86 protein-coding genes (2 of these 86 only partly in view) are annotated in these 115,343 nt (G+C 47.7%); 36 read left to right on the top strand and 50 right to left on the bottom strand.

What is annotated here, in order from left to right:
• Nucleotides 1-4,661: the 5' portion of a DUF748 domain-containing protein gene (locus tag BTJ40_RS19520; RefSeq protein WP_108734648.1), read on the bottom strand. The gene continues 595 nt to the left of window position 1, outside the view; only the first 4,661 of its 5,256 coding nucleotides appear in the window; the start codon lies at nucleotides 4,659-4,661; its stop codon lies off the left edge, out of view.
• A gap of 203 nt (nucleotides 4,662-4,864) precedes the next feature.
• Between BTJ40_RS19520 and selD the strand changes: the two genes are divergently transcribed.
• The 3 genes from selD to cobB all read left to right on the top strand — a co-directional run bounded on the left by selD (nucleotide 4,865) and on the right by cobB (nucleotide 9,548).
• Complete coding sequence (gene selD / locus BTJ40_RS19525; protein ID WP_108734649.1) at nucleotides 4,865-7,150, top strand: selenide, water dikinase SelD; 2,286 nt, start codon at nucleotides 4,865-4,867, stop codon at nucleotides 7,148-7,150.
• 185 nt (nucleotides 7,151-7,335) lie between these two features.
• Complete coding sequence (locus BTJ40_RS19530; protein ID WP_108734650.1) at nucleotides 7,336-8,643, top strand: NAD(P)/FAD-dependent oxidoreductase; 1,308 nt, start codon at nucleotides 7,336-7,338, stop codon at nucleotides 8,641-8,643.
• 194 nt (nucleotides 8,644-8,837) lie between these two features.
• On the top strand, nucleotides 8,838-9,548 hold the full coding sequence (gene cobB / locus BTJ40_RS19535) for a Sir2 family NAD+-dependent deacetylase (RefSeq protein WP_108734651.1): 711 nt from the start codon (nucleotides 8,838-8,840) through the stop codon (nucleotides 9,546-9,548).
• Here the strand turns inward: cobB and BTJ40_RS19540 are convergent.
• Together BTJ40_RS19540 and BTJ40_RS19545 are read right to left on the bottom strand one after the other, a co-directional pair.
• On the bottom strand, nucleotides 9,545-10,114 hold the full coding sequence (locus BTJ40_RS19540) for a histidine phosphatase family protein (protein WP_157954172.1): 570 nt from the start codon (nucleotides 10,112-10,114) through the stop codon (nucleotides 9,545-9,547). The genes cobB and BTJ40_RS19540 overlap by 4 nt on opposite strands.
• Nucleotides 10,115-10,282: 168 nt before the next feature.
• A complete protein-coding gene (locus BTJ40_RS19545) occupies nucleotides 10,283-10,759 on the bottom strand; it encodes a DNA binding protein (RefSeq protein WP_108734653.1) in 477 nt (158 codons plus the stop codon).
• 546 nt (nucleotides 10,760-11,305) lie between these two features.
• Here BTJ40_RS19545 and BTJ40_RS19550 point away from each other — a divergent pair.
• Nucleotides 11,306-11,752 carry a CBS domain-containing protein gene (locus BTJ40_RS19550; protein WP_238152068.1) on the top strand — a complete coding sequence of 149 codons (447 nt, stop codon included), beginning with the start codon at nucleotides 11,306-11,308 and terminating at the stop codon, nucleotides 11,750-11,752.
• Nucleotides 11,753-11,763: 11 nt separating this feature from the next.
• On the opposite strand, the gene BTJ40_RS19555 is transcribed toward BTJ40_RS19550, so the two are convergent.
• Both BTJ40_RS19555 and BTJ40_RS19560 read right to left on the bottom strand, forming a co-directional pair.
• Nucleotides 11,764-13,605, bottom strand: coding sequence for an SLC13 family permease (locus tag BTJ40_RS19555; protein WP_108734654.1), 1,842 nt, complete (start codon nucleotides 13,603-13,605; stop codon nucleotides 11,764-11,766).
• Nucleotides 13,606-13,834: 229 nt separating this feature from the next.
• A complete protein-coding gene (locus BTJ40_RS19560; RefSeq protein ID WP_108734655.1) occupies nucleotides 13,835-14,425 on the bottom strand; it encodes a hypothetical protein in 591 nt (196 codons plus the stop codon).
• Nucleotides 14,426-15,110: 685 nt separating this feature from the next.
• On the opposite strand from BTJ40_RS19560, the gene mnmH reads away from it, so the two are divergent.
• The gene (gene mnmH / locus BTJ40_RS19565) at nucleotides 15,111-16,208 is read left to right on the top strand and encodes a tRNA 2-selenouridine(34) synthase MnmH (RefSeq protein WP_157954173.1); all 1,098 of its coding nucleotides are present in this window, start codon (nucleotides 15,111-15,113) and stop codon (nucleotides 16,206-16,208) included.
• A gap of 11 nt (nucleotides 16,209-16,219) precedes the next feature.
• Here mnmH and BTJ40_RS19570 read toward each other — a convergent pair whose 3' ends face one another.
• The 9 genes from BTJ40_RS19570 to BTJ40_RS19610 all read right to left on the bottom strand — a co-directional run bounded on the left by BTJ40_RS19570 (nucleotide 16,220) and on the right by BTJ40_RS19610 (nucleotide 22,952).
• Complete coding sequence (locus tag BTJ40_RS19570; RefSeq protein ID WP_108734657.1) at nucleotides 16,220-17,149, bottom strand: SDR family oxidoreductase; 930 nt, start codon at nucleotides 17,147-17,149, stop codon at nucleotides 16,220-16,222.
• A 23-nt stretch (nucleotides 17,150-17,172) separates the two neighbouring features.
• Nucleotides 17,173-17,547, bottom strand: a complete 375-nt coding sequence (locus BTJ40_RS19575) for a VOC family protein (RefSeq protein ID WP_108734658.1) — start codon at nucleotides 17,545-17,547, stop codon at nucleotides 17,173-17,175.
• 55 nt (nucleotides 17,548-17,602) lie between these two features.
• Complete coding sequence (locus BTJ40_RS19580; RefSeq protein ID WP_108734659.1) at nucleotides 17,603-17,971, bottom strand: DUF2750 domain-containing protein; 369 nt, start codon at nucleotides 17,969-17,971, stop codon at nucleotides 17,603-17,605.
• 61 nt (nucleotides 17,972-18,032) lie between these two features.
• Entirely contained in the window at nucleotides 18,033-19,394 is a 1,362-nt protein-coding gene (gene rlmD, locus BTJ40_RS19585; protein WP_108734660.1) for a 23S rRNA (uracil(1939)-C(5))-methyltransferase RlmD, read from the bottom strand.
• Between the two features lie 41 nt (nucleotides 19,395-19,435).
• Nucleotides 19,436-20,143 carry a M48 family metallopeptidase gene (locus tag BTJ40_RS19590; protein ID WP_108734661.1) on the bottom strand — a complete coding sequence of 236 codons (708 nt, stop codon included), beginning with the start codon at nucleotides 20,141-20,143 and terminating at the stop codon, nucleotides 19,436-19,438.
• A gap of 33 nt (nucleotides 20,144-20,176) precedes the next feature.
• Nucleotides 20,177-20,605, bottom strand: coding sequence for a hotdog fold thioesterase (locus tag BTJ40_RS19595; RefSeq protein ID WP_108734662.1), 429 nt, complete (start codon nucleotides 20,603-20,605; stop codon nucleotides 20,177-20,179).
• Nucleotides 20,606-20,687: 82 nt separating this feature from the next.
• Nucleotides 20,688-21,302 (bottom strand): DUF2799 domain-containing protein, encoded by a 615-nt coding sequence (locus BTJ40_RS19600; RefSeq protein ID WP_108734663.1) that lies wholly within the window; start codon nucleotides 21,300-21,302, stop codon nucleotides 20,688-20,690.
• 55 nt (nucleotides 21,303-21,357) lie between these two features.
• Nucleotides 21,358-22,008, bottom strand: a complete 651-nt coding sequence (locus BTJ40_RS19605; RefSeq protein WP_108734664.1) for an MBL fold metallo-hydrolase — start codon at nucleotides 22,006-22,008, stop codon at nucleotides 21,358-21,360.
• A gap of 50 nt (nucleotides 22,009-22,058) precedes the next feature.
• The gene (locus BTJ40_RS19610) at nucleotides 22,059-22,952 is read right to left on the bottom strand and encodes a hypothetical protein (protein WP_108734665.1); all 894 of its coding nucleotides are present in this window, start codon (nucleotides 22,950-22,952) and stop codon (nucleotides 22,059-22,061) included.
• A 434-nt stretch (nucleotides 22,953-23,386) separates the two neighbouring features.
• Between BTJ40_RS19610 and malT the strand changes: the two genes are divergently transcribed.
• The 9 genes from malT to BTJ40_RS19655 all read left to right on the top strand — a co-directional run bounded on the left by malT (nucleotide 23,387) and on the right by BTJ40_RS19655 (nucleotide 36,519).
• Nucleotides 23,387-26,101, top strand: a complete 2,715-nt coding sequence (gene malT, locus BTJ40_RS19615; RefSeq protein ID WP_108734666.1) for an HTH-type transcriptional regulator MalT — start codon at nucleotides 23,387-23,389, stop codon at nucleotides 26,099-26,101.
• 210 nt (nucleotides 26,102-26,311) lie between these two features.
• Nucleotides 26,312-27,955, top strand: a complete 1,644-nt coding sequence (locus BTJ40_RS19620; protein ID WP_108734667.1) for an alpha-amylase family glycosyl hydrolase — start codon at nucleotides 26,312-26,314, stop codon at nucleotides 27,953-27,955.
• 1,045 nt (nucleotides 27,956-29,000) lie between these two features.
• Nucleotides 29,001-29,249 carry a hypothetical protein gene (locus BTJ40_RS19625; protein WP_108734668.1) on the top strand — a complete coding sequence of 83 codons (249 nt, stop codon included), beginning with the start codon at nucleotides 29,001-29,003 and terminating at the stop codon, nucleotides 29,247-29,249.
• A gap of 110 nt (nucleotides 29,250-29,359) precedes the next feature.
• On the top strand, nucleotides 29,360-29,797 hold the full coding sequence (locus BTJ40_RS19630) for a hypothetical protein (RefSeq protein ID WP_108734669.1): 438 nt from the start codon (nucleotides 29,360-29,362) through the stop codon (nucleotides 29,795-29,797).
• Nucleotides 29,798-29,864: 67 nt separating this feature from the next.
• The gene (locus tag BTJ40_RS19635) at nucleotides 29,865-30,251 is read left to right on the top strand and encodes a hypothetical protein (RefSeq protein ID WP_108734670.1); all 387 of its coding nucleotides are present in this window, start codon (nucleotides 29,865-29,867) and stop codon (nucleotides 30,249-30,251) included.
• Between the two features lie 163 nt (nucleotides 30,252-30,414).
• Nucleotides 30,415-31,995, top strand: coding sequence for a hypothetical protein (locus BTJ40_RS19640; RefSeq protein ID WP_108734671.1), 1,581 nt, complete (start codon nucleotides 30,415-30,417; stop codon nucleotides 31,993-31,995).
• 42 nt (nucleotides 31,996-32,037) lie between these two features.
• Nucleotides 32,038-32,559: a hypothetical protein gene (locus tag BTJ40_RS19645; protein ID WP_157954174.1), complete on the top strand. Its 522-nt coding sequence runs from the start codon at nucleotides 32,038-32,040 to the stop codon at nucleotides 32,557-32,559.
• Nucleotides 32,560-33,120: 561 nt separating this feature from the next.
• The gene (locus BTJ40_RS19650; RefSeq protein ID WP_108734673.1) at nucleotides 33,121-35,646 is read left to right on the top strand and encodes a plasma-membrane proton-efflux P-type ATPase; all 2,526 of its coding nucleotides are present in this window, start codon (nucleotides 33,121-33,123) and stop codon (nucleotides 35,644-35,646) included.
• 39 nt (nucleotides 35,647-35,685) lie between these two features.
• Entirely contained in the window at nucleotides 35,686-36,519 is an 834-nt protein-coding gene (locus BTJ40_RS19655) for a polyphosphate kinase 2 family protein (RefSeq protein ID WP_108734674.1), read from the top strand.
• Between the two features lie 91 nt (nucleotides 36,520-36,610).
• Here the strand turns inward: BTJ40_RS19655 and BTJ40_RS19660 are convergent, their stop codons facing one another.
• Both BTJ40_RS19660 and BTJ40_RS19665 read right to left on the bottom strand, forming a co-directional pair.
• Nucleotides 36,611-38,422, bottom strand: a complete 1,812-nt coding sequence (locus tag BTJ40_RS19660; protein WP_108734675.1) for an Ig-like domain-containing protein — start codon at nucleotides 38,420-38,422, stop codon at nucleotides 36,611-36,613.
• A gap of 339 nt (nucleotides 38,423-38,761) precedes the next feature.
• The gene (locus BTJ40_RS19665) at nucleotides 38,762-39,079 is read right to left on the bottom strand and encodes a cupin domain-containing protein (protein WP_108734676.1); all 318 of its coding nucleotides are present in this window, start codon (nucleotides 39,077-39,079) and stop codon (nucleotides 38,762-38,764) included.
• Between the two features lie 379 nt (nucleotides 39,080-39,458).
• Here BTJ40_RS19665 and BTJ40_RS19670 point away from each other — a divergent pair, with 379 nt between their 5' ends.
• Nucleotides 39,459-40,460 carry a hypothetical protein gene (locus BTJ40_RS19670; RefSeq protein ID WP_157954175.1) on the top strand — a complete coding sequence of 334 codons (1,002 nt, stop codon included), beginning with the start codon at nucleotides 39,459-39,461 and terminating at the stop codon, nucleotides 40,458-40,460.
• A gap of 82 nt (nucleotides 40,461-40,542) precedes the next feature.
• Here the strand turns inward: BTJ40_RS19670 and BTJ40_RS19675 are convergent, their stop codons facing one another.
• Entirely contained in the window at nucleotides 40,543-42,102 is a 1,560-nt protein-coding gene (locus BTJ40_RS19675) for an aryl-sulfate sulfotransferase (protein ID WP_108734678.1), read from the bottom strand.
• Between the two features lie 1,044 nt (nucleotides 42,103-43,146).
• On the opposite strand from BTJ40_RS19675, the gene BTJ40_RS19680 reads away from it, so the two are divergent.
• Nucleotides 43,147-43,593 carry a L,D-transpeptidase family protein gene (locus tag BTJ40_RS19680; RefSeq protein ID WP_238152069.1) on the top strand — a complete coding sequence of 149 codons (447 nt, stop codon included), beginning with the start codon at nucleotides 43,147-43,149 and terminating at the stop codon, nucleotides 43,591-43,593.
• Between the two features lie 67 nt (nucleotides 43,594-43,660).
• On the opposite strand, the gene BTJ40_RS19685 is transcribed toward BTJ40_RS19680, so the two are convergent.
• Together BTJ40_RS19685 and BTJ40_RS19690 are read right to left on the bottom strand one after the other, a co-directional pair.
• Nucleotides 43,661-45,064 carry a sodium:alanine symporter family protein gene (locus tag BTJ40_RS19685; RefSeq protein WP_108734679.1) on the bottom strand — a complete coding sequence of 468 codons (1,404 nt, stop codon included), beginning with the start codon at nucleotides 45,062-45,064 and terminating at the stop codon, nucleotides 43,661-43,663.
• Between the two features lie 177 nt (nucleotides 45,065-45,241).
• A complete protein-coding gene (locus tag BTJ40_RS19690) occupies nucleotides 45,242-46,759 on the bottom strand; it encodes an MFS transporter (protein WP_108734680.1) in 1,518 nt (505 codons plus the stop codon).
• 186 nt (nucleotides 46,760-46,945) lie between these two features.
• On the opposite strand from BTJ40_RS19690, the gene BTJ40_RS19695 reads away from it, so the two are divergent.
• The 3 genes from BTJ40_RS19695 (at nucleotide 46,946) to BTJ40_RS19705 (ending at nucleotide 52,212) form a co-directional block, all read left to right on the top strand.
• Entirely contained in the window at nucleotides 46,946-49,387 is a 2,442-nt protein-coding gene (locus tag BTJ40_RS19695; protein ID WP_108734681.1) for a TIM-barrel domain-containing protein, read from the top strand.
• A 51-nt stretch (nucleotides 49,388-49,438) separates the two neighbouring features.
• The gene (locus tag BTJ40_RS19700) at nucleotides 49,439-51,352 is read left to right on the top strand and encodes an alpha-amylase family glycosyl hydrolase (protein WP_108734682.1); all 1,914 of its coding nucleotides are present in this window, start codon (nucleotides 49,439-49,441) and stop codon (nucleotides 51,350-51,352) included.
• A 215-nt stretch (nucleotides 51,353-51,567) separates the two neighbouring features.
• Nucleotides 51,568-52,212 (top strand): hypothetical protein, encoded by a 645-nt coding sequence (locus tag BTJ40_RS19705; protein WP_202862831.1) that lies wholly within the window; start codon nucleotides 51,568-51,570, stop codon nucleotides 52,210-52,212.
• 51 nt (nucleotides 52,213-52,263) lie between these two features.
• On the opposite strand, the gene BTJ40_RS19710 is transcribed toward BTJ40_RS19705, so the two are convergent.
• The gene (locus BTJ40_RS19710; protein WP_108734683.1) at nucleotides 52,264-54,816 is read right to left on the bottom strand and encodes an alpha amylase C-terminal domain-containing protein; all 2,553 of its coding nucleotides are present in this window, start codon (nucleotides 54,814-54,816) and stop codon (nucleotides 52,264-52,266) included.
• 1,036 nt (nucleotides 54,817-55,852) lie between these two features.
• A complete protein-coding gene (locus tag BTJ40_RS19715) occupies nucleotides 55,853-56,755 on the bottom strand; it encodes an oxaloacetate decarboxylase (RefSeq protein WP_108734684.1) in 903 nt (300 codons plus the stop codon).
• 806 nt (nucleotides 56,756-57,561) lie between these two features.
• Between BTJ40_RS19715 and BTJ40_RS19720 the strand changes: the two genes are divergently transcribed.
• The gene (locus BTJ40_RS19720) at nucleotides 57,562-58,413 is read left to right on the top strand and encodes a universal stress protein (RefSeq protein ID WP_108734685.1); all 852 of its coding nucleotides are present in this window, start codon (nucleotides 57,562-57,564) and stop codon (nucleotides 58,411-58,413) included.
• 67 nt (nucleotides 58,414-58,480) lie between these two features.
• Here BTJ40_RS19720 and BTJ40_RS19725 read toward each other — a convergent pair whose 3' ends face one another.
• Nucleotides 58,481-60,127, bottom strand: a complete 1,647-nt coding sequence (locus tag BTJ40_RS19725) for an alpha-amylase family glycosyl hydrolase (protein ID WP_108734686.1) — start codon at nucleotides 60,125-60,127, stop codon at nucleotides 58,481-58,483.
• Between the two features lie 270 nt (nucleotides 60,128-60,397).
• Between BTJ40_RS19725 and BTJ40_RS19730 the strand changes: the two genes are divergently transcribed.
• The 5 genes from BTJ40_RS19730 to BTJ40_RS19750 all read left to right on the top strand — a co-directional run bounded on the left by BTJ40_RS19730 (nucleotide 60,398) and on the right by BTJ40_RS19750 (nucleotide 68,337).
• A complete protein-coding gene (locus BTJ40_RS19730) occupies nucleotides 60,398-61,246 on the top strand; it encodes a DUF3014 domain-containing protein (RefSeq protein ID WP_108734687.1) in 849 nt (282 codons plus the stop codon).
• A 397-nt stretch (nucleotides 61,247-61,643) separates the two neighbouring features.
• Nucleotides 61,644-63,641 (top strand): DUF3857 domain-containing transglutaminase family protein, encoded by a 1,998-nt coding sequence (locus BTJ40_RS19735; RefSeq protein ID WP_108734688.1) that lies wholly within the window; start codon nucleotides 61,644-61,646, stop codon nucleotides 63,639-63,641.
• 3 nt (nucleotides 63,642-63,644) lie between these two features.
• Nucleotides 63,645-65,813: an SEL1-like repeat protein gene (locus tag BTJ40_RS19740; RefSeq protein WP_108734689.1), complete on the top strand. Its 2,169-nt coding sequence runs from the start codon at nucleotides 63,645-63,647 to the stop codon at nucleotides 65,811-65,813.
• Nucleotides 65,814-66,101: 288 nt separating this feature from the next.
• Nucleotides 66,102-68,006, top strand: a complete 1,905-nt coding sequence (locus BTJ40_RS19745) for a VCBS domain-containing protein (protein ID WP_108734690.1) — start codon at nucleotides 66,102-66,104, stop codon at nucleotides 68,004-68,006.
• A gap of 31 nt (nucleotides 68,007-68,037) precedes the next feature.
• Complete coding sequence (locus tag BTJ40_RS19750) at nucleotides 68,038-68,337, top strand: hypothetical protein (protein ID WP_108734691.1); 300 nt, start codon at nucleotides 68,038-68,040, stop codon at nucleotides 68,335-68,337.
• A gap of 90 nt (nucleotides 68,338-68,427) precedes the next feature.
• On the opposite strand, the gene BTJ40_RS19755 is transcribed toward BTJ40_RS19750, so the two are convergent.
• From BTJ40_RS19755 to BTJ40_RS19780, 6 genes are all read right to left on the bottom strand, one after another.
• Complete coding sequence (locus tag BTJ40_RS19755) at nucleotides 68,428-69,939, bottom strand: tryptophan halogenase family protein (protein ID WP_108734692.1); 1,512 nt, start codon at nucleotides 69,937-69,939, stop codon at nucleotides 68,428-68,430.
• A 137-nt stretch (nucleotides 69,940-70,076) separates the two neighbouring features.
• On the bottom strand, nucleotides 70,077-72,938 hold the full coding sequence (locus tag BTJ40_RS19760; RefSeq protein ID WP_108734693.1) for a TonB-dependent receptor: 2,862 nt from the start codon (nucleotides 72,936-72,938) through the stop codon (nucleotides 70,077-70,079).
• 170 nt (nucleotides 72,939-73,108) lie between these two features.
• Entirely contained in the window at nucleotides 73,109-74,071 is a 963-nt protein-coding gene (gene glk, locus BTJ40_RS19765; RefSeq protein ID WP_108734694.1) for a glucokinase, read from the bottom strand.
• 190 nt (nucleotides 74,072-74,261) lie between these two features.
• Entirely contained in the window at nucleotides 74,262-74,570 is a 309-nt protein-coding gene (locus tag BTJ40_RS19770; RefSeq protein WP_108734695.1) for a DUF1272 domain-containing protein, read from the bottom strand.
• Between the two features lie 448 nt (nucleotides 74,571-75,018).
• Nucleotides 75,019-75,330, bottom strand: coding sequence for a cupin (locus tag BTJ40_RS19775; protein WP_108734696.1), 312 nt, complete (start codon nucleotides 75,328-75,330; stop codon nucleotides 75,019-75,021).
• A gap of 72 nt (nucleotides 75,331-75,402) precedes the next feature.
• Nucleotides 75,403-75,687 (bottom strand): hypothetical protein, encoded by a 285-nt coding sequence (locus BTJ40_RS19780; protein WP_157954176.1) that lies wholly within the window; start codon nucleotides 75,685-75,687, stop codon nucleotides 75,403-75,405.
• Between the two features lie 289 nt (nucleotides 75,688-75,976).
• Here BTJ40_RS19780 and BTJ40_RS19785 point away from each other — a divergent pair, with 289 nt between their 5' ends.
• A complete protein-coding gene (locus BTJ40_RS19785) occupies nucleotides 75,977-76,570 on the top strand; it encodes a TetR/AcrR family transcriptional regulator (RefSeq protein WP_108734698.1) in 594 nt (197 codons plus the stop codon).
• Nucleotides 76,571-76,639: 69 nt separating this feature from the next.
• On the opposite strand, the gene BTJ40_RS19790 is transcribed toward BTJ40_RS19785, so the two are convergent.
• Genes BTJ40_RS19790 through BTJ40_RS19800 form a run of 3 tightly spaced genes read right to left on the bottom strand, consistent with a single transcriptional unit; the run spans nucleotide 76,640 to nucleotide 80,989 of the window.
• A complete protein-coding gene (locus BTJ40_RS19790) occupies nucleotides 76,640-77,824 on the bottom strand; it encodes a hypothetical protein (protein ID WP_108734699.1) in 1,185 nt (394 codons plus the stop codon).
• Nucleotides 77,825-77,835: 11 nt separating this feature from the next.
• On the bottom strand, nucleotides 77,836-78,651 hold the full coding sequence (locus BTJ40_RS19795; RefSeq protein WP_108734700.1) for an outer membrane lipoprotein-sorting protein: 816 nt from the start codon (nucleotides 78,649-78,651) through the stop codon (nucleotides 77,836-77,838).
• A complete protein-coding gene (locus BTJ40_RS19800) occupies nucleotides 78,632-80,989 on the bottom strand; it encodes an RND family transporter (protein ID WP_108734701.1) in 2,358 nt (785 codons plus the stop codon). Before BTJ40_RS19800 ends, BTJ40_RS19795 begins: the two co-directional genes overlap by 20 nt.
• A gap of 854 nt (nucleotides 80,990-81,843) precedes the next feature.
• On the opposite strand from BTJ40_RS19800, the gene BTJ40_RS19805 reads away from it, so the two are divergent.
• Nucleotides 81,844-83,145, top strand: coding sequence for a M20 family metallopeptidase (locus tag BTJ40_RS19805; RefSeq protein ID WP_108734702.1), 1,302 nt, complete (start codon nucleotides 81,844-81,846; stop codon nucleotides 83,143-83,145).
• Between the two features lie 40 nt (nucleotides 83,146-83,185).
• On the opposite strand, the gene BTJ40_RS19810 is transcribed toward BTJ40_RS19805, so the two are convergent.
• The 3 genes from BTJ40_RS19810 to BTJ40_RS19820 form a co-directional block, all read right to left on the bottom strand.
• The gene (locus tag BTJ40_RS19810; protein WP_157954177.1) at nucleotides 83,186-86,092 is read right to left on the bottom strand and encodes a VCBS repeat-containing protein; all 2,907 of its coding nucleotides are present in this window, start codon (nucleotides 86,090-86,092) and stop codon (nucleotides 83,186-83,188) included.
• A 304-nt stretch (nucleotides 86,093-86,396) separates the two neighbouring features.
• On the bottom strand, nucleotides 86,397-88,742 hold the full coding sequence (locus BTJ40_RS19815) for a VCBS repeat-containing protein (protein WP_157954178.1): 2,346 nt from the start codon (nucleotides 88,740-88,742) through the stop codon (nucleotides 86,397-86,399).
• A 282-nt stretch (nucleotides 88,743-89,024) separates the two neighbouring features.
• Nucleotides 89,025-90,497, bottom strand: a complete 1,473-nt coding sequence (locus BTJ40_RS19820) for a DEAD/DEAH box helicase (RefSeq protein WP_108735361.1) — start codon at nucleotides 90,495-90,497, stop codon at nucleotides 89,025-89,027.
• A 460-nt stretch (nucleotides 90,498-90,957) separates the two neighbouring features.
• On the opposite strand from BTJ40_RS19820, the gene BTJ40_RS19825 reads away from it, so the two are divergent.
• Complete coding sequence (locus BTJ40_RS19825) at nucleotides 90,958-91,560, top strand: GNAT family N-acetyltransferase (protein WP_108734705.1); 603 nt, start codon at nucleotides 90,958-90,960, stop codon at nucleotides 91,558-91,560.
• A 1,648-nt stretch (nucleotides 91,561-93,208) separates the two neighbouring features.
• Here BTJ40_RS19825 and BTJ40_RS19835 read toward each other — a convergent pair.
• The 3 genes from BTJ40_RS19835 to BTJ40_RS19850 form a co-directional block, all read right to left on the bottom strand.
• Nucleotides 93,209-93,655, bottom strand: coding sequence for a hypothetical protein (locus BTJ40_RS19835; RefSeq protein WP_108734707.1), 447 nt, complete (start codon nucleotides 93,653-93,655; stop codon nucleotides 93,209-93,211).
• Nucleotides 93,656-93,663: 8 nt separating this feature from the next.
• Nucleotides 93,664-93,960 (bottom strand): hypothetical protein, encoded by a 297-nt coding sequence (locus BTJ40_RS19840; protein ID WP_108734708.1) that lies wholly within the window; start codon nucleotides 93,958-93,960, stop codon nucleotides 93,664-93,666.
• Between the two features lie 830 nt (nucleotides 93,961-94,790).
• Nucleotides 94,791-95,834, bottom strand: coding sequence for a hypothetical protein (locus BTJ40_RS19850; protein ID WP_108735362.1), 1,044 nt, complete (start codon nucleotides 95,832-95,834; stop codon nucleotides 94,791-94,793).
• 327 nt (nucleotides 95,835-96,161) lie between these two features.
• On the opposite strand from BTJ40_RS19850, the gene BTJ40_RS19855 reads away from it, so the two are divergent.
• Nucleotides 96,162-97,673: a CoA-acylating methylmalonate-semialdehyde dehydrogenase gene (locus BTJ40_RS19855; RefSeq protein ID WP_202862832.1), complete on the top strand. Its 1,512-nt coding sequence runs from the start codon at nucleotides 96,162-96,164 to the stop codon at nucleotides 97,671-97,673.
• An 18-nt stretch (nucleotides 97,674-97,691) separates the two neighbouring features.
• Complete coding sequence (gene mmsB, locus BTJ40_RS19860; protein WP_108734710.1) at nucleotides 97,692-98,585, top strand: 3-hydroxyisobutyrate dehydrogenase; 894 nt, start codon at nucleotides 97,692-97,694, stop codon at nucleotides 98,583-98,585.
• 67 nt (nucleotides 98,586-98,652) lie between these two features.
• Here the strand turns inward: mmsB and BTJ40_RS19865 are convergent, their stop codons facing one another.
• Complete coding sequence (locus BTJ40_RS19865) at nucleotides 98,653-99,183, bottom strand: hypothetical protein (protein ID WP_108734711.1); 531 nt, start codon at nucleotides 99,181-99,183, stop codon at nucleotides 98,653-98,655.
• 131 nt (nucleotides 99,184-99,314) lie between these two features.
• The gene (locus BTJ40_RS19870) at nucleotides 99,315-100,037 is read right to left on the bottom strand and encodes an SDR family oxidoreductase (RefSeq protein WP_108734712.1); all 723 of its coding nucleotides are present in this window, start codon (nucleotides 100,035-100,037) and stop codon (nucleotides 99,315-99,317) included.
• A 115-nt stretch (nucleotides 100,038-100,152) separates the two neighbouring features.
• On the opposite strand from BTJ40_RS19870, the gene BTJ40_RS19875 reads away from it, so the two are divergent.
• Nucleotides 100,153-101,067 (top strand): LysR family transcriptional regulator, encoded by a 915-nt coding sequence (locus BTJ40_RS19875; protein ID WP_108734713.1) that lies wholly within the window; start codon nucleotides 100,153-100,155, stop codon nucleotides 101,065-101,067.
• 58 nt (nucleotides 101,068-101,125) lie between these two features.
• Here BTJ40_RS19875 and BTJ40_RS19880 read toward each other — a convergent pair whose 3' ends face one another.
• On the bottom strand, nucleotides 101,126-101,521 hold the full coding sequence (locus BTJ40_RS19880) for a hypothetical protein (RefSeq protein ID WP_108734714.1): 396 nt from the start codon (nucleotides 101,519-101,521) through the stop codon (nucleotides 101,126-101,128).
• Nucleotides 101,522-101,690: 169 nt separating this feature from the next.
• Here BTJ40_RS19880 and BTJ40_RS19885 point away from each other — a divergent pair, with 169 nt between their 5' ends.
• From BTJ40_RS19885 to BTJ40_RS19895, 3 genes are all read left to right on the top strand, one after another.
• Nucleotides 101,691-102,773 (top strand): bifunctional nicotinamide-nucleotide adenylyltransferase/Nudix hydroxylase, encoded by a 1,083-nt coding sequence (locus BTJ40_RS19885; RefSeq protein WP_255422917.1) that lies wholly within the window; start codon nucleotides 101,691-101,693, stop codon nucleotides 102,771-102,773.
• Nucleotides 102,774-102,978: 205 nt separating this feature from the next.
• A complete protein-coding gene (locus tag BTJ40_RS19890; RefSeq protein WP_108734716.1) occupies nucleotides 102,979-104,394 on the top strand; it encodes a nicotinate phosphoribosyltransferase in 1,416 nt (471 codons plus the stop codon).
• A gap of 34 nt (nucleotides 104,395-104,428) precedes the next feature.
• Nucleotides 104,429-105,268: an ADP-ribosylglycohydrolase family protein gene (locus BTJ40_RS19895; protein WP_108734717.1), complete on the top strand. Its 840-nt coding sequence runs from the start codon at nucleotides 104,429-104,431 to the stop codon at nucleotides 105,266-105,268.
• Nucleotides 105,269-105,288: 20 nt separating this feature from the next.
• Here BTJ40_RS19895 and BTJ40_RS19900 read toward each other — a convergent pair whose 3' ends face one another.
• Nucleotides 105,289-106,002 (bottom strand): NUDIX domain-containing protein, encoded by a 714-nt coding sequence (locus BTJ40_RS19900; protein WP_108734718.1) that lies wholly within the window; start codon nucleotides 106,000-106,002, stop codon nucleotides 105,289-105,291.
• Between the two features lie 60 nt (nucleotides 106,003-106,062).
• The gene (locus tag BTJ40_RS19905; protein ID WP_108734719.1) at nucleotides 106,063-106,419 is read right to left on the bottom strand and encodes a helix-turn-helix domain-containing protein; all 357 of its coding nucleotides are present in this window, start codon (nucleotides 106,417-106,419) and stop codon (nucleotides 106,063-106,065) included.
• A gap of 111 nt (nucleotides 106,420-106,530) precedes the next feature.
• Between BTJ40_RS19905 and BTJ40_RS19910 the strand changes: the two genes are divergently transcribed.
• Nucleotides 106,531-107,322: an SDR family NAD(P)-dependent oxidoreductase gene (locus BTJ40_RS19910; protein WP_108734720.1), complete on the top strand. Its 792-nt coding sequence runs from the start codon at nucleotides 106,531-106,533 to the stop codon at nucleotides 107,320-107,322.
• 128 nt (nucleotides 107,323-107,450) lie between these two features.
• Here BTJ40_RS19910 and BTJ40_RS19915 read toward each other — a convergent pair whose 3' ends face one another.
• From BTJ40_RS19915 to BTJ40_RS19950, 8 genes are all read right to left on the bottom strand, one after another.
• Nucleotides 107,451-107,936 carry a hypothetical protein gene (locus BTJ40_RS19915; RefSeq protein ID WP_108734721.1) on the bottom strand — a complete coding sequence of 162 codons (486 nt, stop codon included), beginning with the start codon at nucleotides 107,934-107,936 and terminating at the stop codon, nucleotides 107,451-107,453.
• 508 nt (nucleotides 107,937-108,444) lie between these two features.
• Entirely contained in the window at nucleotides 108,445-109,215 is a 771-nt protein-coding gene (locus BTJ40_RS19920; protein ID WP_108734722.1) for a hypothetical protein, read from the bottom strand.
• An 84-nt stretch (nucleotides 109,216-109,299) separates the two neighbouring features.
• On the bottom strand, nucleotides 109,300-111,186 hold the full coding sequence (gene parE / locus BTJ40_RS19925; RefSeq protein WP_108734723.1) for a DNA topoisomerase IV subunit B: 1,887 nt from the start codon (nucleotides 111,184-111,186) through the stop codon (nucleotides 109,300-109,302).
• A 12-nt stretch (nucleotides 111,187-111,198) separates the two neighbouring features.
• Complete coding sequence (locus BTJ40_RS19930) at nucleotides 111,199-111,792, bottom strand: YqiA/YcfP family alpha/beta fold hydrolase (RefSeq protein WP_238152070.1); 594 nt, start codon at nucleotides 111,790-111,792, stop codon at nucleotides 111,199-111,201.
• A gap of 102 nt (nucleotides 111,793-111,894) precedes the next feature.
• Nucleotides 111,895-112,569, bottom strand: a complete 675-nt coding sequence (locus BTJ40_RS19935; protein ID WP_108734725.1) for a hypothetical protein — start codon at nucleotides 112,567-112,569, stop codon at nucleotides 111,895-111,897.
• 345 nt (nucleotides 112,570-112,914) lie between these two features.
• Nucleotides 112,915-113,739, bottom strand: a complete 825-nt coding sequence (gene cpdA, locus BTJ40_RS19940) for a 3',5'-cyclic-AMP phosphodiesterase (RefSeq protein WP_238152071.1) — start codon at nucleotides 113,737-113,739, stop codon at nucleotides 112,915-112,917.
• A 41-nt stretch (nucleotides 113,740-113,780) separates the two neighbouring features.
• Nucleotides 113,781-114,302, bottom strand: a complete 522-nt coding sequence (locus BTJ40_RS19945; RefSeq protein ID WP_108734726.1) for a DUF1249 domain-containing protein — start codon at nucleotides 114,300-114,302, stop codon at nucleotides 113,781-113,783.
• Between the two features lie 87 nt (nucleotides 114,303-114,389).
• Nucleotides 114,390-115,067 (bottom strand): NUDIX domain-containing protein, encoded by a 678-nt coding sequence (locus BTJ40_RS19950; protein ID WP_238152072.1) that lies wholly within the window; start codon nucleotides 115,065-115,067, stop codon nucleotides 114,390-114,392.
• Between the two features lie 130 nt (nucleotides 115,068-115,197).
• Between BTJ40_RS19950 and BTJ40_RS19955 the strand changes: the two genes are divergently transcribed.
• Nucleotides 115,198-115,343, top strand: partial view of a glycosyltransferase gene (locus BTJ40_RS19955; RefSeq protein ID WP_108734728.1) — the 5' end (the start) only. The gene runs 895 nt beyond the window's last position; only the first 146 of its 1,041 coding nucleotides appear in the window; it begins with the start codon at nucleotides 115,198-115,200; its stop codon lies beyond the right edge, outside the window.

The raw sequence follows: 115,343 nt of genomic DNA on the forward strand, positions 1-115,343 counted from the left end.
AGGGGTATCAGCGTTGACTTTACTGGAAGCTGATCATCTTTCCGAACTCGGCGAACTTTTAGTTTCTCTAGTCGAATATCGGCAAAACCATTCAGCTGGTTCTCGAATACCTGGATATTAACTACAGCATCTCCTTGTCCTTGAAGAATTTTATAACCCAATAACTTCGCCATATAGGGCGTAGCAGGAATCAGGTTTACGCTGGTAAGGTATCCGGTGAGATCCGCATTCCACTTTTTGTCGCCCAGGTAATCTACCGTACCCCCTATCTGAACTTCACCAAATCCACCAGGCCTCCCATTGACGACAATTACCGCCGGGGGATGTTCAGCCAGATTGCTTAAATCGCTGAGATTAAAATTGATATCCCTGACTGGCAGGCGAGCTCGGAATTCATCCTGGTGATCGACCCAACTGAAAGTACCATGTTTTAGATAGAGATCACCGAGATGGTACAGCAAAGGGGAAACACCCTTCTCTCTGAACGTAAATGTATCAATACCACCAAACCCTCTCAGCTCATTTATCTTCCTGGCTACAGGGAACTTTCCAGACAAGTCCCTCAAAAGAATGAATCGGGGGCGCAGGAAATCGATAAACCCAATATTGAGAAGCTTCTTTGGACGGTAGTAGCTTAAGCCTTCAACCCAAAGGGACTTGAAATCAGCCATCCATCTATGACGATCAAACTCCAGGCTTCCTGGATTTCGTTCAAAAAAGTGAAAATGAAGGGCCTCAGCAGTGGCAAAGCGCCACTCAGTATCCGTAAAGAGTAAATTCGAAAAGGTAATACTCTCACCGTGTACTAACTCTTCCCCTGTCGGTGAAAACAAGGTTATACCATTGACCCGTACAACCGAGAGATCAGCCCCTTGGCCGCGATGGTAGTTTCCCTCCAACATTAAACTTGAAAAACTAAAGCAGTGATCGCCCTGATCCAGGTAGCCACTGGGAAAACAACCAGCAATCTCCTCGAACTGTAATTCTCTAAAATCAATTCCCTGCCGACCAATACTTAAGTGCCCGGCCCCCATACCGGATACAGATAAAAGCTTAAGAGGCAAGTCCTGCGGAAAATTCTGTTCATGCAGCTTTACATTACTAATTTTGATCCCCGAAAGTATAAGCTGCCGCCCGCCAGCACCATTAGTGCCCTCTGCCTTGCCAATACTAAATGCCCCAAATTCATAGCAGGGAGCAATTTTGTCATCTTTTAGCATACCTGCGGGCATACACCCCCTGGCACCAGTTGCTTGAGCGAGAGATTCACCTTGCAGAGAGATATTATCGATTTCAAATTTTGGGATTTTTAGTGGTCCCAGCTTTTTTCTGGGTATGGATAATCCCACCAGTTCCACGGAGCCTTGCACTGACCAAGGAGTAGATAGCTTTATTTTCTGCAATCCAGGCATGGATAACCTATCCACACCAAAGCAGTGATGGGAATCGCCTACCTTAGCCCGGTTCAACTTGGCCACCGTTACTGCCAGTCCTGTATCCTTGGTGCACACCCGGATATTTAGTAAATTTAAATCTGATACTGAAAATACTGCGCCACTGTCCCAGACAAAATGGCCCCAACTCAGACTCTGTACCCCTGCCTGCAAGTAATCACTACCCTTTTGCCAAAAGGCGATAGGCTCGCTCTTTAGTGGTCCCAATTCCAACCGGGTAGCACCGGGTCCTATTCCCACCTTTACCCATGAGCCACTAAAGCTGACTTGTGGCGTCTCAATACAATCGGCAAGCCTCATCTCGCTATTATTTTCTGAGAAAAAGGCCTGTAAACCACAAAACAGGACATTGTTTATATTCAGCCCATATAGATCGAGAGTACTGGCAGAGAAAGACATTCTTTCAGTGACAACTTGCCCCAGTTGTAATAAAGGTTCAGCTCCAATATTATTTTTAAACTCTATCTCGTCAATAGACCAACCACTCTGCCCTACGGAGTGAAGGTCTCGTCCATAGACACAGGTTGGTATCGACTTGTTTTTTTCCGCCAGCTTGGGAAGGCACAGCGTCAAGGTATCTGCAGTAACATCCTGAAATTCAATTTTTGACTGCTCAGGTTTTTCTCGGGACCATAACAATTCCAGCTTCGGTATAAGTACACCCCCAATATCAAATGTTTTCACCTCCGACAGATTCCGCAATTGCACTGATTTAATCGCCGAATTATCCATATTGGTGGATAAGTAATGTGGACTGGTATAAAGATAGAAATAATCTCCTAATGAAAGGCGCTCTACTTCCACACAGTGAATGTCCAGTGAACTCACCATCCGCCCACTGGGAAAACAGCTTTTAACCTGTTCCGCAACTGCATCCGGCAAAGCAATGTAAGTTTGGGAGTCCGGTCTGCTTCTATGTCTTATCCTGGCGAGTGGCAATTCTATTCCAGCAAACTCAAATAGCTTTCTGTTCTCCTTTGTTTTAGCCTCTGCACTGTCGACAGAAACTTCTCCTATGGAAACATCTATCCCCTCTTGCCATGCTATCAATAAAGGTTCGCCCTGGCGTAAAGTTCGAATGTCAAAGCAAACAGGTAGCTCGTCGTGATTTTTATTGGCACGATAGAATAATCTGATCCAGCTTTGGGTAAGGCACCCACCAAGCTGCTTTAAAGAGAGGCTCTTTATTTCCAGATTGGGGTTCTCTACGGTTGCCAGCGCTAAATCATCGGGACTTTTCTCCGCATCAATATCCTGTTGATCCAATCTTCCTTTTTCGCTACCGTAGTTATCATCTTCGGCCCCCGCAGGAATTCCTGGCAACTGGGTGTTTGCCAACCAAGGATTATTTGCAACCTTTCTTTTATAGAAACTGTCTCCACTTTCAAACTGCTGAACCAGTAAACCTCCACCCACGCCACCGGAATCATTTAACCGTAATCGGTGCAACCTCATTTTTCCCAATATGGCATATCCATCTTTCCCCCCCTGCCAGGCAAAGTGCCCCCGCCCAGAAAGACTGTTTAATCGTGCACATAAGGGTTGCCAATCCGGAGGTAGGAAGTCCTGGGGCACACAGCCCGAAAGAGATTGTAAGAAAAAGTCCTGCGCTGATAGGGGGCCATCATTACCAATGGTATCAATGGATTGCCAGCGCAATTCATGCAGCTCAGCCCTCGGCCTCCCCCTGGCGCCTATGGAGAATTGTGCCAATTGCAGTGGACCACTGGAGAGCCCCCAGCCTATATCTTGCTTGGCAGAGCCAAAACGAAAAGCAAACTCCTCTGTGCTTTTGAGTCCAACCATGGACATACAATGGTCAGGTTTCTGCCAAAGCCCCCCCGGTACACATCCATTAGCGGTTTCAATCGCAAGATGGGCAAAAGACAGTATTCGAGTTTTTGCATAAAACTGAAGGGGGCCAAATACACCATTATTTGCCCTGATAGGATGGCTTGTAGATTGCGCCATATCCAAGAGGTAGCCCCGGTTTATCGAACTGGACCCCGTAGTTATTTTTAAACGATGATTCCAATCGAAAACGGTCTCTTCGGGGAGATCCAGGTTGGCGGCCCGCAGGCAGAGATGGGAGTTGGCATTGCGCAGATCCAAGGGGCACCAGTCAAATGCCTGGGCAAAACCCCGCTCCCATTGAATGCGCTTTTTCTGTCGGACAAAATCGAAGTCACTGATACTGATGACGCCCGCTCGCCAATCCTGCCAGCGTTGATCACTGCGCCGCAGCACAACATCGTCACCATTTAACATGTGCCATCGGGCAATCGCTTTGCGACCAAAGCCAAATCGCACATCGCCTTTCGCTTTGAGCCGCCGCGCTGAAGCGCAGTGACCAATCAGCTGCTGTAACCCCTGTATAGCGTCAGCCCAAGGCTGTGGGGGACACCCAGAAAAGTACTCCGCACTAAATTCACTTACGCCCGTATCAAGGCTCGGCCAAAGGAAGCTGACCCTATCCCCGTGCAGCTGTCCAATCACCGTATTGTAGTGGGATTGACCTCTCTCCCAGGCCAACAAATCACTGACCAGTAAATCAGCTGCCTCGATGTCTACCTTAAGGGGCACATCACCTTTGCGCCACAAACTCAAAAAGAAGTCACTTGCGCGAACATCATCGAAGGAGGCACAGGTGGCTTCCATCCAGATCGGCTTGTGTAAATAGCAGAGTTCACTGTCGCGCACTTGCGCCCAACCAATCGTCAGGCGGAAGTCCCGGTCCTGTCTTTTCCCCCCTCCCAGGCTCCACCCTCCCACTTCCCATACTCGATAGAGTTCACCGGGGGTGGATTGGAGGTCCATATATGCACCACTCACCGAGGCTCTGGGTAAATGGACCCTGCCACGCAGTAATTGCCACCAGCTGTAGTCGAGCATCACTTCACGGGCAGAGAATCCCCGCCCCTCTTGATTTTTAGCTTTTACACCGAGAGCATTAACACTCAAGTCCAGGAGTGACACCTGCAGATGCTTAACATGAAACTCAAGCCCCCGCTCCTCCATCCATTGGTCGGTTTTTTCACGCACCCAATGTGCCGCCCACCAATGCACCACTTCCACCAGCAATAGTGCGGAGAACAACCACCACAATAAGCGGCGGCAAAAGGCACTTTGAGTAGTAGGCTCTGAGGGCATTAGAATTAAGCGCCGGGCAATAGGTTTTACGCAGACTGCAATTGCAATTAGGCCCATACAGTAAAGACCAGCACTTGGGGATTTTTTTACCCTGACGCCCCTATCCGCGATAATAGGCAGTCACGTCGCTCATTCGCTCGCAGCTAAATGCGAACTGTCTACTATTTATCCAGGAGTGTATTTGCGCGGCGCGGGAATTTGGGAAGCCTGTATCGTTTACCGCCTCTCATTTTTTTCTTTTACCCAGCCAGTGAGCAGACATGCAGGAGCACCCAAACTATCAGGACATCCTTCTGGTCGGCGGCGGCCACAGCCACGCTATTGTGCTGCAAATGTGGGCCATGAACCCACTGCCCGGCGCGCGCCTGACCCTGGTCTCTCCACAAGTGCAAACTGCCTATTCCGGCATGCTGCCCGGTATGGTCGCTGGCCACTACTCCCTGGATGACACCCACATTGATCTCGCCCGGCTGTGCCGAGCTGCAGGAGCCCGTTTTGTTCAGGCCTGTGCCCACGAGATTGATATTGAAGCCCGCAGCGTATCCCTACTGGGCAGGCCCCCGATGGAATACGATCTGCTCTCTCTGGATGTAGGCGCCACTCCCGCCCGCGAGTTACCAGGTTCCGAACTGGCAATCCCAGTAAAACCCATAGGCCACTTCTACCGTTTTTGGCAAAAAGTCCAGAAGCAGGCAGGTGAAGGCGACTCCACAATGCGTCTGGGGGTTGTCGGCGGCGGTGCCGGGGGCTGTGAACTGACCATGGCAATGGCCCGCGCCCTGCAGGGGGCAGTTAAGGAAAAGCGCGCTGAAATTCACCTGGTTCACGGTGCAAGTGCTATACCCCAGGGCTACCCAAACCGAGCGCGAAAATTAGTCGTCAGGGAAATGGAAAAGCTGGGTGTCCAACTACACCATAACTGGGCGGTAAATGAAATTACCGAACAGGGTGTCGTCAATGCCAGAGGCGAGTGCCTCTCCCTGGACCAGGTCATCCTTACAACCAATGCCTGCGCCCCACCCTGGTTAGCTAATTCCGGCCTTTCGCTGGATGAAAAGGGGTTTGTCCTGGTGGATCAATCACTTCGCGCTGAGGGAAGAGCAGATATCTTTGCTGCCGGTGATGTTGCAAGCTTTGCGCCGGAACCCCTGCCAAAGGCTGGGGTTTACGCCGTTCGCCAAGGACCGATCTTATTTCACAACCTGCGCGCCTCCCTGATCGGACAGCGTTTAAAACAATATCGGCCGCAGCGGGATTTTCTCAGCCTGCTCTCCTGTGGCGGCAAACGGGCTGTCGCTGTTCGCAACGGTCTCGCTGCTGCTGGCCATCTGATGTGGCGGTGGAAGGATTATATCGACCGCGCATTTATGCGGCGCTTCAGCGAACTCCCAATGGATATGGCTGGCCACTCCAAAACCAAAACAGGTGAAGTCGTAGATCAGCGTGCGGGCACTTCTCTTTCACCCATGCGCTGCAATGGCTGTGGTGCAAAAGTCGGAGCTGATATACTGCGGCGCACTCTGGCCACCCTACCGACACAGAATTCTGATTATCTTCTGCGAGGTGTTGGCGATGATGCTGCCGTCATGGACCTGCCCCCTAACCACTTATTAGTTCAGAGTTCCGATCAACTGCGGGCCCCTGTGGATGATCCCTGGATTTTTGGCCGGTTGGCAGCCCTTCACGCCCTGTCCGACCTGTTCGCCATGAATGCCCGCCCTGCCAGCGCACAAATTCTCGCTACCCTGCCGACAGCTGCTGAAGAAATTACCCGGCGAGACCTGCAGCAATTGCTCGCAGGTGCCATCCACGAACTTAACCGCCACCATTGTGTTCTGTCTGGCGGACACACTGCTGAAGGCTCAGAAATGCTGATGGGGCTCACCGTCAACGGACTGGCAGAGCGGGAACACCTACTGGAAAAAACCGGTGCCCGCAGAGGGGATTGCCTAATCCTCAGCAAACCCCTGGGTGTGGGTACCATCCTGGCCGCAGAGGGGGCGGGAGAAGCCAAAGGCCTGTGGCTGCAGCAGGCACTGGAAACCATGCTGCACAGTAATGGGGAAGCCGCAGAAATATTTGCTAGACATGGCGCCCACGCACTGACCGATGTCACCGGCTTTGGCTTACTGGGCCACCTGCTGGAAATGCTCGGGCCCGATGGACTCTGTGCGATGCTAATCGCCGAGAACCTGCCTTTAATTTCCGGCGCCGCCACCTGTGTAGAACGTGGGTGGCTATCCAGCCTCCAACCACAGAATGCCAGTGCTTACGCCTTTATTGAGAACCCCCAGGAATGGCAGCCATTACCACAATGGTCACTCATTACCGACCCACAAACCTGTGGAGGGCTGCTGGCTGCGGTACCCGTCGATCAGGCCGAAGCCTGTATCGGAGCACTGCTGCAACGAGGATACACCCAGGCCTCCGTTATCGGTGTGGTTACAGGTTCAGAAACCTCAGAAGTAAGCGTTCAGTTGCGTAAATCAGAGGATTGGCGCACGCTGATCACACAGGACAGCGAAACCGTGCAGAGCCAGGCCTGAGGATTTTTTCAAACCCATGCAGCGGTCGGTTATGGATTTTGTATATTTTCACTTAAAAAAAGGTTCTACACCGGCTCCTATTAACTTGTCAGCTATCTCCCGTCGCGACATACTAGCGCTACAAAAAACAAAAAGGTCTTCACAGATTGGGGAGTCGGCTTTTAGTAATCGACAGGAAGACCCACATGAAAAAGATTGTTATTGTTGGCGGCGGCGCCAGTGGCCTGCACTTGGCAACACGGCTCGGTCAACATTTTTCTTTCACACCTTTTTTTAAACGTCGCCGCAAATCCCCCGCCGCAAAAGTCACTCTGGTTGATAAAAGTCGAACCCACCTATGGAAACCCCTTTTGCATCAAGTTGCCTCTGGCGCACTGGATGCCAATATGGATGCGCTGAACTATCAGGTGCACGCCCGTATCCACGGTTATGAATTCCAGCTGGGAAGCCTGAAGTCTCTCGACCGCGAGCGCCAGGTTATAGAGCTGGACCAGGTCAATGATGATGATGGCAATGAATTAGTGCCCGCAAGGGAGTTAGAATACGATTATTTAATGCTGTGCATCGGCGGGCACAGTAATGACTTTCATATTCCCGGTGTCAGGGAGAATTGTTTTTTTCTGGACAGCAGCAGTGAAGCTCAAAGGTTTCACCGAAATCTTCTCAATCATTTCCTGCGCTTGGAAACCTGTGTCGACGATAAACTACAAGTGGCAATTGTTGGCGGGGGGGCAACGGGCGTAGAACTCTCAGCTGAATTAGTAGATGCAGTAAAGCTGGTTGGCAACTATGGGCGCATTCGTCCCAATGCCATGGAGATCACCCTGATAGAGGGAGGCGAGCACCTACTTCCTGCACTTCCTAAACGAATTGGTAATAATGCTGAACACGAACTGGCCAAGATGGGAGTCAATATTCTCACAGGGCACCATATCGCAGCCGCAACGAGAAATGGGCTTGTGACCGCCTGTGGAAACGAGTTACCTGCAGCCATCCGGGTGTGGGCCGCCGGTGTCAAGGCACCGAAGTTCCTAACCCAACTGGATGGTCTCAGCACTAATCGACTCAATCAAATCGAAGTGGAAACCACGCTTCAAACCCAAACTGACCCTAAGATTTTTGCCATGGGAGATTGCGCCAGTTGTATCGATGGCAATCACCAACGAGTACCGCCACGCGCCCAGGCTGCACAGCAAATGGCGACCCTGGCTGGCGATAATATTATCGCCCTTGTAGAAGATAAACCTTTGCACCATTTTTATTATCGAGACCGAGGCTCTCTGGTATCCCTCAGTCAGTACACTGCCATTGGCAACCTGATGGGGGCACTGGTTAAAGGCAGCCTTACAATAGAGGGGCGCCTCGCCGGCCTTGCCTACCGCTCACTCTATCGCATGCACCTGGCTGCAATTCACGGATGGCCTCGCGCTATGTTGCTCTACCTGATTGGGCAGGCAAACCGCTTTGTAAAACCAAAACTGAAAATGCACTAAACCCACAGCCATAAATAACCAAATGGTAGATAAAAGCCATTGCATTTTAGTTATCAGTCAGCGGCAATATCTTCATCGATAAAAATCTGCACATGGAAGCGCCGAGACGATAATATCAATGGCTACACAAGCCCATCACCTAAAGTCATCAGGCTTCTACTAAGCATCTCAATAGTTCCTACTTAAGGCCGAAAATGAAAAACCAGTATCAAAAAATTGTAGTGCTTACCGGTGCCGGTATTTCAGCCGAATCCGGCATAGGTACTTTTCGCGGAGCCAATGGCCTTTGGGAAAATTATCGTCTGGAAGATGTCGCCACTCCGGAAGCATTTGATCGCGATCCCGCATTGGTACACAGATTTTACAATGAACGCCGCCAGCAACTGCTATCTGCGGATATCAAACCCAATCCCGCCCACCTGGCCCTGGCTGAACTGGAGCAGAAATTTCAGGGGGAATACTTACTGGTTACCCAAAATATAGATAACTTGCATGAGAGGGCAGGAAGCGAGCAACTCATTCATATGCATGGCGAGTTGCTAAAAGCACGCTGCAGTCTGAGTAACGAACTATTTTCGCTTAACTCAGACCTCTCTATGGCAGATATTTGTGACTGCTGCCAGCAAGCGGGAACCCTTCGTCCACATGTAGTCTGGTTCGGCGAAATGCCGCTCGAAATGGATACTATCTATGAAGCACTATCGGAATGCGATCTATTTATTAGCATCGGCACTTCGGGGAATGTCTATCCAGCAGCGGGGTTTGTCGAATGTGCCAACCAAGCCGGAGCCCAGACCATAGAGCTTAACCTGGAGCGCAGTAGTATCGGTGATGCCTTCAAGGAGCACCGACACGGACCGGCTTCACAGGTAGTCGATAGGTTTGTAAAAGAAATTATTAATTAAAGAGTTTCTGTGCTGATATTATCATCTTGCAGCGGCTTCATCGGACCATAGCGTTGAATCAGAGTGGTTACTCCCTCATCATCACGCACAAGAATATACAGGCGGTCAAATTCACTGGCCTCTCTAATAGGCCGCCCTTTTTTACCGCCGAGTAACTCTGCAAGTTTTGGGGTGGTATTGCTGTGCCCAACGACTAAAATTCGCTTTCCTGCCTGACTCAAAGAATTAGCAAACGCTTTTAAATCTCTTGGGTCATAAATTTTGACTTCAAGCCCCAATTCTTTTGACAGAGGCTCAGCCGTTTCCCGGGTTCGATTGTAGTCAGTGCTATAGATAGTATCGATTCCTACACCACCAAGAATATAGGCAAGTTGTCGCGCACGTTGCCGACCCACCTCAGTCAGGTTAGGATCTCGACCAACTCCAGGCCCCCTCTCTTTTTCTGCGTGGCGTACCAGGTAAATAACCTGTGCCTGAGACTCAGAAGAGTCCGCAAAAGCCGAGTTCGGAACTCCAACCAGAACAAAAAGTATACAGAAAATATACCGTTTAAATCTTGAAACCACAGCATAAACTCCCTGAAAATAATGGGGCAGACTTATGCAAAGTATAATAAGGCAAGTAAAGGGAAGATGCGGCGAAAATGCCAAATAATGCGATAAAATAAACTCGAAAGGTTTTTAAAAAAATATTTGATGCCGGATATCCGGCATCAAATTAGTGGTCACCCAGAGTTAGATTTTCCACTCTTTTACAGTATCCAGACCGTACTCATCAATCCACTGGCTGAGAGCCTTAGGGTTGCGTTTTTTCTTCTCAACAGTAGCGCCAGTATATGGATTGCGATAGTGACCCGTTTCCAGCTTAGGCTCTGCTGTCTTTGCAGCAGGCGCTGCACGGCGGCCGCGACGCGGGCTGTCACCTTCTTTCTTCAAGTGGCGGGCAACACGGGCTTTAAGGGTTTGCACGTAATCTGCGGGGTCTTCATCACCCAATTGCGCAACCAGCCACTCAACGATTTGCTGACCACGTGCAACGAAGAACTCCTCTTCTTCCATGTGGTATTCAGCGGCAAGGTTTACCAGTGCCTTATCGTAGGCGATTACACCATCCTTTTTGCGTTCAGCTTGAGCCATTTGCTCTTGTAGCTCTTCGATTCTTGCCTGATGTTCGGCGATTTGTTGTTCAATTTGTTCGTATTCCTGAAACATTCAATAAACCTCAACGACGGTTATTAAAAAACACAGAGATATACCTGTGTCGCTGGGCGACACAGACTGCTATTTCGGATATACCGTATAAAAAATCAACAAACACTATTGCTAGCCTGTGGCAAACAGCTTAGTGATGTTTATTCCGGCATATTATGAATTGCCCGATAACCATGAGTAGTTACCACTACACCTGTGAGTTCTGGTGTTAGGTATATTCGGCAAATACATTATTAAAAACTAGCCGATTTCAGCTCGCTTCGGCAAACACTCCGAATCACTGATTTTATTTCGACTGAGGTCGCGAATAATAATCTTTCACCGGCAAATATCAACCATTTGTGTCCCTACCTTTGAATATAATAGGAATTATTCAAAATAAGGGCTAAGAATTGTAACAAAGGCGGCCATATCTGCAATCTTAAAAGGATATTCACGGGGAGCGCAATTAGCTATATTGTAGCTATAGTCGTCAATTGCAAATTAGACACTGTTTAGCGGTCATCAGGCATATTGCCAAATACAATTGGATACCCAGATCAAACTATGTCCACCTCCAATAATATCCACCATATACCGACCTTGGCTGCCCTAATGACGCCATTTCCCTACCATATCGATATCAATGCCACGGTAGAGGATGCACTGGCAATGATGGAAGAGCATAAGGTGCGCCACCTGCCAGTCACACGGGCTGGCGATTTAGAGACGGTGATTTCACGCGGGGATATCGAAAGAGCCAATGCCCCTGGACATAGGTTAGAAGAGCAGCAACTTTATGTGCATGACCTATGTGCCAGACGTCCCTTTATTGCAGATATCCACGATCCACTGGATAAAATCCTCCTGGCAATGGCAGATACCAGTATTGGCTCCGTACTGGTTATGCGGGAAGGCGAGCTGGTTGGTATTGTGACAGTCACTGATATTCTGCGCTTTTGTAGTAAATTTATGGCAGAACTGGCCCAGCCAGTAGACGACTCTATCGCCTGAACTCATCGCGATTACAGGGGCCAGACCCAGAGTAACATGGGGATACTCACTACCAATACCAACAACTCGAGAGGTAGCCCCATTCTCCAGTAATCCCCAAATTCAAATCCTCCGGGTCCAAGGATCAGAGTGTTATTTTGGTGCCCAACTGGTGTCAGGAATGCACAAGAGGCACCAATTGCGACAGCCATCAGGAAACTGTCTGGATTCACTGCCAGCTGCTCTGCAGTGCTCATCGCAATCGAGCACATCACAGCTGCAGTGGCGACATTATTCATAAAGTCCGACAACGTCATGGTAACCACCAGAATCAGCCCCAGGGCAAAAACAGCACTCCCCTGCGCCAAAACATCCAGTAAAAACTGCGCCACCAGGTCAGCTGCGCCGGTTGACTCCATCGCATCGGCAACCGTGATCAGCGTTCCCAATAGAACCACAACGGACCCATCTACTGAGTCATAGACATTTCGCAACGGCACAACCTTCAATGCCATAAAAGCCAGCACACAAGTGGCAAAGGAGATCGCTGCAGGCAACAAACCAAATGCCGCACCTGCAACAGCAACCATCATAGCCAGTAATGCAATAGCTGCCTTTTCTTTGTTCGGGATGCTGATATCCCTTGATGCCAGAGGCACACAACCTTTATTCCGGGAAAAACTGTTCAGGTTTTCATCAGTTCCCATCATTAACAGGGCATCACCGGCGAGTAGTGGCGTTGAGCGCAAGCGGCGCACCGAACGACGCCCTTGGCGGGAAAGTGCCAGCAAGTGGATCTGATATCTGGCTGCCAGGCGCGAAAACCTTACGGGCCGTCCAATTAGAGGGGAATCTGGCATAACCACCAACTCCCTCAACTGCATATCCGTGCGGTCTGTCAGTTTTTTAACTTGGCTTCCCCCTAGGGAATTACTCTCTGCATCGCCGCCGTCAGTCTGTGTTACCTCGGAAGTTGGATCTGATCCAAGAGCTCCCACCGTTTTCAGGCTGAGATTGGATAAGCAGGTGGCAAGACTCTCTGGCTCGGCCTCAATTACCAATATGTCGCCACTATTAACTTTGTGCCAGGGCGTCGCAGGAGAAACCCTGGCATCATTGTGTACAACACCCACTATCTGGGCATCCTCAGTTCCCAGCATCTTGGAGATTTCTCGTAGATTCTTGCCGGCAGCCGCACTTTTTTCCTCGACCAGAGCCTCTGTCAGGTAGGTGCCAGTTTCAAAAGAAGAAGCTCCCGCCCGGTTACGAACAGGCACCAAACGCCAACCGACAAATGTAATAAATAGAATCCCAGCTATCGCAACCACCAGGCCGACAGGGGTGAAATCAAACATGCCATAACTACCCGCACCAGAATCGGCACGGAAACCGGATACCACCAAGTTTGGCGGCGTCCCTATCAGGGTCGTCATGCCTCCCAAAATAGTGCTAAAAGAGAGCGGCATTAGGATTTTTCCCAGTGCCATCTTTTGTTTTTCTGCCATATCAGCAGCTACGGGCATCAATAAAGCCAGAGCACCCACATTGTTCATAAAACTGGATAAAAAGGCAGCCAACCCCGTCAATAACAATATGGATATTGAGATATTGCCACTTTTTCTTACCACACGCTGCGCCAGGGCATCCATTGCCCCCGTATCCTGTAATCCTCTACTCAGAATTAATACACAAGCCACCGTAACCACTGCCGGATGACCGAAACCAATAAAAGCATTTTCAGGGGGGATCAGCCCAACAAATACACAAACTAATAAGGCTGCCAAAGCAACCATATCATGCCGCCAGCGCCCCCAAATAAAAAGAACGATAGTCACGCTTAAAATAAGCAGAATAAGGATTTGATCCAATGTCATGAAGGATAATATCCCCGAGAATATGATCTGCGTATATATTCATACGCCTGTCCATTCAGGGTATACCCGGAAAACCATTTGGAGTGAAATAACGCGCCATAAGCGCTGATTTTTTTCTAATAAATGATGGGGGTAATATGGTTTAGAGACTAATCAACTGTATATTTGCCCTCATCCCTGAGGAGTCAATCTTATTTATATAATACGACTACTACGTATAATTCCAACCCTAAGAGAAAGTAACAGCACGCTCCTCCATAGGAAAAAATTCATGTCCCACTTTAATACAAACTTTATTAGTGCTACATGAAAACCAGCCTAAATAGCCAGTCACTTTAATGCTTGAATATGTACCAACCATTTGCTGCTGTAGACGTTGAGCCCAGGGCCTTAATTTTTTTCCATCATAACCCGAACCACAGGCGCAAACATGCAGGTCAACAAAATTTACGGGTAGACCTTCTTTTGTGAGAGTAGTAGCCAACTGCTCTGGAGTATAAGTTTTCCACTCTCCCCCTTCCCAGGAAACCGTGCCCCTTTCCACTACTTTTTTCTGCTTGTTGCTGCCGACTGATCGCTCTGCACCAATCACTTTTCCATCAGCGGCTCCAGTACCATGAGTAACGATATAAAGCGTATCTGCCGCAGTTAATTTACTAAGGCATTTATCCACCCATCGATACATGGCCTTGCCACATCCAGAGGTTGCTTTATTTGCCAAAATCTGATTTACAGGAATTTTCCAAGCAGCTGCCAGGTCTTTCGCAAACTCCTGCATCTCCTCACTGTTTACCGGGATATAGATATATTTTTTTGACATTTTTTATCAAATTTTCCGTTTTAATTCTTTAACAAGGGGGCAAACTAAAATCTACCCGCATATATTTCACCCTTGAGGGATCTGAAAAAATGAAAGGCCAGCGAAGAACGTCTTTAAAAGATTATTTTCACCACCAATCTTCCATATATGCAAAATAGATCTGTTATAAGAAAAATGGAAAGAGAAATTTTCCCACATCAAAGACGCCTCACAAACCAATAAAAAACAACTTGGGAATCTTATTTCCTGCACATTTGTTTGATAGCTCGAATTTAATGTTTTTTGGAAAAACCAACACATAGAACCTACTTCAATCCTGATGGATATTCACCAAATGATAAAAAATATATGACCGCATATTAGATACAAGTCAAAAAATAATAAAAAAAGAAGACCAGATAATTTTCCAACAAACTAATGAAATCAAACGGCACACTAAAAAAACTTAAATAGTGGATAAAGTTGGCCTCCCAAATTAAATACAATCGCCAAGTATTCAATCAAACAAAAATTGCAGTACTTTTAAACATAGAGCTTAAAAATACGAGCAGCTGACTTATATAGGCAATTCACTTTCTCTGATTTTGTCCATCATCTATAACGCATTTCATTATTAGTAGGCCCCGATATCTAATAGCGTTACAATCAAGATCTAAAACCATCAAAAGTGAATTGGAGTATTGTTTTGCGGACAGATACTGCAGATTTTACAAAGCTCTTTTTAGAGGATACTCCCCTCTTGGATGTGCGCGCACCTGTAGAATTTACCCGTGGCGCATTTCCCTCTGCAGATAACCACCCTCTACTGGATGACTGCCAACGTGAATTAATTGGTACTACATACAAAAATAATGGACAGCAGGCCGCAATTAATCTGGGATGGGAACTAGCTTCAGAAGAGATACTGGCAACTCGCCTCACTTATTGGAAAAGTTTTATCGATCACTACCCTGACGGTTATCTCTACTGTTTTAGGGGAGGGCTGCGCTCGCGCTTCGCACAAAAGTTGCTGCGCGAGGCAGGCATTGACTATCCAATGGTAAAAGGTGGCTACAAGGCAATGCGTAGTTTTCTGCTGTCAGAGCTGGAAAAGCAGTGTGAAAATCTTCCTCTTATGGTAATCGCAGGACACACGGGAAGCGGTAAAACAGAGCTGATCAATTTGGTTCAACGATCTGTAGACCTAGAGGGTATCGCTAAACACCGAGGTTCCAGCTTTGGCCGTACCAACAGTCAGCAACCGTCACAGATCAATTTTGAAAATAAGCTCAGCATTGATTTACTAAAACTTTCCCAGAGTCCTGGTAGTGTCGTTATCGAGGATGAAAGCCGGTTGATTGGACGCTGTGCCCTGCCACACGTACTGCAAGCTGCCATGAAAACAGCCCCACGAGTACTCGTTGAGGAACCAGTGGAAGCCCGAGCACAACGTATTGTGCGCGACTATATCAGTGAAGGACTCAACCGTTTTACTGGCAGTGAAAAACCCCCTGCAGAAAGTTTGGGGGAAGAACTGCGCTTCAACCTAAATAAAATCCGCAAACGCTTAGGTGGGCTACGTTACAAGCAGCTGGACGAGGCTCTGAATTCAGCCAACCGTGAACTACTGAAAAGCAATAATAGTGAGGCCTACATTCCGGTAGTGATATCACTGCTACAAGACTATTACGATGGTAGCTACGACCACATTATGAAAAAAGCTAACCAAGAAATTTTATTTCGTGGTACTTACAAAGAAGTGCAGCAGTGGTTAAGTGATAGCAGTCAACTACCGCAAAAATAGCATAGCAGTTTTCAGGTTTTTGGAATGAGTCGATTGAGCTTAAATCGCCGCATTAAAACCCAATCCCTAAAACTGCGCGGCAGCCAGCGGGCCATCCAGGGCAACAGGCTGCTTCGATTGCCAATACGTACCAGGGGGCGGGCACGCTTGCGCAGCAGCTCGCGCACCAGTTTTTTCGCCAGTGTACTGGCTAGAGTGGCATTTTGCTGGGACTCCTGGGCACGAGCCCTGACAACCTCCTCCTGCCGCTTATACAAGGAATCGGGAGGTAAAAGACCACGCAGGGAAGTTTCGGCGTGACGCCCAAATTCCGATGCAATCGCACCGGGTTGCACCGTCATTACCCGAATACCAAAGGGTTTTAGTTCAAGTCGCAAAACATCAGAAATGGAGTGTAGGGCCGCTTTAGAAGCACAATAGGCACCGGAGAAAGGTGTGGGCATTACCCCGGAAACCGAGCCAATATTACACACAATTCCGCCCTGCTCCGAACGCATTAAAGGTACACAGGCCCTAATCAGAGCGAGAGGGGCAAATACATTGGTTCGGAACTGCTTTTCCAGTGCTCGCGTGTCCAGTTCCAGCAGCGGCCCCATCTGACCGTAACCGGCGTTATTGACCAAAATATCGAGACGCCCGTATGCCGCTTTTACTGCGTGAACCACTCGATTGATATCCGCCTGGGAATTCACATCCAAGGCCTCTGTTGCAATTCCCAGGTCCGCCAGCTCTTGTAAACTTTCCGGGCGGCGCGCAGTGGCAATCACTATGGTTCCCCGGCGATGTAGTGCCAGAGCCAGCTCCCGCCCAATACCACTTGAGCAGCCGGTAATTAAAGCCACTCGATCCGGAACCACATAACCCCGCCCAATTTGCGCAAGGCTTTCCGCAGCAAAACTTCGATTGGGGGAACGAAATCTGGAAATGGGCGGCTTATCCACAGGAACTGCTCCGTTTAATGGTCCTATCTCTCAATGGGCGTTTGCAGGTACTCAATCAATCCGAAAACATTGCCATAGGGGTCGAGAAAGCTCGCCATCAGCACACGTCCAGAAACTTCCTCTATATCCGTGTGCTGCCGCACCCCCATAGTGCCGAGTCGCTCAATCTGCGCGGCCAAATCCAAAACCTGCCAGTAAGCAACTACACCATCGGCCCGGCTGATCGCACTGCGCGCATCGGCATTTAATCCGAGCTCGCAATCACCAATACTAAACGCCGCATAGCTATCGCTTTCATAGCTGGGTTTTTGTTCGAGTACCTGCGTATACCAGGCCACAGCCTCGGTAATGTTGGCAACTCCGTAGACTGTTTTGCGCAAGCCAAGAATCTGCCCCATTTGAGACACCCCGTTGAGTAATTTTTATCCACTGGGTGAGGCACTATGGCGCAGTTTATTGCAGCTCTTGCTCCAACTGCTCCAGCAGGTCCAGGGGCTCCACCTCAACCCCTTCCAGTTCGGCGTTCCAGTTTATCCCCACCAATAAGACATCTTCATGCATGCCGGTGAGCCAGTCATCCATAAATTCTTCCAGGTCAATTGCCACTGCCTCATAGTCAGCCCAGTCTCCTTCGCAGTGGTCTTGTGCAAATTCTCTTTGCGACCAAAAGGGCATAACCTCAGTATCGGCCCGCTTTTCAGACTCACAAAGTGCAAAGCCCTCCTCACCCTGCAGGGCCCAGACGCAGCCTTGGCCGACAGCTTCAGGCAAAAAGCGCGCGCAATTATCTTCAAAATTATCGGTTAGGGTTTCGCTTTGCATAACAACTTCGCTTAAACGGTTTTACCGCAGTTTACGTTAGTTTTCCCGGCCTCAATAGGCCCTAAATTCTGTCGAATACCGCCATCGACTCAACATGATCGGTATGGGGAAACATATCCATGACACCCGCCTTACTCAACCGGTACCCCAACTTCACCAATTCACCGGCATCCCGAGCCAGGGTGGCAGGGTTACAGGAGACGTAGACGATCCTGCTGGCAGAAAATCGCGCCAATCCGCGCACAGCCTCCAGAGCGCCGTCCCTCGGTGGGTCCAACAGGATTTTATCGAAACCTGCTTCAGCCCAAGGCGCACCTGCCATTTTTTCGTTCAAGTCGGCAGAATAAAAGTAAACATTGTGTAATTGGTTCAAAGCGGCATTGTCCTCGCCCCTTTGAGTTAAAGCGCCGACACCTTCGACCCCGATCACTTCCGCTGCACGACGCGCCAATGGCAGGGTAAAATTCCCCAGTCCACAAAATAAATCCAATACGCGCTCGGAGGATTGCGGATCGAGTAACTTAACGGCTCGACTCACCATCTGCCGATTTATCGCAAAATTTACCTGCACAAAATCCTGCGGTTTAAATCTCAGCGTCAGGTCAAATTCCGGCAACTGATAACTTAGATAAGCAGCTCCTTCTGTCGGCCAGATTCTCTCCAGTGAAGCATCACTGCCACCTTGTATATACAGGTGTATACTAGTACTTTTAGCAAATGCTAACCAGAGCGCCAAGTCCTTATCTGACAGGGGTTTTAAATGGCGGAGCACCAGAGCTGTCACATCATCTCCAACCGCCACTTCCAGATGAGAAAAGTTTGCCCGGCCTTCACTTTCGCCAACAAGTTTTTTTAGCGATCCTAAATGTTCAGCAATTTTTGTATGCAGTACCGGGCACTCATCAATATCTACCAAATCATTGCTGTGCTTTTTTCGAAAACCAAAAAGCAGCTCGCCACCCTGTGACTTTTTTAATTTGCGAATGCCGATACGGGCCTTGCGCCGATAACCATAGACATCAGCAGTTAACGGCGGCAGTATTTCTTCGGGTTCAATACCGCCAAAACGCAACAACTGATCCAAAAGAACTTTTTGCTTTTCAATAATTTGTGCCGATGGCTCCAGGTGCTGAACCGAACAGCCTCCACATGAATCCACATAGGCGCACTGCGGCGCGCACCGATCCGTTGAAGCCGATAGGATTTCCTCAACAATTCCCTCATCAAAACGGCCGCGCCGTGCGGTATAGCGGAATTTAACCTGCTCTCCCGGTAAGGCACTATCAATAAACACCGTTTTGCCACCTACCCGGGCAATACCGCGCATATCGTGACTAAATTTTTCTATTGTCGCTTCAGCGCGGCTCGGCAAGTTTTTTTTAACCGGCTTGCGGCCAGTAATAAAACGGGGCTTCTTACTCATAATTAATTGGGAGAATTCAGTACAACTAAAGAATAGAAAAGTTACAGGATCAGACGGTGACCGTTATCGCGCAACCAGCGGCGCAACTCTTTAAATCTGGGGCACACACTTTGGACCAAATCCCAGAAAGCGCGGCTGTGGTTATGGTGTTGCAAATGGCAGACTTCGTGAGCCACCAGGTAATCCACTATAGGCTCAGGAGCGAGACAAACAAGCCAGTTAAACTGCAGCTCACCGCGGATACTACAGTGACCCCACTTGCTTTTGGTGCGACGGACTTTTACTGATGAAATACTTAACCCCAGCTGCTCGGCCAATACATGGGATTTTTGCGTTAATAATGCCAATGCTTCCCGCTGGTAAAGGCGTTGTAAAGCAGTTTGCAGCTGCGTATTATCGGGCTGGCGATAGCGGGTATAGAGCCTGATAGCACCATCGCCAATACCGGCACATTTGCTGCTTGTCGCACGCTGTAAGGGAAGCTGCTGTCCCAGCCAGGGAAAACTCTCACCAAAGGCGTACTGATATTGCGGCACCTGCGCGGCGCGCCGGTCGGCTGCGAGTAACTGCGCTCTCACCCACTGGATATTTTCCTGCAGGAATTCATGCCCGTAGCGCGCTGCGCAACGCTGTGGAATTCGCACTTCCACACCACCGGAAGACAGTACCAGCCCCAGACGCTTGCGCCGGCTCGAACGCACCAAGCGATAGGGAATATCTTCAAAAATAAAGTCCTGGGCCTGTTTCAAGCGGAACCTCCACTCGCGACCCAAGAGATAGTACTAGGCACCATGAGCTACAACGGCCATGGTAATGCGAGAAATACAACTGAGTTTACCATTGGGTGCATAGATCAGAATTTCCCAAACCTGGCTGCTGCGCCCAATATGCACGGGTTTTGCACGACCACGAACCTCTCCCTCCGGGACAGGGCGCAGATGATTGGCGTTAACTTCCTGACCGACACAATAAAATTTATTGGTATCTACTAATAGGTTGGCACCTATGGAACCCAGCGTCTCCGACAATACGACATTGGCACCACCATGCAAAATACCGAAGGGCTGGCGAGTGCGATGGTCTACGGGCAAGGTCCCTTCCAGGTAATCATCGCCAATTTCCGTAATTTCCATTCCCAGGTAGCCGGGCATGCACTGGGATATTCCCTGGTTCAGTTCTTCCAGTGAAGGATCTAAATGCCAAATTGCCATTACAATAAATCTCTTGTGCGTGTGATACCGGAGCATTAACCCGGACTTCTTTACATATATTCAGGACCAACAATTTTTTTACTTACCAATAAAATAATCTGGCAGAAAAAAATCCGGGGGGATAATAGCCGGGCGTTAAATGCGTGGGACCAAACAAGCCGTAACGAAACAACTCCATATCCAACATCCGCAGCTCCCAGCGAAGGCGGCTGCGCTGCAAGTACAATGCCTGGGCCTGGGCTTCACTATCAGTGTTCCGATAGGCGTAATGCAGGGAGAGCAACTCGCGCTCTAAATTATCCCGGCGCCACAAAAGGCGCTGGTAATGCTGCTCTATGCGGTATTCGGCGAGACCGCGCTCGTAATTCTGTAAAAACAAATCAGCAGTAGGGCCAGTGCAAACTCCTTGGTAATTACGTCCCCTACGCCCCTGGTGATAGCCATTTTCTGCAGTGCAGTAAGTCTCTATACCCTCTTCATGGCCCTGCAGCCATGCATCGCTATCCACATGCATGTCGTAACTGTCACACTCTTGGGCAATATCGTACACCAGCGACTGTGAGCGACCGCGAGCGCCGTCTTGCAGGCCCCGCTCATACCAGAGCCCCGCGCGGCACTCCTCTTCGGAAATTACTGCGCAGCCGCTTAACCCCAGCACCAGCAAAACGAGAAAAAGACGTATTTTTCCTGCAAACATAAAATGGGACTCCCGGCGCTGTACTTCCCGCCTGTTATTGGAATCCAGGTATCACTTAACCAAAGCGCTTGTCGGCGACAAAAGGATTGGTTTGGCGCTCCTGGCCAAAAGTGGACATGGGGCCATGCCCCGGTACAAATTGAACCTCATCACCCAGCGGCCATAGGCGCTCTTTGATAGAGCGAATCAGGGTATCGTGATCTCCCTGGGGAAAATCCGTACGCCCGATCGAACCGGCAAACAAAACATCTCCCACCAGAGCCAACTGGCTGGGGCGGTGGAAGAAAATCACATGGCCGGGAGTATGGCCCGGGCAGTGGTGCACCTCCAGTTCCTGATCCCCTACAGTAACCGTATCTCCCTGCTCCAACCAGCGGTCTGGAGTAAATACTTCGACAGCGGGGAAACCAAACATCTGCGCCTGCATGGGCAACTGCTGAATCCAGAAATCATCGCCTTTATGCGGCCCCTCTATCGGCAGCTGGAGCTGCTTGGACAACGCCGCAGTGCCGCCTACATGGTCCAGGTGGCCGTGGGTGAGCAGGATTTTCTCCAGCTTGAGACCGCGCTCCTCCACCGCCGCCAGAATCTTATCGAGATCGCCACCGGGGTCGACAACAGCCGCGCGCTTACTGTCTTCACACCACAGCAACGAGCAGTTTTGCTGGAAAGGAGTAACCGGAACCAGGTGATATTGCAGCGACATAAAAAAACGGCCCTTCATCTTTTACAGGAGACTGTTGAGGTAATTGGGGATTATACCGCGAGAGCCTGCTGAGAGGGTTGAGGATGCCGATGAGCGGGCTTATTCACTGTCTTGAGCAGGGAGCGCACATCCTCTATCAGCTGCTCAACAACTATCGGGTTCCGCCAGTAATCCTCAGGGGGCGAGGGAAAAGCCACTGAACTCAAAGCGCCGTGATCGCTCAGCGAACAAGTCTCATAATCACGGCACACCGCCTGGTTATAGGAGGGGCTCAGGGGTTTAAGGGGCCAGCCAAACAGGTCATTGGGGTGATAAAAGTTCTTCCAGCGAAAATTGTATCCCCGGGTATTGGAGGTGACCGCCTGAATTTGCTCCCGCGGTCGATCGGCACACCACAGGGGCATTGTCGGCCCCAGGGTGTACCAATGGCTCAAGGTCTTGAGGCGCAAAAACCTCTCACGCGCCGACCCTCTGTGAACTCCCGCGGGACCGCCTTCACGCCAAACACCGCAACTGACATTGGGCCGCTGGGCGTCCCAGAGGTAATTAGATAGGTTGATACAACCCACCGAATGGCTGATCAATATCACCGGAGCCCGGTCATCAACCTGATCAGCGGCCTTGGCCAGCGCCGCATAGATCTCGCGCTGGGTCTTTTCGTAGTTGTTATCCCGACGATCCACATTGCCGGACTGCGCCGCTGTCTGCGACATCCCCAGGAGTAAATATTTTCGTGCACGCAGGAAGTCCAGTTCGCGTTTCTGCATACTCTCAAAGGTGCGTTCGATATTGCTCTGGAAGTGCTCCAGGCCGGGTAATTCAGCGCAGTAGAGACGCGACCACTCCTCCCCAAGCTCGGTTTCCAATGCCGAAAACAGTGGCTTTGCAAACGTGTTATCCACAGCCCCCATACCCGCAGCAGCAAGGATTACGATATCCGCCATGGCTTCCTCTTCTTATTATTCTATCGGCGCCTTCGCAGCGCTCGGCTTTTTTAATTGAATGAACATTGATGAAAACCCGCACAAGGGGCATTCTCACTGCCAAAGAAAAATCGAAAAAATACTGAAAGTGGCGCGAGGGGAAGCTGCACAGTAATGCATCCCTTTACGAGCCGGTGTGGATACATCACAGTAAATATGAACTAACGTACCCACTAGTGAGCCGCAGAAACTGCATTGCGACGGGTTGAGATGACCGATTTAACCCGAATAGTAATATACTGCCCAAAGCTAAACCGGCGCCACTCCAATTTGCCACCCAAGAGGCGGAATCACCAGAAAGCTGGCCTATTACAGTGCTGTAACAATACCCGGGTCCTGGTGCATAATAGTGGCTGTACAAAAATCAAACATTTATAACAGTCCCTCCCGCAGCGATGCTTTTAACTTCCAAATACAGCCTGCCGGATTGCCCCGAGCACGCCCTATCGCGCCCGCGCCTGCTGTCGGTTCTGAACCAATGCCACAGCGATCAACTGCTGTTGGTGACGGCTCCTGCGGGATATGGCAAGACCACGCTGGTTACCTCCTGGGCCTCACAGCAGGACAACCCGGTCGCCTGGTATACGCTGGATGCCAGTGATAATGAACCGAGCCAATTCTGCCGCTACCTGGTGGAAAGCGTGCACAGGGCGACCGGCAATGGTGTCCCCCAGACTCACCAGTTGTTGTCCGCGCCCCAGCGCCCGGACCCCTCAACCCTGGTGAGCCACCTGCTGTCGGAACTGCGGGGCCTGCCCAGCGAACTGCGCATCGTGCTGGACGACTACCACCAGATCGACAACCAGCAGGTGCATGACACTACCCGCTTTTTGTTGCGCCATGCCCCCGCCGGTGTCGGTATTGTTCTCACCAGTCGCAGCCAACCGCCCCTGGGCCTGGCCACCCTGCGAGTTCAAGGGCGATTACTGGAATTGGGCAGTAATGAGCTGGCCCTCAACATTGAGGAAATCGCCACCCTGCTCATGCAGCGCCTGCCGTTTAATCTCGACGGCGACCGCGCAGCCCAGCTGCATCATCTCAGTGAGGGCTGGCCCCCCGCCGTTCAGCTATTCACTTTATCCGTGCGCGACAGCAACGAAGTGGATCGCTATCTGGCAGAGCTGGAGCAGGGCCACAGCCATATTCTCGACTACCTGGCTGAGGAAGTACTGGAGCGGCTGGAACCCCAACTGCGCCAGCTCCTCTCCTGCACATCGATCCTCACCCGGGTTAATGCCCAACTGGCGGAGCGCCTTACCGGTCGCCAGGACGGTCAGCAGTTGCTGGAAGAGGCCGCGCGTCGCGGGTTATTCCTGCAGGCGCAGGATTCAAGCCGCCAGTGGTTCCGCTTTCACCCGGTCTTCGCCCGCTTCCTGCAACGGCAAATTAATGACCGCGAACACTTGCTGCAACTGCACAGCACTGCCTGTGATACCTGGCAAGAATTAGACCAGCCGGTGGAGGCCCTGCGCCACGCCCTGGCCGGCGGCGACCGCGAGCGGTTAAAACAACTGCTCAACGATCGAGGGGAACAGCTTCTGCGCGCGGGGCAGTCGCGCCTGCTGCGGGACTGCCTAGACTGGCTCGGCGACGAAGCCCTGCAACACAGCGCCCGCTTTACCCTCCTGTCCGCCAAAATGGCGCGGGAGAATTTTGAATACGACCTGTGCGAGAAAAACCTGGCGGCCTCCGAAAGCTGGCTGCAGCGGGAGGACCCGGCACAGTGGCGCGACTTTGAAGGCGCCTTTGCCACCATGCGCGCCCAAGTGGCCATTGCCCGAGGGCAGACACTGCAAGCCAAGGAGTATGCTGAAGAAGCCCTGGCCCTACTCCGCGCAGACCAGCTGGGCGAGAGAATCTCTGCTCTGCTGGTCACCGGTGAGACCAGCTTCTGCCTGGGTGCCTTGCAAGAGGCCAACCGCTATATGCAGGAAGTTGAAGCCCTGGCGATCGCCGAACGGGATATCCCCAGCGCCGCCTGGGCCATCTGCCAACAGACAGAGATCGCCTTTGCCCAGGGCCTGCTGAAGAAAGCGTCCACGCTGCAGGAGAAGGTGCAGACCCTCGTGCAGAAAAATCACCTATCCACACTGCCCATCTCGGAATTTGTGTGCCGGCTGCGCGGCCAGCTGCAATGGGAGTCCGGCGATCTGGAAGGTGCCGAGCAATCCGCCCGCCGAGGTATGCAAATCAACCGCCGGGTCGGCGAGCACTGGCTGCTGCCAGAGTACACCCTGCTGTTAAAAATCGCCCAGGCCCGGGGGGAGAAAGAGGAATCCCTGGAGTGGCTGGAGCGTATCGAGCGGCTGCTCACAGACGGGCGCTACCATCGGGACTGGATCGCCAACGCCGATGCCACCCGCATCCGCACTTGGCGCGCCCTGGGCAATCAGCAGGCCATCGCCAGCTGGTTGGAACAGGCTACTCCCGTCGCCGACAGACCCAGCAATCACTTTGAACAGTGCCACGGGCGCAACCATGTGCGCGCGATGATTGAGCTGCACCACTGGTCCGATGCCAACCGCCTGTTGAGCCGCCTGAAACAAGTCGCCAACGAGTGCGGCCTGGAAACAGATCGCCTGCGCAACCGGGTGCTGGAATCCCACCTGCTGTGGCTGCGGGAGCAATATCCCCAATCTGTGGAGGCTATTAGTGAAGCCTTACTTCTCTCCCACGAACGGGATTTTCGCGCCAGCTTCCTGCAGATCGGCAAACCTTTAATCGTTATCCTGAAAGCCGCCCTGGAAAATGGCCTGGGAGATGCGGAGTCCTGCAAAGCCCAGCAACTGATCAAAGCGGCACAACAGCAGCCGGAGCTGGACGGTGGTATTCGCATCGAACTAGATGACACCATTATCCGCGAGATACTGGCCAGCGATGCCGTGCCAGACTTCCTGCGCCACTCCCCACTCACCCCGAGGGAGTGGCAGGTACTCAATGCGATTCACTCTGGGCTATCGAACGAAAAAATCGCCCGTCACTTTAAGGTGGCGCCGAGCACCATCAAGACCCATATTCGCAGCCTCTACCAAAAGCTGGACGTCAAGGATCGCCAGGAGGCCATCGCCCTGGCCGAGCAAATGCTTCGCTCGGTCCAGGACAAGCCTTAAACAGTCCTGCTCCAGCGGCACAGGGACGTGCCCACTATGCTCCTCATCCCCCGCCCGCCGATACCAAGCCACCCCAGGCCGGTCACCCTTTACCCCCCTCTCCCCCCTAGCCGGGGAGGAGGAAGCCCGCCAATGACTGCTCCATACTTACCCTATCCTTTAAAGGTGGACTATCTCCACATTTCAAATAATGAAACAAGGCAGTAATCCATGAGCGGCAACAGCTATGAGTGGTGGCGCAATAGCGTTATTTATCAGATTTACCCACGCAGCTTCTGCGACGCCAACGGAGATGGCATCGGTGATATTCCCGGAATTACGCAAAAACTGGATTATGTAAAATCCCTCGGCGTAGACGCCATCTGGATCTCACCCTTTTTTAAATCGCCGATGGTGGATTTTGGCTATGACGTTGCCGACTACCGGGATGTAGACCCTATTTTTGGCAACCTGGAAGATTTCGACCGGATGATCGAAGCGGCCCACGAGCGCGGCCTGAAAGTGATTATCGACCAAATCCTCAGCCACACCTCGGACCAGCACCCCTGGTTCCAGGAAAGTCGTGCCAACCGCGACAACCCCAAAGCGGACTGGTATGTCTGGGTTGATCCTAAAGAAGATGGCACCCCTCCCAACAACTGGGTCTCCGTATTTGGAGGAGGCTCCTGGCGCTGGTGTACCCGCCGCCGACAGTACTATTTGGCCAACTTCCTCAAAGAACAGCCGGACCTGAATGTTCACAACCCGGAAGTCCAGGAGCAGCTGCTCGCCGATATGAAATTCTGGCTCGATCGGGGTGTAGATGGTTTCCGACTGGATGCGGTCAACTTTATTTTCCATCAGCAGGCCCTGGGCAATAACCCGGCGCGCCCGCTCAAGCTTGACGAGAAAGGCCTGCCGCCAGTCAATCACTACGACTACCAGTGGCACCAGAATGATAAATCCCAGCCGGAAAACCTGGTGTTTCTCCAGCGGGTACGGCAGTTAATGGACCAATATCCCGGCACTGTGACCGTAGGTGAAGTTGGCGACGACAATACCCATAAAATCATGGCCGAGTACACCACGGAAAAACGCCTGCACATGGCCTATTCCTTCGATCTATTGACCGAGGATTGCAGTGCGGGCTTCCTGCGCGAAACTCTGGAAAAAAACCGCGACGTAATCGAGAAGGGCTGGCCCTGCTGGTCGATCAGCAATCACGATGTACCCCGCTCAATAACCCGCTGGAACAAAGGCTTTAGCGATGACCAAGCCGATGCCAGGGCCCCATTATTCCTGCTGATGCAATTGGCACTGCGCGGCAGTGTCTGCCTCTACCAAGGGGAAGAACTGGGCCTACCGGAAGCGGAAATTGCCTATGAAGATCTGGTAGACCCCTACGGCATTAATCTGTGGCCGGAATTCAAAGGCCGCGACGGCTGCCGCACTCCGATGCCCTGGACCAATACCAGCGACGACAACGCGGGCTTTTCCACAGCAAAATCCTGGCTACCCGTTTCTGGGGAGCACCAGCAACGGGCGGTAGAGGTTCAGCAGGACGCCCAGCGCTCCATGCTCAACCGCTTCCGCGCACTGATCGAATGGCACAGGAAGCTACCCCAATCGTTGGCGACTGCAGAGCAGGAAGTGATCCACACGGGCAGTGAACTGTTTGCTTTCGTAAGGCGCAGCGAAACTGAAGAAATGCTGGTTGTTCTCAACCTGGGGAAAACCAGTGACTCCTTACAAGTACCTGATGAGTTCTCCGCTGCCCGAAATATTACTCCAGCACTGTTTAGTGGGCATGTAGTAGGAAATAATTTAAATCTGGCTGCTGCAGATGCCTGTGTACTCCTGCGCGAAAAAAGCTGATTAATTAGCTCGCCAAAGGTGCCCAGCTCAAATTGGAATCTGGGCATCTGGCAAAAATTCCAGTCTCTCTGCAACGTCTTTTCCTTTCGACGTCTGCTTTCGCGCCGGCACAATGCCGGCTTTTTTTCTTTTAACTCCATTACTTCATCATCGCTGCCAATGAAATAGCCCGCGATACAAAAATCCAGATTAGAATATCTGATATGGATACTCTCACAAAGAAAGTCTCTGCTATTGGAAATAGCCAATTGCAAGCCCGAAACCATCAACTAATAAACTAAACTACTGAGCCCGCTCAACTGAAAGAAAATCCGCCCAGAACTAAATAATTGAGGACGAAAAATATCAACCCATGGAGTTAAGAATCTTTCAAACATAATTCAAAGCGCAACTATTGGAGAGCCATTTCATATGATTTTTCAAACAAAAAATTGTAAAATTCAGAATGTTTATATAAAACCGATAATGGGACTTATATTTTAGCTATTTTGAAGTGATACAGTCCTTCCTTGAAGTGTAAGGTGAGAGAGGCCCCTCGCAATCTCCCCACCCTATCAATGAGGCTCTTTTCCTTAACAAAGTACATGAATTGCTTATCCCAGTGAGTATAAGTTTACCTCTCCTTCCTAAAACAACCGTACTTAATTTCAAATACGCTATCGGGAGACTCCCGTGAAGTATTCAGGCTTACTTGGTACTCTACCGCGAATATCTTCCATAACATTGCTCTTCAAACTGTCTTATATACCGCATTTCATATCTTGCTCTACTTTCAATATCAGAATTCAAGAGAAGCTTCTCCTATTTCTGGAGAGAGCGAGCTAAGCCATTGACTTTAAAGAGGGTGACACTATTGTCACGAGCAAGAAAAGCAGGTAAATATATAGCTGCTGCTTAATATCTACCTGTTGGAGATTGCGCCAAAGTCTTTAACCTACTGATATTGTTATATTTTTTGGATAATCCTGGATGGCTGAAGCAGAAATATATAGAAGGGTGATATAAAGACGCTTCTTTTGAATTAACTGTTATACGGATACTACCTATGGATAGAGAACTAGCTGAAAAAACAAGCTTGCTTGCACTTAAAATAGGGGCTGCAATGGATAATAATCTTGCTCTTATTAAGGATGGATGCTCTGAACAAGAGTTTAAAAACTACCAGCAAGCCACAGGAAAAGTGATGGGTGAACTACTTACTAGCTTCATGAACCCCATCTACGAGCAACACCCGAGCTTGAAGCCCAAGAAAATGGGTGGAGAATATGAAGTTGATCCCAAAATCTACAAATAGCCAGGGTATAACAAGTTTATTAAACATCGTTGCAGCCAGAAAACGGCTGCAACTGGACGCGCTGAAAAACGCACGCCGTTTATAAAGGCGTTAACCCAACGAGGAAAGTAATGGCTCAAGAAAGAAAACCATTAATCACACTTGGAAAGTCAAAGCTTTCTAAATTCGCTAATGGCACTGTACTCGTCATCCTACTTGTCTATGCCGCTGTAAAGAGCGGCATCATAGAGCCAGCTGTTACACGAGGATTTGATTACACGATTCCTGCAAACGAGTTGTCAATTTCTAGCGCTCAGGAGTTACAAGAAAAATTGGGGAGCTTCTCTCTCAACGAGGCACAATTAAGCTCAGAGCTTGCAAAAGCTGGCATAGACTTACATCAGTTCCAAGAAAACACGTCAATGGAACTCGTTATTAGCACAACGCAAAATGGATTCGAGGACCTGGTTATTGAGTTTCAATCAACACTGGACCCAAATAAGCTAAAGTCAGTTTACGTAAACATTGCTGACCAAATTCAAAGTCATGTTTCAAATAAAAAGGGTTAACAAGAAGCTGCACCCGACTCCGGCGCTATCGCGCCTCCGCGGGTGAGCTTGGCGTTATGTGTAGATCATGAGACTGCTACTAATCGCAATTTTATCAGTGATTTTGTTTTTCCCTCTCTATTGGGCTTTACATCCATTTTTTGGCCCAAATTGGGGAGCTGGTATTTCTGCTTTTATGATGTACATTGGTTTTCCTACCTTATTCCTACTGAAGTGGGGTAAACGGAGCAGCCATCCTTTCATCAAGGCATGTAACTATGTACTAGCTACGATTGTGTTAGCTTTACTCGGCTGGGTCTTCTATGGGGTGCTTTTTAACAATGCCCCTTTACCCAACTCAATTGCGTTGGCAGGTGTCTACGGTTATCTGGCCTTCTATTTTTTAAAGAATGGATATATGCCTTATCAAGCTGAGGAGTTAGAGAAAGAGGTAAATGAGCAGCAAAACACATAACAAGCGGTTCAATTCGCTCCAGCCACAAAAAGCGTGGCTTCCGCTGGGACAGGCTACGCGCTGCTTCGCCTGCCCATTAACCGGGCGTTAGCGAGACCACCCAAGGCCTAGCAGTCTAAAAGTTGGGGGAATTATCACGATCAACTTATAAGGAAAGAAAATAATGAAAGTTAGATTGCTATTGCTCGGGATTCTTTCGACATTCTACTTAGTAGCGCAGGCGGGTTACGACGAGAAATATAAAGCTTATAGTGGCGATTTGAACGGCGATGGGTACGCAGACCTCTTTCTATCACGATCGCCTGAAATAATTCTGTTACTTGGCGACGTTATCACGCCAATAGTTATATCACCCGCTGAGCAAGTCGTTTTAATTCAGAACTCGGATCAAAAGTTTTCTGTCGGTAGCACCCCAACTGCATCGGAATTGAGCGTTCTTAATACGTGGGGGGAATCCGCGGTAGAGCTGGTTGTAAAAGATGTAAACATCGATGGCCAGCTCGACCTAGTAATTAAAAATTTTTCTGGAGATGTAAATTTTTATACAGGTACATATGATCAGATAGTGTTCGCTCCAAACGATTCATTGGCCCATGTAAGGGCTGTTGATCCAGAATTTAAGCAATTTTTCAAGGAGATTTATGGTTACTCTAAAAGCAGCGACTATTTTGAAAATACTGCCATATCAGAAGGCTGGTACCACTACGATGGCGAAGAGCAAACTGGCTGGTGGTATATAACGTATATAAGTTATTACTACCAATATGATAACGGCAAACAGTTTCTCGATGACAACGACGACCCAACTGATCCGAATAACATTCCGGCGTTTTGCTACGATTATCCTAGTTCCTGTCTATTCAATTCCCAGGTTGGCTATTGGTGGATATATGGTACTTTTCTATCCAACATTGAGTTGGTGATCGAGTATGAGAATTTTAATCAGGATGCTTTGAACTATGCACAAGCGGCCGGCACCGCGTTTGAGGACCCAAATGTAGCCCTACAATCAGACCCAGCGGCTTCGGAGCAGATTTTGGAAAGCAAGCTTGAGGCGGAGGTCGGGGAAACCGTGGCGGGTGTACTACTTGATCCATTGCCCTGGCCAGAGTTACCGCCGGAAGCACAACCGCTGCCAAAACCTCGTAAATTACCATTGCCATTACCAGAGGCAGCTAATGACTCAGCTTGGTTTCCCAAAAAAGACTGGGGCTGGAAAATTCTTACACGCGCGGGAATTGTAATTTGCGGGCTTTTTCTCTGTTCGGAAGAGGGCGAGGATGATGAGCTATTCCAATGGAGGCAAATTGGTTGGGAGTGGGCGGTTCAAGATTTGCTTGAAGAGGAAATCGAAGAAACAGAACAACCGAAAGTGGTCATAGGAGAGGGTGAGGGAAATGTTAACGGAATCTGGACATACGAACGCATACCGCAAGCAGCAGAGGCTTATGGAGCAATTTCATTTAATTTAGGTGTTGATGATCAAGGAAATGAAATCCCATTCACTTCTGGGCAATGGTCAGACAGGACAGATTCTCTGCTTTGGCAAATGAACAGCGGATGGATAACAACGATGATACTTAGACAAGCGCAGTTCTACGATATAGGTCTTTACGGGCCAAGGCAGGGAGGACGGGGAAAATATTATCCGTGTGAGCGCGCCATGTTAGAAGGGTACCCTTTACGCGAAGAGCGTTACTTTGGTGGCACGGGCGGTTTCACCTACGGAGACTGCGAACTTTGATGTTTGAAATTTTCTGTAACATTTGAGGATTTCTTTGTCTGTATGGCACATGTAAGAGATTTTCCTGTATATCCAGCGGAAGCATCACAATTTCATAAAATGGCATGGTGCTTCTTATCTGATATGGGCTTTGAGCTTATTAACGATCCCTCCTTGAAGCATGGTCGATTTTCGGCCTCGTCAGCCGTTTATAGATCAGAACAAGGTCTATACATATCCGTCGGATTTGAGTCAGGTGATAGTAACAGCGCCATGATTTTCTGTGGCAGAAAATGGTCCGGGCAACGAGGAACACTTTGTTTCTCCAACAATTACTCTGTATTGGCAAAACGATTTGAGATGGATGTTCCGGCAACCTATAAACTAGGTTATGGTGACGAGCCTCCAAAAACAATGGAGAAAATGTTTGACGATCTAAAAAAAACTTTGCCCAAAATTCAAGATAGAGTAACTTTAACCGATATAATGAGCATCGAGGAAGGGACAAACGGTGCAAGGAATATTGCGGCCGGAAAACTTGGACTCAACTTCATGGAAGAAGTGGAAATTAGTAGCTTTGGATAAAAACGCGGAAGGCGAGAAATGTGGCTATAAATCAGGTAGTCTTTACACTCACCATTATCCGCTAACAAAGCCATCAAATTGACCGCACTACGCTGCGCTTCGTGCGTCAATTTATGACAGCGTTAAGTGCAAGACTTACCCACGTTTAGTAGACACTCTGTATAGTTAGGCTTCGGCCTATCATGAAATGCACTATAAGCTAAAGAGAACTCAGGCATATACGGAGAGCACCTGCATATGGTCTATATCTTAGGCCTGTTGGCCAAGGACTACAGCACGGATTGCTATTCGAAACCCCGGAGAAAAACCGCGACGTTATCGAGATAGGCTGACCCTGCAGCTTAATCAGTTGTCACTGATATATCCCTTTCAATAGCCCACTGGATTAATGGTTTTTCACGCCAGTACAATGCCGGCTTTTTTACCTTTAACTCTACATCCTCAAATTTCCCTTACCACCGTCACCAATGTCCACATAGCAATTGGCGCAAACTGCTAGATTGAAGTATCCAGTGCTGGAACAGACTCCATAGGTAAACCTTTGTCATTGGGAAACCCAAAGTGCAAGGTCAAGAATCATCGCCAAATAATCAAAACAACAGCGACCAGCAATCGCTGGATTTGCAGAACGCTGATATTGACGCAGTTTACACTGAACTAAACACGTCGCCCGCCGGCCTCACCAAAAATGAAGCCAGCACCCGCCTGCAAAAATATGGTCCCAATGCCATCCAGGAGAAGGAGCAAAGCGCACTCGCTAAATTTTTGCGATTTTTCTGGGGTCCCATTCCCTGGATGATTGAAGCGGCCGCATTGCTTTCTGCATTAATTGGCCACTGGCCCGATTTCGCCATCATTATGGCCCTGCTGTTATACAACGCGATTGCCGGGTTTTGGCAGGAGCACAAAGCTGCCAATGCGCTGGCAGCACTGAAAGCCAGTATGGCACCCAAAGCCAATGTATTAAGGGATGGAGAGTATCAATCCATCGATGCGGCAATGGTGGTCCCCGGGGATATAGTTCGAATAAAGCTAGGGCAAGTCGTACCCGCTGATGTGCGCTTTACCGAAGGGAAATCCATCAGTATTGATCAAGCCGCCCTTACGGGAGAATCTCTACCCGTCAGTAAGAGCATCGGTGATATTGGCTATTCCAGCAGTATCGCCAAACGGGGGGAGATGACCGCTGTTGTCATTGGTACCGGGCACAATACATTCTTTGGGCGCACCGCCCAACTTGTTGCCGGTGCAGGGCAAAGTGCCTCACATTCGCAGAAAGCCGTCACCCATATCGGTGACTTCCTCATCGTGCTGTGTCTGGTGCTGGCCGTTATTCTGGTGGGCACAGAGTTATACCGCGATATCGTGGTCGCGGAAACATGGCACTGGTCAGATATCATCAATATTCTTCGCACTGTACTGGTGTTGCTGATCGCATCAATTCCCGTTGCCATGCCTTCGGTCATCACAGTGACCAATGCTCTCGGCGCCCTGGCACTATCCCGTAAAAAAGCGATCGTCTCGCGGCTGGAATCCATCGAAGAATTGGCCGGTGTTGATATCCTCTGCTCAGACAAAACTGGCACCCTCACCAAAAACCAATTATGCCTCGAAGAACCTACCTTATTCAGTGCGGAAAACAACGACCAGTTGATCCTTGCTGCTGCTATCGCTTCTGAAGCAGGCGCCAGTGATCCAATTGATCAAGCAATTTTTGCCGGCCTAAAAAATAAGGAAGAGCTAAAGAAATATAAGGTTGAGGAATTCACTCCATTTGATCCGGTTAGCAAACGTACCGAGGTCAAGGTACAGGATCAGGACGGGCAAACCCTATTTTTCAGCAAAGGGGCCCCCCAAGCTATTGTCGACTTATGCAGCTTGAGTGGTGCGGAGGCCAACAAAGCCTCTGCTTGTGTGCAACAACAGGCCTCCAGGGGGCTACGCTCCCTGGGAGTTGCTCAGAAGGCAAACGGCACACCGTGGCAATTCCTGGGTATTCTGTCTCTTGAAGACCCACCTCGGGATGACTCCAAAGACACTATTCAACGTGCACGGGAACATGGACTCCAGGTAAAAATGATTACTGGCGACGATGTGGCAATCGGCAAGGAAATCGCCACTCAAGTCGGTATCGGAACAAATATTTTTGCAGCCAATAGTGTATTCAAAAAGTCCCAGGATATGGACCACCTGCCATCTACTATCGTCGACACCGTGGAACGTGCCGATGGGTTTGGAAGAGTATTTCCCGAGCACAAATATGCCATTGTGAAAGCACTTCAAGGCAGAGGTCACCAGGTTGCCATGACCGGAGATGGTGTGAACGATGCCCCTGCCCTTAAGCAAGCTGATTGCGGAATCGCTGTCAGTGGCGCAACGGATGCCGCACGCGCCGCCGCAGCCATCATCCTGACCTCCCCTGGGCTATCCACCATCGTCGATGCCATTGATGAAGCGCGAAAAATATTTGAACGTATTATTAACTATGTGCTTTTTAGAGTATCAATGACCCTGGACATTATGGTGGTAGTTGTCTTTGCCACCATTATGTTCGGCTTTTCACCACTAACCCCTGTTATGATCGTATTAGTGGCTCTTCTTGATGATATCCCCATTATGACCATTGCCTACGATAATACACTGCTGCCCAAGGAACCCGTACATTGGCAAATGCGCGACCTATTGCTGGGCTCCAGCATTATCGGCCTTTTTTCTATTGCCCAAACAATGGGTATTCTGTTTATTGGAATGGAATGGCTCAATAACACCAGTTGGCAAGCTTGGATCGCACTAAATAAAGAGCAAATTCAAACCATTGTATTTTTACAGATCGTAGCGGGAGGGCATCTGCTACTATTCGTTGTGCGCTCACGCACAGCATTCTTTTCCAGGCCATTACCCGCATTCCCTCTATTTATCGCAATTGTTGGCACTCAAGCATTTACCGTGCTGATGTGCGGATTCGGCTGGCTGGTACCCGCAATACCCTGGACCGTAATCGGCCTGGTATGGCTATACATGATTATCTGGATGTTTTTCCTGGATTTGGTCAAGAAACTTCTTTATCGAAGATTGAGTGATATCTGAGTCATCTACAAAAGTCTAACAAAAGTGGGCGTTCGAACTATGAATTGTTTCGAAGATTTCAGGGTAAAGCCTGGCAGCAAGATCAAGCTCTCAGAAATAGATCCGGGCTTCAGGCACTGCTACGAAAGCCACGAAGAGGCACTCCCAGAAACCCAGCGTATGGATGAGCAAATACGCTCATACACTTACAAACTTTACGCTGAGTGCAAAACATCACTACTTATCTGTCTTCAGGGAATCGATGCGTCTGGGAAGGATGGCACAATAAAGCATGTATTGGGCGCAACAAATCCACAAATGTGTAGAGCAATATCCTTTAAGGAACCTTCAAAAGAAGAGAGCGAGCACGATTTCTTATGGCGATATCACAAAGTAACTCCGGCTCGGGGTCATATATCAATCTTTAACCGCTCACAGTATGAGGGTGTACTGATTGAGCGAGTACATAGTCTGGTTCCGATGAAAATTTGGAGCGAACGCTACGACCAAATAAATAACTTTGAAAAATTACTCTCTGAAAGCAACACAATAATACTGAAATTTTTCCTATATATCAGCCAGGATGAGCAGTTGGAGAGATTCAAGCAGCGTATTGATGATCCCGCCAAACAGTGGAAAATCAGCGAAAGTGATTATACTGAGGCAAAATATTGGGACGAGTATATCTGTGCTTTTGAAGACATGCTAAATCAATGCAGCACCGAATACGCACCTTGGTTCGTTATCCCCGCAAACCACAAATGGTTCCGGGACTTGGCCGTAGCCTCGATTATTTCTGAAGCATTAAAAAAATTAAACCCCCAGTTTCCTGCCCCCACCGTCAACCTGGAAGAGATAAAAATGAAGTATCACCAACTTAAGAACTCGCAATAAACTAAAACCCTAAAAATTAAGGGAGATGATAAATTTACTTACCATCTCCATTAGCCATAGCTTCAATCTAGTACAATCAATTTTGAAAGCATTACTGCGACTTAAAAATCAAAACCCTATTGTTCGCTGAGTCAGTAACAAACAGGCTATCTTTATAACCAAAGACCCCTGTTGGAAGGCGTAAAGTGGATGCACTGGGATGTTCACCGGTATCATGAACTCCGTCTTGATTTGAGTCATTATAAGCAGATTTTACAAAATCACTTTGCCCCAAGACAGAATCCGCAGCAGCATAATTTTCTTCAGGCCACTGATCCCAAATTAATACTCGGTTATTATTTGTATCAGTTACGAATAGCTGAATTCCATTTGACCAAATTCCTAACCAGGGATAACTTAAATCCTTTTCCGTTGCATTATCCGGCCTCTCATCAATACTAAAATTTTCCTGCCCGAGTACAACATCTGCTGCAATATAGTTCCCTATTGGAAATTCATTCCAGAGCAAAATTCGATTGTTTAGAGAATCTATAATTGCAAGCTTATCTCCATCACTCCAAACTGCAGAAGGGTCAGCAAGAGTTTGAGCTGTTGGTCCCCCACTATTACCATCCGAGCCGGCATTAGCGGTACAACTCTCCATTGTAGGCTGACCAATAACTAAGCTTGCGGTTGTATTATCTTCTGTTGGAATACTATTCCAAACCAACGCGCGAGAGTTAATTTCATCTACAGCTATAATTTTTCCATCAACTAAAATGGCAGATGTTGCTTTGTCATCATCACCACTATAACATCCATCAACCCCCTTGCCCCATGCTCCTAAAACCACTTCAGGGACTGCCGTCCCGTCCATAGGGACTTGGTTATAAATCAAAATCTGCCTTTCCCCTTCAACCTGAGAAATAATTAATTTACCGTCATTAATATTAGCCTGAACTGGCATTTGAAGCGACTTTCTATCATCCGATGAATCGGAGCTATCCAGACTATCGACACCTAGAGCAAAATCAGCAGAAGCCCCATTCGAGAAAGGTATTTCGTTAAAAACCAAGACACGCTTATTTCTTCGATCCGTTATAAATAGTTTCCCATCAGAACTAACAGCAGGATTACCAGCGGGAAAGACCCCAAGGTTTTTAGCACTGGTCTCCGAAACTATGTCTGAAAAATTATCCTGACCAATCACCACTGACGCCGGAGTAAAATTGTCGAAATACATCGGCACAGTAAAACTGCTGTTTACTGTAGGAATAGGATTTCCCGCTAAATCCATTACATCAACGTTTATTGTGCGTTCCTGCCCAGCGATCCAGTATTCTTTTGGGATAATAGTTAGCGTATCATTTTCGATTTCGGTAGCAGACCAAACAACCTTGTAGTCATCTTCAAGTAATATCCCACCTAATTGAAGACTATCTACATCCATAGTCTCAGAAAATTGGACTTTAAAAGAATCGTTCTTTTCCAGGCGAATATCCTGTGGAAGTATACTATTTACATTAGGGGCAATGTTCTCAACTTGATACTTGACGTCACTCTCCGTCATTTGATTACCAGCGCTGTCCTGAGCATTGATTACTAAGGATAGCTCTTCCCCTTCTCCCCAAACATCTTTCGGCCTTAGTTCAAGTGAATCTTCACTTATTTGGTATAGCTCCCCGAGTTCCTGCATAGAACCAGACAGTGAGATATCACCTAGCTCTACTGGCTCATCAAAACTCAGTAACACCTTATCACCTTCTTCGATAGTACTACCACCTGTAGGAGTAAGGGTCAAAGTTGGTGCAGTAATATCATCTGTCTCTTCAGGAGATTTGCTTTCTTTAGATCCTCCACTACAACCGTATAAAGATGAGACAATAGCGAGGCAAAGTGTTGCTTTTAAAAACTGCTCTTTCATTATTTCCCCAAGGATAAAAATAAACGCTAATATCGAGGGAATACTAATTTATTTTTTAATGAGCAATTACACAATAATTGGCAATATATAAAAATCGTCACAATTGACTCTTTTTTTGGCAGATACTGTTGCGAACTCTTGGGAAAAGCCCTTATTTGGAACCGTAGCGCCAAGATAAATACTTTATGCGTGAAGCCACATTTGGCTTTTAATGAAAGTATTGCCTTCCGAATAGAAAAACTCAGAAGGCAAGGTATTCCTATCGAGATTTAAATATTAGAACTCTGCTATTATCTGAATCTGTTACAAACAAGTTATATTTGTAACCATAGATGCCCGTTAGTACTGATAAAAAATTGCCAACCATATAGTGGGCTCATTTTGAGCGGTCTCCACAACTCGATGTTTCTGTCCAGCCTTGATTAAAAGATAATCTCCCTCACCCAATCTATAACGTTCACCGGTTTCCATTTCAATCAAACCGTAACCAGATAGCACCAATACCCATTCGTTCTCATCTTGATCATACCAACCAGACTCTGGGGAGGACTGGCCGAAAGACACTATTCGCTCCACTCTACACTGCCTCCCTTCAAACAGGCTCTCGAAGTGCTCTATAGTCCTGTTATCCGGCAATGAGTTGAAAAGGTTCTCCATACAACTAAACTCGCAAATAAATACATGGATAGTGAAAAACTTACTGAAACTATACTATAGTGGCAGCGATTCTATTTACTCTATCAGCTAATTTCAGCGCCATTATGACTTAAATATCGGAGATTCAGATTTGACATTATTGAATATTCTTCACTAACTCAACAGGGGGCACCTATAATCTCTATAGATTGACACTCTACCTAGCCAATATAAAATCTATTTCTAATAAATAAAAACAGACTGAAAATTTAGTCGCTCATATAAATCTATTCATCATACAATCAATAAAATAGTTACTTATACAAATCCGACAATGACTATCTACTTGCATGCAGGGCTACACAAAACCGGAACCACGGCCATACAGCACTATTCCTATATGCATAGGAAATTATTAAAAAAGAAAGGCGTTTTATATCCAGTATTTTATCGATCCCTATTTAAGAAAGATAAAGGTCACCAATATTTTTCTCATGCATTCTCTAGTCAAACCGATAGTGCACCAATTTCCGAAGGAAAATTACTTGCTTATAGCTGGACCAGTAAGGCTCGAAGATACAATCTTGATCTTCTTATCAGTGCTGAACCTATTTGTCGGCAAACTTACAGTCTTAAAAATTGTTCCTGGGTCCAGGCGCGACAACAGTATCTTGAACGTCTTGCTGAGTCGCTACCACCTGAACAAACAAGGGTGATTCTCACACTGCGTAGGCAAGACGATTTCGTTCAATCTCTATATAAAGAGCTTGTTATGAAAGGTGTACCCCCTCAGGCAAAAATATCCTTTGAAAAATTCTTAGGGCAAACACAAAAGAAGAGCCTTAGGTTTTACGACAACATAATGGTTTTCAAAAAAATTTTCCCCGATACACAAATACTTACTTACGATCAATTATGCAACGGAGATCTACCGGTTAATTTTTTTAAAGCCCTGGGTATCACAGGACTTCCCAATTCTGGCGAAACAGTAAGAAAAAGTCTGTCAAACGAGGAGGCTACCTTAAAGCAAAGGCTCAATGATCAAATACACTCAAAAGATCAGAACAAGAAACTATTGGATTGGTTAAAATCAGACAACACACAAAGGGTTATAAAAACTATGATCCCAACTATCTATCACTTTTGGGATTCAAATAATGAAAGAAATAAATTCCTAGATAAATATTCAAGTGAGAACCAGAAGATAAAGCAAAATTTCTTCAAGGATCAAACAGCCTTATTCCCGCACAACCAATATTCAAATTATGCCCCCCCAGAAAACAGTCAAAACTTACATGATGGAATAGAAAATGCTATTGAAGCTTTATCTACTGGAATTAAAGATCTATTTGGAGAAGATGGGCTAATTAATATTAAAAGAAAGCTAGAGCGAACCAGGTAACAGGTTTCTAAATGAATAATTCTGGGTGGCACTTCTCACCAGTAACAAAGATCTGTTACTGGCGATTGTCTTATAAGTAATTTTAAAATGACAAATTGTTTACAGATGACAACTCTCTCCAGGAAAAGCGCTCTGCTCGATAGACAGACGTATCACTTACTACCATTTCCCAGGCAGTCTCAGCGCCAGTATCACTGGTGACTTCAATGATATATGCATCACTATTGCCCCCATTGCTCGCAGGGGAGGGACCACCGGCACACAAGAGAATATTTCCCCCAGCCAGCTCATCAACATCACCTAGTGACTGGGTATATTTAGGTGCAATATACTCCCAGGTTTGCTCTGCTGTCTTTTCCACAATATCCAACGAAAACTTTACTGCACGGCTATTATAAATTTCACCACTGTATTCAGATTCATTCCTGTTGTCATAAATTAGAATTTCTCCATCTGACGCAAGCATTGCAGCATGCTGAGACGCCATCCAAGTGCCAGTTTGCAGAGAAAATAGTCTACCCAACAGATGATCTGAAGTGTCTGAATCCCTACCCATAATCCATTTTACTTCACCACTGGCATGGTCGATATTTACCACCCAACTTTGGGATCGGCTAGACAATAAAATGGAACTGTCAGCATCGATATAGTGTATTGAGTTCGAATGAGTCCAGTCCAGAGCACCATCTCCCACCTCCCGGCTCGATAATTCACCGGGAAAGCGCTGGGTATCCAGATGATCAAACGCCGACCACTCCCAAACAGAATTGCCCTGACCATCTACCTCAAGGATGACGTCTCCCTTCAATAACTGCCCGTCAATTGTTTCAATAGCGTCTGTTAATACCAGTAGATTCCCATTTCCAAGAAGAATTGCATCGTGGTGATATGCCGGCAGTTCAAATGACTGAAGTGTTTCTCCTGCAAAGGAAATAATTCTGGCTTCCTTATCTAATAGCAACATTAAACTGCCATCTTTGAGGTTACGGACTACAGGAGCACCGGTGAGAGGCACGTCTCCGTGAAGATACCAGACAACCTCACCCTCTTCATCGAATCCCCAAAAAGTATTATTCCTATCGCCAGAAGGAGCGAAAATAGTTATACCTCCTTCACTCTGTTCAGTAAGCGCCATCACTTCAACAGACGGCACGCCTTCGGGCAATGAGCCAGTTTTGAAAGAAACTGTGGAACTCTGAACAGTCTCTCCACTTTCAAGTGTTGCCAGCGCTGTAAATCGATAAGTGGTATCGGCCCTTAAACCTGCCAGAGTCATATCATGCTCAGTTCCCCAGTCGGTATAATTTGTACGCCGTCGATCTGTCACGGCTGAATTTATCCTAATCGCCACCCGGGACTCACCGCTGGTCGATACCTGTGCATTAACCATTAAGCTATTTTCTGGATGAGTGGTGAGAATTAACTCTACCTCGTCATCCAAAACAAGCGGTATTTCAACGGTTCGCTCCACCTCACCACTGACACTCGAATAACTATAAAGTATTGCAATAGATACTAAAAAAAAGATGGGTAATGTCGATCGCGCTACCATATCCAGCTCCTGTGCATTAAGTAACAAAAAGTAGTCGTAACCGCCCAGGTCTTGCCAAAGACTGGGCAGTATATATAAACCAACAATCACATAACGCAGCAGGAATAAACTCGTTTACTTACCTTCTAAATTTAAAAAGGAACTTTTTAATGGGCTGGCAAAGGAAACCATCTTTATTCAAATTTTATCAAGAAGTGAAAACACAAATATCACAGCAAATAGACATAGATGAGAATTTAACTCGAGATTCAGCCTCAATAATTGTTTCTATAAACTAATTAATGTTAATTATTTGCTCAGGCCGATTCTGCTTTTTTTTATCATTCGACGGCCCTAATAATTGACTGGCTGGTTTAAATCGGCTCGCTTCAACCTATGTGAAATTGAGGAAATTTCCCCCAAAGTGACACCCAACTAGAATAGCATCCTCTAAAGCCTGCTCCACATATTCCTTTTTGTTGTCACCAGCCCCCAAGCCCGACCTTACTATCCCTTGGAACTGTAGTGGTTCATGCCGCCACAGGACCAGCCCGCAGCTGAGGCCGAGTATACGGTTATCTGCTTTGGGGAAATTACCAACCGTCGTCTTGTCCCTGTTTGGGGTCGAGCTAACTCAACCCTCGGCAAGCCATGGTTGGGCTCACAAGCCGCGGTTGTTTGCACAGCCCAATGGCAATAGAGAGGTGTGTAATGCATAGCCGATCTTCGCTGCAAAATCATCAATCCATGCTCACACGACCCGGAGCCCACCTGCAGAAGCGAAAGGGATCTCTCCGTAAAAAATCATCATTTGCCGCTGCAGTAGTAATTGTGGGATCAGCAATTCTTGCTCCACTGGCCTACGCAGTGGATTACTCCAACTCCCGCTATAACTCGAGATATAGCGCTCAACACGGACATGGCAACTACGGAGCACACTCAAGGTATAGCAGGGATTACAGAGCAAACTCTCGATACAATAGAAATTACAGGTCACATTCCCGGTACAATAGGGATTACAGGGCGCATTCCAGGTACAACAGGAATTATCGGGCCCATTCCAGATACAGCAGGGATTACAGGGCACATTCCAGGTACAACAGGAATTACAGGGCCCATTCCAGATACGCGGCGAATCCACGGCATAGCCGCCATATGTGGTTTAAATCCAATATCCAGGGAACACCGCGTATTGTGATCGACCTCAGTGATCAGATGGCTTACTTCTATAAGGGTGGGCGCCTGGCCGGTATGTCCCCGGTATCTACCGGCAAACCCGGACACCGCACACCTACCGGTAACTTCCGTATTTCGCAGAAGAAATACAGCCATCGCTCAAATCTGTACGGTCACTACATCAGCCCACGGGGCTATGTAATGCGCAGCAATGTGGATGTGCGCCGCCACCGCAAACCTGCGGGTTCTCGATTCCGCGGGGCATCTATGGATTACATGATGCGTATCAATGGCCCCGTTACCATGCATGCCGGCCACGTCCCGGGATATCCCGCCTCTCATGGCTGTATTCGTATCCCCTGGCATATGGCTAAGATTTTTTATGCCCACGCCAAGGTTGGTACCAAGGTGTCCGTGGTGCCTTAAGTTGGAAGTAACAGGTAAATTTTTACCAAGCATAAAAAAGGCGGACTATTTAGTCCGCCTTTTTTAATTAGGAAGCCTCGGCCTCTTTTCTCTTTGTTAAATCCATACGGGTAAAATAATCGTGAGCCGCTCGATTAACATGCCTTGCCAGCAATAAAGTAGACACCATTGTTGGAATCGCCATTACCGCATACATCCCGATGATGATGCTGTTTACCGCACTTAAAGAAGCCACCGCACCCAATATAATCAGCACCATGTAGAGTCCGGTATAAAGACCCTGCCAGCGGCCACCGAAAAGAAAAACATAGCACTTCATACCGTAATACCAGCAGGTAACGATAGTGCTGAAAGCCAGCGGAAGGACCATTAGCAGTAGCAAAATTGGGCCGAACTGCCCAAACACCTGAGAAAATGCCTGTGCAGTCAGGGTGACGCCAGCAATATCCCCTTCCTGCTGCCAAGCGCCAGTCAGTAGTATCACCAGGGCAGTACAAGTGCAGATAACCAGTGTGTCTACAATGGGGCCCAGCATGGCAACCACGCCTTCTCGAACGGGCTCACGGGTTTTAGCTGCACCATGGGCCAAAGACTCTGTGCCTATACCCGCTTCATTAGAAAATGCGCCCCGGCTCACCCCTACTGTGATGACCGAACCCAGAGTACCTCCAGCAATAGCTTGACCGCTGAAAGCGTCCGAGAAAATTAACGCAAATGCTGCCGGTACCTGCTCCCAGAAGCTGGCAATTACCACAAGGGTCATGCCCAGATAAAATAGCACCATGCCCGGCACTACTCTTGCGGAGAATTTACCGATACGCTGGATACGACCGGCTATAACATAGGCCGATGCAACAGCAATTAATAAGCCAATAACAAAATCAAAAGTGAATGAACCTCCGGGCGCTACCCAACCCAAGGGCTCAGCAAAAGACTCCCGCAGTAGCTGCGTGGTTTGATTGGACTGAAACACCGGCAACATACCGCAGAGTCCCGCCACGGCAAACAGTACTGCGAGCGGCATCCAGCGTCGGCCCAACCCCTCGCGAATAACATACATGGGGCCACCTTGCAGTTCCCCGGAGGCATCGCGACCGCGAAACATCACCGCCAGCGTCGCTGTATAAAACTTGGTAGCCACCCCCACCAGGGCGGTTACCCACATCCAGAAAATCGCCCCAGGTCCACCAATCGTAATTGCGATGGCAACCCCGGAAATATTGCCCAACCCCAGGGTTCCCGACAGTGCTGTGGATAGCGCTTGGCTGTGATTCACTTGGCCAGGGTCATTGGGGTCATCATATCGGCCACTTAAAAGCCCAATACTGTGCCCAAGATGGCGGTAGGGACGGCCACGAGAATAGATTAATAGCGCGAGGCCGCCACCAACGAGTAGCACTAATAAGGGGGGGCCCCAGACAAAACTGGCAAAAGCCTCTAATGCCTGATCAATAGCAGGGAATATCGACATAATTTAATTCATTTCCGGTGAGATCCGCCCAGTCTAGGTACGCTCACACCAGACTGTCAAAAAGCCGCCATAAAACTCTGCAGCCCCATAAATGCGAAAACTTTGCGAGAACCTGGAATCCCGGCAATAAAAAAGCCCCTAACAGGGGCTTTTCTAACGATCTTTTACAACTTTTTATCAAGCTGTAGTAGTTGCCTTTAATGCGGGCTCAGGTTCTGAACTCTCCCTCACCAGCGCTACCGATATAGCGCCAAGCAACATACACACCCCCGCCAAAACAATGATGTAAATTGCCTGGTTTTCGAAAACTGTTTTCAATATCAAGCCAGCTACCAGGGCGGAAACAATCTGCGGTGCGGCGATAGTGAAATTAAAAATCCCCATATAAACACCGGTCTTATCCGCCGGCAGCGAGTCGGAGAGGATCGCATAGGGCATCGCCAGAATAGCGGCCCAGGCAATGCCCACACCCACCATCGGTAACAATAATCCCAGGGCTCCACTGGGTACGGAAACTTCGGTAATCAACAGATTCACCTGTGTGGGATCGCCCCCCTGGAAGAACAGGAAGCTGATGTAGCCCAAACCGCCCAGTGCCAACGATAGGGAATAAGTCAGCTTACGACCCAACACCTGAGACAAACGGGCCAGGACAATAGAGAAGATCGCTGCGAACAGAGAGTAAGCAGCAAAAATAATTCCTACCCAGTCACCGGCAGCACCCTTGGCGGCAGCGATATGTGCGGGAATTTCTTTGACGCTTTCCAGGTAAGCTGGATCAAACCACTTGGCCTCCACTCCCCAAACGTGTTGAGTGATCGCAGGCGTGGTGTAAACCCACATAATAAACAAGGCAAACCAGGAGAAGAATTGCACCAGGGCCAGCTGGCGCATAGTGCGCGGCATTTTAATTAGCAGCTGGAAAAAACCGATCAAGCGCTTTGCCAGTGGGGCTTTTTGCTGTCTCTCCCGCTCAAGTTGCGCAGAGTCGAGACCTTTATAGGCATTGTACTGCTCCGGCGGATACTCTTTGGTGCGCAGCACAGTCCACAACACACTACCCAGCAGCACTGTGGCGCCGATATAGAAAGCCCATATAACGGAGGGCGCCACCTCTCCCGCACGGGCAGTATTTTCCAGACCAATCACATTAGTCAGGATGAATGGCAACATGGAGCCGAAGATGGCACCAATGTTTATCAGCAAAGACTGTATCGAGTAACCCAGGGTGCGCTGCTCTGATGGCACCATGTCGGATACCAGGGCGCGGAAAGGCTGCATGGTCACGTTAAAGGCCGCGTCCATCAGGGCCAACATAACGCCGCCAAAGATAATGGGTGCCACTATCGCCACCACAATCCCGGCATTGGGCATAAACGCCATCCCCAGGGCTGCGGCGATGGCACCAAAAAGGATAAAGGGGTTGCGGCGACCGAAGCGACTCCAGGTCCGGTCCGAAGCTGAACCCACGATCGGCTGTACGATCAGTCCCATTAGCGGCGCCACTATCCAGAATAGAGACAGGGAGTGAAGGTCCGCCCCCAGATCAGACAAGATTCTACTGGCATTGGCATTTTGCAGAGAAAAGCCAAATTGCACCCCGAGAAAACCGAGACTGACATTCCACACCTGCCAAAAGGGCAAGCGCGGTTGCTGGGCTTGCGGCGCAACGGCGCTGCTTGCTGATTGGGTCATAGAGGTCACCGCATCACTAGTTATGCTTATCCTGCCATTCTCACACGCACTCCCGGAGCATCCATCCTCCCCCATAGGGGAGGATGCGGGCCAGATCCTTCGCTTTAGGATAAACTCAGGCCCATGCGTATACGCCGGGCCAACACGAAACTGTGAATCCTAATCAAGCAACTGAAGTCCCGCGCGATGATCCTAAAACTCCCACTCCTGCGCCTGGTGTGTCTCGCAGCTACACTCTGCCTGAGCGCTCAATCCCTGGCCGCTGAACAGCGCAACTACCGCGATCACACCATGAGCGAAGACTCACTAACTGTACAGACGAGTGAGGGCGAGGTCACCCTCACCCCGGTTGGTCCGTCAGCGCTATCGGTGCACTATCGCCGCGAAGGCCTGAAGCAGTTGCCCTCATTTGCGTTGGCCAGCGATTCTGCCGGCCGACCCGAGGCTACGCTGAAGCAAAAAGGGGACAAGCTCGTTTACCGCACTGGCTCGCTTACTGCAGTCATCCACAAGTCTCCCTTCCGAATCGAGTACTTGCGCGGTAGCGAACAAATCCTGAGTGAAGAGAGTGGTTTCTTTGCCACCGAGACGATGCGCGGATTCCGTTTCGCACTGTCGCCAGAGGAAAAACTGCTGGGTGGCGGAGAGCGGGTTATGGGGATGGACCGTCGCGGTCAACGCCTGCCCCTGTATAACCGTGCCCATTACGGATACACCACCGAATCCAACCAGATGTATTTTTCCCTGCCAGCAGTACTGTCCAGTAACAAATACATTCTGCTGTTCGACAACTCTGCCACCGGCACCCTGGATCTGGGCGCAAACGAAGAAGATATCCTGCAATTTGAAGCCGTAGCCGGGCGCACCGCTTACATCGTGGTAGCCGGTGAGACTTATCCACAGTTGCTGGAAAATTATGTATCCACAACTGGCAAACAGCCCCTGCCACCCCGTTGGGCCCTGGGTAACTTCGCCTCGCGCTTTGGCTATCACAGCGAAGCTGAAGTCCGCGCAACCGTGGATAAGTTTGCCGAAGAAGATTTCCCCCTGGACGCCCTGGTGTTGGACCTCTACTGGTTTGGCCCGGATATCAAAGGCCATATGGGCAACCTGGCTTGGGACAAGGAAGCCTTTCCCGAACCAGAAAAGATGATGGCCGACCTTAAAAAACGCGGCATCAATACCATCCTGGTGACCGAACCTTTTGTCCTCTCCACCTCCGAGCGCTGGCAGGAAGCCGTGGCGAATAATGCCCTGGCCAAAAACCTGGCCGGAGAGCCCAAGCGTTTTGATTTCTATTTCGGCAATACCGGCCTGATCGATATCTTCTCCGAAGATGGCCGCGACTGGTTCTGGAATATTTACGACGGGTTATTGGAACAGGGCGTAGCCGGCTGGTGGGGCGACCTGGGTGAACCGGAAGTTCACCCCTCCGATACCGTTCACGCAATCGGTATGGCCGATGAGATCCACAACGCCTTCGGCCACGCCTGGGCGCAATTACTGCACGAACGCCAAACGGCAAAGCACCCTGAGCGCCGCCCCTTTATTATGATGCGCGCCGGTTTTGCCGGCTCCCAGCGCTACGGAATGATCCCCTGGACCGGCGACGTCGCTCGGGAATGGGGTGGCTTACAGCCCCAGGTGGAATTGGCTCTGAGTATGGGCTTGCTGGGCTTTGGCTACACCCATTCAGACCTGGGAGGCTTTGCCGGCGGCGAGAAATTTGACCGCGAACTCTATATCCGCTGGTTACAGTACGGCGTATTCCAACCGGTTTACCGCCCTCATGCCCAGGAGCATATTGCTTCTGAACCGGTTTTCCACGATCGCCGCACCCGCGATATCCTGCGCGAGTATGTAAAACTGCGCTATCGCCTGCTGCCCTACAACTACACCCTCGCCTTCGAAAACAGCCAGACCGGCATGCCACTGATGCGCCCGCTGTTTTTCGAAAACGAAAGTGACCTATCTCTCCTGGACTACAAGGATGCCTACCTTTGGGGGCAGGACTTCCTCGTTGCCCCGGTCGTGGAAGAAGATGTGGATGAGGTCGCGGTAAAACTGCCCGGCGGCACCTGGTTCGATTACTGGACTGATGAACAATATTCTGGCGATCAGGCCCAGGTAGAAGTGGACCTGAAAACGATTCCTGTACTGGTGCGGGCCGGCGCCATTATTCCCACCATTGACGATGTCCATAGCAGTCGTGATTACTCCAGTAAAAACCTGACCCTGGACTACTACGCGCACCCATCAGCAGTAAAGTCCGAGCGCTATGTTTATGAAGATGATGGCGCTACCGCGCAGGCTTTTGAAAAAGGCAAATACGAGAAGCTGCATTTCTCAGCTGAAAACAAACAACAAGGTTTAGCCTTCGCCTTTAATCTCGAAGGCGACGGTTATACCGGTATGCCGGAATCCCGCACGGTCACTTTAAAGATTCACAACTGGCAACAAGTGCCCGTGCAGCTCGATATTATCGGCGAATCCCTGCCTGTTTTCGACATTGAAAAAGACTTTGCTCAGGCACCCCGTGGGGCCTGGTACAACAAGCGCAAGCAGCAACTGCTGGTTAAATTTGACTGGCACAAAGAACCGCTGAATTTAATGCTCAAAAATCAATAATTCAGCAAACCGCTGTTCACTGACAAAAAAATTTAAAGTCATCAGGAAACAATGAAGAAGTTACATTCCCTGTTTATTGCCAAACTCATTTCGGCTTCCCTACTAGGTGCTGCTCTATTCGGCACTGCCGGCTGCAGCCAGGAAAGCAGCCCGGAAGAAATACAGCCCGCTGAAAAAGTTGCGGAGAAAAAAGCCGTTATCTACCAAGTGCTACCGCGCTTATTTGGCAACACTAACCGCACCAACAAACCCTGGGGCACACTCGAAGAGAATGGTGTAGGTAAGTTCGCTGACTTTACCCCAAAAGCACTGAATGAAATCCACGCGCTGGGCGCCACCCATATCTGGTACACCGGCGCCCTGCACCACGCGCTCGTTGGCGACTATACGGAATACGGTATCAGTAACGATGATCCAGATGTGGTCAAAGGCCGCGCCGGCTCTCCCTATGCCATCAAGGATTACTACAGCGTAAACCCGGACCTGGCCAATAACCCAGCAGAGCGATTACAGGAGTTCCGCGCACTGGTGGAACGCAGCCACGCGGCCGGTTTGAAAGTGATTATCGACATAGTGCCTAACCATGTAGCCCGCGCCTATCATTCTCTCGATAAACCCCAAGGCGTGCAGGATTTTGGAGCTGGCGACAACACCCAGGTCACCTACGCCCGCAACAACAATTTCTACTATGTGGTGGGCGAAGACTTCCGCGTGCCCGTTGCAGAAGACAGTTATCAGCCACTCAATGGCGAAGCCAATGATCTTGTCGATGGGCAGTTTATAGAGAGTCCAGCCAAATGGACCGGTAATGGCGCGCGCAGTGCACAACCTGCCATGCACGACTGGTATGAAACCGTCAAAATTAATTTTGGCGTTCGCCCCGATAACAGCAAGAACTTTTCTGAGCTACCCCAGGAGTATGCCGAGCGCGACTACCGGGCCCACGCCCAGTTTTGGGCAGACAAGAAAGTCCCGGATACCTGGAAAAAATTCCGCGATATCGCCCACTACTGGCTGGACTTTGGCGTGGACGGATTCCGCTATGATATGGCCGGTATGGTGCCGGTAGAATTCTGGAGCTACCTGAATTCCTCCATCAAAATGCGCAACCCCAACACACTGTTACTTGCCGAAATCTATACTCCAGAGCGCTATCGGGATTATCTGCATCTGGGCAAAATGGATTACCTCTACGATAAAGTCGGCACTTACGACGCTATTCGTGCGGTCATGGAAAACAAGGGCAGCACAGATAAAATCGCAGAGGTACAGGCAAGCCTGGTAGATATTTCCTCTCATATGTTGCACTTTATGGAGAACCACGACGAGCAGCGTATTGCCAGCCCACAATTTTCTGGCAACCCAGAGGCAGGCAAACCTGCAATGCTGGTGTCTGCCGCGCTCTCTCCAGCCCCTACCCTGGTTTACTTTGGCCAGGAGTTGGGAGAACCCGCCAACAAAGATGCCGGCTTCGGCAAAGCCAGCCGCACCACCATTTTCGACTACTGGTCAGTACCCAGTGTGCGCCGCTGGAACAATGAGGGCGCTTTTGACACTGCACTGCTGACAAAAGAAGAGAAAGAGCTGCGCAGCTTCTACCAGCGCCTGCTTAATTTCTCCAAACAGAGCCCGGCCCTGCTTGGCGATTATCTGGGCTTGCACAGCTACAACCGCAAGCAAAACTCAGGCTATGGGGAAAAACAGTTCTCCTTTGCCCGCTGGAGCGAACATGAAAAATTGTTGGTAATCGCCAACTTCGATAACAGGGCAGTGGAGTTTAATTTTCAGTTGCCGACAGCACTTCTAGAGGCCTGGAAACTACAACCGGGCAGCTACTTGGCTAAAAGCCAGATATCCAATAAGGTGGCAAACTTGGTCTTAGAAAAAGACCAGGCCTCCACAAAGATCCAGTTGGCACCCTACGAAAGCCATATCTTTGCAATATCCACTGCTCCCCAGAAATAGCCAAATAATCCCGGAGGGGAATATTCCCCTCCAAACCCGCTAAATAACAGAAATATTTACCTTCTTTGACCCCTTTCTCGCAACCTAATCCAAGCAGCAGCTAGCACTTTTCAGATAACCCGCTTGACATCGGCAAACCTCCATGTATATTGCTTACAATTATATTGCGCACAATATAATTGTAAGCGCTGGAAATTTATATATAAGGGGAAATCATGAATCAGCAACTAAGCCGCTACTTTTCACCATTAAAACTGCTTTTAACCGCACTTTTAGCATCAGCTGCTATTTCTGCACTGGCTGAAGCTGACAAGGCTGAACAGAGCGAAGCACCTATCCAGGTGACAGACGAGACTTTTAACTGCATCCGAGATATGACCAAGGTGCGGGGGTTTTATGTGGATAATTTACTGGGAGATCTGGATGGGACTCTAGAGGTCGCAAACTCCAGCACAGGAGGCGTTTATCCTCCTGGATCAGTGGTTCAATTAGTACCTGGGGAAGTAATGGTCAAACACCAAAAAGGCTTTAACCCCGCCACTAAAGATTGGGAGTTTTTTGAACTGGATGTTTCTGAAGAAGGTAGCAAAATCCGTAACCGAGGTTTTGTTGATGTAGTTAACCGTTTTGGGGGTAACTGCTTTGCCTGTCATGTCCAGGCCAAACCGCAGTGGGATTTAATTTGCGAGACCGGACACGGCTGTGAACCCATTCCACTAACAAAAGAAATACTGGCTCTGTTGCAAAAAACCGACCCTCGTTGTGAGTCGAACCCAGAGTTAAATCAAGAAGAGATCGCAAAATTACAGGCGCTGCAACAAGCACTGCTGGCTAAAGAGAAAGAAAAAGAAAATAAATAACTAACTGAAGAAGCCTGCAGGCCAGCTTCCTGGCCTGCAGGTTTTTGTAAATTACAGCGCAATCACACTATAAATCATAGTTTGATCATTCACCTGCACCTTGTAATTTCCGCTTACAGAAGTGTAGATATCAGATCCACCCTGATCCAGATCACCATCGGAGTCGCTATCACCGTAGTTTTCATTCCAGTCAGCATTAACATCGAACTTGAAACGCTGCTGGGATTGACCATCAAAATTTACCTGGATTTCCCAGGTATTGCCGGCAACTAATTCCATAGCGTCAGCACCCCAACTATTTGGTGTGCCACGGAAGTAAAGCGAAGAAAAGTTAGATGCATAACTACCACAGTCTGCACAGGTCAAGCTGTAGATCAGAGTTTCATCATTAACCTCAACAATATAAGTCCCTGATACATCAGTGTAGATATCATCCCCACCCTGCTCCAGAGAGCCGTCCGCATTGTTATCCCCGTAGTTTTCAGCCCAGTCACTGCTGACATCAAACTTAAAGCGCTGGTTACTGCTGCCATCAAACACCACAGTGGCACGCCAGGTATTATCTGCAACCAGGGTCATCGCCTGAGTGCCCCAGCTATTGGGCGTACCGCGGAAATTTAATGCCGTAAAGTTTTGAGCATAACCAGCATTGGGGTCAGTCACGGTAATGGTTGCCGTAGCACTATCGGTCAGGCCATCGTTGTCAGTAACAGTGACTGTCTCGGTATAAGTGCCTGCACTGGCGAAGCTCAAAGTTTTCGTGGAAGAACTACCACCACTGCTCCAGCTGTAAGAAACCACACTACCGTCACTATCAGCAGAGCTGCTGGCATCCAGGGTGATACTCTGATTGACGTCTAGCGTGCTGGATACTGGAGTCACAGTTGCAGTGGGTGCCTGCTGGGAAGAGACCTCGGTGATCGAGTAAGCCAGAGTCTCATCATTTACTTCAATCAAGTAGTTACCGGTTACAGAGGTATAGATATCTTCTCCGGTTTGATCCAACGTGCCATCAGCACCATCGTCACCGTAATTTTCGGTCCAGTCACCGTAGATATCCAACTTAAAGCGTTGGTCTGCCTGGCCATCAAAATTAACCACCGATTGCCAGGTATTATCTGCTACCAATTCAAAAGCTGTTGCTTCCCAATTATTAGCTGTGCCACGGAAATAAAGGCTGGGGAAACCCGTCCCAGAACATTCATCACCACAGGAACCAGATAGCTGTCCACCGTGAATGGCAGCAGCGGAATAAGCTGCAACATTGAAAGTGGCATAGCCATTACTGCCCACGGAAATAACGTCACCACTGCACTCATCATCTCCCGCCAGGACATTGCAGTAGTCCCCTGCAGGAAGGCCTGTATACAGCGTCTGGCTGAGAGAATTGCCCTCGTTATTGATAACGACGTAGCCTTTATCACCACGTCCAAAGGCAATCTGGTTATCTCCGTTATCCCACCAATTTTCCATACTGGTGCCATCGGTGTAGTTACGGAAACCCACCATATTGGCAATATTTCCCCATCGGTGCTGACATACCCATTCGTTGTTTTCACAGCTTTCTGGACCAGTATTGGGGGGACCAATATCCGTATCGGTAAAGTCATAACCAGACATTACCTTCGGATAGCCATAGGGGTGTGCCAACATAAAAACGTTGGCCAGGTTGTACTTGTAGCCATCGTGATAGGTCAGGTTACCGCCGCCACCATGGCCACGCTCACGATCGTGGTTGTCTATAAAGTGAACTGCATCGCTGGAAGACAAAAGTCCCCAACTCTCGCCGATACTCGAGAGGTTTTTAATTTGGCCGTTAAAGTTACTCGCCACATCGGTGCCGTACTTGAATTCAGTCACACGGCCCAGGAAAGTGTAGTTGTACGGTTGAATTTCACTGGCTTCGCCGTCTGCACCAATAACTTCAGAAAAGATCCAGGGATTGCCAGCTTTACTCATGATGCCGTACATATCGCTGGGAGACATATGCTTAACCGCATCTACACGGAAACCATCAACACCCATACCCTGCAATTTATTTAGGTAATCGGCCAGGGTCTGCTGAACATAACTGGAACCAGTATCCAGATCTGGAAGTCCACTCAAGCGGCAATTCCAGACATTATTTGCATCGCTATAGTTATCAATAGTGCAATCGGAGTGATAATCCCAAGAGGAAAACTCACCGGGGTGATTCAACAATGTCCACTCGGTGCCGCCCCAACCCGTGCCTCCGCCATTCCAGGCCGCCGTGTGGTTTATCACTACATCTGCATAGACTTTCACACCCGCCGCATTACAGCGGCTGATCATACTCTGTAACTCTGCCTCGGTACCGCTGCGACTGGTCAGGTTAGTGTAGGAAACCGGCTGGTAGCGCGCCCACCAGGTGGAGTGGCTGATATGTTCGTGGGGCGGGGATATCTGCACCGCATCAAATCCTTTCGGCCCCAGGAACTCCTCACATTCACTGGCGATATCATTCCAGCTCCATTCAAACAGGTGTACAAAAGCTGTGCCCGCACTGGCATGGGTACTGGACATGGCTCCGAGTACGATACTCGCGCCTCCCAGAAGCTCTTTTAACGGAAATTGTTTTTTCATTTTAGTTTTCCTTTTTCTCTCATCTGTAATCGTTATCTTTTTTGTATAAGGAGAACTTCATCGGTAGTTATCTACCAATGGTTAATGGTTCCCCTATTCCCCTTAAGCAGAGGTCAACCTGTAAGCACAACCTTTCCAAAGCATTAGCTTCACAATACAAACTCTTGGGCTCATTCGTCCCATAGCGGAAATCAGAGGTATTCTCTTGAGATAAAACCGCCAATAGGCATACGCTCAATAAAAGAATTTGTGGGAAGTACCGTAAACGGCGAAGAAAAATTCAGGCTTATCATCACTGGTGACCATTTATTATTTTTACAATTCAAGCCGGATATTTGCGAAGCCCAGCTAACCAGAATCTGGCCAGTGGGGTGCCATACCCAACCAATTGATCACTCATCCTGAGATATCCACAGACCACCAAGAACATCGACAAATCAGTAGCATGTGAACTGATACCGAGCAACAGCGGTAATATGCACCTCCTGTGCTACTGCAAACCCGAAATTGCAGCTGTTCGGACTCTTGAAAGGCTAATAAGCAGTTAATGAGAGCACATCCTCCCTCTGGGGGGCGTAGTCGATATTTGTGCTACAGGTATTAACCCTGAAGATAATTTGTCTTTAAAGGTCAAAACTTAGGCAAAAAGGAATATAGAAGTGTGCAAGTACTTCTTAACGGTGGAATTAAAGGCATAGAAGTTAACGCCCAGGATATTTCTTTATTCTTGAAAGGACATGGTCACACGAACTTCTCCCATTGAGTAAGCGCCTGCCTTTTTTAAAATAAAATGTGCAAAGACTATAGAGTAAAAGATACTCAACCTGTTCTGGTTTCACGTACATAATGAGCTAAAACAACACCGTTAAAGTACTCACATGCTTATTTAAAATAAGGAGCTACGTTTCTGAGAATCAAACATATAAATAAAGTTTATGGACTAAAACTTTAATGATTTCGTATGTTATTACCAATTTATTAACGGTAAAATTAACCTAAAAACAAAATTACATTAATTAAAGATCAGCTATTTCATTCAACCTTTTTTCTTCCCTCCAAAAATTTTATCTGCTTCTTCTTTCCATTTGTTATCGAGGTCCTGAAAATGCTGGGAATCCATAGTTTCATAAAATTCCTTTGGAGAGTACATATCACTTATAAGATCCTCGGTTGTTCCCTTCGCTTTAAGCTCCCTCAATACTCTTTGGGCGAGCTTACACATAGAAAACATCAGACTTCCTGGGTAGATAACCAATTTATAAGATAGCTCCTCGAGTTCTTTATGTGTAAATAATGGAGACTTACCGTGTTCGCCAAAATTATACATTAGAGGTATATCCACCTCCTTCTGTACACGAAGGATTTCTTCCCTGCTCGTAATTGCTTCTACAAACAATGCATCAACACCGGCTTCAGCATAAGCAACACATCGTTTTAGGGTGTCATCAACCCCTGTCACCGCCAAGGCATCTGTCCTGGCAATAATAACGAAATCATCGTCTGTGCGGCCTTCCAGTGCACCGTATATTTTATGAACCATCTCTGGGATTGGCACTACTTGCTTTCCAGCCAAGTGACCACATTGCTTCGGTAATATCTGGTCTTCTATATGTAACCCTGCAACTCCCGACCGTTCATATTCCTGGACCGTCCTATAGGCATTCAATGCGCCGCCAAAACCGGTATCTGCATCCGCAATCACTGGAATATTTACAGTGGAAGCAATAGCACGCGCATTTGCAGCCATTTCACTCAATGTAATAAATCCCAGATCAGGGCGACCAACATGGGTAACAGCAGTCCCACCCCCTGTCATGTAAAGTGCCTTAAAACCCTCCTCCTGAATTATTTTCGCAGTAAGACAATCATAAGCTCCCGGCGCAACAATTAGGCCTGGCTCATTAATCATTGCCCTCAACGTAGTTGTCATCCTCTTCATGAATATCCTACCTGAATAAAATTTATTTCTTATTTGGCGTATAAGATTTTTCAACAGTTCTTTAGAAACTCACTCCAAGAATATAGCAAAGCAGTTTTTAGGATTATCAATAAAAATGAATTTAATGAAGGGTTGTATGTAAAGTTTCACTTATCTCTTACGCCAAAACTGGAGAGCTTGATCTAAGCGCAAATATCGGGATAAGAAATGAAAGGGATACCATACTTACAGCTGTATTATCCCAAAAGCTACTCTTGATTATTCAGTCCTGGGAACTTATTTCAGGGTATTTATTTAAAGTAGAAAGTGTCTTTGTAGAATTTTAAGAGTTACATCAGATGATGTTAAGACCACAATCATGACTTTACTCCTGTAAAGGAATTGAAGAACTTCCCAAGATTGAGCCAATCACTTAATCACATGAAAACCAAGTCTGCAGAAAAAGTTTATCTTGGCATGACACATAAAATGCCAGCCACTTGAGCATTACCGGGACAACTTAACAATGAGGCACAAGCACAGCTTGAGCGAGGCTCAACCCCTACTGTCGAGAGGACCTTCAACGTTGAACATTGATTGTCTGAGTGGATTGGCTTTTGGATCAGCGGCATTAAAGTTGATCTACCTCAATACCCCCACCCCCAACTGCGCCATTATGCGCAACAAAATTATTCGATGAGATAGGCGCCAAATTCGACAAATGGGACAGTCATGTACTCGGGCTGACAACCCCATCATGGTAGATTAGACCTCATGGTCAACTGCAGGTCGCACTGGCCAATAACACGCTTAGTTGAGGAGAAAAAATGGAGCAGCAAAGCACCGTATTCGTTGTAGTGGACCCTAACGATGAGAAGCATGTAGCTCTGGAGCGAGCCCTGATCACTTCACGTGGACGCAATCCTCAGCCGCGACTGGCTGTATTCGTCGCAGTTGATGGTGAAGCGGTGGATACCCGTGCAGTTAACGACCACCTGTTTCGCGATGAGTCCTGGTTCCGTGAACAAATTCGTGAACCCATCTCAGAAGCTGGTCTTTCCTGTGAGATCACTGTTTGCTGGTCCAGTGATTGGCAGGCCGCCATCGTGCAGGAATCAAAGCGTTGCAACGCAGAAATGATCTACCTACCAGTACACGCGAAGAACAGCCGTCGCTTTACCTTCGCCGAGTCCAAGTGGCGAGTCCTGAAAACAGCGCGCTGCCCAGTGGTATTGATTCGCCCCGGCGCCAAGGACGAGCGCAAAGTTGTGTTGGCTACCGTTAACTACCAGGCAAAAACCCTCGAGCAGCGCGAGCTCAACCGCCAGATCAGCGAACGCGCGACCTATATCGCAGGTCATTACGGGGCAGAGCTACACCTCGTAAACGCCTTCCTGGATTCCATGCTCTACCCAGATCGCGGTGCTTTGGCCAAGCTTGCCGATAAGACCGGTGTCCCCACCCATCGCATTCACGTAAAGCGCGGCTATACCAGTGATGTTGTTGAGGAGGTGGCCCGTGAGATCGATGCAGACCTGGTCGTAATGGGAACCATGAATCAGTACGGCGAGACCGGTTCATTCCTGCGCGGCAATACTGCCGAGCGTGTAATTGGCCAGTTAGACGTTGATGTGATGGTATGTAACCAGTTCACCACAACAACTATGAACAACGATTAAGTCATCCCATCTTCAAGGACGCTGAAAGCCCCAGCATTGCTATCTGCCGGGGCTTTCTTTTTTGGATTTACTGCGATTTAGCAGATAGCAGTAGCAGAGTTCCCTCGGTATCAAAAGTCACCCGGCCATCCACAACTTTGGCTCGCTTGCCCGAGTAGTAATCGGTAAGTTCGATACCATCGGCAAACACACCTTTAACTGATACGCTCTTTTCACCCGCGGGCAATTCCATCGCCACAACTACCGGCTGCTCACCAGATAAGGTACGGGAGAATGTATAAGGCTTATCCGCCAGTTTCTGGTGTACACCAGCTCCAACTGCCGGGTGCGATCGACGAAACTGCCCAAGCTTCTGCCAGTGGGCCAGTAATGCACGGGTTTCCGGCTTTTCCAAGTCATCCCAGTTCATATTGGTGCGCATAGAGGCGTCGCCGAATGCGCGATCATCAATCATGGGACGCGCCAGTTCATCACCATAATATATCTGCACTGCACCGGGCGCCAACATCAGTTTACTCGCGGCACTCTGTATGTACTGGCGCTCGCGGTCAAATGAGTGATGGTCATCGTGGGAGCCTAGATAATTCAGGACACCGAGCCCTTTTAGTTCACCACTGTTCAAGGAGGAGGAATAGCTGGAGAAAATATCCTCCGCTGGCTGGCCCGCAACCTGGGCAAAATCGAAGTTAATCAGACTGTCAAAACCGTACTGATAAAAGTCCACTTTCCGGTCGCTATAATCGTAGGAACGACCAACACTGGGACCAAAGTTGTTAACGCCGAAATGGTAAACTTCACCCACCATAAAGAAATTGCGATCGTCCAATTTCTTCTTCGGATTCTCAGCCTTCCACTCCGCCAGGGCTATATCCGCTTCCTTTTTCAGTATTGCCCAGGCTTGTGGCTCTACGTGTTTGACGGTGTCCACACGAAAACCATCGACACCGTATTCACGCACCCAGTCGGTTAACCACTTGATCAGGTAATACTTGGGGGCACGGGGATAGCCAGTGCGCTCGAAAAAGGCATCCAGCTCGCGCTGCTCCTGCTGTAGGCGGCCCTCTTTTTTCCACTTTGCCACCAGTTGCGGCGGCAACTCGACATCTTTCTCGCTCTCCGTGAGGATATCCGTCAGGTTCGCGTGAATTGCACACTCAACATTGCCAGCATAGTCCGACCAATCGCATTGCTGACTGTTGCGCAGCCAGGTAGAAGGCCATCTGGAATCCTGTTCAGTGACAGGCCCGGTGTGATTGAGAATAACATCCAGCAATACGCGAATCCCCTGGCTGTGAGCTACCTCGATCAATTCCGCCAGTTCTGCTTCAGTGCCAAAGTTGGCATCTACCGCAGTCCAGTCCTTAGGCCAGTAGCCATGGAAAGCGTAGGTGCGTTTATCGGCCTCATTGTAGCCATGGATATTCTCGATCACCGGGGCCATCCAGATAGCATCTACCCCGAGATCATTAAAATACCCGGCCTCAATTTTCTCAATAACACCGCGCAGATCCCCTCCCTCAAAGCCGCGCAGGTATGCCGCATCGTCTTTGCGGCCGTAGGGGAAATCATTGCTGCTATCGCCGTTATTAAAACGGTCCGGCAACATAAAATAGACTGTCGCATTGCGCCAAAAAGGGTCTACCGGCTCTGCAGCCACGGCAGCTTGTACACCACCCAGCATCAGGCCAATCAATAAGCTGGTGAATTTTCCCATTGTTCTCTCTTTTATTCGCCGCTCAGAATTATTCAGAAGCTCCCCAGACCACTCTAATAGGCCCAGTAAATCAAACATCCTCCCGCGCGGGGGCGTAGGTACTGCGCAGGGTTTAAGACCGGCAATAAGGTTGTGCAATTACCCCATAGTAAAACTATTTTGCGTGCGGCGCTTTTGCAGAGTAATGTAAAACCAGCAGACCGCGAGAAACCGCAGCGCTTTGTCGTGGTCCAACCGTCACATTCTGTTAGCAGTCAAAGGAGGCAGGGAATGTCGGAACAACAATCTAGGCAAGGGTGGATCATCGGCATTATTGTGGTGGTCGTTGTCGCTGCAGCAGCCTATTGGCTCTGGACCGGCGAGGAAAAGAAAAAAGAAATTCCCACCATCAGTGTTGTCGAAGAACCCCAAACTGCTCCCGAGCCAGAAGCCCTGGCACAACCTGAGAACCAGGAACCAGCCCAACCGCCCGAGGAGCCGGTCATCGAAGAGGAGCCCGGCAGAGAGCCTCCTCCCCCCCTGAACGAGAGCGACAAGGCCGCATATGACGAATTAATGTCCTTGGCACCCGACGGCGCCCTGTCCCGCTGGCTGGTACCCGATGAAGTAATACGTAAATGGGTGGCCGCCGCCAACGCAGCATCCCGTGGTGAGCTGATTCACAAGCACCGCCCGCTGAAAACCATTCGCGGCCCCATCACCGTTACCGGGTCATCTACTGAAGGCTACCAACTTTCCCCGGAAAACTACCGCCGCTATGACCAACCAGTACGATTGTTTGCACTGGCCAGTACCGATGCAATCATTACCCTTTACCAGTACTGGTATCCCCGCCTGGCACAAGCCTATGGGGAGCTGGGGATTCGCAACAAGTCATTCCACCAGGTCGTTATACAAGCAATCGACAATGTACTGGCAGCGCCAGAAGTTGAGGGCCCGATCCAATTGATACGTCCATCGGTGTACTACAAATTTGCCGACCCCAAATTGGAAAAGCTTCCCGGAATCCAGAAGCTGATGATCCGTATGGGGCCAGACAATGCAGCCCGTGTTAAGGAAAAACTGAAAGAGGTGAAGGCGAAACTCGAGGAGATGCCTGTCCAGGAGCAAACCCAATAAGCAGTCCCCAGGTCACCCGGCTTCAAACTGGGTGGCCTACCCACAAGAATCGTTCGATTTTTGATCAGCCTGTCGCCTGTACACAATTCTCCCCATTCTCACCCACTAAAGCCATCAAAAAAACTCACTCGATCCCGCCCAGCCATAGCCATTCGATATTCAGCCCCTGGCCATTGGGGTATATTACCGGCTGTTCACTAAACGATCCCAACACCAAGCGGTAATGGAGTGCCGCCGCCATATGGCAACTGGCACTGCCCGACAGGGTAAAGATCCAGGGTTCAACAGGAGCGAATCAATAGCAGGGTGCCCAGTGCTCCCTTTCCGCTTACTCTCCCCACCCCAGATCTCTTCTGTTTCCGCCGGTATAGGCTGCAGATAACAATCGAGGCTCATTTTGAAATATCGTTCCTTTGGCAAAATTCTGGCTGTCACGCTCTTATTTGCTGTATCCCTGGCCCAGGCTACCCCAGAAATCAGTATTGCCCCCACACCAGTCTGGGTGGATGCTGTCGATCTCTCGAGTAGCGTTGCTACGCCCGAAGGCAGCGTTAGGTACCACCTGAGCAACTCCCAAATCTCCCATACCAATGAGCAGCATCAATACTATTTCCAGTTGGTGATGGAGCCCTTAAATCAACAGGGCGTTAAACAGGTATCGGAACTGAACATCAGTTTTTACCCCGCATTCCAGCAGCTGCTAATTCACGAAATTACCGTCACCCGCGATGATCAAGTGATAGATCGGCTGGTAAAAGAGGACTTCAAGTTATTCCAGTCTGAGCAGGAGTTGTCCAGCAAGCTCTACTCCGAGATGTGGAATGCGCTTTACATTCTTGAGGATATCCGACCCGGTGACAAAATCTCCTACGCCTATACGCTAGAGGGCAATAACCCTATTTTTGAGCGCGGTGATTTTGGCACCTTCTACCTGTCGTGGCCGGATACCATCGATAGACGCTTTGTGAAAATCACCAGTAACAACAAGCTCAATTACCGTTTCAACAATGAAAAAGTACCAGTAAGCGTTACCCGCAATAACAATACTTTCCAGTACACGCTGGATCTGGAACAGGTATCACCGGTGCTTCAGGAGGGGGAATACCCTCACTGGCATGACCCGTTCAACTATATCCAATACTCGGGCTATAACAGCTGGGCGGAAGTGAACGATTGGGCAATGACCCTCTACGATATTGATCTCTCACTGCCACAGGAACTCACCCGGCAGCTTGATCAATGGCGAGCTGAAAAGGGGCTTGAGGAGGCTGTCAGCAAGGCTGTTGCCTACGTTCAGGAAGATATCCGCTACTTTGGTATCGAGTTCGGAATCAACTCACACCAGCCGCGAACGCCGAAGGAAACTTTAGACAAACGCTATGGCGACTGTAAAGACAAAGCCATATTACTCACCGCTATGTTATCTCATTTAGGGGTTAATTCTTATCCCGCCCTGGTGTCTTCAGGCCGTGGGCGTGACATTGCCAATGATATCCCCTCTCCAAGCTCATTTGACCATGTAATCAGTGTCATTGAACTCAATGGACAGGACTACTGGATTGACGGTACCGCCTCCGGCCAGGGCTCCAATATTGAGAACAAGGGCTTTTTTGACTATGAATTAGCCCTCCCTGTTAAGGCCGGAACTCGAGCATTAAAAGAAGTAACTACAGTTTATCCCGCCAACGGCACACTGCAGCTGGATGTCACTGAGAATTTTGAAATTAATGCGGGAGCAAATACTGCAGGTTTAACTGTAGAGTCCACCTACAGTGCCTTAAAGGCCGAACAGATGCGGCAGTTTTTCCAGTCCGCAGATTCAGAATACATAAAGAGCAATTACGCAAACTTTATGGCGACTTACTACCCAGGTATTGAAATTACATCCAATATTAATCACCGCGACAATCTGGATGAAAATATACTTCAAGTCTCAGAGCTGTATGAGATCAATGATTTTGCCGAGCTGAATACCGCACGGAAAATATTCTCACTATACGGTTCCAGTATCGCTTCTTATGTCACCAGTCCCCAGAAGCGCATTCGCCAGAGCCCACTGGCATTGGCACACCCTGTAGATATCCAGCACAAGGCAATAGCGAAGATCACCGGTGAAGTCCTGTGGCGAGAGGAGTCACAAGACCTGCAAATAGACAATCCCTGGTTTACCTTCTCGAGAACCTCCGATCATTCAGACAACAATATCTCGGTGAACTACGCCTTTAAATCCAAAACTGATCACGTTAGCAATACGGATATTGCCGAATATATGGAGCAACTCGATAAACTCGATGAAGCGCTTCAGTATCAGTTCTGGGCCAAGGGTGACAATTCCAATACCCAGGAAACCAGCAAAGCCATGAAAAATCTGGTTAAGTCACTGATCAGGAAGTAAATAATGAAAAAAATTCTCTTTACTCCCATCATTTACTTACTGGCTTCCTGTGCAACCCAAACTACAGTCGAGCCGGGTGATAGCCAAATAAGATTGTTAACCGAGCAGGTAGCCAGCGCCCCAGACACTGTCGCTTATGAGGACTTTTGGGTTGCCTACCTGGAGTCTCAGCAACCAGTGAATAATATCGCTGCCAGAGACCGCTACCAAACGGAAATGGCTGCAATAGAATCAGGACAAAAATCCTGTGAAGCAGTGGACTGGAAAGCAGTAGCCAACAACAACATCCTATCCCTGATGCCCCACCTCACCGCTGCAGAATGCTATGAATCGGTGGGGCAGTTAGAGGCTGCCAACTATCATAAAAACCTGTTTGAATTTATTGCTACAGGAATGCTTTCCGGGCGCAATGGCGAGTATAACTATAGTGCTTTTGAAGTAGCGAGCTGGGCAGATGCCGAAGATCTACTCACCATATCCGGCTATGAAATTATTGATAGCTATATTGAATTCGCTAATAGTCGCAATGCTATCTACCGTGTGTATAACGTAAGGGAAGTGGGTGGCTACCAGGTATCAAAGATTTACTTTGACAATGCACGTTTCCTGCACCGACTGCTCGCTATCCGCTATCCATTTGCCGGCACATCAGATCAACTCTACACAGATGTTATTCAGATACTGGCCCAAACAGATTATGCCGCTCGGCACGCCGAGGGCATCGTATTCCATGCAGAAGGGCAGTATCCCCAAGCTGAGCAGGCTTACCTGGATGCCATTGTTATGGGGTCCATTTCTGCCAATATCAGCCTAGGACGACTGTGTCTCAGTGGAAAAACTGAAAAATTTGCACTTAACGAGTGCGCTCAATTATTTGTTGCCGCTGCAGAGCTGGGGCTCGAAGAGGCAAAAGTTTACCTGGCCTATATGGCCTTCATGGGGCTGGGAATTGAATCTGACACAGATTTGGCAACGGCACTGCTATCCAGCGCCGAACAGCATCTGAAAAAAGGTCAGGCGGAGTACGAACTCTATTCCCTTTTTGCCTCAGAAGAATTTACCTCGGTTAACGAAGTTCGTGCCGAACAATTCTTGCAGGCCAGCGCCAATAAAAATTACCCAATGGCCTACTTTACACAGGCAATCGGTAACCTTGAACAAAATAACTACTATCAATTTGAGCAACTTATTCAAAAAGCCTCTAACAGTGGTTTTTCACCGGCCCAGTTTTTTTATGCCAGTTACCTGCTGGAGGAGAAAAAAGAAATCAGTGAGGGTATGGCACTTCTCAATGAAGCCGCGGTTGCAGGAAACCCTCCGGCACTCTATGAGAGAGGACGTATCGCACAGTTCGGCGCTCATGGCCAACCAAAAGATATGAGTCGATCTATCAGGGATTATCAAGCTGCGGCATATCGCAACCATCTCCCCGCGCAATTGAAAATGGGAGTACTGCATTCCAAAGAAGTTATTACAGATGCCAATGCAGAGATCGCCTATGCCTGGTATCTATTGTGTGGAAGAGCTGGAAACCTGGAATGCATTACCAATATGGGTTACTCAGCCGAACATGGTTATGGAGTGGAACAAAGCCCGGCCCATGCCGCAGAACTCTATCGACTCGCTGCAGCAGAAGGCTCTGCTATCTCCAATGCCAGGCTTGCTGGGCTCTATGAGACGGGCAGCGGAGTAGAAAAGGATCTGGAGCAGGCTATCCACTATTACACTCAAGCAGCAGAGAGTGGCTTGGCTAACGCAATGAACAAGCTTGGGCTCATGTATCTGGACACCAACAATGCTATCAGTGACTATTCCAGGGCACTTTATTGGTTCGAGCGGGCAGCCAATCAAAATTCAAAGTATGGATATTTTAATCAAGCCAGAATGTATGAACAGGGCCTCGGAGTAGAGGTGAATCTGGATCGAGCAATGTCACTCTATGAGGAGGCCTCCCAGAGGGGGCATGGTATGGCCTCACTTAGAATTGCTGAAGCCTACAGCCAGGGAGAATCTGTCGACAAAAACCTTGACCAGGTACTTCACTATTTGAAACTGGCTACTGAGCAAAGCGACAACCTGCAATTAAAACAAATGCTGGAAGACTGTGCCGACACAAAAGATTGTAATGTCTCACACCTAAAACAATTCCTTAGTGGGCTTTCTCAGGAGTAACAATACTTACGCGGTCAACTATTCACACCAAATAGTTGACCGCTATCAACTTATTTTTGCCAACGGGTTCCTGAATAACCCCCTCCTCAATCAGGGAAGCCTCCAATTATTTTCCTGCTTTTTCCCTGTAATTTTCTCAGTAAAATTTCCAAGGTGCGATCGATAGCACTATTTTTTATTCAGGTGCAAAACCTGTCTCAAAAGCAAGCCAGCCATCACAGAATATGACTATCGGCTCTTTATACTCCGCGTCAATCATATTTAGTACACTGGATCTATCGAGGCGATATGACCTATTCACTGAAGTTACTCACAGCTATCAGTTTATCTGTATTTCTCACTGCTTGTGGTGGGGGCGGGGGCTCCGACGACAATGATAATGAAGACACTACAGTTAGCAGCGATAGCAATTCAGGTTCTGACTCTGGCGACGACGATGGCAGCTCTGGCTCTGATGATGACAACTCCGGGTCAGGCTCGGATAACAACAACGACTCCGACAGTGATGGCTCCTCTACCATAAGCGGCAACAGTGGCAATGTCAGCGAAGATGATAAAACATCTGTTTCAGGACAACTGGTCGACAGTTCGAACAGTAACCAAACCTTTGAGTCTGGAAGTTTTCAGGGCACTTATGGTGAACTGGAAATATCTGTTAATGGCAGCTGGGCCTATAACCTCGATAGTGAACTGGCTGACCCAATCGCGGGCTCAGAGTTAGCTACCGACACATTCACTATTGGTGTCGGCTCCAGTAATTCAGAAGCCACTATTTCCATTACCATTACCGGCTACGATGATGCCTACACCTTTAGCCCCTCCAGTCCACTGGCCACTCTGGTTGTTGAAAGTAAGGAATTTGCTTCAGGCACACTCCTTTTAGAAGATGTTGATGGCAACACACCGGAGTTTATCGAGGAATCTATTAATGGTACTTACGGTAATTTAAAGCTATACAGCAATGGGGATTGGGAATATAGCCTGAATGATTCTGCAGATAATTTAAACAGTGGTGAAACCACGGAAGAAACCATTTCGTTTCAACTGAGCGATGGCTCTACCCAATCGATTACTTTTGCTGTCGTCACTATAGATGCTGAAGAAAGCAGTATCGTGTTCATTTTTATGAACTTCTCTGATGCAGTACCGACAGATACTACTGATATCTCTGATATTGCAGATATGGTATTTAACGATGAGGATTCCCTCGATAATACCTATCTTAAGAATTCACTGGGGCAGCTAAAATTTCTGCGCCATCGTATCAGTGACAACTCCCTGGAACATTACTGCTATGGGGAAGATAGCAATGAAGACAGCTCCATTGACTGTATCAGTTACGATATTCCCGATAGCCAAAATGGCGGTACTCTGAGTGTTGATGATGCGGCAGCGCGCTCCAGCCAGGGGGGAGAATATACTGACGGTGGATACACTTGGCGAGACAATGCAACCGATTGGGCCGAAGCTAATTTGGTTGATGACAACAACAACTCAATCGACTTAAGTGACTGGCGCCACCGAGTATATATCTTCCCTCCAGAAGCCAAAAATGCAGGACTTGTAGGTGCCGGCGTCGCCTCTGTTGGCGGAAAGTGGAGTATCGTAACTGCTTATACAGACCAGATGATAATGGGACATGAGCTCGGCCATAATATTGGACTCAGCCATGCCGGTAATGATGACAATAATGATGGCGACACCAACGATAGCGGCGAAAATGAGTATGGAACAAGCGGTAGCTTTATGGGGAATGCCTGGAAGTCACGCCTGTTCGGCAGTGGTCACCGGGAATACATGGGCTGGTATGATTTATTCCCCGAATATACCAAAACGGTAACACAAGCAGCCGGTAGCTCAGAGGAAGTGGAGATTGAAGCCATAGAGCTGACTGCAGGGGAACTCTCAGGAAGCCTGCCCCAGCAGCTGAAAGTTGAGAGCTCAGGCAGTAAGAATGGGGAAGATTATTACTATGTTAACTACCATATAGATCATGACATACTGAACCCTTCATCCCATATGGAAAATTCAGTATCCGTTCATTATCTTGATGGCAAACTGTTTAATCACGTAGCGGAACTTGAGGAACCTGGGGATAGCTTTACTGACTCAAATATTGGCTTAACCATTGAGTTTCAGTCCCGGGCTACCGATAGCCAGTCAGCCACTATCTTGGTCAGTTACAGTGATTAGATTTTTAATCCGTTAAAGCAGGATAAATACTATGAAAAAACTCCTTCTACTAGCATTTGCCTTTAGCTTCACGCTGTTTGCGCAAGCGGAGGAAACTGTCACCGGCACGTTAGAAGAGATTATCGCGGAAGATTTTGAAACCGGAAAATCCAAGCGTAAGTTTTCCCTGAAAGATGAACAGACTGGCCACTACTTCTTTATCGATGCCGATGAAGCCAAGCTCAAGGGCATGAAATCGGGAGACAGAGTAAAAATCCGTGGTGAGCGAGGAGAAAAACGCACACTACGTATTACAGAGTCAGAGAAAATTGAGTTAAAAGATAGTGAATAAACACTTATTTAACTAAGAAGGTTTATTTCTAAAACCAATGAAGATGGAATAGTGCTCGCGGATAACTGTGGCACTATTCCAGAATCTTATCTACCCCATTCTTAATTGGTTTAACTGATCCATATGCGACATAAAATTAAGAGCACAACGCCGGTTAAACTCCCTGATCTCTTCCATTTTATACTTGTGCGCTAGTTCATTACCTGGACGTAGCTGTTCCTGATCTGGGTAAATGCCCTTGCCGGTCAACAGGCAGTTCCACGATACATTGGGGAAGTAGACATCCAGTTTTTGATCCAGCAGTTCATCAGTAATGTTCTTACCTGCCATCCATGACATCAAGATTGAGCGCAAAGAAGGAGATATCTTTTCATTTGCCCCATTAACAATCCAGTAATCCGTATCCGTTCTCGAGCTGATACGGTAGTGGCAGACAATATAGTCCCGCACCGCATCAAAACGAGCACTGATACGATTATTAAAGTCATCCCTGAACTTATCTGTATGATCGCCATTGTTGTAAGCCTCTATAAAGCGCACCACGGTTTCCTGAACCATATCCAGCGCCGTTGCCTCCAGAGGCTCAATAAAGCCTTGAGAGAGGCCCACTGCCAGGCAATTCTTAGCCCAGTGTTGGGCAACCCGTCCCACCTTGAACTTTAATCTACGCGCCTCAACATCGCTGTTCAACAAGCCCAGGTGAGCGCGGAATTCCGTTTCCGCCTTGTCATCATCGACAAAACGAGAGCTGTAAACATAGCCATTGCCATTGCGGTTAGTCAGGGGAATTTTCCAGGCCCAACCATATTTCATCGCCGTAGAAATAGTGTGCGGCGCATACTCTTTTTCCTGATCTGTAGCAAATACAACCGCAGAATCGTTAAACAAACTCTCAGCGCTGCTAATAAAAGGAACTTTAAGAGATTGTTGTATGAGGCTTCCACGAAAGCCGGAACTATCTACATAAAGATCCGCTTTTAGCACCTCACCATCAGTAGTTTTCAAGTGGTCTATATTACCTTGCGCATCGAGCATAGCGCCGGCTACTGTCGCCACCTTGTAGTGAACCCCTTTTGTTTCGGCAACACGACGCAGAAACTGGCCCAATAAACCAGAATCAAAATGGTAGCCGTAGGCAATTTCAAAAGGGAAGTTTTCCGGCGCGACCGGAGATAATTTTTGTCGGATCATCTCTGTTGCCAGAAAGAAGTGATCCGGGTGCCCCTCCAGTTCAACGCCCTTTCTACGCAGAAAACTATTGTGAAAAAATGCCGGGATAGTAAATTGGTCCGGCTGGCCGACAAAGGGGTGAACATATTCGGTAAAGCCCGGCTTAACCGACCAGTCCCTAAAAGTAATGCCCACTTTGTAAGTAGCATTACAGGCAGGCATCCACTCCGCTTCGCTAACACCAATAGTCTCCATAAAACCTTTTAGTGGCGGAGTTGATCCCTCGCCCACACCGATAATCCCGATATCCGGTGATTCCACCAGGGTGATTTCAAACCCTTTATCCTGCCAATGGTTCGCCATCAGGTTGGCGGTTATCCAACCAGCGGTACCCCCGCCAAGAATAATTATTTTTTTACGTTGACTGCTCATGACGGCTCTCGAAAACTAGGCACCTAACTTAATTGTTTGGGCCTTTAATATTTCAAAAAAAAACCGCCCGGTAAGCGTTACTCAGCGGGCGGTCTCTTAACACATTTCCGGTTTTACGCCGGAAGAATTAGCGGTACTTAATAGCTATAGTTCAAGCCAAGGTAGAACTGACGCCCAAATTCAGTATATTCACCGAGGACACCATCCACCCCATAAGATTTCACATCAGCCTCATCAGTAAGATTATTCGCTGAGAAAATCACATCGATACCATTATCAAATGCGTAGGATATCTGTGCATCGACAGTGGTATAAGCCTGTGCTTCCACAGGTGTGGAGCTACCCGGAACCGGCATATTCAGGATAAATTCATCCCGGTAACGAACATTGACGTGAGAGCTGAAATTACCAATGTCCCAGAATACTGTAGTGCTCCAGACATTTTCAGAGAGGCCAGGCAACGGCAGATTTTCACCATAGAGGCTTCCGCCACTCACTTCGGTTTCACTCTCGGTATATGAATAACTGGCAGTCATACCCAGACCAGCCCAAATACCCGGCAGCTGATCAAAGGTTTTGGTACCCGCAAGCTCAATACCTCGAATATAGCCGCCTTTGTCGTTGTTCACGTAAGTTTCAAAAGCACCTGCTTCCAGGCCAACTGGAATTTCGATACCCAAAGAGTCAAACAACGCTGTACGATCCGTTTGGCTATCCAGATAGATATATTGTTTTTCTACCAGGCTCTCGATGTCCTTCCAGAAAATGGCTGCAGTTACCGCACCACCATCTTCAAAATAGTGCTCATAAGCCAGGTCAAACTGGTTTGCACGGAATGGATCGAGATAAGGAGAACCTTTAGTCCAAACGTTGTACTCCGTAGCACCATCGCTGTTAACGCTGTTCCAGGAGCCAGCACCGCCTTTCAGCTGCCCAACAGGCGGACGACCCATCACTTTAGCTGCTGCAAAGCGGATATAGTCCTGCTCGGTCAGCTCAAAGTTCAAGTTGAGGGAAGGCAAGGTATCCGTGTACTCGGGGCCGTACTCAACGTAGTCGTAGCTGTCTGAAGTTACTCCCACGTCATCGGTGATTTCGATACCGTTGCCAGCACCCACATTTTGAATACCGCTGGATTTTACATCGGTCTCCACAACACGCACACCGAAGTTACCTGTTACCGGGATATTACCCAATTGGGTATCGATATTAGCCATCAGGTAATAGGCAAAGACTTCCTCTTTCACAGCCCCGGACTCAACAAAAGTCCAGTCCTGGCTAAATACCTTTTTACCTTCGTAGTTACCGGCACCAAAAATACTGGAAGCCAGGGCATCCATATCGTTGACTACGAATTGCGGTATCCCGTTAGTGGATTCAACACTGACATAGCCGTCCAGCAGTTGCGGCTCACAGTCGATATCGGACAGGTTATCCGCACAGTAGTCATTGAATTGACCATCGCGGCTACCGTAAAGGAAGGCCCCACGCTCAGAATCGAAGGTGCGCTCAGAGACACGGAATCCTGTCTCAATAGAGGCAATGGCTCGCCACTCCAAGTCGAACTTGTAATCAAACTTGAATGCTTCAACTTTATCGGTGTACTCGTGTGGGTACTCTTCGTAGCGAGACAAACGCATGGTGTCCAGATCGGTGAAATCTACACCGGAGAAAACGCCTGAGGGAATACCGTCGCCATTAAGGGAATAGGCAAAGCTCTGTCCAGCCGCTTCCTCCCAGGTCTCAAGGTTACCATCGTCATCATAGGTCAGGTCATAAGCGTGCATGGACACAATCTGGTCCTTGCGTGTCTTAGTGCCCTTGCTGTAAGAGTAGTCAACGGCCAGGGTGTGGCGGTCACCAAGATTCCACTCCAGATTCAGGCCAATGCTATCGCTGTCCGCCTGGGTGGATTGATCCTCAGAGCGGGATTCAAACCAGGGGCTGGAATCGTAAACTGTTTTTGGATCGGTGATACTTACCGTCCCATCGGTAACCACACCGCCATTTACTTCAGTATCGGAAAGGGTATAACTGCCTGTATTGGCCAGACCACCAACCGTAATACCGTGGCGAGTGTCGACACGCTCAAAGTCGGATTTAAAGTAATCCAACTGGGCCTTGAAGCCATCGGTAGGTTGGAAAACGAAACTCGCTAAGTAACCATTACGAGTATCAGTACCGTCACCTGACTGCCATTGGAATGCACGCGGCAATGCATCTGCGCTGCCGTCACCATCGTAGTCAACTCCCTGCTCGTAGCCAATCTGGGCATCTGCACCCGTGCGGGATTTAACAAAGCTGTTCGGCTGCTCAAGGTGAGAATAACCCAGGGCCACGCCTACCTTGTCATCCATAAATTTACCCATATACGACAGCGTGACACGCTCACCGAACTCGTCGGCACCGACGTCGTCTGCTGCGTCGTTAAACGACATGCGTACATTGGCATTAAAGTTGTGTTCTTTCTCGGCATCAAGAGGATTAGCTGTTTTCAGCTCTACAGAGCCCGCTACACCACCTTCAATATGGGATGCCTTTGGAGACTTGTAGACCGCAGCCTGATTGATCAGCTCGGCCGGGTACTGATCAAAGGAAATCCAGCGAGTGCTCTCGGTGTAACCACTAGTGGAAGCCTGCTCGCGACCATTCAGGGTGGTCTGCAGGAAGTCGCCATTCATACCGCGAATATTGAGTTCCGACGACTGGCCGGAAGATCGCACGGTGGTTACGCCGGGCAAACGGCCCAGGGCGTCGGCGATAGATTGGTCAGGAAGAGATGACAGAGCGCCCGCATCCACCACATCGGCCACAACGTCGGCGGCGCGCTTGGCTTCAAGGGAGTCCAAAACGCTGGTGCGGATACCGGTAACTGTTACTTCTTCCAGTGTTTCCTGCTCCTGCGCAAAGGCCCCAACCGAGGTGGACACGGAGGCCGCGATGGCAGCAGATAGCAAAGTGGGTCTGAGCGCCCCTTTACCTTTATTGGATAGACTCATCATCTTCTCCCTGGACTTATCGTTATGTTGAGACCCTGCATCCTAGGGTGGCCCCTAATCCATAACATCCTCCCCCGAGGGGGGAGGAGACGGGAAAAAATGTGAGATCAATCACAGGTGTAATTTAATACATGTTTGTCAGGCTATTACCTAACAAAAGTGCCAGATAGTTACCCCTCCAGCTGCACAGCAGCTCCAATCAGGGCTTGGTAACCCGCATTCAGTGCGTATACCGGAACGGCTTCCATCCACTGAGCCACACGTCCTTTAGTCAGGAAACGCTGCTCAAATTCGCTCTCCGGTAGCAACTCGGCAATCCTGGGCAGTATACCACCGCCCAAAAATACGCCGCCACGGGCTCCCATGTACAAGGCCGCATCACCGGCGGCACTGCCGAGGAAATTAAGGAAATCTATCAAGGCTTCACGGCACAGCGGGTCTGAGCCTTCGAGACCACGGGCACTGACATCCGGGGGCATCAGGTCCTCAGCGACCTGACCGTTCAATTCGCAAACTGCACGATAGAGATTAACCAACCCATTGCCCGACAAAACCCATTCGTTAAATACCGGCACCTGGGATTTCATCAGAATTTTCAGCAGCTGTAATTCACGCTCAGTAGAAACTGTCAGGTTGGCATGGCCGCCCTCCCCAGCCAACACATGGTATCGACCGTCGGCCTCAGCCAGCCCGGCAACACCGAGCCCAGTTCCCGGACCGAGCACCGCCATAGGGGCACCCTCTACCCGGGGGGTATCGCGCAGTACCTGGTAATCCGATTCAGCGAGACGAGGCAGAGATTGCGCCAGGGCGGCAAAATCATTAATCAGTTCCAAATGAGGGAAATTAAACTCTTGTGCTAACTCCCCGGCATCAATGGTCCAGCCCAGGTTGGTCATAAATACCCGGCCACCACTTGGAGTCATCTCCAGCGGACCGGCTGCTGCAATACACGCCTTTTCCGGGCGCGGCTGGTCCAAACCATCAAGCCAGTGCTGTAAAGCTGCATCAAATCCCTCAAAGCGCTGGCAATCAACCACTTTGAGCTCTTCCAGCTGATAACCCTCTGCTACGGGCTTGGCGATGGCAAATCGGGCGTTGGTCCCACCGATATCCGCTACGATACTCGTCATAGTTATCCTTCTAACTTCCCCCAAAAAAGGCGATATAACTTAAGGCGTCAGGCAATATTTTGCCAGCCCCAAAGCTTACTACAACGGACAACTCACCCTATAAAGAAACCGCATGACCCCATGCATGGCTCAAGTAAGCATGAAAAACCGCACAATACAAAACCAGACTGAGCCCTTCGGTCACTTTATTTTAGCGATCGGCTGGGGCAATATTTTTCACGGTATCGATGAATAAGCGGATTTCATCTCTGCTAAATGGTGTATTGACCCGCTTTCGTGAGGCCGGTTGATGGCTAATACCGACACCACGACGTCGTGCAACCTGCGGTCGAATAGGGCGGGGACAAAAATTACCGCCACAGTTAGGGCAGACATTGCTGAGTAATGTTGCGACACAGGATTGGCAGAAAGTACATTCGTAAGTACATATCATCGCCTCTTTTGAATCTGGCGGTAGGTCTTTATCACAACCCTCACAGTTTGGTCTTAATTCCAGCATCTGAGTAATTCCTTATTAGCTGAACAATTTTTAGAAACTAATTACTCGTACTATTTCACCTGCTTTATGCAAAGAAAATTTCCCGCTAAAGAAGACCTATGGACAACTCGTATAGACTTTATCTCTGGCAAGGAAAACAATTAAAAACTCTTCCTGGGAAAAGATGGTCCATATTTTTCCCACTGCTATTCACAAACTGACTTCAGTAATCTTAGCCGATAAAAATACAGCAAAACCACGCCTATATTACCGAGTTATTTCCATCATAAGTGGCATAAAAAAGACAGTTAGTCGGCGTATTCTGTCATGCCTGGTTGGTACAGAGCCAATTTTAAACAGACCTTCCCCTGAGCAAGGTAAATATCTGCTCAGGGGTACTTTTGATAATGTTTAAATGGCAAAAAAACTAGGGGAATAACTAAAGAATAAACCAAGAGAAGGAAGCTACTTACACACTACCGTCCGATTCCACTACCAGAATACGAGCCTCCCCAACAGGGTGGGCTACATGTTCAGTGCCCTCGGAAGCGTAAAATATATCGCCAGGTCCCAGAAGCTCAGATTCTGTTCCGCCTTCTACTTTATAAAACATTTCTACGCGACCATCGAGAACAGCAAAGACTTCCTGACCGTCATTGATATGCCAAATATAAGGTTTATTGGTCCAATGCAGCTTAGTGGTAATTCCGTTCATATTAGCGATAAGTTGAGATGCCCAGGGCTTGTCACCAGTAAAATCGCTGCTACGTACTATCTTCATAAAGGTTATTCCAATATCACTTTATAAAAGTTCTGGCAAAGTAATTTAAAAAATCACTAACTACAAAACCGGTTATTCATAGGTAGAAGAAGCCATAGTGCCAATATCACGAGGCTTTTTTTCAGCAAGCTCATCCACCCGCCTTACTCCAAAGGTCACTGTTGGTGGGATTCCCATACCCAGATCGATATCCGCAACACGATAGTTGCATCCCCTGGCCTTGAGAATGGCATTGACCTTCTCCTGTTTTTCTACCGCTTTGATTACGGTATTGGCTATCACATCATCACTGCTAAAAGCGGTTACAGATTCATTGACCCTTTCACCAAGTTCCTTGGCTTTATCAAAAATACCCATAATCTCCATTTTCCTTATCTATTGAATAGCTGACGAAATCATAGGTTACTACTGGGTCAGAAGGAAAGAACACACTGCACTCAAGACGCGTTGGTCACTTGCAGCAAAAATTTTGAGTAAACGGCTAAGAGGGTCCTATCAGTCATCAGCTCTCAAAGCGTGGTTAATAGCTACTGACCACCCATCCATAACCTGTGACAATCATTTAATTTCCTGACTCTATCCCCCGTGTCTTGCCCGCCCCAGATTGATATGTCACTATCATTTTTTTGAGGTTTGGTAGCGATAAATGAGTGGGCGCAAGCAGTTCGATGAGTCACAAGTTCTGGACAAGGCCATGCGCGTTTTCTGGGAAAAAGGCTACAAAGCAACTTCCTTGTCAGATCTTGAATCGGCCATGGGACTGAATAAATCCAGTATCTACAACACCTTCCAAAGTAAGGAGGCGTTGTATGGCCGCTGTCTGGAACACTTCCATACCCAATATGCCTGCGATGCTATGGACACTTTGAACCACCCGGACTTCCGCACAGCCATGGGCGGCTTTCTGGAAATGCTTCAGTCAGGAATGGAAAGTTCGGAAACCCCTGAAGGTTGTATCGCCACTATGGCAGCAATGGAGTTGGGTGCCAGTGAAGGGTTTCTCGCAGACCTGGTAGCCAAGGGTACCAATGATATGTTGGGCCGAATCGAAGCCCGTATGCAAAAAGCTATCGACGATGGCCAGTTGCAGGCAGGTGTCGATTGTGCCGCCCTCGCCGCGATGGTTATGGCGGTGAGCCGAGGCGTAGTGGCCCTGAATAAAGGCACAGGCAGTACCACCGCCGGCAAAAACAGTTACCAACAGCTATCCACAATTCTGGACCAGTATACACGTCCCTAAAAAAAGCCCACCCCAAAACTTCTTACCTCTTTGGGGTGGGAATGGGGGCATTCCTGTGAGAATTAACTTTTAAAAATAGCGACGTAATTCCAACTGAAAATAGTCGTCGTTGCGCAAGTCGTAGGTGGGGTCTTCTTCATCGACATTACCGAAAAAACGCGCTTCCGCTTCCATTAACCAGCGGTCATTTAGTCGGTGGGTCAGTTCCAGATTGGAAAAACGACTACCGTTATCCAAATCGGTACTTACGGAAAATAAAAGCTCCGTGTCCTGAGAATTATTTAGGGCATAGCGCGCACCTATCGCAATATCATTTTGACTGGCTGTCGACCAAGGTCCAGTACGATCATCAAATTGATACTCCATTAATACCCCAAGATCTGAAACCGTTTCGCCAATACCATAAAATGTATATTCGAAACCGCCAACAGCCGCTGTCTGACGATCTTCACCGCGAGGTTTAAATGAAATAGCTTCAAACTTCCACAACCAAGCTCCACGGGTAGTTTGGATATCCACACCCGTCTGATCGATCTGTGCATAGTAAGGCGCAAGCAAACCGTCTTCCGTAAGCAGCAATAATGGATCCCGATTAGTGCCGGAGAAATGGCTGAGGCCCAGGTCCCAATCTCCAAGTACATGGCTGTAGCGCAAGGCCCAATCTATATGCTTTTCCTCCCGGTCAGATTGATAGACCGCAGCATCCTCATCCACTGGCAGCGGTGCACGCAATCGCCCTTCCCGGCCAACAAACTGACGCTCGCGAAAACCCAGTAAACCGTACACCTCCAGTGTTCCCCAATCACGCTCCATCAGGAGGTTAATCATGGGTTGGCCAAGCTTGTCTTCACCATCGATATTTTCCAGTACATCATCCTGGTTAATCACATCCACCAAATGAACGGTTTCAGTAACTCCCCAAAATACTTTGCGCACCCCGGCGTAAAGCTCGAAACTATCGTAAGCTTTCCACCAGTAAAGCTCGCCGAGATCCGCGTGATTGCGATCGCTATCCTCACTGTCCCAGCGCCCAAAGACACTGGCCACAACACGCTGGTTTCCATCGTCAAAATCCCGGTAGTACTCGAGATTTAAAGACGCAGAAAGACCGGCATCACTTTGTGCTGAATCCAAAGGGTCTGCAGTGAATGCGCGGGCCTCCAGGCCCGCATAACCGCTCAACTCATTTGCTCCAGCCGTATGACTCAACGCCGCCAATAGTGGCAACAAAGTGAGTATTTTTCGGTTAACCATGGGCGCAATCCCTATTTCGCCCTGGAGAGACTATTTTTGGTGAAGTCGCGATCAGTAAAACCATTGCCAAATACCCAGTCGCCGTACAACAACTCTGTGGATTTACCGGTCTGGTGATTAACCATTTCCATTTTATTGGCCCGCCAGTATTGATCACCGTACTGGTTGTAGTCGGAAATCGTGAGGGTCTTCATCAGGTCCCCTTTTCGGTCATAATAGTCGGTTCTCCATGCGCGGTACTCCTCTGTATCAACCCAAAGGTGTTGAATGGAATAACCAGATTTAGGATCAACCGGGTCCAACTCCAGAACAAAGTGATCGCGGCCATCGAAAGACTCGTTGCGCAAATATTTATAGGTGTATTTCTCCACCTCCTGTGAGGCGATATCTTCATAGGAGAATTCACTACCCATAAATGGTCCAGACTTGTTGCTGGAGGAAATACGCTTTACTCGCTTTAAAGCAGGCAAATAGAGCCACTGGTCATCGGAGCCCACTTTATGAGTAAAGGACAAAAATGCTGTGCCCTTTACATCCCGAGGGTTGTCAAAAATCACCAGGGATTTATCTCCGTCATTTTCCTGCTCCAGAGTTTTGGTGCGCATAGCCCGCACACTCTCCTCACCATATTTATTGCGCAGGGTCATTGTAAGGCTATTGCTGAGATCACCGAATCCCAAGTCGCGGCGGTCCGCCTCCTTGGCAATTTCCAGACCTTTCTCTGCGGCCAGGTCCAGTTCACTGGCAGAAACAGAGAAAGCTGCCAGAGCCAGGGCACCTGCTAGGGCCCGCGTCAAAAACTGTTTTTTAGAGCGGCTGGGTTGCATAGTTTTGCTCCTTATTTTCAATAGAGGTAATAGCGGGGTCGTACGCCTTGGCATCGAGCTTCATCAAGAGAATTGGAAGAAGTAGGAAATCCGCTAGCAAGGCCATCAAAATGCAAATTGCGGTCAAAAGTGCCATGGAGGAATTCATACCGAAGGAGGACTGGGCCAAAACCATAAATCCGGCAATCAGAATGACTGAGGTCACAACTATCGCTACCCCCACTGAAGAGAAGGCGTAACGCAGTCCGTCCTCCACGTTGTAGCCTGCACGGCGCTGGCGCAGGTATTTACTGAGGAAGTGCACTGTGTCATCTACCACAATACCCAGTGCCATACCGATCACCATAGTGACAGCCACATTGACCTCAGCTACCAGCGCACCCCAAAGGCCAAATGCCAGGCCGGCCGGCAACAAGTTGGGAATCAAGCTTAAGAAACCGAGTTTGGCACTGCGCAGGGCAATACCAATCAGTGCAGAAATTAACACCAGCGCAACCAGAGTTCCCACCAACATGCCCTCCATATTGCGCTCGGCAATATTGGCAAACATGATCGACGGACCTACACCATAGGCGGTTACACCAATATTTTTCTCCAGCCAATTACTGCCGGCATCTGCCACCGTTTTGAGTTCTTTCGACTTGAGGTTATCGAGAGTTACAATAATCTGCGTCGATGACTTAGCCACATTCAACTGGTTATTTAAATCCAAGCCATAGGGGAGAGACAGCTCGTACAGTAACAAATACTGGGCTGCCAATTCCTGATCCTCAGGCAACCTGTAATAGGCCGGATCGTCAGCATGCAGATTTTTGTTCAAGCGCTTGAAAGTATCGCCAATGGTATTGACATGGCGCACCCCGGGCTGGGCCTGCATCCACTCAGTGAAACGCTCCAGATTAGCAAGAAATTCCGGATTGCTGACACCATTGTTGTCACCGGATTCGATCGAATAAATCAGCTGGTAAATACCAGAGAGGTTGTCATTGATATAATCTGAATCGGTTCGGAACTCCACAGATTCATCAAAGTAACCAACAAAGTCATCATTAATCTCATTGTTTGGAATCATTGCCAATAATCCCAACGAGACAATGACTCCCGCCAGTAATATCGGGCGCTGACGGCGAATCACAAAATCTCCCAGAGTATCCATGGAGCGTCCAATTTTGGATTCACTGGCGCGACTCTTGGCTGGCAGTATCGCCATCAATGCAGGCAGTAAGGTAACCGATAAGAAGAAGGCCACCATCACACCCATCGCGGTAATATTACCCAGATCGTGGAAGGGAGGCGCATCGGAAAAGTTCATCGACAGGAAGCCAATGGCGGTAGTGATTGAAGTTAAGAACACAGGCCCCATGTTGAGCTGCAAGCTCTCTTTAATTGCATCGTGCTTGCTGAGTCCACGGCGCATTGCAGCAAACAGACTCACCAATATATGTATCGAATCCGCCACTGCGAGAGTCATGATAATGGTGGGCGCAGAAGCGGAGGGCGGTGTCAATTTAACACCTATAAAACCGGCCAAACCCATGCCTGCGGCCATGGAGAAGACGATAACCAATAGCGCTGCAAAAGTCGCACTGAAGCTCCGCACCAGCAAAAATACAACCGCAATAATCACCAGGTACATGAGCGGAACTAAAGTGCTCATATCTGACTGAGAGGCCTCAAAAAATGCATTACTCAGTAAAATAATACCGGTCGCATAGACCTCTACATCGTATTTTGCCTCAATCTCTTCCATCAATGCCTGTGCAGCTTCAGCCGCTTCAGGGGTTTCATGCATGGATTTTTGTGGAAGCTGGAAGGTGATATTTATCCCTGTAACGGAACCATCACTATTTACCAGGCGCTCCTTCAAGGTGGGATCTGCCAGCGCTACAACCTTGATAGAGGCCAAGGTTTCTGCATCTAAACTGCTGGCATTTTCCACCAAGTCCTGTACCAGAAGGTCATCTTCCTCGGCAATGGTGTGCTGGAAGTTGGTAATTGAATCCACCCGCAGCGCATAGGGTAACAACCAGGATTTCTCCGTCATCTCCTCTACGGCTGCCAGGGCGTCATTGGAAAAGGCATTGCCATCTTTAGGCACTATCGCAAACAGAATATTGTCATTCTTGGTGTAAGTGCGCTGGATTTGCTCATAAGCTTGTAGTTGCGGATTAGCTTCACTAAAGAATGCCCGGTAATCATTGTTGAACCCCAGGAACCTTGCTCCGCTTACCGCAAAGAAGGCTAACAGTAGTGCGCCAATGGCTACCATCCATCGATATCGAATAAGCCAATCCGCATAACGGCTGACCCAATTCGAAGGTAATTGGGGGGATGACATTAAATCAGCTCCTTCAAACAACTTGATAAAAAATAATTAATCAACAATCTAAGCAAATTGGCATTTACTTATAGCAATAGAATCCCGTGGTAGCCCAATATAAAATCAGCTACAAAATTTGATAAAAAGGCACTCTAATGCCATCAACCAAGCCGTAAAGATGGCTGAGACATCAATAAACAATCATCGGGTTATACGCTATAAGAACCACTTCTTTGTAATTAGCGGTAGTCAATCATCAGGCAAAGCTTACCTCTCCCCAACACAGGGGCGACCGCCAGACAGCTTCAGAGTTAAGAAAAGTTCTAATTTACAGCGACGTAAATTTAACAATAAATATAATAATTATTTATTTATGCTTAAGACATACAGATATATTAATAACCTGCCTATTATTATCACTAATAACTAATTTGCTAATTATCCTGTGAGAAACAATTAGAGGTCTCTACTACTTAACCACCTTCTGATTATTTCCAGCCATCACTCTAATAGAGCATTAATGCCCAAAGTGATTGACCAGCAATGCCACTAGTCTTGGACCTCATAGATATACTCTCGACATTCCATTGTGCCTCCTGAAACAGGGCACAACAGTTTGCCCTATTCATGACCAGTCAGTATCACTTTCTGCATCACCAAGTCTTGTGAAGCCCGTGAGAACCTCCTGCCGTACTCATTACTCAGTGGTTACAGCCCCTCCCACAATCCATGCAGAACATCTTGAACCGTTCGGTTCATCATGTCAACAGCGGAATTTCAAAATATATAAAGGCTAGCCAGCGCGAGGGGGTCTGTTGCGCAAAATCTGGGTTAAAATCGGGCGACGATAATGAGAATGAAGGAATTGTGCTGTGAAAAAATTGCTCCTGCCCATCGCAATCGGTGCATCGCTGCTGGCCACCCAAGCCTTTGCAAGCGATCCTAAGCCTCAGCAATTGCTGGAAAATACTGAGTCCAAAGTGATCGAGTGGCGTCGCCACCTGCACCAGAACCCAGAACTGGGCAATCGCGAATTTGAAACAGCCAAATATATTGAAAAACACCTGCGTACACTGGGCCTTGAAGTTGAAACCGGTATCGCCCATACCGGCCTTGTGGGCTTTTTGAGAGGAGGCAAACCGGGACCAACTGTTGCCTTGCGCGCGGACATGGACGCTCTGCCAGTCACCGAGAGAACCGATGTGCCCTTCGCTTCCAAAGCGAGAACCACTTACCAAGGTAAAGATGTTGGCGTTATGCATGCCTGTGGCCACGATACCCATGTGGCCATGCTGATGGGCGCTGCCGAGGTCCTGGCAGGACTTCGCGATGAGCTGGCTGGAAACGTCTTGTTTATATTCCAGCCCGCAGAAGAAGGCGCACCGGACAATGAAGAAGGTGGCGCGGAGTTGATGCTCAAAGAAGGGATCTTCAAGAAGTACAAGCCGGATGTGGCCTTTGGCCAGCATGTCACTTCATCACTACCCACCGGCGTCATCGGCTATCGCTCGGGCCCGCTTATGGCCGCTGCCGATGAATTCCGTATTACAATCAATGGCCGCCAAACCCATGGCTCACGCCCCTGGGGTGGAGTGGACCCTATTGTCGCCGCGGCACAAGTCGTAATGGGCACCCAAGCCATTGTCAGCCGCCAGATCGACATCACCAAAGAGCCCGCAGTCGTTTCCTTCGGACGTATTGACGGTGGTGTTCGTAACAATATCATTCCCGACAGCGTCTATCTGAACGGCACCATCCGTAATTTTGATATGGATAACCGCGAAGAAATTTTCAAACGCTTAAAAACCACTGCGGAGTTAATTGCTGAAAGCTCCGGTGCAAGCGCAGATGTGGAGATTCTGGAGGGCTATCCGGTAACGATAAATAATGCAGAGCTGACAGAAATGGCCCTGCCTGTTCTGAGATCTGCTGTCGGTGACAAGAATGTTGTAGAAGTACCCAAAATCACAGGGGCAGAAGATTTCTCCTACTACGCCAATGAGGTCCCTGGCTTTTTCTATTTCCTGGGAGTAACTCCTAGGGATCAGGATGCCAGCCAAGCGCCAAGCAATCACTCACCGCTTTTCTATGTGGATGAGGACGCTTTGCGCAAGGGTACTGAAGCGCTGACTCTGTTAACTTTGGATTATATGGCAAACTATAAAAAACAGTAATTGTAAAGGAGCCCCTCTTGGGGCTCACTTTCACAATTATCTATTCCTCAACATCTAAGGTTATAGTTTTTTCAGTTGTTGCTCCATCATCATCCGTAATACTGAATTTGAAAGACAAAGTGGCGGGCTCTGCTGGTGTCATAAAATAAGCAGTCAGCTTGTCCGCATCAATCAATTCAACTGCAGGGCCAGATACCTGCTCCCATTTCTGGCTCACAATAGTTCCATCCTGATCTCTTGAAGCCCCACCGCTCAAGGTCGAAATTGTATTAATCTTAACACCGCCAACAGCCCCATATGCAACAACCATAAACGGTGGAATGTTCCCTTCTACGATTACCGTAAATATACTCGTTACTATTTGGCCATTGTTATCTTCAACCTCCAGCTCAAACTCCAGAGTAAACTCACTTCCCGAGTTTTGTGGTGCTATAAAACTCGCACTACCTTCAGCGTGAGTTATCAATTCAATACCCCTATCGGAGAGGGAACTCCAGCGATAGTCGACAATATGCGCACCAGGGACATCCCAAGAAATACCAGGAACCAGTAAGACATTTTGACCGGGCTCAACGTCTTGAGTAGTGCTTATTACTTTCGGGGGAACTAACTCAACATCTACGCTGACGGTCATTTGGCTTGTCGCCCCTCTGTCATCAGTGACACTCAATTTAAATGACAATACAGCTGGCTCTGCTGGAGCTTTAAAATTGGCAATTAAATTATTAGCATCTACTAATTCAACGGGTGGACCCGATACTTGCTCCCATTGTTGGCTCACAATATATCCATCTGGATCATTTGAATAGGAACCATCTAAAGTCACATTTGTATTCGGTTGAACCACTCTCATAGTTCCAACACCCATATTTGGGGGCATATTCCATTTCACAAGTACATTGTATATACCTGTTGCAGTCAGACCATCGTTATCTTCAACCTCAAGCTCAAACTCCAGTGCTAATTCTGTACCCCAGGGAATTTGAGGTGCTGTAAAGCTTGGAATTCCATCGGCGTTGACTGCCAATTCAATATCCGTATTGGAGAGCGAACGCCAACGATAATCTATAATATGACCATCACTATCCGAAGCCGATATAAAAAATAAAACTTCTTTGCCTGGCTCTACCGTTAGAAAAGCATTCCTAACCACAGGAGGTGTTAACACCTTAACAAAAAAAAACCTTTTCTGTTCAGTTTTTGCACCACCGTTATCTTCAATCTCAATCGTAAATACTAGTGCTGAGAAAGACACTCCTGGCTCTGCAACTATCCTTGGAACAGTAAAGGTTACGGAACCATCATCAAGCTCTTTCAGCTCAATACGCGGGCCACTAGAAACCTGCTGCCAATGATAGCTAACGATGGTTCCATCAGGATCATAAGACTGGCCTGCGGATAATGTAACCTCTTGGCCGGCGGTAAATGCTGACATTGGCTGATCGACTATCAAAACAGGAGCTAAATTAACTCCAACACTAACCGCCACTTTGCTAGTATTCTTTAGACCCTTATCATCCTCAACTTCCAGCTCGAAAATTAACTCCTGTACAACTCCAGTAATTTCGGAGGGCGCGGTAAAGCTAGCGAAACCATTACCAGAGTCATCTAAGATAACAGGAGTACCGGAAATCTGTGTCCAGCGGTAAGCCACAATACTGCCGTCGGAATCTGAAGACAGAGTACCATTGAGCAGTACCGCCGAATTACCTTCAGCAGTTTGATTTTCACCGGCGATAGCCGTGGGTGGCTGGTTGATATGCCCAGCACCACCTTTTAATATAACCAATCCCTGTAACGGATTTGCGACAACGATATCCGCAATACCATCCCCGTTGATATCTCCACTAGCCATACTCTGGGGGCTAGTATAAGTTGCACCAGGAATGGCAATTTGTTCACTCAAAGCCAAGGTACCATCATCTTGCTGTTGATAAATACTTAAGAACTCTCCACTGTCTGGCAAGACAACTAAATCAGCAAGGCCATCATTATCAATATCTTTTATTAAAAGCTCTCCCGGAGGACCTCCAAAGCTGTGGATTTCAGGTTGCTGTAATAAGCTATCTTCTCCCTGGTAATATATAGCGACTCTTAAATTATCCTGCCCCACACCCACTATAGATAACGAAATATCATTGCGGCCATCATTATTAAGGTCACCAATTGCGATTCCTTTTATTTTAATATCATCATTAACATCAGCATTTCCATCTAATTCAATACTGATAATTTCGTTCAACCTCAAAGAATCATCCGGCGCTAGAACAACCAAGCTATTTTGGAGAGACCCGTTAGCAATTAGAGAAATATCTGTTATACCATCTCCATCCACGTCACCCAGTGCCACCTGCCCTGGACTTTCAATAGCTAGATCGCTAGCGCTACTCACATAGGTAGATGACTCCCCTACTTTATGGGTTATTACAGCACCATTCTCTCCCCAACTAATCCCGAGAATTCCTTTATCACCATTATTACCAAGGTCGACAATTGCGACTCGCTCAGAATAGGAGTTCTCCAAAGATTCCGCATATTCTAAACCGTTAGCAGGATCTTGCAGGTATACCTCAATTATGCCGCCATCAAGCCCAACAATAACATCTTTCAAATCATCATTATCAAGATCACCTACTGCAATAGACTGAGGCAGACTTGCCTCTCCACCTGCAAGCGGGTAGTCAATAGACCCTGTCAGACTACCAAATTCATCCTGTAGAAATACTTTTAGCTTAAAGTCATTTTCGGGATCAAAGTTACTCGATGTAGTTAGTACAACATCATCAAGTCCATCATTATTAACATCGGCAACAGAAACTGCCTCTATTTTTGATCCTGTGGAATAAATCTCTACCGGCTGAAACTGAACCTCTCCAATTGCAGTGCTTGCAAGCAGAAAAGCAGCTGAGGAAAGAGCAAAATATTTTGCAAGTAATTTAAGTTTCACAACATCTCCTTGTGTAATTTGCTTTAAAAAGCGGACGCAATTTAGCACAAAATATGGAAATAAAAGCAAAACCCAAAGAATTAGATGGCAAAGCAGACACTAGTCTAAAATCATAATTACCAAGACCTAAAATATGAACACCCACAATGAGTTAGAGGAAATATATTTTATAGAAACCTCAAGCAACCACCACACTGCTTGGAGGAAAACCATTTTTTAATATTATTAAAAAACTTAGATCAAATAGGCATATAGAGATGGGCAGAATAAAAGTAAAAAAGAGCCCCCGTTGGGGCTCCATCTATTAATTTGAAGGGATCAACTCATAAACTCTAACTGATGTGTCAAAAGTGCTACTTTCTCCATCATCATCGGTCACTGTTACAGCAAAAACTAACGTGGCCTGCTCCGAAGGAGCTGTAAAATTAGCGGAAACACTATTTGAATTAGCTATAGCAACTGAAGGACCAGATACTTGCTGCCATTGATAACTTACTATTTCTCCATCCCTATCAAAAGCATCTGAAGCATCAAGGGTGACGGGAGAGTTCGGCTGAACGATTTTCATTAAATTAGAAGGTACTATTGGAGGCATATTCCGCTCCACAGTCACGTTAATCACACTAATCGACTTAAGACCATCATTATCTTCAACCTCCAGCTCAAAAGTAAGGAGGGCTCTCGATTCAGGAGAAATAATAGGTGCGATAAAGCTAGCTGTACCATTAGGATAATTGACTACGTCAATATCGGAAAGCGAACGCCAGTTATAACTAACGATCTCACCGTCAGCATCACTGGACATTCTACCATCCAGAAGAACCTCTTCCCCAGAATAAACTGTTTGGGCAGAGACGGGAATTGCCATTGGCGGAGCAAGCTTCTTCACATTAACTTGAGCAATAACACTGCTTTCCAGACCTTCGTTATCAGTGACTACTAACTCAAACTCCAATATCTCAAAAGATATAGACGGATAGCTAGATATTAATGCTGGACTAGAAAAACTGACAGTAGTTTCTGATTCTTTCACCAACTCTACAGGCTCACCCGCTACTTGTTTCCACTCATAGCTAATAATCTCTCCGAACAAATCTCTTGAGGAACTACCATTTAGGGTTACGACCTCATCCGCACCTACTACCTGAAAGGTATTTGTAATTGCTGTAGGAGGAATATTTCCATCCAAAGTAACGATTGCTTTATCAATAGAAACTATATTTTCATTATCTTCAATTTCTAATTCGAAAACCAAAGATTCATCCATACCCAAATACGAATATTTAGATAAAGGTGCGAGAAAAGTAGCAAACCCATTGCTCGTGTTATTTAATATTACAGGTGAACCTGACACCTGTCTCCAGCGATAATCTATAATACTTCCATCTCTATCAGCTGAGTGGGTGCCATCTAAAAATATTATTTGGTCTTTTCTGGTTGCTTGATCATCTCCTGCATCAGCTAAAGGTGCCAAGTTAATACCCTGGGTATTTCCCTTCAATAAGACCAAACCGGTAGAGGGGCTTGCAATAACAACATCGGGAATTCCATCGCTATTAATATCTCCTACATCTATCCCCTGAAAATTATTATAAGAATCTTCTGGTATATCATATGAAAAATGCTCCAACATCCTATCACTACTTAATTTTCTATGAATAGATATCGTATTACCCTGCAAAGGAACTGCTATAAATTCGCTACTTAAATCATTATTTAAGTCATAGGCCAGCAACATTCCATATGCATTCTCAACTGAAGCAAAGATAGTATTTTCTAATATCCCATTATCTTTTTGATAAAAAACCATTTCAGTAGTATCAGAATCTTCTCCATCGACAGAAAGCCATATATCAGCACGACCATCACTATTCAAATCATCAACTGAAATGTTATTTACTGAAAATGCCTCATCAATTTCATAGTATTGTATTGGAGCAAAACTTCCATTTGACTCGGAAAGCATTACAGCCAAAGCACTACGTTCTGACTGCTTGACAACTGTAATAACATCCTCAACACCATCTCTGTTCATATCTTTGAGAGCCAAGCTGATTGAATCATCAGGCTCCATAAGATATATATAGGACAAACGATTATTTATCGGATCATCCTTCATAGCATAAATGGCAAGTCCAACTTCCTCAGAACCTATTCCAACAATATCGTCAATTCCATCCCCCGTAACATCTGCAACAGCTATTTTGCTAGATCGAGATGAACTGATAGATTCACTTAACACTAGTGTCCCATCATGAAGCTGCAAGAAAATATCTATTCGCTCACCGTCAAATGCAACTGCAATATCCAGAAGTCCATCACCATTTAAATCCCCAACATCAATGGATTTTGGTAGAATTGTGCCATCTCCATCCAGTAAATAATCTACGGGCTCCTGTAACTGTCCATACTCATCTTGTAAAAATATCTTTAGCTTAAAATCATTCTCAGGATCAAAATTACTGGAGGTACTCACTACCACATCATCACGACCATCATTATTCAAGTCCGCAACGGCGACAGCCTCCGCTCTTGACCCTGTCGAATAAATCTCTGCAGGCTGAAACTGAACTTCCTCGCTCATAACACTTGCACATAGAAAGGTAATAGAGGGAAGAACAAAGAATTTCGAGAGTAACTTAAGCTTCACAACATCTCCTTGTGTAAAATCGCTTCAAAAGCGAAAGCAACTTAGCACAAAATGTGAAAATGAAGTGTGATCAATTGTGAAATAAAGTATCAAAAAAAGACAAAAAAGCAGACACTAGTACCGAAAATCAATTTAAAAATTAACCTTCAAGAAAAGTAAAAATGTATTTCTTTAAGTAAATTCGGAAGGTAAGTAGATAAAATTTAAAGGGACCTCCTGGATTTTTTCTAAGAAATAAAAAAGCGGCCTAAGCCGCTTTTTTATTTCTTTTATTTAAATACGCTAAGCGCTTTCCGAATGCCCTCTACTGGGACGCCGTCTCGGAGCTCGTTGTGGCTTCTGTCCATCACTGCGACCAGCCTCAGCACCGCGCCCTTTACCGTTAACGCCCGTGCGTTTGGCTGGGGCACCTTTACCCGAAGAGGCGTTACCACTGCGGCCGCCAGAATTTCCACGCCCCTCAGGCTTACCGCGTCCATTGCTGCGGTTGCCCCGACGCTCCTCGCTATTGCCGCGCGCTTCACGCCGCCCTTCACTCTTCTGAGAGTTACCCGCTGGGCGCTTGCTGGAGCTGGGCTTTTGCAACCCACCCCGCTTTGGATTACCGGATGCGGGCACCTGGTGGTCCGGCTCAAATTCTTCAATTTCCTCGCGCGGAATTGGCTTGCCGATCAAGCGCTCAATATCGCGAAGCTGCTTAATCTCATCAGCGCTAACAAGGGATACCGCTTGCCCCTGAGCGCCCGCGCGCCCTGTACGGCCAATACGGTGGACATAGTCCTCAGGCACATTGGGCAAATCAAAATTTACTACCTGGGGCAGTTGGTCAATGTCGATGCCTCGGGCTGCGATATCAGTCGCCACAAGAATCTGAACCTTGCCAGCTTTAAAGTCCGCCAAGGCACGAGTTCGTGCATTTTGACTCTTATTGCCATGAATGGCTGCTGCCAGGATGCCGTCGCCTTCGAGCTGCTTCACCAGCCTGTTGGCACCATGTTTAGTGCGACTAAAGACCAAGGCCTGGTGCCAGTTATTCTCCCTAATCAAATGACTAAGCAGTTTCGTTTTTCGAGCCTTATCCACAGGATGGAGTTTCTGTCGCACCGTTTTAGTAGTGGAGTTGCGTGGACTGACATCAATTTCCAGCGGATCTTTTACCAAGCCTTTCGCCAGCTGACGAATATCTGGTGAAAAAGTTGCGGAGAACAGAAGGTTCTGACGCTTAGCCGGTAAAATCCTCAATACTCGTTTGATATCGTGGATGAATCCCATATCCAGCATGCGGTCTGCTTCATCAAGTACCAGGGCTTCCAAGCGATCGAAGCGAATTGCCCCTTGATTGTGCAGATCCAGCAAGCGCCCAGGAGTAGCTACCAAAATATCCGCTCCGCCTCGCAGACGGGAAATCTGGGGATTGATCTTTACACCACCAAACACCACCGCATGGCGCATAGGCAGGTACTGGCTGTACCCCTGCACATTTTCGAAAACCTGAGCCGCCAATTCACGGGTTGGAGTGAGTACCAGCGCTCGTACCTGCCCTTTTCTGGCGCGCTCCCCCTGACTAAGGCGATGTAGCAGCGGCAAAGTGAAGCCCGCTGTCTTACCAGTACCAGTTTGGGCTGCGGCCATAATATCGCTGCCCTTCATTACCGCTGGAATAGCTTGTGCCTGAATCGGCGTAGGCGCAGTATATCCCTGCTCTGCAACGGCACGGGCGATCTCCTGGGCAAGGCCCAGATCTTCAAACAACATAAATAAACCTCGAACTGCGCCGCAGGCGCAATCAAACACACCCATTCCCCTTGGGGAGAATGAAGAGAAATCGGAGTCGACATCGGGAGCTTGTATTGCTCCCAGCGTGTACAGCCGTCTAATCACCGGTCTTATTCACCGGAGCGCGGCATTCAGTAGAAATTTCCAGGAAGAATTTTTGAAAAGTTCCGGAGGGATTGCCGGCGGATCACCGACCTACAAATGACGCAGCTGAGAAAAATCAGCTGCGGTACTATACCACATAAAGACTGACTGTATAGTTTCGCCCCAGTAAACTCCTTTCTTTTATAGGTTTATACAGAGCGGTTGTTGGGGGTAACAACCTCGGGACCGTAACATAGTTTCACGTTCGCAGCGCGAGCGTCTATCTTTGAGGTACCCCATCCCGTTGCGAACTTGTAAAACAAAGCTGCTTTGAGCAGCCAGGATAGTAACCGTTATGTCACCCAACAACAGTGTGGATACAGAACACCAAGTTGAGCTGATCACCCTCGGCAATGGACGCAAAGTCTCAATTCGCCCCATCTGTCGCAGTGATGGCCAGCTTGAGAAAGAATTAATTGAGCAGTTGTCTCCAGAAACTCGCCGCGACCGCTTTATCGGCGGAAGCTGCAAGGCTAGCCAAAAGCTATTGGAATTGCTCACAGATAACGACCACCACGTACATGAAGCTTTTATTGCACTTTGCAGTAGCGATAAAGCCCAGCGGGCCGTTGCTATAGCCCACTATGCACTTGACGTTGACGGCCGAGCTTGTGAATGTGCCGTTGTAGTGAGTGATGACTGGCAGGGGTTAGGCTTGGGGCGCTTAATGTTAAAGCGCCTGATCAACTGTGCCCAGGACCAAGGCCTTGAGCGAATTTATTCGATTGAATCAGCGCAAAATAGACGGGTGGACAGCTTCGCAAAATCCATGGGCTTTACCTGCAAAGCAGATGCCAAAGATTATACCCTACTAACCTATACACTAGAACTTAAGGCAAACCTTGAAACTAATGGCTTTAGCCACAGAGAGGAAGTTTCCCGAATAAATTTGGAGTAAGCTTGAAAAGTCTGAGCCTCAACTCGCAAGTATAATTATTTATGAAACAGGCGCCTTTTAGAGCCTGTTTCTACTATTCTGATTCCATCTCCCCTATATATTACATGCGACCTAAATAGGTGTTTAGTATCTAAGCGCCTGTTTTACTTGGCACAAGCAGAGACCTACTCACAGAACATCTTTATCAACCCTAAAAGGAATCTATTACCTAGTTAGCACTGCCTTTAAATTGCAATTAGGAAAGATCGTTACCTTCTCAGGAAAGTAATACTATTTAAGCGTCAAAAAAGTTCGAAATGTAATGTCACACTAAATTCATCTACCTAGCTTTGAGTAGTTTTATCACGTGAAGTAATAATCAAGTTGATAAAGAAACATCCACCCTAGCTCCGTTTAGAGGATACGCAGTTAGTAGTCGACCAGGAATATACTGTGAAAGAAGCTTGCGAAGCATGGGGATCAGTAAGCCTATAGATGGAGTCAGGAACTTGAAAATTGCGAGCAGAACGAAGTGGAAAAGCACCTTAAGGTATCGCAATTGCACCTGAGCAGCTACTTATCTAAGATTTCAAATCTGAAGTTTAGATGGGTTAAAGAGGAAAAAGAAACTCTAAAAAAGCTACATTTCTCTTGATACCGGATTCACTGAACAATTGAAAGTCAAGCGATTGTAAGAGTGCTAATCTGTTCGGCAATTGTATGGCGTATTTGGCGTAAATCATAATAGCTACCGCAACTAGCTGGACAGACCGTATGAACAAAAGCCAGAAACTATGCAATTACAGGCTCTAATTAAAGCAACCTATAAAGTTAGCAATGGCTCCGGAGCAAGAACAATATCAGAAAATGTAACACTGGGAGGCATACACTTTGACAAATACCTTGCAGCAGAAAGAATGAGACTGCTTAGCTTGCAAGAACATAGCTACAGAACAATCGGTAGTGGAAAATCGAGTAAGCACACATCAATATGTCTAATTATCTAGATCGGGAGTTTGATATTACTGAACTCAATAATGCGTAGGCAGACGATATCACATATATCTGGGCGGGAACAATTTTGTAGTAGTTACCAACATGCTTGCGTGTAGGCTTGTTGATTTGGTAATCTCATTTACCCCAAACACGGCATAGATTACAAAGGCAGTTACAATATCCTAAGAATCACAAGATAAGCCGAAAGGAACTTTGTTTCACTCGTATCAGGATGTTAGCACAAAATTCCTCTGACAAATATTGTAACGCTATCGCATGACACCAAGCCTATTACGCCGCAGTAACTGTCAGGATAACGCACCAACTAAACGCATTTTCAAAATTTTGAAAACAGAAAGTGGGGCGGATAATGGCTATAAATCCTTCCCCTCAGCTAAACCGGGGATTAATAGTTATATCATTAGTTACTACAGCGAAATACGGCCATGCCAGAAAAGGTTTGATTTCCACCAAATATGGCAAAAAAGAAATACTAGAGAACTCAAAGTTCAATGAGCAAAAAATTGACCGCTACAGTTTCAAGTATCAACTATTAATGCACAATTTAAACGATAAGCTTATTCCGAATAAAACCTTTCCGACTAATAAACTAATTTGAACCTCGCCTTAAATAAACATGCTATGGCGAGGTCCAAGCAGTTGAAAGTACTTATTACTTTTCAAATATTATAATTATATTGTCACTCCCACCTACTGATTTTGCCTGCCAGCCAGCTGCATAAATATCTTGAACCAAAGAAAAAGATATAGTTGAGCTACTTGAGGATGAAATACACTCTATTGAACCATTACCAGAGTACCAATATGTGTGCCATGATTTACAAATTAGCTGCTCTTTTGAAGCAGCTCCTTCCAGGGCTGCAATTCGCTCATCTTGGCTATTGCTCTCAGACACAATATCTAAGATTAAAGCCTCTGAATTTTCTATTCTAATATCCTGAGCATTACTCTCATCAACCAAGGCAGTAAAATTTTCATTAACCTCTGCTGCTAAGGCTCTAGAACCTGAAAAAAATTCATTAGGTACAGAGATTTGCTCTGCAAAACTAGCATTCGCAAAAAGTACCATCGTACCGATAAAAAAATTTCTATAGTTCATAACGTAATCTATTCCCAATTGTTGCTATCCCAATCACTTTCATCCCAAGTTAATCCCTTATCGCCTCCTGAAGAACTGGAATCTCCACAAGATATCAAAAAAAGACTTACTAGGATTACAATCCAGAAGTTTCTAGATTTTATTTTCATGAATTTTTCAACCCCCAAATTACAAGTAAACGTCCCAGTTTTACCTTTAAAACTCAGCTGAAATTTCCTTCCCGCGACAAATAGTAATAAAATTTGTATATCCAGATTCCCTGAAGGGCTATATGAGTTTACCACACTATATCCAGTATTCGTCATTAAATATTTCCACCCCACACTTCTATCTTATACACCACAATATATCAATGTATTAGGCTGCGCAGTGGGACTGATGTACTACAAAAAATATAAAAAAGTAACACATCGATCGATTTATACATAATTGTTATATAGCCACATCTTGTAAAACTATCTCAATCTACTGTGTAATAAATTTCCTACAAAAATTACTTTAGTTTGAAAGTAAAATTAAAACGTCCCCTCAATTCATACCTGAAAGACAAGAAATAATAGCAGCCAACTTAAATAAATGAAGCTCACTAAAGCCAGATCAATCAACAGCCTATATCATCTCACACAAAGTATACTATTTGGCAAAAGGGCAAGTTAGTCTTACTCTTACCGACAGAAGAAAAGCATAAAAATTTATTTAAAGCTATTTCTTGCCCCAACTTTAGTCACTTTCTATTATATTCACTCTACATCCATACACTACAGTACACCTCTCACTTGCCCATTCATGGCAAATATCTGCCAAGTATTGGGCTAAATCTTTCTCACTAATTTCCGAAGGTATTGATATCCCGGTACTGCGACGTTTACCTTCATTGCCCTGATAGAATGTGGCCCAGCTATTCGACTGCCTTTCGATCAAAACCTCTCTACCAAAAACATTGAATTTAAGCTTTTTCATAAAGAGCTATGTACAACTAAAATGCCTCAAAGCTTTGCAATTGCTCACACACATTTCACAAACCTATTTTCTTTACATGGATACAATACGCTCTCCATCAGATACAATAAGGTATTTGCAGGAGTTAATTTAACTCCTGCAAACCCAATAATTTCTGCTTTTATACCACTCTTCTTTAGTCAAAAAAATCATCACACGCCAATGGCCCACTAAATTCGAGCAAGGCCTGAGGCATTTGAATTTGCTCCTTCAACTGTCCAAATTGATACAGATAGAAGTTGACATCTGCCTGCATGGATTTCATATAACTCTGCTCACCACCAAAAATAATTACAGAGGGAAACTCCAGCGGATAAAAGCTGGCAATGTCTGCTTTTGCTTCGACAACTAACTTGTATGAAATTTTGTTAAGTTCAACTTGTATATAACCTGAACAAGCATCTGCTTCCCGCTTAACAGAGAAACCATTAAAAGCCGGTAAAAAAATCAGGTCATACTCTTCAGAAACATATCGCCCCGCCCACATTTCAATCTCTGAGTCACCCAGTTTAGCTCCGGTAATCATATAGTAGAGATCATCTGTTAGCCCCATTGAATAGATCACACCGGCACTGGATTCTTTGTCAAACCAGCCCTTATCCAATTGCGCATAGCCAGCACCGGCTAGAGACATAGAACCATCAAAATAACTGTAATTGACTGGGGTACCGACCGTATAAAGGAACCACTTTCCTCCTACCCCAGGTATCTCAGGAATAAATCCAAATGGGGTTTGACCGGGGTTTAACCCATGCCAGTAATGGTGGTGTTCACCGGCCCACTCCATATTAAACAGGAAATCTGGGTGTAAGACCTGGACACCCTGCTCATCGGCCACAACTACTCCCGGGACTTCATAGTAGAATGCATCAATACCTTCGGGGTGCTTCAAGATCACTTCATCAAAAAAGAGATCATACTTCGTGATAGCTCCGGTCTCTGAAGAAAAAGCTAAATGGATATAGGCTTTAGGCTTGGCAACTGCAAAGTCAGGTGCAATATAGGTTTGTAAGCTAACTTTGAAATATCCCACATCGGGAATTGCAATGTTATAGAACCATTGCTCGGCCCAGGTCTCGTCAGAGCTAGGCTCATGTGCACTTAAGTCACTTAGAGTGGTAGCACCAACAAATATGGGAGATATCATTAATCCGATTACAATCAGTATTCTTTTTATCATAAAACACATTGAATAATCCTCTTTTACTCTTCACAAGTTACATTACGATAACAACGTTTAAGCTAGGCATTAATCCAAAGCCGAATTGCCAGCCACAAGATACTAGCCGTACAGTGCAAGATTATTTTTTCATTTCTTATGGATGTTAATTATTTGCGATCTATTCTACAAAGATAATCAAATACATTTATTTTAATTTTTTGGTCAATCAACCCTCTACTCAATTAAAAGTGGATCGCCATAAAAGCAGCGTGAAATTCATCTTTAATCGCGAATAAACACCTAAACTGTTGGATAAAATTCCCTCCTCTCGGCGCTTTAATTAACATGAATAAGAATATTCCTTCCAAGTTACCAATATTGATTGGTGGTGAATGGATTCAGTCCAAAAGTACTGAGTGGCTGGATGTAACCAACCCCGCTACCGGCGATGTTCTTACACAGGCGCCATTGTCTACCCAGACTGAACTGGAGAACGCAGTAATTTCCGCCAAAGAAACATTTGATCAATGGCGAAATACGCCGGTTACCGCACGGGCACGGATTATGTTGAGGTACCAGGCGCTTCTGAAAGAAAATCAGGAGCTGCTGGCTGAAATCCTCAGCGAGGAAACAGGTAAAACTTTTGAGGATGCCAAAGGGGACGTCTGGCGTGGTATTGAGGTTGTTGAGCATGCAGCCAATATCGCTTCACTAATGATGGGTGAAACCGTAGAGAATGTTGCCAACACCATCGACTGTTACTCCTATCTACAACCTATTGGAGTTTGTGCGGGGATCACACCATTTAATTTCCCCGCAATGATTCCACTGTGGATGTTTCCAATGGCGATTGCCTGTGGGAATACTTTTATTCTGAAACCCTCTGAACAGGACCCTGTCACGCCTTGCAAACTGGCCGAATTATTTGCTGAAGCGGGGGCTCCAGCAGGTGTTTTACAGGTAGTACATGGCGGCAGGGAACAGGTGGATTTTCTTCTAACACATCCCGGTATTCAGGCCATTTCATTCGTTGGTTCAGTCCCCGTGGGGCGGCATATTTACCAGACGGGTACCCAGCACCTAAAACGAGTTCAAGCTTTTGCCGGTGCCAAAAACCATATGGTCGTGATGCCTGATGCCAATAAGGCTGCGGCTATTAATAATATTGTTGGATCATCCATCGGAGCTGCCGGGCAACGCTGCATGGCGATTTCCGTCGCTGTACTTGTTGGGGAGACACAGCAATGGGTAGACGACATTAAAGACGCTATGTCAGCTATCAAGCCCGGTCATTGGAAGGATACGCAAGCGGGCTTCGGCCCACTAATATCACCCGCTGCTCGTGAGAGGGTGCTTGGGTATATCGCCCAGGGCAAAAAGGAAGGCGCCCGCTGTGTGTTAGATGGCTCTGAAATTACTGTCGAAGGGTTTCCCAATGGGAACTGGGTTGGTCCCACCCTATTTGCCGATGTTACCTCGGACATGTCGATCTATACTGACGAGATTTTTGGTCCCGTACTTTGCCTGGTAAATGCCGACTCCCTGGAAGAAGCAATCCAATTAATCAATAACTGCCCCTATGGCAATGGCACCTCAATATTTACAGCTAGTGGCGCTGCCGCACGTAAGTTCCAGCACGAAATATTAGTGGGGCAAGTCGGTATTAACGTGCCTATTCCAGTGCCATTACCTTTCTTTAGCTTTACCGGCTGGCGAGCGTCTTTTTATGGTGACCAACACGCTTATGGAAAACAAGCTGTACGGTTTTATACCGAAACCAAAACTGTTACGGCACGCTGGTTTGACAGTGATATAGAGCATGCAGAGCACACCAACTTAACCATACAGCTCAAATAATGTTAACCGGAGAGTAGCATGACTAAAACAGTCGCATTTTTAGGGTTGGGCCATATGGGACTGCCTATGGCCACCAACCTGGTCAAGGCGGGCTTTGAAGTTAAAGGGTTTGACCCGGTCACTGAAATACTGGATGCCGCTGTAGAAAGCGGTATCAAAAAGTGTTCCTCTCCCCAAGGGTCCGTCGAGGAAGCAGATTTTGTGGTAAGCATGCTGCCTAATAGCGCGGCGGTTGAGTGCCTGTATATTGATACCGACAAACTGCTCGACAGTATTTCTCGCGACTGTTTGATTATCGACTGCTCCACTATTTCTTCCAACAGTTCTAAGCGCCTTATTCGTGAAGCCAGAATCAAAGGCCTACAAGCCATTGAAGCCCCGGTATCCGGGGGAGTGGCGGGTGCTAGCAAAGGAACTTTGAGTTTTATGTGTGGGGGGGAGGCCGGTGATGTCGACAGGGCCCGGGAAGTTCTAGAGCCAATGGGTAGCAATATTTTCTATGCCGGAGCAGCGGGAGCTGGCCAAACAGCAAAGATTTGTAACAATATGCTGCTGGCTATTCATATGATTGGTACCGCTGAAGCCCTGCAAATGGGAATAGATAATGGACTCGACCCCAAAGTGCTCTCCGACATTATGTTAAAAAGTTCAGGAGCCAACTGGTCCCTACAAAATTACAATCCCTATCCCGGAGTAATGCCCGAAGTTCCAGCGAGTAAAAACTATAGCGGTGGTTTTATGGTAAGACTTATGTGTAAGGACCTGGGGTTGGCCCAGGAAGCCGCCACTCAAAGTAAAAGCTATACGCCTCTCGGCTCAATGGCGCGCAATCTCTATGGAATTCTCAATTTGCGCGGAGGTAGTGATTTGGACTTCTCATCTATTCAAAAGCTATTTCAAGAAGTGGATTAGCCGCGTAGCAGGCTGGGTATCCACAACCCCAGCCGCAGCTCCACTTCTCTCCAGCGCCAGTTACTGGCTATGGTTGCATGACTTTACCGAGAATCCGGATTTCACGCACTTGATCCCACTCTATAGCAAAGTAGAACTTTTGTTTGCGTCCAGCATTACTGGGGATCGTAAGTTCTTCAGGGTTTCCTTTTCCCCTAAACAAGTTGGTTGCGTAGCCATCCTGGTCAATAAGAATCACTGCCTCGGAGCTATCCAGGTCGATTAACCTCACGGGGAAGTCATTTTGATTTTTAAAACCAACTTCAACATAGCAACCACTCTCTGCATGGGCGGTCACTGCGATAACATCGGTTTCCAGATACTTATTGAGATCTTCCAGGGTATTGATAAGAACAGAACCATCAGTACTCTGCCCTGTTTTACGTCCATCAACCACACCTTCACTGGCACCATCCATCAGGTTTTTACCAAAGCTGACGATGTTAGACATCACTGATTTTGCCGTTTCCGCTACGCCACTCTCTTGCTCATCTGTATTTTGCTGTGCAAACGCGGAGGAACATAAAATCAGGCCGGCAATTAAAATCGTTCTTCGCACTGATATCTCCATATCCTTTACTATCCATTCCAGCCTAAGCCAGCTCCGGTTAGCTGGCTTAAGTTGGGAATATTAGCAAAAGAAATATTGCTTGGAAAAACGATTAGTGTTTGCGCGGTACAAAATCAGGATTACTGTCCCTGCCCTGTTGCTGCAATTTGAACCTCTCGAATATTTACATGCTGGGGCTGGGAGTACATGAACATAGCTGTGCGAGCAATATCCTCTGCATTAATTGCACCACCAATGGATTCTTTCCATTGTTGATAGGCCTCAATAATTTCTGCTGAGGTAGTGTGGCTTAGCAGCTCTGTTTCCACCGCGCCGGGGCATATAGTCATTACACGTACCCCGGTAGGCGCCACTTCCTCGCGCACGGTTTCACCAATAGCAGAGACAGCATATTTGGTACCACAGTACGCAGCATGATTGATAAATGTTTTTACTCCAGCAATAGAACTGATATTGATAATGGTCCCGGAGTGGCGAGTTTTCATATCTTCCAAAACTGCCTGCATACCGTTTAGCAAGGCCAATACATTCACATCAAACATTTGCCGCCACTCATCGGGGTTCTGGGTTTCAATATTGCCCAGTAACATTTTGCCGGCATTGTTAATCAGACAGTCAACCGGACCGAACTGAGTCTCAGCCTCACGAATTGCCTCGCGCAAGGCTGCCATATCAGTCACATCCACTTTCCTGCAAAGAGTATTTGGCAGATTTAAAGCTTCCAGTTTGTCCACACGCCTTGCCAACAATAATAAAGGATGCCCGGCAGCAGACATATGCTGGGCAATGGCAGCACCAATACCTGAACTGGCTCCAGTAATAACAACGAGTGGTTTGGACATGGGCTCTCTCCTTCAATGAGCTATCCCAGCGGATAGTTTTGTTTAAGTAGACCCAGTATAGGAATTCCGACTAATATGATTAGCCCAACCAATCGGAAAACATTGTTTGGTTTTTATGAACAATATCTCATCGCGCGCTATTCGTGCATTTATTCAGGTAGCCGATGCCGGAAGCTTCACTGCTGCAGCGCGGGATAGCGGCTTTTCCAAGGCCAATTTAAGCCAACTGGTCACAGAGCTGGAAACAACCCTGGATATACAGCTTCTCTACCGCACGACAAGACAGCTGCGCCTTACCGAGATTGGTGAGGGTTACTATTTGCGTTGCAAGCAAGCGATGCAGCAATTGGATTCAGCCGCCGAGTGGGCCAGTGAATCAAAGGGAGGACTGGAGGGAAACATCCGCATCAACGCTGTTGGTGGCGTTATCGGGGAGAGCTTAATTGCTCCGCTGGTGATCAAGTTTCAGCAGGCCAATCCAGGAGTTAGAGTTCATCTGGACTTTTCCAGCACCCGAGTAGATTTGATTCAAGACCAGTACGATTTGGTTATTCGTATGGGCAGCTTGCCGGACTCCTCTCTAATCGTGCGTAAACTTCACACTATCAAAACCCGATACGTAGCCAGCCCAAAGTTCCTTCAAGAATATGGGCCTATAGAAAAACCTGCTGATTTAGCATCTGTACCGCTAATTTCCGGCAGTGTAGATCAATGGCTTCTGACACGAGGTAAGAACCAACAGGTTGTGCAAGTTGAAAACAGCACTAAATTGATTAGCGGAAGGGTAATGCATCGCGCTGCAATTGAGGGACTTGGAATTACCCGACTGGCAGATATCTATGTCCAGGCAGATATTGCCAATGGACGCCTGGTTGAAATTCTGCCCGGCTGGTCTGAGTCTACCGAGCTCTCCATGGTATGCCCGCCCCTACGCCACCAATTATTACGGGTGCGCAATTTGATGCAGTGGCTAAAGGAGGGTTTTGCGGATATTTATTTACAGGCTTTAGCCGTTAGCCCTATTGAATAATAGTATCTCAAATAAACACGAACAATTTGTCTCTGTGACTAGCTTTTCCTAATTACAGTCAAAGTTCACCTTCTGATTTTTTTATTGCCTGTAATTCCACCGGTGACAAAGCCTTGTAGCCACGCAAATAGGGCCAGCCATACCCCCAGCGAAATGGGGTGGGTAAAAAAGGCGTACCGCCAACCCGAACTCCAAGTAACATCATTAGTGCAACTTCTTCTTCCCCGGTTCCAGCTACACAGACTTCCAGATCTTTATCCGCCTGCTCGCGTTCATCGTATGTGCCGCCTTTCCAGTAGGCATAATCATGGGCTATACAGCAGTCGAGCCACAACTCCTGTTGATCAAAAGTTCCATCGGGAAATGCGCTACAACCATCAGTAGTAAATGGCTCTATTTCCTGCGCAAAGGCTTCCAAACTCAATAAGGAAATAAACAACAACCAGCGGCACATCAGTTCTACTCATACACTCAAAAAAAGTAAATCGGCTCGGACACTGAAATATAACCCCACCTCTTCGATGAACCACTAAAAATTGAATTTAAGCCCACTTGCCATTAGTGTCCATTAGACACATAATGCTTCGAGACCCATTATTCAAGCCCTGGAGAGACCGGGGTTTATTCACAGCAAGGAGCTTGCTGCTATGGCCCAGCATTACGATTTTGCCGTTTTTATCGGTCGATTCCAGCCATTCCATTCCGGACATCTAAAAGTAGTCCAGTGCGGATTAGCTCAGGCCCAGCACCTGATTATCCTGATTGGCTCCGCCAACCAGCCCCGCAATCCTCGCAACCCCTGGACTCATCGCGAACGGGAACAATTTATCAGGAAAAGCTTAAGCGAGAGCGACAACAAGCGCCTGACCTGCCTACCTTTAATGGATGTGCCTTACAATGATGAACTGTGGGTACGCAATGTACAAAACTCAGTTAACGGCATAGTGACTGCTCATCACAGCATTCTCCACAAGCCACCCCAAATTGCATTAATCGGGCACCAGAAAGACCAGAGCGGTTTTTACCTCAACCTCTTCCCCCAGTGGGAATCCCTTGGGGTGGCGAATCACAACGAAATCAGTGCAACCCCCTTTAGGGAGGCACTATTTACCGACAGCGCCGATAGCTTGTTGAATTCACTCAGCCAGGAAAAGCAATTGCCAGAGGGCACTGTTGGCGCTTTAAGAGAGTTTGTGGCGACCAACTCAGCCTACGGCGAGATACGCGAAGAAATGGCATTTATCCAGCGCTACAGATCCTCCTGGGCCACCGCTCCCTATCCGCCAACTCACGTTACTGTCGATGCTGTAGTGGTCCAATCTGGCCATATCCTGCTGATAGAGCGACGAGCTTTTCCCGGGCGGGGTTTATGGGCGCTGCCCGGTGGTTTTGTCGACCCCGGTGAGCGACTGATCGATGCTTGCCTGCGAGAATTGCGAGAGGAAACACGCCTTAAAGTCCCGACACCAGTGTTGAAAGGATCTATACGCCGGCAGGATGTATTCGATGAACCCTATCGCTCGGCTCGTGGAAGGACCATAACGCACGCTTATTACATAGAACTGGCTCCCAGCCAACAGCTTCCCAAGGTAAAGGGCGGTGACGACGCTCGCCATGCCCGCTGGGTTCCCCTCGCTGATCTGGACCCTCAGCAGCTATTTGAAGACCACTATTTCATCATTCAATCCCTGATTGGCGGCGCCTAAAGCTGGTAGGAGGTAGCCAATTGCCATCTCTTGCACATTCAACAACTCGCATTACCCCCACCAATACCCAAAAAAAATACGCCGACACTTGACAGCTTAGTATCTAAAAGACACTATTAGTCCTGTTAGTGTCCTTTGGACAATAACTAGCAAGGCCCGCACTGGAGAGACCGGTGCTAACAACTACTCACGGAGGATTTCCGCGATGAACCAGTACAACCCAATCCTGAATGTCGACAGCTATAAAACCAGCCACTACCTTCAGTACCCAGAGGGAACCCAGTATGTCAGCAGCTATATCGAGAGCCGGGGCGGCCAGTTCAAAGAAGCTGTTTTCTTTGGCCTACAGGCATTTATCAAGCAGTGCCTGACTACGCCGATCAACGCAGAGCAGATCGAAGAGGCAGAGGAACTCTGTCTGGCCCATGGCCTGCCATTTAATCGCGAGGGATGGGAATACATTCTCCAGGAGCATCAGGGTTACCTGCCCATTGAGATTCAAGCAGTTCCCGAGGGCAGCATTATCCCGACTAGGAATGTCTTAGTCCAAGTAGTCAATACAGACCCTCAGTACTTCTGGCTAACCAGCTATATCGAAACCGCCCTGCTGCGCGCAATTTGGTACCCCACCACAGTTGCCACCCAAAGCCGGGAAACCAAAAAGGTCATTCAACGATATTTACTGGAAACTGCTGAGGGTCTCGACTCACTGCCCTTCAAACTACATGACTTTGGCGCACGCGGTGCTAGCAGCGAAGAGACAGCTGCGATTGGGGGCCTGGCCCACCTGGTAAATTTCCAAGGCACAGACACCATTGCCGCTGTACTCGCCGGCCGCCGCTACTACGCAGCCCAAATGGCCGGATTTTCAATACCCGCTGCAGAGCACAGCACCATAACCAGTTGGGGGCGTGAGCAGGAAGCCAAAGCCTATGAAAATATGCTGACACAATTCAGCGGTGACAATCGTCTGGTCGCCGTAGTGAGTGACAGCTACGATCTTTGGAGTGCTATCGAGAATATATGGGGCGGTGAATTAAAAGAGAAGGTAGAAAATAATGGCGGCACCCTGGTAATTCGCCCGGATAGTGGCGATCCCGTTGACATAGCCACTCAGACTATTGAGCGTTTGATGAGAGTATTCGGAGCGACCATTAATAGTAAAGGTTTCCGAGTACTTCCTGACTTTATTCGGGTGATCCAGGGTGACGGGATTTCTCTACACACCATTGAGGGCATCCTCAGCGCAATGAAGGCCAGAAAACAGAGCGCTGAAAATATTAGCTTCGGTATGGGAGGTGAGCTTTTACAAAAAGTTAACCGGGATACCATGAGGTTCGCCATGAAAGCCAGCGCGGTTCGAGTCGATGGCCTATGGCGGGATGTTTACAAAGACCCCGCCACCGATAGCGGCAAGCGCTCCAAGAGAGGGCGCTTAGCATTAATAAATCGTACCGACGGTACGCCCTACACTATTCGTGAGCAAGATATTAGCGGCCGTAATAATTTGCTGAAAACCGTCTACCGCAACGGGAAATTACTTATAGAACAAGACCTGGAAACTATTCGAGAGCGAGCAGTTATTGTTGAGGATAGAGATGTATTGGCTGTTGCCAGTTAATATTAACTAATCGGTAATCTTTTAGGGGGCTTTGATGTTATTGGAAATTGCAGTTGGAGATGCCTACGGAGCCGGATTTGAGTTTTGTAGCCGTGAGATTATTAACAATAGCAATCATGCTAACGGGTATATCTCTCATCCCCTTGGCATCAAACCCGGTTGTTATACCGACGATACTCAGATGAGCTTGGCTATTGCTGAGCTCCTTCTTGAGAATTCGAATCCCCAAGAGTCGGACTTTGCACAAGCTTTTATCCACACTTATAAGCGTGATCCTCGCCTTGGATATGCATCAGGCTTTCAAAGCCTTCTCGATAGCTGTGAAACTGGAAAGGATTTAACTCGCAAGATAAGGCCTCACAGCAAACGTAACGGTGCTGCAATGCGCTCAGTACCCCTTGGGCTTATTCCCGATATTGATCAACTACTAACAGTGGCTAAATGCCAAGCTAGCGTTACGCACAATACCGAAGAGGGGATCTTATCTGCTCAAGCAGTTGCCCTAATGGCACATCTATTAATCTACCAAAAATCAGCTCTAATTGAGTTGCCCAAGCTTATTGAGAAAAAGCTCAACCTAAAATTAATAGGAAGCTGGTCTGGCAAGGTCAACTGTGATGCCTTAGAAACCTTGGCTGCGGTAAATACAGCACTACAAAGTAATCGAGACTTCCTTGGACTATTGAAGACCTGTATAGATTTTGGTGGTGATACTGATAGTGTCGCCGCAATTGCCTGCGGGCTTGCAGCACTTACCAGAGAGTACGATTCGGAACTTCCTTTCAGTTTACTCTCTGGCCTGGAAAATAGTACTTATGGATACCAATACTTGATTGAGCTAGATAAAAAATTAGTTAATAATTTTTTATCTTAAGAAGCTAAACTATTTTTTAGTTAAAGCTCTAAATTTCTTATAAATTTATGATCAGCGGAGCTTTCACTCAAACGATAGAGCGCTGCAGGCCGACCTTTTTCGGAACGTTTTTCACCAGTATCCACTAACAGATTTGCCTGCTCAATTCGCCTGCGAAATGATTTTTTCTGTATTGGTTTTCCAATTATTGCCTCATGTACTTGCTGCAACTCTGGTAAGGTAAAAGTTTCCGGTAATGCAAATGCAGGCACAATAGTATAGAGCGCTTTTTGGACCAAACGCTCATGGGCACGACTAATAATTTCCTGATGATCAAAAGCCAGAGATAATTGAGCTATCCGAGTGTAAGGCAACCAGTCCACACTCGACACAGTATCGATTGCACTTGCACAGCATTGGTGGGCAATCAAGGCTGTATAAGCAACCGTTACCGACCACCCCCGCTTATCCCTGCTGGGCCCCCCAAAAGTATAAAGCTGCTCTAAATAGGGGGGTATAACTGATGTCTTTTCTTTTAGCTTTCGGTTAGCTGTCGCCTCCAGACTATTATCTTCGGCTTCAGAGACAAATCCACCTGGCAAAGCCCACTTTCCTTTCTCTGGGTGAGTAGAACGCTGCACCAAGAGCACCTTGAGTAACCCTTCGTGATAGGTAAATAGAACTGCATCCACAGTAACTAAAGGAGCGTCAAAGTTACGCTTCTCATAGCGAGCTATATAGTCTTTTTCATTCATAGGGTGAGACAAGTATCATTTAGACACTTAGTGTAACTCGAAGGTATTGGTGGGATAAAGTTATTTACTTTCAGATAAATCTGAGCCGTCAATTTCTTCTTGTAGCTTTTCCAAGTCGTCCAGAATTCTCAGGAATTTCTGTCCAAATTCTGTAACGTTATACTCCACACGAGGAGGAATCTCTGCATAGCTGATCCGCTCCAGTATCCCGAACTCCATATTTCTACGTAAACATTCATTCAGGACCTTGGTAGTCAAACCCTCAACGTTGCGAACCATCTCCCCCGGTCGATTTACCCCTCTAGCCAGAAGCTGATAGACCGTAAGGGACCATTTACAGCCATAGATAGTCTCAACCATTCTGGCACTGCTCATAGGTGGGCGCTTTCGCGTGAGCATATTTTTCTCTATTTTCATCAATACTTACCAAAAAGTAACTAGTGCACCATTTTGTGCTTACTTTTCAACCTATCCGGTTCTTTTCTAAACTCCACTCACGTAATGAGCATATCTCAGTGAGGAAATAATATGAGTGACTCTATTAAAAAACCAGATTCTGCTGAACAAAAAGAAGTTGCCCTGATCGTTGGTGGTTCCAGTGGCATGGGCCTCGCCACTGCAAAGCTGCTGGTAAAACAGGGAATCCATACAATTATTATTGGCAATAATCACAGCAAACTGGAAAAAGCCCTCAATGACTTAATTCAGATGGGTTCTGTAGAAGCACTTCAGGCAGATCTCTATCAACAGGGCGATATCGACAATATTATCGAATATATCAAATCCAGCAATCATCATTTCAAATACCTGGTAAATGCCGCTGGATATTTTAATCCCACAGCATTTCTTGAACATACTCGGGTCGACTACGACACTTATCTCGACCTCAACCGTGCCACCTTTTTTATTAGCCAGGCCGTAACAAGAAACATGGTAGACAACGGCGGAGGCAGTGTAGTGAATATTGGCTCCATGTGGGCCAAGCAATCCATAAAGGCGACCCCCTCCTCAGCCTATTCGATGGCCAAAGCCGGTTTACATTCACTCACCCAACATATGGCGATGGAGCTGGCAGATCACAATATTCGTGTTAATGCAGTATCCCCTGCGGTGGTTAAGACGCCTATTTATGAATCCTTTATCGATCCAGGGGAAATAGACCACGCACTTGCTTCCTTCGACAGTTTTCACCCTATTGGCAGAGTTGGCACTCCTGAGGATATCGCCAATGTCATCGATTTTCTTTTGAGCAATAAAGCAAGCTGGGTAACTGGAGCCATTTGGGATCTTGATGGCGGTGTAATTGCTGGTCGTAACTAAATTATCTCAGAGTCCGGATAGCTAGATTCTATCCGGACTCATTTCAGGAAAGAAAAACTATAGACCCAATAAATCAGCCTATTGTTTAGGGTAGTTACTAAATTTTTTCCTAGAGAATGTCGTGATTATTATTTATTGGTTGAGTTTGGTAAAATTAAATCTACTGGCTTTCGTGAGTTCACATAATCACGAAACTCTGGAGCTACGTATTCAGATCGTAAATCCCATATTCTTTTGAATGGAGTCATCGATAAGTATGCGGTATATTGCCGAGTCATTGAGTCCCAAATAGTAAAATCCAACCTATTTGCTTTGTATTGAAAATAAGCTTCTTCCCATATTTTAAAAAAACGGTATACAAAACCGATGATCCTCAATGTATCAGCACTCGATAAGGAGTCAAAGTCCTTCATCGCTCTAGCAAAAATATCTGCCATGGGGCCTTCACAGATTGCCGCTACTGCTTCTCGATGAGCAATGGATATTTCATGCATAGAAGCAATTTTTGACTCTTTATTCTGAACTCTTATTAAAGCAGCAAGATAGACTAAGGATGCGACAACCGCGAAGGCGCCAACAAGCTCACCAACGGCACTTAATGTATCCCACAGCATACTTACAGTTAAACTCCATCGAACAAGCTTGAAATTATATAAATTTTAGTGACAACGATTGGTCTTTATGAACTTACAAACGCCCATGCTTCATTATTGAGAAGTATATAAACACTTAACTTGGATCGCTCACCTACTCCTTATAGAATATTTGTACAGCTGATACCCTGTAAGAAAATAACGAACAGGTTAATTGAACATCAATTTCATTATTAACATTTAATGAAATTTACGAATCAAAGGCATACACCTACACGATCAAATCAACAATATAGACTTTACATAAAAGTGGAAAGATTCCCCGCGTCATTAAAACAACAGAGGCTTGTGATTAGCAGGCAGAAACTGTTACTAAAGTAATACTAAAATATGAGGAATGAAATCTATACCTCTAGATAATTTCATGGCAATAAACGTAAACCTTGTTTTCATGCCATTAAAAAGTCTCTGAACCTAAATAATAAATTGTGGGCAAGATGATACATCCACCTCACCCGACTGTAGCCATCTAGCCAAGAATTTTCTTAACATGTCTCCTAATTTTTCTATGCACATTTCTATCATTTGCAATAGAGCTTAGGAACTCCTTATACTCATTCTTATTAACGGTACCCAGTGCCTTGCAGTACCAAGCGAGTGTATCGATATGCAGTTTATCTACAGGCTGTCGAACATCCTTCTCTATCGCCTTGTAAAACCATTCCTGAATTGCAACTTCAGCAGTTCCGTCACGCACAACTTCCTCTGCGGCAAATCGTTGCATGATCATATCGTTACTATTAAGCAAATTCAGTAACCGCGTGGTATGAAGGCTATTGGTATCTATATGACCATCCATATTCTGCATCAATGCATTTCGTTTCTGATAGAAACTAAACTTAGTCAGTACATGCTTTGCTCGATTTCTGATCGCACGATTGCCACTTTCACGCATTATTTTGCTGATAGTGGATGAATATTTTGTATTTCCAGAAGATGACAGTGTGCGAAGCAAATTTACAATTTGACTAATTACCTGGTCATCACGTTGGGCAAACGTCATATTCGCTTGATGTTTCTCCAGGAGAACCTGTTCAACCACATCAAATAAACGCTCATCACTTAAACCTGCTCCTGTAATACGATTAGCGACTTTAGATAAATCTGAGTTATTTTCACCTTTTAGTTCTGCTACATAGTTATCGACTTCCTGATTAAGCAAAGGCTGAATGTCCTTGGCCAACGCAGTTATAGGGGATAACAAAATTATAAAAAAGATAAGTATATGATTGGATTTCATAAAACACCTTCCATAGAGCTTTAAATTGTTGCCTCAGAAAACTAAGGCAACGTAAAAAAATATAGATATGAGATTAACTAGCGCTTAACCAACTTCGGCCAGATTTCCTTTACTTTCCAGCCATTGCTTACGGTCACCTGCGCGCTTCTTAGCCAGGAGCATATCCAAAAGTTGATTGCTATCATCACCGGCATCGATATAAAGCTGCACCAAGCGGCGGGTATTGGGGTCCATCGTGGTTTCACGTAGCTGCATGGGATTCATTTCTCCCAGCCCCTTAAATCGGGTTACTTGAATTTTGCCCTTTTTCTTTTCCGCACTGATACGATCGAGAATGCCCTGTTTTTCAGATTCATCCAATGCATAGTAAACGTCTTTACCGATATCAATCCGGAACAGTGGGGGCATGGCTACATAGACATGACCGTGAGTTACCAACGGCCGGAAATGACGTAAGAAAAGCGCGCATAATAGCGTGGCAATGTGCAGGCCGTCTGAGTCGGCATCGGCGAGGATACAGATTTTGTTGTAACGCAAGCCTTCCAGGTTATCGCTACCCGGGTCCACACCGAGGGCTACAGCAATATCATGCACCTCCTGACTAGCAAGAATTTCCCCTGAGTCAACTTCCCAGGTATTCAGGATTTTACCGCGCAGCGGCATGATAGCCTGGAATTCCCGGTCCCGCGCCTGCTTGGCGGAGCCACCGGCCGAATCACCCTCCACCAGGAAAAGTTCAGAACGCGTGGTATCTCCACTGGAGCAGTCTGCCAGTTTGCCAGGCAAGGCGGGCCCCTGCGTGACTTTTTTACGCGCAACTTTTTTCGCGGAGCGCATGCGCTTCTGCGCATTGCCAATACACAGTTCCGCCAGTTTATCGCCCTCTTCCGTATGCTGATTCAGCCATAAACTGAATGCATCTTTGGCGACACCGGAAATAAATGCAGTCGCTTCACGGGAGGAAAGCCTTTCTTTTGTCTGGCCCGAGAATTGGGGATCAGCCAGTTTGGCAGAGAGAACGTAAGAGCACTGACTCCAAATATCTTCCGGTCCCAGCTTAATTCCGCGCGGTAGCAGGTTGCGGATTTCGCAGTATTCACGCATTGCTTCCAGCAGGCCTGCCCGCAAACCGTTGACATGGGTACCGCCCTGGGCGGTGGGAATCAGGTTTACGTAGGACTCAGCGGTAACTTCTCCACCTTCGGGCAACCACTGTACAGCCCAGTCTGCAGCCTCTGTAGTAGCAGCAAAACTACCTACAAACGGCTCTACTGGCAGTACTTCCCAGCCCTGGTTTGCAGCAGCTAAATAGTCTTTAAGGCCATCCTCGTAGTACCACTCATCAGATTCTCCATCCTGCTCATTGATAAATGTTACCGTAAGACCGGGACAGAGCACTGCCTTGGCACGCAGTAGGTGTCGCAGGCGCACCACTGAAAATTTGGCGGAATCAAAATACTGGGGATCTGGCAAAAAGCGTACACTGGTGCCTGTTGTGCGCTTGCCACACTCACCTATCACTTCAAGATCCGAAGCCTTTTCACCATCCTTAAAGCCTATTCGATGAACTTTACCATCTCGCTGGATAGTAACCTCCAACACTTTTGAGAGGGCATTAACCACCGAGACACCAACGCCGTGGAGGCCACCGGAGAATTGGTAATTATCATTGGAGAACTTGCCTCCGGCATGCAGGGTGGAGAGGATTACCTCTACACCGGGGCGCCCCTGCTCCGGGTGGATATCGACGGGCATACCGCGACCATTGTCACTCACGGAGAGCGAGTGATCCTTGTGCAGAACCACCTCAATTTTCTTGGCATGTCCAGCGAGGGCTTCGTCGACACTGTTGTCGATTACTTCCTGAGCCAGGTGGTTTGGGCGTGCGGTATCGGTATACATCCCGGGGCGCTTACGCACCGGATCTAGCCCCGTGAGTACCTCAATATCTTCGGCGGAATAATTGGCCATAATTCTTATTGATTACTGCTCGTTAAATAGAAATTCGGTGATGGGATCGCAATAGCGTGCGAACTCCTGGAAACTATGATCGCCACCGTCTTCAATGGTTTGGCGCTGCCCTTGGTATAAATCCTGCGCATCGCGGTAATCAAGAACTTCATCCCCGCGCTGGGCAAGCAACCAGTATCGGCTCTGCAACGGCTTCTCCAATTCAGCCTGTACCCGCTGCATGGCATCTACATCAACCTGGGAAAGGCAGAACTCCTCTTCATCGCCGCTATAGGGTTTCAAATTCTTCCCCACATAAGCTGGAATAAAGCGCGCGGGGCGAACTGCAGGATTAATCAATGCCGCAGGCAACCGGAAGCGCTCACCAAGGTAAGTGCACCAAAATCCCCCCATAGAACTCCCCACCAGTCCAATGGGTCCCTGATCGGGCTGCCGGAAGAGATCCTCCACAAGAGCCACTAAAGACTGCTGCGCCTCTTCTGTGTAAGGAGGGATCTGCGGCGCACAGAAGGTAACATGCGGGTATTGAGCCTGGAGCCGCTCCCGCATTAACTGGCATTTGAAGGACTGTGGTGACGAAAGAAAGCCGTGCAGATATATGAGCACCGGCCTTCCCTGAAGATCATTAGTTTGCATAGGCGGTGATTATAGCGCCCATATCGTCAATCGGGGGCGCTATGTAACCAGAAGCCTCAAACCGTGCGAGTATCACAGAAACGTGCGATTCAAACTGGCAAAGGCCCGACCCATATCTACACGCATATCAGACCAGAAAGTAACACTGGTAAAACGCTCCAGACGCCCACCGGGGCCATAAGCACCAAAGTTCTCGCCAATATCGCGGCGATCCCGGAAGCGCATCACTGCATTGCCCTCTCGATCATAAAGGGTTCCCACCAGCACACCATAAGCACTCTGTTCGGTGTAGACTCGCCAGGTCCAGGGGGAGGGGTCCAGGGGCGCGGCTACCGAAAACTTCTCCAGGGATAAGGACAAAGTGTAATCTGCCTCTTCCTGCTCCTCCACAACAACGCTGTTGCGCGGCTCGAGAAATTTCTCGGCAAACGTTTTGGCCAGCAGCGCATTCATTTGCTGCAAGTCCTTGTCATCCAGCTCGTAATCTTTCTCTCTGTAGCTGGTGCGCGGCACCGAGGAGAAACGCTTAGTGTAATCGATCTGCACAGGGGCAATAAACACTTTGGAGCCGTTCATATCAAAGGCAAATGCCGCAGCAACTTCATCCAGCGCACTGGACTTGAGAACCAAACCTTGACTATCCACTTGTGCGGCTAACTCTGACTCTCCCCCCTTACTGGGGTTTTGCGCACAAGCACCGACTAATAACGCCAAGCCAAGGAGCGGTAAAACAAATATTCTGTTCATTTTTTATTCCTCACTTCCCGATGTTATCCACTTAGCAACCGGAGTAGCTGCAAAATACGCTTGAAATGAGAGGCAATAGCGCAAATAAAACACCAGTACCTGTTAGCGTATTTTATCGACACTCAAATACTACTATTGATTTCGATACACCCCACCAAAACAAATATCAACAATGATCATAAAGTCGGGGGGATTTCATTGTACGGTGAGGGGGCAAAAAAGATAATGGTAAGTTCACTAAGAAAGGTTTTATAAATAGAGGCTAGGCTAAAACGCTTGCAATAACACTATAAAAGTCCCACAAAGTGGGACTTTAAAAACAGAGACATCTCAAGTAAGAATGATTCAGTAACCGGAAGATGCGAAATCGACAGAGTATTTTGAAACTTCAACTCGTTCGACCTTGGTTTTATAGCTACCGTCATCATACAGATCGAACCAGCGATACCCGGGCATCTCGTCATCTACCGCAAAAGGTCCACTTCCCGGTGTAAATTGAACAGAAGTGGAAGGTGTCGCATGTAAGCCTACCCTACCTTCATGACTATCAAACTGTTGGTGCACATGGCCCCATACCAGTGCCTTTACGTGGGGAGCCTGGGCAACCATCTCAAGTAATTGCTCGCGTCCATCGCGCAACATATGGCCGTCGATCCACTTACTACCCACCTGTACCGGCTGGTGGTGCATCATGATCATTACCGGATGCTCCCGGGTTTCCCACAACAACAACTGCAAACGCTCAAGTTGTGGTTCGCTGAGGCCGCCACAAATCTGGTTTTCAACACTGGTATCAAGGAGCAAAAGGCGCCAATTTCCCAGAGCAATCACTTCAGTGCAGCGCTGTGGGGCCAGCTGTTTCATGCGATAGCTTAAGTCGTGATTCCCCGGTAGCCAGTACCAAGGCATCTGCACGGTGCGCATTTTTTGGAGAAAGCGGCGGTACGAAGCCTCTGCCCCATTTGCACTGATGTCCCCAGTCGCCACCAGCAACTGCGCTGCCTGTTGTTTGGAAACAATTGCGGACAATACCTCATCCAAAGTATGACCAGTATCCAAACCCAGCAGTTGATAATCCGGCCGGCTGCCGATGTGTGGGTCTGTTATTTGGATCAGACGATATGAATTGGTCGTATCAGACCTGCTGGGCTTATTGTGCTCGCGAATCACTTGCTCACCTTGTAATCACATCCATGTGTTCTACCGCAGAATTAAATTTTTCGGCCATCCAGCACTAATTGAAATTCTGCGCGACCATTTGCAAGACAGTACTCAAGCCATTCACTGAGAAAGCGGTTGGCTTGGGGTCTCTCATCTGCGCGCTGCATACGGGGATTTGGGTAAGAGGCATCCACTCCTTTGCCACCTACCGGTCCACAGCCATTGACTGCTATCACCTCTGCCATCCGCGCATCGTGATAGAGGCGAGCAGTCAGATTGGGGGATTCCAGCCAGCGGCTTTCACTGAGATTGACCTCTGCACCCAGTGACACCTCAGTGGTGTACCTGGATCGAGCTACAACTCTTAGTTTTAGGCTGCCACCAGGAATCAGGTAGTACCATTGCTCTCTCTCAGAGAGTTCAGGCAACAGCCTCAGTAGGCGTAGGTAGTTAGCGTCGCAGTCGGCATGATAAGACGGTAAATCGACGCGATATACCGTCTTATCGTTGCCATTTGGCGACATTTTCATCTGCCTGCGCTGACGCGCATCTGCCTCGTCTACTAGAGCCATTATCAACACTCCAATTCAATTGCCGCCGTGATTTACATCTCAGTTTACCTTTCGGGCGGGTAAAGTAGCGCAAAGGGCAATGACCGGTCAGACAGGTGGCGTCACATGAATAAACTGCTTCCGATTTAACTCTAGCCACTGTACCGAAATCAGTGTGGTGGCATTGTCTATCGGATTCTCTCCCGGTGCGTAATTCCCCCCCATTGCATCTAGGACGTCCCGCCTCGGGAATACCCGCAAACGGATATCCTCATTCTCCTCAGCAAGACCGAAGACGCCTTCGGCGCGCTCCAGATCCACCAGAGCACAATACAGGTGAATCCGCTCCGAGCTGCCGCCGGGGCTGGGGATATAACTGTGGATAAAGTGAAGGTCTTGGACGGTACATCCAGACTCTTCCAATACCTCCCTGCGGGCCACTTCCTCCAGACTCTCCCCTTGCTCCACCATACCGGCAACTACTTCAAGGCACCAGGGCCCCGCTGGGCGTCCCAAGGCGCCGGTCCGAAACTGCTCAGTAAGTGCCAGAAGGTCACGCACAGGGTCATAAAGTAAAACCCCCACAGCCTCTCCTCGCTGGAACAGTTCTCGCTCTATTTCATTGCTCCAGCCCCCGCGAAACAAACGGTGACGCAGTCGCAGGCGTACCATAGTGAAAAAACCCTTAAACACGGTTTCCCTGGAAATTATGTCTACCGAATCCGCGGTAAATTCCGGGTTTAAATCAGTTCGACTGTCATTTTGTGGCATGGTTCGTCTTTCCATAGGTTTCGGTTTGCTGCGCTGCTTCCGCGACAAGACCGGGGTACCAGCTGTTATACTCTGCGCCCACCGTAACAGCCGCTGACTGCAGAGGCTATCCGGGTTTCCGTGTTGAATTTCGAGAGTACACAACATGAGAGTGCTGAATATCGCCTATCAGCAGCTGCGGCGCTATGGCAAGACAAGGGTTAGCTGGGCACAGAAGCTCACCTTCGGACTGATAAAAAATGACCACTACACCCAGGTGTTCAGCGACCGCGATATCGCTGCGTTTGAGGC

This window comes from Microbulbifer sp. A4B17 (assembly GCF_003076275.1).
GTDB lineage: Bacteria > Pseudomonadota > Gammaproteobacteria > Pseudomonadales > Cellvibrionaceae > Microbulbifer.

Excerpts from the sequence above, each read along its gene's own strand:
- selD (WP_108734649.1), top strand. The coding sequence starts at position 4,865 with ATGCAGGAGCACCCAAACTATCAGGACATCCTTCTGGTCGGCGGCGGC.
- BTJ40_RS19530 (WP_108734650.1), top strand. The coding sequence starts at position 7,336 with ATGAAAAAGATTGTTATTGTTGGCGGCGGCGCCAGTGGCCTGCACTTG.
- cobB (WP_108734651.1), top strand. The coding sequence starts at position 8,838 with ATGAAAAACCAGTATCAAAAAATTGTAGTGCTTACCGGTGCCGGTATT.
- BTJ40_RS19545 (WP_108734653.1), bottom strand. The coding sequence starts at position 10,759 with ATGTTTCAGGAATACGAACAAATTGAACAACAAATCGCCGAACATCAG.
- BTJ40_RS19550 (WP_238152068.1), top strand. The coding sequence starts at position 11,306 with ATGTCCACCTCCAATAATATCCACCATATACCGACCTTGGCTGCCCTA.
- BTJ40_RS19555 (WP_108734654.1), bottom strand. The coding sequence starts at position 13,605 with ATGACATTGGATCAAATCCTTATTCTGCTTATTTTAAGCGTGACTATC.
- BTJ40_RS19560 (WP_108734655.1), bottom strand. The coding sequence starts at position 14,425 with ATGTCAAAAAAATATATCTATATCCCGGTAAACAGTGAGGAGATGCAG.
- BTJ40_RS19575 (WP_108734658.1), bottom strand. The coding sequence starts at position 17,547 with ATGGGGCAGATTCTTGGCTTGCGCAAAACAGTCTACGGAGTTGCCAAC.
- BTJ40_RS19580 (WP_108734659.1), bottom strand. The coding sequence starts at position 17,971 with ATGCAAAGCGAAACCCTAACCGATAATTTTGAAGATAATTGCGCGCGC.
- rlmD (WP_108734660.1), bottom strand. The coding sequence starts at position 19,394 with ATGAGTAAGAAGCCCCGTTTTATTACTGGCCGCAAGCCGGTTAAAAAA.
- BTJ40_RS19595 (WP_108734662.1), bottom strand. The coding sequence starts at position 20,605 with ATGGCAATTTGGCATTTAGATCCTTCACTGGAAGAACTGAACCAGGGA.
- BTJ40_RS19600 (WP_108734663.1), bottom strand. The coding sequence starts at position 21,302 with ATGTTTGCAGGAAAAATACGTCTTTTTCTCGTTTTGCTGGTGCTGGGG.
- BTJ40_RS19605 (WP_108734664.1), bottom strand. The coding sequence starts at position 22,008 with ATGTCGCTGCAATATCACCTGGTTCCGGTTACTCCTTTCCAGCAAAAC.
- BTJ40_RS19610 (WP_108734665.1), bottom strand. The coding sequence starts at position 22,952 with ATGGCGGATATCGTAATCCTTGCTGCTGCGGGTATGGGGGCTGTGGAT.
- malT (WP_108734666.1), top strand. The coding sequence starts at position 23,387 with ATGCTTTTAACTTCCAAATACAGCCTGCCGGATTGCCCCGAGCACGCC.
- BTJ40_RS19620 (WP_108734667.1), top strand. The coding sequence starts at position 26,312 with ATGAGCGGCAACAGCTATGAGTGGTGGCGCAATAGCGTTATTTATCAG.
- BTJ40_RS19625 (WP_108734668.1), top strand. The coding sequence starts at position 29,001 with ATGGATAGAGAACTAGCTGAAAAAACAAGCTTGCTTGCACTTAAAATA.
- BTJ40_RS19630 (WP_108734669.1), top strand. The coding sequence starts at position 29,360 with ATGGCTCAAGAAAGAAAACCATTAATCACACTTGGAAAGTCAAAGCTT.
- BTJ40_RS19635 (WP_108734670.1), top strand. The coding sequence starts at position 29,865 with ATGAGACTGCTACTAATCGCAATTTTATCAGTGATTTTGTTTTTCCCT.
- BTJ40_RS19640 (WP_108734671.1), top strand. The coding sequence starts at position 30,415 with ATGAAAGTTAGATTGCTATTGCTCGGGATTCTTTCGACATTCTACTTA.
- BTJ40_RS19645 (WP_157954174.1), top strand. The coding sequence starts at position 32,038 with ATGGCACATGTAAGAGATTTTCCTGTATATCCAGCGGAAGCATCACAA.
- BTJ40_RS19655 (WP_108734674.1), top strand. The coding sequence starts at position 35,686 with ATGAATTGTTTCGAAGATTTCAGGGTAAAGCCTGGCAGCAAGATCAAG.
- BTJ40_RS19660 (WP_108734675.1), bottom strand. The coding sequence starts at position 38,422 with ATGAAAGAGCAGTTTTTAAAAGCAACACTTTGCCTCGCTATTGTCTCA.
- BTJ40_RS19665 (WP_108734676.1), bottom strand. The coding sequence starts at position 39,079 with ATGGAGAACCTTTTCAACTCATTGCCGGATAACAGGACTATAGAGCAC.
- BTJ40_RS19670 (WP_157954175.1), top strand. The coding sequence starts at position 39,459 with ATGCATAGGAAATTATTAAAAAAGAAAGGCGTTTTATATCCAGTATTT.
- BTJ40_RS19680 (WP_238152069.1), top strand. The coding sequence starts at position 43,147 with ATGTGGTTTAAATCCAATATCCAGGGAACACCGCGTATTGTGATCGAC.
- BTJ40_RS19685 (WP_108734679.1), bottom strand. The coding sequence starts at position 45,064 with ATGTCGATATTCCCTGCTATTGATCAGGCATTAGAGGCTTTTGCCAGT.
- BTJ40_RS19690 (WP_108734680.1), bottom strand. The coding sequence starts at position 46,759 with ATGACCCAATCAGCAAGCAGCGCCGTTGCGCCGCAAGCCCAGCAACCG.
- BTJ40_RS19695 (WP_108734681.1), top strand. The coding sequence starts at position 46,946 with ATGATCCTAAAACTCCCACTCCTGCGCCTGGTGTGTCTCGCAGCTACA.
- BTJ40_RS19700 (WP_108734682.1), top strand. The coding sequence starts at position 49,439 with ATGAAGAAGTTACATTCCCTGTTTATTGCCAAACTCATTTCGGCTTCC.
- BTJ40_RS19705 (WP_202862831.1), top strand. The coding sequence starts at position 51,568 with ATGAATCAGCAACTAAGCCGCTACTTTTCACCATTAAAACTGCTTTTA.
- BTJ40_RS19710 (WP_108734683.1), bottom strand. The coding sequence starts at position 54,816 with ATGAAAAAACAATTTCCGTTAAAAGAGCTTCTGGGAGGCGCGAGTATC.
- BTJ40_RS19715 (WP_108734684.1), bottom strand. The coding sequence starts at position 56,755 with ATGAAGAGGATGACAACTACGTTGAGGGCAATGATTAATGAGCCAGGC.
- BTJ40_RS19720 (WP_108734685.1), top strand. The coding sequence starts at position 57,562 with ATGGAGCAGCAAAGCACCGTATTCGTTGTAGTGGACCCTAACGATGAG.
- BTJ40_RS19725 (WP_108734686.1), bottom strand. The coding sequence starts at position 60,127 with ATGGGAAAATTCACCAGCTTATTGATTGGCCTGATGCTGGGTGGTGTA.
- BTJ40_RS19730 (WP_108734687.1), top strand. The coding sequence starts at position 60,398 with ATGTCGGAACAACAATCTAGGCAAGGGTGGATCATCGGCATTATTGTG.
- BTJ40_RS19740 (WP_108734689.1), top strand. The coding sequence starts at position 63,645 with ATGAAAAAAATTCTCTTTACTCCCATCATTTACTTACTGGCTTCCTGT.
- BTJ40_RS19745 (WP_108734690.1), top strand. The coding sequence starts at position 66,102 with ATGACCTATTCACTGAAGTTACTCACAGCTATCAGTTTATCTGTATTT.
- BTJ40_RS19750 (WP_108734691.1), top strand. The coding sequence starts at position 68,038 with ATGAAAAAACTCCTTCTACTAGCATTTGCCTTTAGCTTCACGCTGTTT.
- BTJ40_RS19755 (WP_108734692.1), bottom strand. The coding sequence starts at position 69,939 with ATGAGCAGTCAACGTAAAAAAATAATTATTCTTGGCGGGGGTACCGCT.
- BTJ40_RS19760 (WP_108734693.1), bottom strand. The coding sequence starts at position 72,938 with ATGAGTCTATCCAATAAAGGTAAAGGGGCGCTCAGACCCACTTTGCTA.
- glk (WP_108734694.1), bottom strand. The coding sequence starts at position 74,071 with ATGACGAGTATCGTAGCGGATATCGGTGGGACCAACGCCCGATTTGCC.
- BTJ40_RS19770 (WP_108734695.1), bottom strand. The coding sequence starts at position 74,570 with ATGCTGGAATTAAGACCAAACTGTGAGGGTTGTGATAAAGACCTACCG.
- BTJ40_RS19775 (WP_108734696.1), bottom strand. The coding sequence starts at position 75,330 with ATGAAGATAGTACGTAGCAGCGATTTTACTGGTGACAAGCCCTGGGCA.
- BTJ40_RS19780 (WP_157954176.1), bottom strand. The coding sequence starts at position 75,687 with ATGGGTATTTTTGATAAAGCCAAGGAACTTGGTGAAAGGGTCAATGAA.
- BTJ40_RS19785 (WP_108734698.1), top strand. The coding sequence starts at position 75,977 with ATGAGTGGGCGCAAGCAGTTCGATGAGTCACAAGTTCTGGACAAGGCC.
- BTJ40_RS19790 (WP_108734699.1), bottom strand. The coding sequence starts at position 77,824 with ATGGTTAACCGAAAAATACTCACTTTGTTGCCACTATTGGCGGCGTTG.
- BTJ40_RS19795 (WP_108734700.1), bottom strand. The coding sequence starts at position 78,651 with ATGCAACCCAGCCGCTCTAAAAAACAGTTTTTGACGCGGGCCCTAGCA.
- BTJ40_RS19800 (WP_108734701.1), bottom strand. The coding sequence starts at position 80,989 with ATGTCATCCCCCCAATTACCTTCGAATTGGGTCAGCCGTTATGCGGAT.
- BTJ40_RS19820 (WP_108735361.1), bottom strand. The coding sequence starts at position 90,497 with ATGTTGTTTGAAGATCTGGGCCTTGCCCAGGAGATCGCCCGTGCCGTT.
- BTJ40_RS19825 (WP_108734705.1), top strand. The coding sequence starts at position 90,958 with ATGTCACCCAACAACAGTGTGGATACAGAACACCAAGTTGAGCTGATC.
- BTJ40_RS19835 (WP_108734707.1), bottom strand. The coding sequence starts at position 93,655 with ATGAACTATAGAAATTTTTTTATCGGTACGATGGTACTTTTTGCGAAT.
- BTJ40_RS19840 (WP_108734708.1), bottom strand. The coding sequence starts at position 93,960 with ATGACGAATACTGGATATAGTGTGGTAAACTCATATAGCCCTTCAGGG.
- BTJ40_RS19850 (WP_108735362.1), bottom strand. The coding sequence starts at position 95,834 with ATGATAAAAAGAATACTGATTGTAATCGGATTAATGATATCTCCCATA.
- BTJ40_RS19855 (WP_202862832.1), top strand. The coding sequence starts at position 96,162 with ATGAATAAGAATATTCCTTCCAAGTTACCAATATTGATTGGTGGTGAA.
- mmsB (WP_108734710.1), top strand. The coding sequence starts at position 97,692 with ATGACTAAAACAGTCGCATTTTTAGGGTTGGGCCATATGGGACTGCCT.
- BTJ40_RS19870 (WP_108734712.1), bottom strand. The coding sequence starts at position 100,037 with ATGTCCAAACCACTCGTTGTTATTACTGGAGCCAGTTCAGGTATTGGT.
- BTJ40_RS19875 (WP_108734713.1), top strand. The coding sequence starts at position 100,153 with ATGAACAATATCTCATCGCGCGCTATTCGTGCATTTATTCAGGTAGCC.
- BTJ40_RS19880 (WP_108734714.1), bottom strand. The coding sequence starts at position 101,521 with ATGTGCCGCTGGTTGTTGTTTATTTCCTTATTGAGTTTGGAAGCCTTT.
- BTJ40_RS19890 (WP_108734716.1), top strand. The coding sequence starts at position 102,979 with ATGAACCAGTACAACCCAATCCTGAATGTCGACAGCTATAAAACCAGC.
- BTJ40_RS19895 (WP_108734717.1), top strand. The coding sequence starts at position 104,429 with ATGTTATTGGAAATTGCAGTTGGAGATGCCTACGGAGCCGGATTTGAG.
- BTJ40_RS19900 (WP_108734718.1), bottom strand. The coding sequence starts at position 106,002 with ATGAATGAAAAAGACTATATAGCTCGCTATGAGAAGCGTAACTTTGAC.
- BTJ40_RS19905 (WP_108734719.1), bottom strand. The coding sequence starts at position 106,419 with ATGAAAATAGAGAAAAATATGCTCACGCGAAAGCGCCCACCTATGAGC.
- BTJ40_RS19910 (WP_108734720.1), top strand. The coding sequence starts at position 106,531 with ATGAGTGACTCTATTAAAAAACCAGATTCTGCTGAACAAAAAGAAGTT.
- BTJ40_RS19915 (WP_108734721.1), bottom strand. The coding sequence starts at position 107,936 with ATGCTGTGGGATACATTAAGTGCCGTTGGTGAGCTTGTTGGCGCCTTC.
- BTJ40_RS19920 (WP_108734722.1), bottom strand. The coding sequence starts at position 109,215 with ATGAAATCCAATCATATACTTATCTTTTTTATAATTTTGTTATCCCCT.
- parE (WP_108734723.1), bottom strand. The coding sequence starts at position 111,186 with ATGGCCAATTATTCCGCCGAAGATATTGAGGTACTCACGGGGCTAGAT.
- BTJ40_RS19935 (WP_108734725.1), bottom strand. The coding sequence starts at position 112,569 with ATGAACAGAATATTTGTTTTACCGCTCCTTGGCTTGGCGTTATTAGTC.
- BTJ40_RS19945 (WP_108734726.1), bottom strand. The coding sequence starts at position 114,302 with ATGGCTCTAGTAGACGAGGCAGATGCGCGTCAGCGCAGGCAGATGAAA.
- BTJ40_RS19950 (WP_238152072.1), bottom strand. The coding sequence starts at position 115,067 with ATGGAAAGACGAACCATGCCACAAAATGACAGTCGAACTGATTTAAAC.